At 74.7% G+C, this 82,796-nt stretch carries 74 protein-coding genes and 1 pseudogene; 47 read left to right on the forward strand and 28 right to left on the reverse strand.

Annotated elements, in window-relative coordinates; all coding sequences use genetic code 11:
- The first annotated feature begins 158 nt into the window (after positions 1-158).
- The 3 genes from ACFVHV_RS12595 to ACFVHV_RS12605 all read left to right on the forward strand — a co-directional run bounded on the left by ACFVHV_RS12595 (position 159) and on the right by ACFVHV_RS12605 (position 2,450).
- Complete coding sequence (locus ACFVHV_RS12595; RefSeq protein WP_359900223.1) at positions 159-836, forward strand: class I SAM-dependent methyltransferase; 678 nt, start codon at positions 159-161, stop codon at positions 834-836.
- Between the two features lie 138 nt (positions 837-974).
- Positions 975-1,730, forward strand: coding sequence for an SDR family NAD(P)-dependent oxidoreductase (locus tag ACFVHV_RS12600; protein ID WP_380351074.1), 756 nt, complete (start codon positions 975-977; stop codon positions 1,728-1,730).
- A gap of 114 nt (positions 1,731-1,844) precedes the next feature.
- Complete coding sequence (locus ACFVHV_RS12605; protein ID WP_359900225.1) at positions 1,845-2,450, forward strand: TIGR03086 family metal-binding protein; 606 nt, start codon at positions 1,845-1,847, stop codon at positions 2,448-2,450.
- An 85-nt stretch (positions 2,451-2,535) separates the two neighbouring features.
- On the opposite strand, the gene ACFVHV_RS12610 is transcribed toward ACFVHV_RS12605, so the two are convergent.
- From ACFVHV_RS12610 to ACFVHV_RS12620, 3 genes are all read right to left on the reverse strand, one after another.
- The gene (locus ACFVHV_RS12610; protein WP_380351076.1) at positions 2,536-3,702 is read right to left on the reverse strand and encodes an alpha/beta hydrolase; all 1,167 of its coding nucleotides are present in this window, start codon (positions 3,700-3,702) and stop codon (positions 2,536-2,538) included.
- Between the two features lie 157 nt (positions 3,703-3,859).
- On the reverse strand, positions 3,860-4,327 hold the full coding sequence (locus ACFVHV_RS12615; RefSeq protein WP_359900229.1) for a (2Fe-2S)-binding protein: 468 nt from the start codon (positions 4,325-4,327) through the stop codon (positions 3,860-3,862).
- A 44-nt stretch (positions 4,328-4,371) separates the two neighbouring features.
- Positions 4,372-6,381, reverse strand: a complete 2,010-nt coding sequence (locus ACFVHV_RS12620; RefSeq protein ID WP_380351078.1) for a molybdopterin cofactor-binding domain-containing protein — start codon at positions 6,379-6,381, stop codon at positions 4,372-4,374.
- A 907-nt stretch (positions 6,382-7,288) separates the two neighbouring features.
- Here ACFVHV_RS12620 and ACFVHV_RS12625 point away from each other — a divergent pair.
- The 4 genes from ACFVHV_RS12625 (at position 7,289) to ACFVHV_RS12640 (ending at position 11,638) form a co-directional block, all read left to right on the forward strand.
- Entirely contained in the window at positions 7,289-8,563 is a 1,275-nt protein-coding gene (locus ACFVHV_RS12625) for an MFS transporter (RefSeq protein WP_380351080.1), read from the forward strand.
- Positions 8,564-8,736: 173 nt separating this feature from the next.
- A complete protein-coding gene (locus tag ACFVHV_RS12630; RefSeq protein ID WP_380351082.1) occupies positions 8,737-9,543 on the forward strand; it encodes a Mut7-C RNAse domain-containing protein in 807 nt (268 codons plus the stop codon).
- A 95-nt stretch (positions 9,544-9,638) separates the two neighbouring features.
- A complete protein-coding gene (locus tag ACFVHV_RS12635; RefSeq protein ID WP_359900237.1) occupies positions 9,639-9,764 on the forward strand; it encodes a hypothetical protein in 126 nt (41 codons plus the stop codon).
- Between the two features lie 8 nt (positions 9,765-9,772).
- The gene (locus ACFVHV_RS12640; RefSeq protein ID WP_380351084.1) at positions 9,773-11,638 is read left to right on the forward strand and encodes a CocE/NonD family hydrolase; all 1,866 of its coding nucleotides are present in this window, start codon (positions 9,773-9,775) and stop codon (positions 11,636-11,638) included.
- A 70-nt stretch (positions 11,639-11,708) separates the two neighbouring features.
- On the opposite strand, the gene ACFVHV_RS12645 is transcribed toward ACFVHV_RS12640, so the two are convergent.
- Positions 11,709-12,785, reverse strand: coding sequence for a restriction endonuclease (locus ACFVHV_RS12645; RefSeq protein WP_380351086.1), 1,077 nt, complete (start codon positions 12,783-12,785; stop codon positions 11,709-11,711).
- A 290-nt stretch (positions 12,786-13,075) separates the two neighbouring features.
- Here ACFVHV_RS12645 and ACFVHV_RS12650 point away from each other — a divergent pair, with 290 nt between their 5' ends.
- Positions 13,076-13,576, forward strand: a complete 501-nt coding sequence (locus tag ACFVHV_RS12650; RefSeq protein ID WP_359900243.1) for an inorganic diphosphatase — start codon at positions 13,076-13,078, stop codon at positions 13,574-13,576.
- A gap of 51 nt (positions 13,577-13,627) precedes the next feature.
- Here the strand turns inward: ACFVHV_RS12650 and ACFVHV_RS12655 are convergent, their stop codons facing one another.
- A complete protein-coding gene (locus ACFVHV_RS12655) occupies positions 13,628-14,887 on the reverse strand; it encodes a pyroglutamyl peptidase (RefSeq protein ID WP_359900245.1) in 1,260 nt (419 codons plus the stop codon).
- 305 nt (positions 14,888-15,192) lie between these two features.
- On the opposite strand from ACFVHV_RS12655, the gene ACFVHV_RS12660 reads away from it, so the two are divergent.
- Both ACFVHV_RS12660 and ACFVHV_RS12665 read left to right on the forward strand, forming a co-directional pair.
- Entirely contained in the window at positions 15,193-16,293 is a 1,101-nt protein-coding gene (locus ACFVHV_RS12660) for a TerD family protein (RefSeq protein ID WP_380351088.1), read from the forward strand.
- A gap of 114 nt (positions 16,294-16,407) precedes the next feature.
- Positions 16,408-17,022 carry an SUKH-4 family immunity protein gene (locus ACFVHV_RS12665; protein WP_359900249.1) on the forward strand — a complete coding sequence of 205 codons (615 nt, stop codon included), beginning with the start codon at positions 16,408-16,410 and terminating at the stop codon, positions 17,020-17,022.
- Between the two features lie 143 nt (positions 17,023-17,165).
- Here ACFVHV_RS12665 and ACFVHV_RS12670 read toward each other — a convergent pair whose 3' ends face one another.
- On the reverse strand, positions 17,166-17,801 hold the full coding sequence (locus tag ACFVHV_RS12670; RefSeq protein WP_359900251.1) for a TetR/AcrR family transcriptional regulator: 636 nt from the start codon (positions 17,799-17,801) through the stop codon (positions 17,166-17,168).
- 117 nt (positions 17,802-17,918) lie between these two features.
- Here ACFVHV_RS12670 and ACFVHV_RS12675 point away from each other — a divergent pair, with 117 nt between their 5' ends.
- Entirely contained in the window at positions 17,919-18,956 is a 1,038-nt protein-coding gene (locus ACFVHV_RS12675) for an aldo/keto reductase (protein ID WP_359900365.1), read from the forward strand.
- A 156-nt stretch (positions 18,957-19,112) separates the two neighbouring features.
- Here the strand turns inward: ACFVHV_RS12675 and ACFVHV_RS12680 are convergent, their stop codons facing one another.
- Complete coding sequence (locus ACFVHV_RS12680) at positions 19,113-20,087, reverse strand: NAD-dependent epimerase/dehydratase family protein (protein WP_380351090.1); 975 nt, start codon at positions 20,085-20,087, stop codon at positions 19,113-19,115.
- A gap of 381 nt (positions 20,088-20,468) precedes the next feature.
- On the opposite strand from ACFVHV_RS12680, the gene ACFVHV_RS12685 reads away from it, so the two are divergent.
- The 7 genes from ACFVHV_RS12685 (at position 20,469) to ACFVHV_RS12715 (ending at position 29,670) form a co-directional block, all read left to right on the forward strand.
- A complete protein-coding gene (locus ACFVHV_RS12685) occupies positions 20,469-23,240 on the forward strand; it encodes an SdrD B-like domain-containing protein (protein ID WP_380351092.1) in 2,772 nt (923 codons plus the stop codon).
- A 118-nt stretch (positions 23,241-23,358) separates the two neighbouring features.
- Complete coding sequence (locus tag ACFVHV_RS12690) at positions 23,359-24,168, forward strand: hypothetical protein (protein ID WP_359900257.1); 810 nt, start codon at positions 23,359-23,361, stop codon at positions 24,166-24,168.
- 236 nt (positions 24,169-24,404) lie between these two features.
- Positions 24,405-25,295, forward strand: a complete 891-nt coding sequence (locus tag ACFVHV_RS12695; protein WP_359900259.1) for an ABC transporter substrate-binding protein — start codon at positions 24,405-24,407, stop codon at positions 25,293-25,295.
- A 31-nt stretch (positions 25,296-25,326) separates the two neighbouring features.
- Positions 25,327-26,355 carry an amino acid ABC transporter permease gene (locus ACFVHV_RS12700; protein ID WP_380351094.1) on the forward strand — a complete coding sequence of 343 codons (1,029 nt, stop codon included), beginning with the start codon at positions 25,327-25,329 and terminating at the stop codon, positions 26,353-26,355.
- Positions 26,352-27,152 (forward strand): amino acid ABC transporter ATP-binding protein, encoded by an 801-nt coding sequence (locus ACFVHV_RS12705; RefSeq protein WP_380351096.1) that lies wholly within the window; start codon positions 26,352-26,354, stop codon positions 27,150-27,152. The genes ACFVHV_RS12700 and ACFVHV_RS12705 overlap by 4 nt, the downstream gene beginning before the upstream one ends.
- Before the next feature lie 29 nt (positions 27,153-27,181).
- Entirely contained in the window at positions 27,182-28,810 is a 1,629-nt protein-coding gene (locus tag ACFVHV_RS12710; protein WP_359900263.1) for a D-aminoacylase, read from the forward strand.
- On the forward strand, positions 28,807-29,670 hold the full coding sequence (locus tag ACFVHV_RS12715) for a serine hydrolase (RefSeq protein WP_359900265.1): 864 nt from the start codon (positions 28,807-28,809) through the stop codon (positions 29,668-29,670). The genes ACFVHV_RS12710 and ACFVHV_RS12715 overlap by 4 nt, the downstream gene beginning before the upstream one ends.
- Before the next feature lie 65 nt (positions 29,671-29,735).
- On the opposite strand, the gene ACFVHV_RS12720 is transcribed toward ACFVHV_RS12715, so the two are convergent.
- Both ACFVHV_RS12720 and lysA read right to left on the reverse strand, forming a co-directional pair.
- The gene (locus ACFVHV_RS12720; RefSeq protein WP_359900267.1) at positions 29,736-30,662 is read right to left on the reverse strand and encodes a LysR substrate-binding domain-containing protein; all 927 of its coding nucleotides are present in this window, start codon (positions 30,660-30,662) and stop codon (positions 29,736-29,738) included.
- A 9-nt stretch (positions 30,663-30,671) separates the two neighbouring features.
- Positions 30,672-32,018: a diaminopimelate decarboxylase gene (lysA, locus tag ACFVHV_RS12725; RefSeq protein WP_380351098.1), complete on the reverse strand. Its 1,347-nt coding sequence runs from the start codon at positions 32,016-32,018 to the stop codon at positions 30,672-30,674.
- 180 nt (positions 32,019-32,198) lie between these two features.
- Between lysA and ACFVHV_RS12730 the strand changes: the two genes are divergently transcribed.
- From ACFVHV_RS12730 to ACFVHV_RS12740, 3 genes are all read left to right on the forward strand, one after another.
- Positions 32,199-32,870 (forward strand): GntR family transcriptional regulator, encoded by a 672-nt coding sequence (locus ACFVHV_RS12730; RefSeq protein ID WP_359900270.1) that lies wholly within the window; start codon positions 32,199-32,201, stop codon positions 32,868-32,870.
- 104 nt (positions 32,871-32,974) lie between these two features.
- Positions 32,975-34,234 carry an MFS transporter gene (locus ACFVHV_RS12735; protein ID WP_380351100.1) on the forward strand — a complete coding sequence of 420 codons (1,260 nt, stop codon included), beginning with the start codon at positions 32,975-32,977 and terminating at the stop codon, positions 34,232-34,234.
- A 164-nt stretch (positions 34,235-34,398) separates the two neighbouring features.
- Entirely contained in the window at positions 34,399-34,968 is a 570-nt protein-coding gene (locus ACFVHV_RS12740; protein WP_380351102.1) for a Uma2 family endonuclease, read from the forward strand.
- Positions 34,969-34,970: 2 nt separating this feature from the next.
- Here the strand turns inward: ACFVHV_RS12740 and ACFVHV_RS12745 are convergent, their stop codons facing one another.
- Positions 34,971-37,037: an MDR family MFS transporter gene (locus ACFVHV_RS12745; RefSeq protein ID WP_359900276.1), complete on the reverse strand. Its 2,067-nt coding sequence runs from the start codon at positions 37,035-37,037 to the stop codon at positions 34,971-34,973.
- 278 nt (positions 37,038-37,315) lie between these two features.
- On the opposite strand from ACFVHV_RS12745, the gene ACFVHV_RS12750 reads away from it, so the two are divergent.
- On the forward strand, positions 37,316-38,821 hold the full coding sequence (locus tag ACFVHV_RS12750; protein WP_380351104.1) for an MFS transporter: 1,506 nt from the start codon (positions 37,316-37,318) through the stop codon (positions 38,819-38,821).
- Positions 38,818-39,459 carry a maleylpyruvate isomerase N-terminal domain-containing protein gene (locus ACFVHV_RS12755; RefSeq protein ID WP_359900280.1) on the forward strand — a complete coding sequence of 214 codons (642 nt, stop codon included), beginning with the start codon at positions 38,818-38,820 and terminating at the stop codon, positions 39,457-39,459. Before ACFVHV_RS12750 ends, ACFVHV_RS12755 begins: the two co-directional genes overlap by 4 nt.
- A 118-nt stretch (positions 39,460-39,577) precedes the next feature.
- Here the strand turns inward: ACFVHV_RS12755 and ACFVHV_RS12760 are convergent, their stop codons facing one another.
- Together ACFVHV_RS12760 and ACFVHV_RS12765 are read right to left on the reverse strand one after the other, a co-directional pair.
- A complete protein-coding gene (locus ACFVHV_RS12760; protein ID WP_380351106.1) occupies positions 39,578-40,453 on the reverse strand; it encodes an ABC transporter permease subunit in 876 nt (291 codons plus the stop codon).
- On the reverse strand, positions 40,450-41,373 hold the full coding sequence (locus ACFVHV_RS12765) for an ATP-binding cassette domain-containing protein (protein WP_380351108.1): 924 nt from the start codon (positions 41,371-41,373) through the stop codon (positions 40,450-40,452). Before ACFVHV_RS12765 ends, ACFVHV_RS12760 begins: the two co-directional genes overlap by 4 nt.
- A 126-nt stretch (positions 41,374-41,499) precedes the next feature.
- Between ACFVHV_RS12765 and ACFVHV_RS12770 the strand changes: the two genes are divergently transcribed.
- Positions 41,500-42,723, forward strand: a complete 1,224-nt coding sequence (locus ACFVHV_RS12770) for a sensor histidine kinase (RefSeq protein WP_380351110.1) — start codon at positions 41,500-41,502, stop codon at positions 42,721-42,723.
- 50 nt (positions 42,724-42,773) lie between these two features.
- Positions 42,774-43,409: a response regulator gene (locus ACFVHV_RS12775; protein WP_380351156.1), complete on the forward strand. Its 636-nt coding sequence runs from the start codon at positions 42,774-42,776 to the stop codon at positions 43,407-43,409.
- A gap of 125 nt (positions 43,410-43,534) precedes the next feature.
- Here ACFVHV_RS12775 and ACFVHV_RS12780 read toward each other — a convergent pair whose 3' ends face one another.
- Both ACFVHV_RS12780 and ACFVHV_RS12785 read right to left on the reverse strand, forming a co-directional pair.
- Positions 43,535-44,374, reverse strand: coding sequence for an SAM-dependent methyltransferase (locus ACFVHV_RS12780; RefSeq protein WP_380351111.1), 840 nt, complete (start codon positions 44,372-44,374; stop codon positions 43,535-43,537).
- 145 nt (positions 44,375-44,519) lie between these two features.
- Positions 44,520-45,269 carry a hypothetical protein gene (locus ACFVHV_RS12785; RefSeq protein WP_359900292.1) on the reverse strand — a complete coding sequence of 250 codons (750 nt, stop codon included), beginning with the start codon at positions 45,267-45,269 and terminating at the stop codon, positions 44,520-44,522.
- Between the two features lie 454 nt (positions 45,270-45,723).
- On the opposite strand from ACFVHV_RS12785, the gene ACFVHV_RS12790 reads away from it, so the two are divergent.
- Complete coding sequence (locus tag ACFVHV_RS12790; protein ID WP_380351113.1) at positions 45,724-48,522, forward strand: hypothetical protein; 2,799 nt, start codon at positions 45,724-45,726, stop codon at positions 48,520-48,522.
- A 105-nt stretch (positions 48,523-48,627) separates the two neighbouring features.
- Here ACFVHV_RS12790 and ACFVHV_RS12795 read toward each other — a convergent pair whose 3' ends face one another.
- The 3 genes from ACFVHV_RS12795 to ACFVHV_RS12805 all read right to left on the reverse strand — a co-directional run bounded on the left by ACFVHV_RS12795 (position 48,628) and on the right by ACFVHV_RS12805 (position 51,899).
- Positions 48,628-49,641 (reverse strand): DUF1648 domain-containing protein, encoded by a 1,014-nt coding sequence (locus ACFVHV_RS12795; RefSeq protein ID WP_380351115.1) that lies wholly within the window; start codon positions 49,639-49,641, stop codon positions 48,628-48,630.
- Positions 49,638-49,985: a GntR family transcriptional regulator gene (locus ACFVHV_RS12800; protein ID WP_359900298.1), complete on the reverse strand. Its 348-nt coding sequence runs from the start codon at positions 49,983-49,985 to the stop codon at positions 49,638-49,640. Before ACFVHV_RS12800 ends, ACFVHV_RS12795 begins: the two co-directional genes overlap by 4 nt.
- Before the next feature lie 123 nt (positions 49,986-50,108).
- On the reverse strand, positions 50,109-51,899 hold the full coding sequence (locus tag ACFVHV_RS12805; RefSeq protein ID WP_380351117.1) for an oleate hydratase: 1,791 nt from the start codon (positions 51,897-51,899) through the stop codon (positions 50,109-50,111).
- A 280-nt stretch (positions 51,900-52,179) separates the two neighbouring features.
- Between ACFVHV_RS12805 and ACFVHV_RS12810 the strand changes: the two genes are divergently transcribed.
- Both ACFVHV_RS12810 and ACFVHV_RS12815 read left to right on the forward strand, forming a co-directional pair.
- Positions 52,180-52,728 (forward strand): universal stress protein, encoded by a 549-nt coding sequence (locus ACFVHV_RS12810; protein WP_380351119.1) that lies wholly within the window; start codon positions 52,180-52,182, stop codon positions 52,726-52,728.
- Positions 52,729-52,734: 6 nt separating this feature from the next.
- On the forward strand, positions 52,735-53,151 hold the full coding sequence (locus tag ACFVHV_RS12815) for a hypothetical protein (protein WP_359900304.1): 417 nt from the start codon (positions 52,735-52,737) through the stop codon (positions 53,149-53,151).
- A gap of 53 nt (positions 53,152-53,204) precedes the next feature.
- Here ACFVHV_RS12815 and ACFVHV_RS12820 read toward each other — a convergent pair whose 3' ends face one another.
- Both ACFVHV_RS12820 and ACFVHV_RS12825 read right to left on the reverse strand, forming a co-directional pair.
- Positions 53,205-53,633 carry an RNHCP domain-containing protein gene (locus tag ACFVHV_RS12820; protein WP_380351121.1) on the reverse strand — a complete coding sequence of 143 codons (429 nt, stop codon included), beginning with the start codon at positions 53,631-53,633 and terminating at the stop codon, positions 53,205-53,207.
- Between the two features lie 29 nt (positions 53,634-53,662).
- Positions 53,663-54,031 carry an RNHCP domain-containing protein gene (locus ACFVHV_RS12825; RefSeq protein WP_359900307.1) on the reverse strand — a complete coding sequence of 123 codons (369 nt, stop codon included), beginning with the start codon at positions 54,029-54,031 and terminating at the stop codon, positions 53,663-53,665.
- A 290-nt stretch (positions 54,032-54,321) separates the two neighbouring features.
- Between ACFVHV_RS12825 and ACFVHV_RS12830 the strand changes: the two are divergent.
- Positions 54,322-54,918: pseudogene (locus ACFVHV_RS12830) on the forward strand (GNAT family N-acetyltransferase).
- 49 nt (positions 54,919-54,967) lie between these two features.
- On the opposite strand, the gene ACFVHV_RS12835 reads toward ACFVHV_RS12830, so the two are convergent.
- Entirely contained in the window at positions 54,968-55,951 is a 984-nt protein-coding gene (locus ACFVHV_RS12835) for a S1C family serine protease (RefSeq protein ID WP_380351123.1), read from the reverse strand.
- 185 nt (positions 55,952-56,136) lie between these two features.
- On the opposite strand from ACFVHV_RS12835, the gene ACFVHV_RS12840 reads away from it, so the two are divergent.
- Together ACFVHV_RS12840 and ACFVHV_RS12845 are read left to right on the forward strand one after the other, a co-directional pair.
- Positions 56,137-57,111: a Clp protease N-terminal domain-containing protein gene (locus tag ACFVHV_RS12840; RefSeq protein ID WP_380351124.1), complete on the forward strand. Its 975-nt coding sequence runs from the start codon at positions 56,137-56,139 to the stop codon at positions 57,109-57,111.
- A 53-nt stretch (positions 57,112-57,164) separates the two neighbouring features.
- Positions 57,165-57,845, forward strand: a complete 681-nt coding sequence (locus tag ACFVHV_RS12845; RefSeq protein WP_380351126.1) for a GPP34 family phosphoprotein — start codon at positions 57,165-57,167, stop codon at positions 57,843-57,845.
- Between the two features lie 90 nt (positions 57,846-57,935).
- Here the strand turns inward: ACFVHV_RS12845 and ACFVHV_RS12850 are convergent, their stop codons facing one another.
- Entirely contained in the window at positions 57,936-58,451 is a 516-nt protein-coding gene (locus ACFVHV_RS12850) for a DUF3592 domain-containing protein (protein ID WP_380351128.1), read from the reverse strand.
- Between the two features lie 65 nt (positions 58,452-58,516).
- Between ACFVHV_RS12850 and ACFVHV_RS12855 the strand changes: the two genes are divergently transcribed.
- A complete protein-coding gene (locus ACFVHV_RS12855; protein ID WP_380351130.1) occupies positions 58,517-59,503 on the forward strand; it encodes a right-handed parallel beta-helix repeat-containing protein in 987 nt (328 codons plus the stop codon).
- A gap of 15 nt (positions 59,504-59,518) precedes the next feature.
- Here the strand turns inward: ACFVHV_RS12855 and ACFVHV_RS12860 are convergent, their stop codons facing one another.
- The 5 genes from ACFVHV_RS12860 to ACFVHV_RS12880 form a co-directional block, all read right to left on the reverse strand.
- Positions 59,519-60,784: an NAD(P)/FAD-dependent oxidoreductase gene (locus ACFVHV_RS12860; RefSeq protein WP_380351132.1), complete on the reverse strand. Its 1,266-nt coding sequence runs from the start codon at positions 60,782-60,784 to the stop codon at positions 59,519-59,521.
- Positions 60,785-60,913: 129 nt separating this feature from the next.
- Entirely contained in the window at positions 60,914-61,345 is a 432-nt protein-coding gene (locus ACFVHV_RS12865) for a nuclear transport factor 2 family protein (RefSeq protein WP_359900321.1), read from the reverse strand.
- Between the two features lie 7 nt (positions 61,346-61,352).
- A complete protein-coding gene (locus ACFVHV_RS12870; protein ID WP_380351134.1) occupies positions 61,353-62,156 on the reverse strand; it encodes an MBL fold metallo-hydrolase in 804 nt (267 codons plus the stop codon).
- 160 nt (positions 62,157-62,316) lie between these two features.
- Positions 62,317-62,883 carry a hypothetical protein gene (locus ACFVHV_RS12875; RefSeq protein WP_359900325.1) on the reverse strand — a complete coding sequence of 189 codons (567 nt, stop codon included), beginning with the start codon at positions 62,881-62,883 and terminating at the stop codon, positions 62,317-62,319.
- 97 nt (positions 62,884-62,980) lie between these two features.
- Positions 62,981-64,255 (reverse strand): MFS transporter, encoded by a 1,275-nt coding sequence (locus ACFVHV_RS12880; protein ID WP_380351136.1) that lies wholly within the window; start codon positions 64,253-64,255, stop codon positions 62,981-62,983.
- 101 nt (positions 64,256-64,356) lie between these two features.
- Between ACFVHV_RS12880 and ACFVHV_RS12885 the strand changes: the two genes are divergently transcribed.
- From ACFVHV_RS12885 to ACFVHV_RS12895, 3 genes are all read left to right on the forward strand, one after another.
- On the forward strand, positions 64,357-65,454 hold the full coding sequence (locus ACFVHV_RS12885; RefSeq protein ID WP_380351138.1) for a DUF5937 family protein: 1,098 nt from the start codon (positions 64,357-64,359) through the stop codon (positions 65,452-65,454).
- A 92-nt stretch (positions 65,455-65,546) separates the two neighbouring features.
- Positions 65,547-66,404, forward strand: a complete 858-nt coding sequence (locus tag ACFVHV_RS12890; RefSeq protein ID WP_380351140.1) for a PhzF family phenazine biosynthesis protein — start codon at positions 65,547-65,549, stop codon at positions 66,402-66,404.
- A gap of 138 nt (positions 66,405-66,542) precedes the next feature.
- The gene (locus tag ACFVHV_RS12895) at positions 66,543-67,790 is read left to right on the forward strand and encodes an aminoglycoside phosphotransferase family protein (protein ID WP_380351142.1); all 1,248 of its coding nucleotides are present in this window, start codon (positions 66,543-66,545) and stop codon (positions 67,788-67,790) included.
- A gap of 109 nt (positions 67,791-67,899) precedes the next feature.
- On the opposite strand, the gene ACFVHV_RS12900 is transcribed toward ACFVHV_RS12895, so the two are convergent.
- Together ACFVHV_RS12900 and ACFVHV_RS12905 are read right to left on the reverse strand one after the other, a co-directional pair.
- Positions 67,900-68,157, reverse strand: coding sequence for a ferredoxin (locus ACFVHV_RS12900; RefSeq protein ID WP_359900334.1), 258 nt, complete (start codon positions 68,155-68,157; stop codon positions 67,900-67,902).
- Positions 68,154-69,368, reverse strand: coding sequence for a cytochrome P450 (locus ACFVHV_RS12905; protein ID WP_380351144.1), 1,215 nt, complete (start codon positions 69,366-69,368; stop codon positions 68,154-68,156). The genes ACFVHV_RS12900 and ACFVHV_RS12905 overlap by 4 nt, the downstream gene beginning before the upstream one ends.
- A 642-nt stretch (positions 69,369-70,010) precedes the next feature.
- On the opposite strand from ACFVHV_RS12905, the gene ACFVHV_RS12910 reads away from it, so the two are divergent.
- The 12 genes from ACFVHV_RS12910 to ACFVHV_RS12965 form a co-directional block, all read left to right on the forward strand.
- Complete coding sequence (locus ACFVHV_RS12910) at positions 70,011-71,096, forward strand: S-(hydroxymethyl)mycothiol dehydrogenase (protein WP_359900338.1); 1,086 nt, start codon at positions 70,011-70,013, stop codon at positions 71,094-71,096.
- Positions 71,093-71,725: an MBL fold metallo-hydrolase gene (locus tag ACFVHV_RS12915; RefSeq protein ID WP_380351146.1), complete on the forward strand. Its 633-nt coding sequence runs from the start codon at positions 71,093-71,095 to the stop codon at positions 71,723-71,725. Before ACFVHV_RS12910 ends, ACFVHV_RS12915 begins: the two co-directional genes overlap by 4 nt.
- Positions 71,726-71,784: 59 nt before the next feature.
- Positions 71,785-72,186, forward strand: coding sequence for a TIGR03618 family F420-dependent PPOX class oxidoreductase (locus tag ACFVHV_RS12920; RefSeq protein ID WP_359900341.1), 402 nt, complete (start codon positions 71,785-71,787; stop codon positions 72,184-72,186).
- Positions 72,187-72,880: 694 nt separating this feature from the next.
- Positions 72,881-73,912, forward strand: a complete 1,032-nt coding sequence (locus ACFVHV_RS12925) for a TauD/TfdA family dioxygenase (RefSeq protein WP_359900343.1) — start codon at positions 72,881-72,883, stop codon at positions 73,910-73,912.
- Complete coding sequence (locus ACFVHV_RS12930) at positions 73,909-75,723, forward strand: amino acid adenylation domain-containing protein (RefSeq protein WP_380351148.1); 1,815 nt, start codon at positions 73,909-73,911, stop codon at positions 75,721-75,723. Before ACFVHV_RS12925 ends, ACFVHV_RS12930 begins: the two co-directional genes overlap by 4 nt.
- The gene (locus ACFVHV_RS12935) at positions 75,720-76,490 is read left to right on the forward strand and encodes an alpha/beta fold hydrolase (protein ID WP_359900347.1); all 771 of its coding nucleotides are present in this window, start codon (positions 75,720-75,722) and stop codon (positions 76,488-76,490) included. Before ACFVHV_RS12930 ends, ACFVHV_RS12935 begins: the two co-directional genes overlap by 4 nt.
- On the forward strand, positions 76,487-76,987 hold the full coding sequence (locus tag ACFVHV_RS12940; RefSeq protein WP_359900349.1) for a cobalamin-dependent protein: 501 nt from the start codon (positions 76,487-76,489) through the stop codon (positions 76,985-76,987). The genes ACFVHV_RS12935 and ACFVHV_RS12940 overlap by 4 nt, the downstream gene beginning before the upstream one ends.
- Positions 76,984-78,279: a methylaspartate mutase gene (locus ACFVHV_RS12945; protein WP_380351151.1), complete on the forward strand. Its 1,296-nt coding sequence runs from the start codon at positions 76,984-76,986 to the stop codon at positions 78,277-78,279. Before ACFVHV_RS12940 ends, ACFVHV_RS12945 begins: the two co-directional genes overlap by 4 nt.
- 47 nt (positions 78,280-78,326) lie before the next feature.
- Positions 78,327-79,328 (forward strand): asparagine synthetase A, encoded by a 1,002-nt coding sequence (locus ACFVHV_RS12950; protein ID WP_359900353.1) that lies wholly within the window; start codon positions 78,327-78,329, stop codon positions 79,326-79,328.
- Entirely contained in the window at positions 79,325-80,680 is a 1,356-nt protein-coding gene (locus ACFVHV_RS12955) for a glutamate synthase-related protein (RefSeq protein WP_380351152.1), read from the forward strand. The genes ACFVHV_RS12950 and ACFVHV_RS12955 overlap by 4 nt, the downstream gene beginning before the upstream one ends.
- A 77-nt stretch (positions 80,681-80,757) precedes the next feature.
- Positions 80,758-80,958: an MbtH family protein gene (locus ACFVHV_RS12960; RefSeq protein ID WP_359900357.1), complete on the forward strand. Its 201-nt coding sequence runs from the start codon at positions 80,758-80,760 to the stop codon at positions 80,956-80,958.
- A 174-nt stretch (positions 80,959-81,132) separates the two neighbouring features.
- Positions 81,133-82,796 (forward strand): condensation domain-containing protein (locus ACFVHV_RS12965; RefSeq protein ID WP_380351154.1); only part of this gene is annotated, 1,664 nt, incomplete at its 3' end.

The following is an 82,796-nucleotide window of genomic DNA, read 5'->3' on the forward strand; positions in this document are numbered from 1 at the left end:
GGACGGGGCGGCCGCTCCGGCCGGTTCCGGTGCGTTCGCGGGCCGTCAACGGCCCGTTACGGGCCGCTGCGGGCCCTGGTGGGCCCCGGCAGGCCCTTGCGGGGCCCCGTCCTCCGCGTGCGGTCGGCCGTCGCGCCCCTCGCCGGTAGGGTCGGCCGATGGTCCGACTGATCGACGACAGTGAGCTCACCGCCTCCCCGGTGGTGGCCAACAGCACGATGAACCGCGAGCGCGGGCTCAGCGGGGTGAACAGCTACGCCCGCGAGCTCGGCTTCGACCCGCTCGCCTGGCTGGCGGAGCACGGGGGTGCGACGCCGGGGTGGCTGGACCTGTGCAGCGGCGAGGGCCGGGCGCTGCTGGCGGCGGCCCGGAGCCGGACCCCGGGGGCGGTCGTGGAGCTGACCGGTGTGGACCTGGTCGGCCCGCCGGCCCCGCCGCCGGACCTGGCGGAGCTGCCGCACCTGCGCCTGGTCACGGCGGCGGTGGCGGACTGGGAGCCGGAGCGGTCCTACGACCTGATCACCTGTGTGCACGGGCTGCACTACCTCGGCGACCAGCTCGGCGCGATCACCCGCGCCGCGTCCTGGCTGACCCCGGACGGCCGGTTCGCCGCGCACTTCGACCCGGAGTCGGTGCGCCGCCCGGACGGCTCCGGCGCGGCCCGCGCGGTGGTGGCGGCGCTGCGGTCGGCCGGCTTCGAGTACCGGGCGCGCCGGCGCCTGCTGCTCCTGGACGGCGGGCGGGAGGTCGCGCTGCCCTTCGCCTACGCCGGAGCCGACCCGGCGGCCGGGCCCAACTGGACGGGTCAGCCGGCGGTCGGGTCGTACTACCACTAATGGGTGTGCGCCGGGGTGCGGGGGCGCCGCACGGCATTGTTGAATCTTGAACGCAACGTCCGAATACCGCCGGAGGTTTGAAGCCCGCCGGACCAGGATCGAGTCATGTCCGAGATCGGAACGAGGAGTTCTGGAGATATGACGATGAACGGTGCGATGGTGCTCGACGGCAAGGTGGCCCTGGTGACCGGCGGCAGCCGGGGGATCGGGGCGGCGGTCGCCCTGCGGCTGGCCGAGGACGGCGCCGACGTGGTGGTGACCTACCAGGGCGGTGCGGAGCGGGCCGAGGAGATCGCCGCGAAGATCACCGCGATGGGGCGGACCGGCTGGGCCGTACGGGCGGACAGCGCCGACCCGCAGGCGGTGGAGGGCGTGGTCGAGGCCGTCGTCGAGCGGTTCGGGAAGCTGGACGTCCTGGTGAACAACGCGGGGGTCGGCGTCCTCGGCCCGATCGGCGACCTCACCCTGGCGGACGTCGACCGGGTGCTGGAGGTGAACGTCCGGGCACCCTTCCTCTACGCCCGGGCGGCCTCCGCGCACCTGGCCGAGGGCGGACGGATCGTCACCGTCGGCAGCTGCATCGCCCAGCGCGTCGCCTTCCCCGGCGCCACGCTGTACGCGACCAGCAAGGCCGCGCTGATCGGCCTGACCAAGGCGCTGGCCCGGGAGCTCGGGCCGCGCGGGATCACCGCCAACCTGGTCCACCCGGGGCCGATCGACACCGACATGAACCCGGCCGACGGCCCGTCGGCGGAGTTCCAGAGCGGGCTCACCGCGCTCGGCCGCTTCGGCACCGGCGCGGACGTCGCCGCCGCCGTCGCCTACCTGGTGGGCGAGGACGGCCGGTACGTCAGCGGCGCCGAGCTGGCGGTGGACGGCGGCTTCGCCGCCTGACGCGCGGGGCCCGGCGGGCACGGTGTCGTGCCGGGCGGTTGTCGGCGCCCGCGCTTACGATCGCCCGGCACGACCCGTGCTCCCGTACCGGGACCCCGTACCGAGAGGTGTGCCATGACCGCAGCGGAAGACCCGATCGGGCTGCTCGCCCGGGCCCTCGCGCAGACCGCCGGGCTGATCGACGGCACCGGCGTCGAGCTGGCCGGCCACCCGACGCCCTGCCGCTCCTGGGACGTCGGCGACCTGATCAGCCACCTCCTGCACGACCTGCGGCAGTTCACCGTACGGGCGAAGGGCGGGCAGCCGGACTGGTCGCAGCCCTTCGAACGGGTCGAGGAGGACTGGCTGCACGCCTTCGAGGCCGGGGCGGAGGAACTGGTCGACGCCTGGCGCGCGGCCGGCGACCTCGGCGGCACCCTGGAGCTCCCCGGCTTCGGCGCCCTGCCGGCCCGCTTCCCGGTCGACCAGCAGACCGCCGAATTCGCCGTCCACGGCTGGGACCTGGCCCACGCCACCGGCCAGTCCACCGAGGGCCTGGACCACGAGGTCGCGCTCGCCGCGCTCGCCTGGGCCGGCGGTGCGCTCAAGCCCGAGTACCGCGGCGCGGAGGAGGAGCGGCACGCCTTCGGCCCCGCCGTCGCCGTCCCCGACGACGCCCCGGCGTACGACCGGCTCGCCGCCTTCTTCGGCCGCGACCCGGCGGCGGGCCCGACGAGTTAGGCAGAGCCTGCCTCCGGACCCCCGGCCGCGGGGAGGCGCGCACCCCGGCGCCGCACCCCGGGCCGCGCCCCGGCGCCGGCGGCTCCTACGGGTGGCTCCAGCGGAACTCGATCTCCGGGTGGCGCGGGGACGGGGCGTCGAGGAGCGGGGCGGGGCGGCCGCGGAGGAAGTGGTCGGCGAAGGCCCGGACGTAGGTGCGGGTGAGCGCCGTGGCGCGGGCGGGGGCGATGGTGCCGAGCAGGGTGGCGTAGACCTCGGGGGGCAGGTGGGCCGGGAGGTTGCCGGGGACGGCGGCGTGCGGCAGGTCGGTGAAAGTGAGGTGGCCCGCGCCCAGGGTGCGCAGTTGGCGTCCCCAGGCGTGGTGGTGCTCGCGCCAGCGCTGCCAGGTGCCGTGGTCGTCGATCGAGGTGAGCAGCAGGAACGGCCGGTCCAGCCCGAGCTCCGGGACAGGGGAGCCGAACAGGCCGCCGTCGAGGTCGAGGCCGATGCGGAAGCGCGGGTCCAGGCGCAGTGCCTCGGCGGCCGCGGCTCCGCCCATGGAGTGGCCGAGCACGCCGATCCGCTCCTCGTCGATCCGGAACGGCAGTCGGCCGTCGGTCAGTTCATCGGTGACGAAGCGCAGGTCGCCGACCCGCGCGGCGATCTCCTTGCGCTCGGCGGCGTCCCAGTCCGGCGGGTCCTCCGGCAGGACGCTGCGCACCAGCCGGCCGTCCGGGAACTCGACGGCGGCGGCGTCGTAGGTGTGGTCGACGGCCGCGACGAGGTAGCCGTGCGCGGCCAACTCCTCGGCCAGCGCGGTGCAGTTGCTGCGTCCGCCCGTGCGGCCGTGGCCGAGCAGCAGCAGGGGGAGCGGGCCCGGGTGGGCGGGTGCGTCGGCGCGGGCGGTGGGGCGGACCAGGTCGAGGGTGCCCGGGTCCAGCGGCAGGATCCGCTCGATCGCGGCCGCGACCCGGGGGGTGGTGTAGGGCGCGCGGGGCCGGCCGGCGGTGCCGCGCGCCGGGTACCAGAACTGCACCATCAGCTCGCGCGGGCCGGGGGCGGGTGCGAACGGGTCGGGTCGGTCGTGGTCCACCAGGTGCAGGCTCGTGGTGCCGACCGGCCGGCCGACGGTGGGCGCGGGCAGGTCGACGGTGCGCGGCGGGGCGGGCAGGTCGACGGTCCGCGGCGGGGCGGCGAGGGCGGGCCCGGCGGGCAGCAGGGCGGCGGACCCGCCCAGGCCCGCGAGGGCGAGCAGTGAACGGCGCCTGATCATGCGTCATCCTTGCCGGCTCGGCGACTGGGTCCGGCAAGCCTAGGTGCTCCGGGCCGGCCGGGCCAGGGGCCGCGGGATGCCGATCGGCCCAGGGCGGCCCAGGGCGGTCCAGGGCGGCCCAGGGCGGCCGAGGGCGGTTCAAGCCGACTCGGGCGGCTCAGGGCTTGGCGGCCTGCCGCGCGGCGGCCTGCTTGATCGCCTCGCGGATCCGCGGGTAGGTGCCGCAGCGGCAGACGTTCTGGATCCGGTCGATGTCCGCGTCCGTCGGGTTCGGGGTGCGGCGCAGCAGGGCGACGGCGGTCATGATCTGACCGGGCTGGCAGAAGCCGCACTGGGCGACGTCGCAGGCGAGCCAGGCCTCCTGGACGGGGTGGAGGACCTCGCCGTCGGCCAGGCCCTCGATGGTGGTGACGGTGTGGCCCTCGCAGTCCTTGACGGACCGGGTGCAGGGCTGGAACTCCTCGCCGTCCAGGTGGCTGGTGCAGGCGCGGCAGACGCCCACCCCGCAGCCGTACTTGGGGCCGGTGACGCCGAGCTTGTCGCGCAGGACCCAGAGCAGCGGCATGTCGTCCGGGGCCTCGACGCTGACGGGCCGCCCGTTGAGGACGAAGGTGTGGGTGGGCATGGGGAGTCGGGATTCCTCAGCAGGTGGTCGGATGGTGCCGGTGGTCAGAAGGCGATCGGGAAGGAGCGGGGGCTGGTGCCGGTCGCGCGGGCGTAGGCGTTGGCGACGGCGGCCGAGGCGGCCGGGACGCCCAGTTCGCCCGCGCCGCCGGGCGGTCCGCTCGGCGGCATCAGGTGGACCTCGACCACCGGCGGGGTGTGCCGCTGCCGGGCGTAGTGGAAGTCGCCGTAACTTCCTTCCCGGAAGGCCCCGTTGTCCAGGTGGTTGCCGGCCTGCAGGATCACCGAGATGCCGTCGACCAGCGCGCCGGTCAGTTGGGCCTCCAGGCCCCTGGGGTTGATCACCCGGCCGACGTCGGCGACGACGACGGCCTTGGTCACCCGGGGGTTGGCGCGGTCGGTGGCGTCCAGCTCGACCAGGTACCCGGCGCTGGCGCTGTGCTCGTCGTGGTAGCCGATGCCCTGGGCCTGGCCGGGAGGCATCGGGCGGCCCCAGTTGCCGCGCTTGGCGAGTTCGTCCAGCACCGCCCGCCCGGCGGCGCTGCGCATCCGGTCGCGGCGGAAGCCCAGCTCGTCCTGGCCCATCCGGCGGGCGAGTTCGTCCATCATGATCTCGTCGGTGACCCGGACGGTGCCCGAGTAGACCGAGCGCCAGCTTCCGGTGTTCAGCTCCAGCGGTACCTCGGCGAGCAGCTGGGTGGGCACTCCGACGTCGTACGGGATCTTCTCGGTGAGCAGGAAGAACAGTTCGGAGGCGGTGAGCCCGGCCAGCGGGAGGTTGTAGCCGGCGGCGGTGAGCATGTCGCCGAGGCCGTGCCCGAGGTCGGTCCGGACGCCGGCCACGTGGTGCTCCCAGCTGAACACCTGGCCGAGGCCGTAGGTGGCCCGGACGACGTGGTGGCTGGCCGGGCGCACCCGGCCGTGGCGCATGTCGTCGTTGCGGGTCCACATCAGCTTGACCGGGCGGCCGGCGGCCTTGGAGACCTGGGCGGCCTCCAGGGCGGCGTCGAAGAACAGCCGGCGGCCGAACGAGCCGCCGCCGCGCACCACGTGGACGGTGACGGCGTTCTCCGGCAGGCCGAGTTCGGCGGCGATGGTGCCCTGGGCGAGGATCGGGCTCTGCGAGGCGAACCAGAGCTCGGCGCGGTTCGGCCGGACGTCGGCGACGGCGGTGAGCACCTCCATCGGGGCGTGGTTGACGAAGGCGAAGTCGAACTCCGCCTGCACCCGGTGGGAGAGCAGCGGCGGCGGGAGCGAGGGCAGGTGGGCGGCGCGCAGCCGGGACCGGACGTCGGCGTCGGACAGGCCCGCGACCGGGCCCGGGTTCCAGGTGGTGCGCAGCGCGTCGCGGGCCTTGAGCGCCTGGTCGAAGGTCTCGGCGAGGACGGCGACGCCGGTCGGGATCCGCACCACGCCGAGCACCCCGGGCATGGCGCGGGCGGCGGAGGCGTCCAGGGACTTGAGGGTGCCGTTGACGGTGGTCGGCCGGGCGACCACGGTGGGCACGGCGCCCGGGATCTGGAGGTCCCCGGCGTACTTGGCGCGGCCGGTGACGATGTCGCGGGCGTCGATCCGGCCGGTCGGCCTGCCCACCAGGCGCAGCTGGTCGGCGGTCTTGGGGACGGCCGGGACGGCGGGTACGGCGACTTCGGCCGCCTCGGCGGCGAGGTCGCCGTAGCCGAGGCGGCGGCCGTCGGGGGCGAGGACGGCGGAGTCGGCGGTGCGCAGGGTGGCCGCGGGAACGTTCCAGCGCTTGGCGGCGGCGGTCACCAGCCGGGCGCGGGCGGCGGCGGCCGCGGCGCGCACCGGGTCGTACAGCGAGCGGATCGAGTTGGAGCCGCCGGTCAGCTGGTTGAAGAGCAGCTCGGGGCGGGAGTCGCAGAGCGGGACGTCGACGTCGGAGAGGCGGGCGTCGAGCTCCTCGGCGACGATCATGGCGATCGAGGTGGTGAGGCCCTGGCCGACCTCCAGCCGGGGCAGGTGCAGCGCGGCCCGGCCGGCGGGGGTGACTTCGAGGACCAGCAGGTGCGCGGTCGGCAGGCCGGCGATGATCATCGCGTCGCCGAGGTCGACGATGTCGGGGATGCCGGGCAGGCCGATCAGCTGATGGGGGAGGGCGGTCTCCCGGACGGGTACGGCGGCCGCCGCGGGCCGCGGGACGGGGGTCGGGGCGGCGGCCCGTGCGGGGGCGGGCGCGGCGGCGTCGGGGCCGGGACCGGCGGCGACGGTGAGGGTGGGCGCGGCCAGCAGGTAGGTGAGGAAGCGCCGGCGGCGGGTGGCCCCGTTCGGTGCCGCGGTGTCCGGGGCGGTAGGGGTGTCCGGGGCGGCGGTGTCCGGGCCGCCGGGGAGGGCGCGGGTGTGCGGGTGGCCGGTGCCGCCGGGTCGGCTGGGGGAGTCCGAGGGGGCGGTGGAGGTGCTGATGGGGGGCCACCCTTCGAGCCGGGGACGGCGACGGGAACGGGTGGGCGGCGTGGCCCCGGCCCGGTGCCGGATCGCGAACGCCGTTGAGCATAAAAGGGCGCTACTGACGGGTCAACACGGTCAAAGTTGGCCCCTGGTCTGCCCGGTCACGGTTTCGCGGCGGGCGGCCGGAGCGGATTCGGAGCGGGTACGGACGGCGCTTCGGAGGCGCGGGCGAGGCCGGGGCGAGCTCGCCCGGAAGGGCTCGGAGGCGCCAACTGGCGCCTCTCGCACGCGGGTTCAGGGGTCGGTCGGCGGTGCGGCGGCGCGACGGATTGGCCCAGGGAATTCCTTGATCACTGGACCGTTCCACTGGGCCGGTTTTTCCCTAGAGTGGGGGCGTGCCGGCACCGGCGGTCGCGGAGATCGGCTCCGCGCGCCGCCCGTCCGGCGGTCGCGGGCAGGGGTGACGGTCCGTGAAGACGTTTACGCAGGTGGACGCGTGTGGGTGACCGCCCGGATGCGTCCGGCGGGTGACACCGCACACCGGAGAAGGAGGAGCATGCCGACCGACCGAGCCGCCCGTTGGGACGCCCTGCCGCCCGCCGGGCCCCAGCGGACCCTCGCGGCCGCCCAGTTGGCCGCCGCCGTGGGCGACGGCGCCTACTACACCTGCTCCGCGCTCTACTTCACCCGGGTCGTCGGGATGTCGCCGACCGCCCTCGGGCTCGGCCTCACCCTCGCCTGGGCACTCGGCTCCGTCGCCGGCGTCCCGCTCGGCCACCTCGCCGACCGGCGCGGCCCGCGCCGCACCTCGGTGGCGCTCGCACTCGGCACGGCGGCCGTGGTCGCCGCCTTCCTGGTGATCCGCTCCTACCCGCTGTTCCTGCTCGCGGTCTGCCTCTACGCCACCGCGCAGTCCGGCCTGACCGCCGCCCGCCAGGCGCTGGTCGCCGCCCTGGTGCCGCCCGCGCAGCGCACCGCCCTGCTCGCCCACATCCAGTCGACCCTCAACGGCGGACTGGCCGTTGGCGCGGCGATCGGCGGCATCGCACTCGGCGTCGGCACCCGCGCCGCCTACCTTTCGGCCTTCGCTGTCACCGTGTTCGGCTTCCTGCTCAGCGCGCTGGTCCTGCGGCGGCTGCCCGAGGCCCCGGCCCCGGCGGGGCCGTCGGACGCCGGGCCGCGGCTCGCCGTGCTGCGCGACCGCCGGTACGCCGCCGTCACCGCGGTCAACGCCGTCCTGCTGCTGCGGATGCCCCTGCTCAGCCTGATCATCCCGCTCTGGATCGCCGCGCGCGCCCCCGGGATCGGCTGGCTCGGCTCGGCGCTGTTCGTGCTCAACACCCTCGCGGTGCTGGCCTTCCAGGTCCGGGCGGCACACGGCATCACCGGACTGGACCCGGCCGCCCGGGCGGTCCGCGCCGCCGGGCTGCTGCTGCTCGGCTCCTGCGCCGTCTTCGGGCTGTCCGCGCTGGACGTGCCGGTCTGGGCGGTCGGCGCGCTGCTGGTCGCCGCCTCCGTCCTGCAGGTGGCCGGGGAGATGAAGCAGTCGGCCGGCAGCTGGCAGATCGCCTTCGACCTCGCCCCGGCCGGGCGGATCGGCCAGTACCAGGGCTTCTTCGGCACCGGCGTCGCCGTCGCCCGCACCCTCGGGCCGCTGCTGCTCACGACGCTGCTGCTGGACGGGGGCCTGGCCGGCTGGCTGGTCCTCGGCGGGGTGTTCCTCGCGGCGGGGTACGCGATGGGGCCGGTCGCCCGCTGGGCGGCACGGGACCGCGGCCCCGCGGTGCCACCGCCGTCGCCGGTGGCCGCGGGCGCGCCGCCGGGGGCCTGACGGCGAACGCCGCGGTGGCGGCCCACCCGGGAAGGTCGGCCCGGGGTCCGATCCGGAAGGCCGCGACGGCGGGCCCGAGCCGGGAGGCCACGACGGCGGGGCCGGGGGAGCGGCCCGGGGGCGGGCCGGAAACCCGGTGGCCCCGGCCCGCCGCCCGCTGGCATGCTGGCCGCGTGGACCGACCTCAGATCCGGCTCGACTTCGCCCCCGAGCTGCACCTCTTCGTCTCCGCGCCCCGGCGGGCCGGCCGCACCGCGCTGCGCACCGACGGCAGCTCCACCCTCGGCCACGTCGTCGAGTCGTTGGGCGTCCCGCTCACCGAGGTCGGCGGCCTGCGGGTGGACGGCCGGGCCGTGCCCGACACCCACGTGCCGGCCGACGGCGAGGAGATCGCCGTCCTGGCCGTGGCCAGGCCGCAGACCGTGCCCGGCCCGGCGCGCTTCCTGCTGGACGTCCACCTCGGCACCCTCGCCCGGCGGCTGCGCCTGCTCGGCGTCGACGCGGCGTACGAGAACCCCGACATCGGCGACGCCGCCCTGGCCGCCCGCTCGGCCGCCGAACAGCGGATCATGCTCTCCCGCGACCGCGGACTGCTGCGCCGGCGCGAACTGTGGGCCGGCGCCTACGTCTACAGCCACCGCCCCGCCGAGCAACTTCGCGACGTGCTCTCCCGCTTCGCGCCGCCGCTCGCCCCCTGGAGCCGCTGCACCACCTGCAACGGCACCCTGCACCCGGCCACCAAGACCTCGGTGCGCGAGCAGCTGCGGGACGGCACCGAGCGCTCCTACGACGCCTTCGCCCAGTGCGCCGACTGCGGCCAGGCCTACTGGCGCGGCGCCCACCACGCCCGGCTGGAGGCGATCGTCACCGAGGCGGTGCGCGACTTCGGCGACGGCCGGGCCGGCGGACACGCCCAGGACTCGGGACACGTCCAGGACTCCGGGGAGGGTCAGGGCCGCATCGGGGTCGTCTCAGGGTAGGGCGCTCTGGTGGACGGCCGGGCGCGCGTGGTCCCATCGACGGTGGGGGACGGGACCACGCTACTCGCTCGTACGAGAGAGGCCAGGTCGTCGCAATGAGCATTCAGGCAGGTCGGCAGCCCTTCCACAGCGCGGACGTCGGGGACGCCGCCGTGGTGACGGTCCCGGACGGCGCCGAGGTACGCCCGGAGGAAGGCCCCCGGAAGGCGACCGTCCGATGAGGCGGGAGATGTCGCGCCGCCCGCTGGCGGCGCTGGTCGCGGCTGCCGCCGCACTCGGACTCCCGGTCGCCCCGGCGGCCGCCGCCGGGCCCGACGCGGGGGCCGGCGGGCCCGCCGAGCCGCATCTGCGGTCGCGCTACGTGGCGATGCCGGACGGGGTCCGCCTCGCCGTCGACGTCTACCTGCCCGAGGGCACCCGGGCCGGCGCCCACCTGCCCACCGTCCTGGTCACCCAGCGTTACTGGCGGGCCCGGGTCCGGGCCGGCCAACCCGGCGGCACCAGCGGCGAGGCCGAGCGGTGGACCGCCCGCGGCTACGCCTTCGTGACCGCCGACCTGCGCGGCACCGGCGCCTCCTTCGGCACCCTCACCTCCGAACTCGGCGCCGACGTGACCGCCGACAGCGGCCCGCTCAGCGACTGGATCGCCGCCCAGCCCTGGTCCAACGGCCGGGTCGGCACCACCGGCATCTCCTACGGCGGCGACACCGCGATGCTCGCCACCTCCCTCGGCAACCACCACATCACCGCCGCCGCCCCCATCTCCTACGACTTCGACCCGTACGAGGACCTGGTGCGCCCCGGCGGCGTGCTCATCGAACCGCGGATCGCCCAGTACGCGCTGCTGCTGCGCATCCTCGACGGGGCCGGCGGCACCACCTGCGAGACCGACGAGCAGACCCGCAGGCTCTGCGCGGACGTCGGCCTCACCGGCTTCCAGCCCCGGCCGGTCGACGGACCCGACGGTCCGGCCCTGCTCGCCGCCGCGCGCGCCGAGCACACGAACAACGCCAACCTCGTCGAGATGGCGCACGCCGGCGTCCACCGCGACTACCGGGACGGCCCGAAGAGCTGGACGGTCGGCAGCGTCGGCGAGCGGACCGACGCCGTCGAGGCCGGCCGGGTGCCCGTCCTCACCCGCGCCGGCTGGCTCGACGCGGGCACCGCCAACGGGGTGCTCTCCCAGTTCACCGGCCTGTCCAACACCCAGGACGACTGGATCGGCCCGTGGAACCACGGCGCCGGCTGGCTCGCCGACCCGTTCCAGCCCGCCCGCCCGCTCACCGCGCGGGAACACGAGGAGAACGACCGGCGCGTGGTCGACTTCTTCGACCGCTACGTCCGGGGGAACGCCCGCCCCGACGGCCGCCGGCAGGTGCACTACTACACCTTCAACGAGGGCGTCTGGCGCACCACCACCCGCTGGCCGGTGCCCGGCACCCGCACCCAGCGGTTCCCCCTCGGCGCGGGCGGCACCCTCGGCGGCCTGGCGGACGACCGCCGCGGCGGCTCCGACCTGCTGCGCCTCGACCCGACCGCGGGCACCGGCCCGCTGGACCGCTGGAACACCAACCTCAGCGGAGACGAGGTCAGTTACCCCGACCGCGCCGCCGTCGACGCCAAACTGCTCAGCTACACCACCGCACCGCTGACCGCCGACACCCGGGTCACCGGCAACGGCAAGGTCACCCTCGACGTCACCGGACTGGCCGGCTCGGCGCGCGGCGCCCTGCACGTCTACCTGGAGGACGTCTCCCCGGACGGCCGGGTCACCTATCTGACGGAAGGCCAACTGGCCCTGACCGAGCGGGCAGTGGCCGACCGCGACGACAACCCGGACTGGCGCCGGCTGCGCACCCCGCGCAGCTACGCGGCCGAGGACGCCGAGGACTTCCCGCAGGGCCGCGCCCAACGCGTCACCATCGACCTCCAGCCCGTCTCGGTGCTGTTCCGGCCCGGCGACCGGATCAGGCTCACCGTCGCCGCCGCCAACCCCGACTCCTTCCAGCTCCTCCCCGCCGACGGGCAGGCGGGCTACCGGATCGGCTGGGGCGGCGACCGGGGGTCGGTGCTGGAACTGCCCGTCGTTCACTGAGAGTTGCGCCGATAGTTGCGCCGAGGGTCGAACCGCGGGGCACCCGGTGGCGGCCGGGTGCCCCGCGCCGTCACGCGTCCACGACCTCCAGCCCGTACGCGGTCACGGCCTGGCGCAGCCCGCCCGGGTACCCGGCGAGCGCCGGGGTGAACTCCCAGTCCCCGGAGGGATCGCGGTCGAACCGGCCGAGCCGCATCGCGGTGTTGGTCTCCGCGCCGTCCGCCAGGTGCACCACGGCCGCGTCCTGCCCGGAGCCCGCCTCCAGGATCAGCGCCGGCCCGGCGAATCCGCCCATGGTGGCCCCGGGGTGGTTCTCGGTGTCGGCGGCGGCGATGACGACCAGCCGGTCGACCTCGGCGGGCAGCGCGTCGAAGTCGACCATCAGGCAGGCGTTCGCGTCGCCGTAGCCGGTCACCAGCCGCACCGAACCGTCGGGCGTCGAGCCGTTGTTGTAGAAGACCAGGTGGTCGTCGGAGAGCGCGGCGTTGCCCGTGCAGACCAGCGCGGCGATGTCGTACTCCTCCTCCCCGGTCCAGTGCAGGAGCAGCCGGGAGGGCTCGGTGGCCACCTCGATCGCGGGCAGGTCGTCCAGGGCGCCGGCCGTGGCGGAGGCCCCGTCCTGGGCGTCCGCGAACACCTCGTCGAAGCCGTGGTGCCTGAGCAGCCCGACCAGTTCGGAGCCGTTGATCAGGCTGATCGGCTTGCCCGCGACGAACTGGTGCGAGCTGGGGCCGAACTTGCTGGTGGTGACCAGGACGGCCTTGGTCGCGTCCCGGTCGTGCCGCAGCGTGCCGTACAGGTCCCGCACCGCGGAGGGCGTCACCGTGTCCCGGTACCGCTTCACCTGCACGATGACGTTGCCGCCCCGGAACGGGTCCGGGTCGATGCCGCGGACGTCCACGCCGCCGTCCCGCGACCGGGCGGTGAGCTCGACCTTCATGCCCATCGCCTCCATCAGCCGGCCGATGAGGCCCTCGAACTCGACCGGGTCCATCGCCAGCAGGAGTTGGAGTTCGCGGACGCGCCTGGCCATCCGGCCGCGGTTGGCGTTGGTGTCGTCGCGGAGGTGACGGAACAGCGCGCGCTGGGCGCGGCGTTCGTCGGCGTCGGGGTTGCTGAGGCGGTGGAGCTTCCGGCTCCGGGACATGGGCGTGCCCCCTCTTGCGTGGTGACGGTTGTTGCAGGCGTCACGGTAGGGGAATCGTGGACGAAGAACTGTCGGGCCGTCGGTTCCGCCGCACAATCGAGACCTGGGCCGATACGGGCCGCTGCCGCGGCAGGTGCGGGTCGAGGGCCCGGGCGCGGGCGGCGCGGGTGCCCGTCCGGGTCGGGGGGCGTTCGCGCCGGAGGGTGGCGGCGCCGGTCGAACGGCGGGGGTGCTTTCGATGGCCGTCCGGACGGCGGACAATTCCCCCAGGAGCCGAGGAGGAGGCCGCGGTGGAGTTCGAGGTGATGATCGAGATCCCGCAGGGGTCGCGGAACAAGTACGTGATGGACTTCGCGGCGGGCCGGATCCGCCTGGACCGCACCCTCTTCACGGCCACCCGCTACCCGGCCGACTACGGCTTCGTCGAGGGCACCCTCGGCGGCGACGGCGAACCGCTGGACGCCCTGGTGCTCGGCGGCGAGCCGGCCGTCCCCGGCTGCGTGCGGACCTGCCGGGCGGTGGCCATGTGGGTGATGCGCGACGAGCGCGGCCCGGACCAGAAGGTGCTCTGCGTCCCGGCCCGCGACCCGCGCTACGCGGACCTGCGGGACATCGACGACCTGCGCGGGTTCGACCTGCTGGAGATCACCCACTTCTTCCTGGTCTACAAGGACCTGGAGCGCGGCAAGTCCGTCGAGGGCTCGCACTGGGCGGGGCGCGACGCCGCCTACGCCGAGATCGCCGAGTCGCGCGCCCGCGCGGTGGGGACCCGCTTCGCCGACCCGGTCTGACCGGGCGCCCGGGGGCGGGCCGGTGCGCCGGCGCCCGCCCCGGACGGTCCGTCAGAGCCGGGCGGTGCTCAGGATCGCCCGCACCTCGTCGCCGATCGCGGCCTCGTTCCGCTCGAACTCCGGTGCGGTGAGCAGGTTCGGGTCGGCCGGCAGGCCGGTCAGGACCGGGGTGTGCAGATGGCCGCCGGGCAGGCCCGGGGCGAGGATCGTGCGCAGCCGGTTGGAGCGGTAGGCGACTTCGTTGGAGAGGTACCCGCCGCCGCCGCCGGAGACCGCGCGGGAACCGGGGGTGGGGCCGTCCGGCCGGAACACGGGGGCGGTGGCGCCCGCCGGGATCTCGGTGACGAAGGTGTTGAGCAGCACCGGGTAGGGCTGCTGGACGGCCCTCATGGCGTCGGTCGGCAGGGTGGTGCGGACGAACTGCGGCCCGGGGGCCAGCCCCGGTGCGTCCACCGGGTGCTGGGTGGTGCCGCCGGAGAGCGCGGCGACGTTGTCGGTCGCCGGGTCGGCGGAGCGGGCGCGCCCGGCCCACTCCTCCAGGGTGAACTTGCCCGGGTAGCCCTGGCTGATGCTGGTGATCAGGTCGGCGGACTGCCGGCCCGGCCGCAGGTGCGGGGCGAAGGCGCGCTCCACGATGCCCCTGTCGAAGTCCCCGTAGCGCACCGGCAGCACGACCGCCCGGACCTCCGCGGTGCTGCCGTCGGCGAGCGTGATCCGCTGCCCGTGCAACTGCAGGACGGCCGAGCCGGAGGGGTTGGCGCGGCGCGGCTCGGTGTCCAGGCCGAACGGGTCGAAGCCGCTGACGAAGATCCGCCGGACGCCGCGGGCGGAGTCGAAGCCGTCGTCCAGACCGCGCGAGGCGTCCTCGAAACGGGACCGCAGTGCGGCGTGGTCGACGCCGAACCGGGGCTGCCAGCGGGCGAGCTGGACGGTCATGGCGAGCCTGGTCCAGTACAGCGGGCGGTCGTCCCGGGCGGGCAGTTCGCCGCTCGGCCGCCGGCCCTGGGCGCGGTCCAGTCCGGCCTGCCAGAGGGTCCGGCCCCAGGCGGTCACCACCCGCTCGGCCTGCCGGGCGTTGCGGGCCTCGCACAGGGCGGAGGGGAAGCCGCCGGGCAGCTCGCCCAGGCCGGAGCGCTCGGTGAAGCCGGTCGTGCGGGCGTCCTGGAGGCGGGCCTGCTCGGCGTCCAGCGGCACCGTGGCGGAGGTGCGGCAGCCGGCCGGGGCGGCCTGGGCGGCGGCCGGGGCCAGCAGGGCGGCGAGCGTTCCGGTGAGCGCGGCGGCCAGTCCGGCGGCGCGGCGTAGATATGTCATGCCCGCTGACAATAGGTCCGGACCTGACGGCCCGCCAGAGTGCCGGCCCGGCGTCCCCGCTGCCGGGTGCTCCGCCCGTCCGGGGGGGCGGCCGCGCCCGCGCCCACCGCGCCCACCGCGGTGCTCCTCCGGCCGCCGCCGGGGCGCCCGGACGGTGTTCCGCCGCTGGTGGGACGGTGCTCCGTCGCTGGTGGGGCGACGTTCCGGCCTTGACGGAAAACTGATGGTTCGACCGGGAACCGAGGCAACTTCTACAGCGTTGTCGTGGTCGAACAGCGGTACTCGTACGGTGGTGGAGGAGTTCCATGAGCGTGGCCCTGACGAAGGGCGGCAACGTCTCCCTGGGCAAGCGGGCCCCCGGGCTGGGGGTGGTCCGGGTGGGCCTCGGCTGGACGGCCGGAGCCGGGTACGACCTGGACGCCAGCGCGCTGCTCTGCGGGGCGGACGGGAAGGTCGCCTCGGACCAGCACTTCGTCTTCTTCAACAACCTGCAGAGCCCGGACGGCTCGGTCCGGCACCGGGGCGGGTCCGGCGGCGGCCCCGACCGCGAGCAGATCGAGGTCCGGCTCGCGGAGGTCTCCGCCGGGGTGGAGAAGATCGTCTTCGCGGTGGCGATCTACGACGCGGCGCAGCGGCGGCAGTCCTTCGGGCAGGTCCGCGGCGCCCACATCCGGGTCGCCGACCCGGACACCGGCGCCGAGGTGGCCCGGTACGACGTGGCGCCGGAGGCCGGCAGCGAGACGGCGATGGTGTTCGGCGAGCTGTACCGGCACGGCGCGGACTGGAAGTTCCGCGCGGTCGGGCAGGGGTACGCCGCGGGGCTCGCGGGCATCGCCGCCGACTTCGGCGTGGACGTCCTGCAGCCGGCACCCGCCGCCGCGCCCGCCCCGGTGAAGCCGCCGGTCGCCCCGCCCGTGCCGCCCGTGGCCCCGCTCGCGCCGCCGTTCGCGCCGCCCGTTCCGGTCGCGGCCGCGGTGCCGGCCGTGCTGCCCGCGGCCGTACCCGCCGTTCCGACGACCCCGCCAGGACCAGGGAGTTCCCCCGTGACGTGTTTCTTCGACCCCTCGCACGGCGCCGGCACCACGGCGGTGTACTGGTCGCCGCAGTGGGGCGTGCCGCGCCAGATCGAGGCCTGCGTGGCCTGCGCCCAGCGGGTGCAGACCAACGTGCCGCCGTTCTACACCCCGCAGCCGGCCGGCTACCCGCAGCCGGTCCAGCAGCCGGTCCAGCAGGGCCAGCCGCAGGTGCCCGGCCAGCAGGCCCAGGGCGGGCGTCGCTTCGGCACCGGTGCGCTGATCGGCGCCGGCGCGGCCGGCCTGGTCGGCGGCGCGCTGCTGAACGAGGCCTTCGACGACGACCCGCAGGTCGTCGTCAACAACTACTACGAGGACGACGGCTTCTTCTAGGCCGTCGGACCGGAGTCCCGGAAGGGCCGTCGGGGCGTCCCCGGCGGCCCTCGCTGTCGGAGCGGTGCGCTTGAATGGCGCCGGAGTACCGTTCCGACCGGGGGAGACGCACCGATGACCACGACCGACGCCGAGCTGACGGCCGCCGTCCGGAACCCCGACGCGGCCTGGCTGGAGTCCTGCTTCGGCCCCGGCACGCTGTGGCGGCCCGAGCCCGCGGCGCTGCCCGAGCGGCTGACGTCGAAGGAGGCCCGGGCGTTCCTGGCCGAGGTCGGCGTGCCGGCCGTCGAACTGGAATTCCTCGGCTTCGACGCCACGAAGCTGCCCGAGCGCGGGATGTGGGAGGCGGACCTGGACGAGCTGTTCGGCGAGCGCACCCCGGACGACGACACCCCGCCGAGCAACTGGGGGTACTGCGTCGGCACGTTCGACGACCAGCACCTGATGGTGGCCGGCGACACCGGCGCCGTACGGATCTACGACCCGAACGGCTGGGACCACGGGAGCGGCTACGGCGGCCGGGCGGCCGACTCGCTGCCCGAGGTGATCGGCGCGCTGGGGCTGCTGGCCCGCCTGGAGGGCCGGATCCGCGGTGGGGACGCCAGGGCCGCGCTGGACGAGTTCGCCGCGCTGGTGGCCGCGGCGGGGCAGGGGCCGGAGGAGTCGGACCTCTGGGTGGGCCTGCTGGAGAACCTGCGCGAGGAGTACGAGGACCTGGACGAGGGCTGACGCCCCGGGCCCTTCCCGGCCCTTCCCGGCCCTTCCCGGGCCCACCCCGGCCCGCCCGGGCCCGACGGCCGCACAACGCTTCGGCGCTGTGCGGCCGTTCGCGTCCCTGGGGGCCGGCCGTTCGCGTCCGGGGCGTACCGGCCCTACGCGTCCCGGCGCCGGTACGCCCCGGCCCGGGCCGCCGCCTCGGCGGCCTCCGCCGCACGGTCGGCGGACGCCTCGTCCAGCGGCTCCGCGGTGGTGAGCATCCGGTAGTAGAGCGGCGCCGAGACCGCCCGGACGACCTCGGACCCGTCGGTGTCCGGCGGGAGTTCGCCGCGCTCGACGGCCGCGGTGACGCACGGCGCCCACTCCTCGACCCGGCGCCGGTAGAAGTGCCGCAGGGCCTCGGCCGCGTCCGGGTCGCAGGTCGCCGCCACGATGACGGCGCGGAAGAGCGCGCCCTGCCGCGGGTCGGCCAGGGTGCGCTGGACGAGCCGGGCGTTGGCCCGCAGGTCCCCGGCGAGGGAGCCGCTGTCGGTGCGCGGCAGCGACTGCTCGGCCATGTCCGCGAGCAGGTCCGCGACCAGGGCGGTGGTGCTGCCCCAGCGGCGGTAGACGGTGGTGCGGCCGACCTCGGCCCGCTGGGCGATGTCGCCGAGGTCGAGGCCGCTGAAGCCGTGCTCGACCAGGGCGTCCTCGGCGGCGCGCAGGACGGCGGCGCGGACCCGGGCGGTCCGGCCGCCGGGGCGGACCGTGCCGGGCGTGGAGGGCTCGGGCGTGGAGGGCTCGACGGCCATTAACGGGATTCCTGTTCCATTAGAAGTGCGGGGTCTGCTAGGTTCAGGGCATCCTAACGGAACGGGAGTCCCATTAGGGGCTCCGAGGGGAGAACCGTCATGACCATCGCCACCGACATGGAGTACCGCAGGCTCGGCGCGTCCGGGCTGAAGGTGCCCGCGCTCAGTCTCGGCACCGGCACCTTCGGCGGCCGCGGCCCGCTGTTCGGCGCCTGGGGCACCACCGACGTCCAGGAGGCCCGTCGGCTGCTCGACATCGCCATCGACGCCGGTGTCACCCTCTTCGACACCGCCGACGTCTACTCCGACGGCGCCTCCGAGGAGGTGCTCGGCCAGGCGATCCGCGGCCGCCGCGACCAGGTGCTGATCTCCACCAAGGCCGGACTGCCCACCGGCGACGGCCCGCAGGACGCCGGAACCTCCCGCGCCCGGCTGGTGCGGAGCGTGGACGACGCGCTGCGCCGCCTCGGCACCGACCACCTGGACCTCTTCCAGCTGCACGCCTACGACGCCGGCACCCCGATCGAGGAGGTGCTCGCGACCCTGGAGGACCTGGTCCGGGCCGGCAAGATCCGCTACACCGGCGTCTCCAACTTCTCCGGCTGGCAGCTGATGAAGTCCCTCGCCCTCGCCGACCGGCACGGCCGCCCCCGGTACGCCGCCCACCAGGTCTACTACTCGCTCGTCGGCCGCGACTACGAGTGGGAGCTGATGCCGCTCGCCCGGGAGGAGGGCGTCGGGGCCCTGGTCTGGAGCCCGCTCGGCTGGGGCCGGCTCACCGGGAGGATCCGCCGCGGGCAGCCGCTCCCGGACGGCAGCCGGCTGCACGACACCGCCGACTACGGCCCGCCGGTGGAGGACGAGCTGCTGTACCGGGTGGTCGACGCGCTGGACGAGGTCGCCGCCGAGACCGGCCGCACCGTCCCCCAGGTGGCGATCAACTGGCTGCTGCGCCGTCCGACCGTCTCCTCGGTCATCATCGGCGCCCGCAACGAGGAGCAGCTGCGCCAGAACCTCGGCGCGGTCGGCTGGTCGCTGACGGAGGACCAGGTGGCCCGGCTGGACGCGGCGAGCACGCGCACCGCGCCGTACCCGTACTTCCCGTACCGCCGGCAGGAGGCCTTCGCCCGGCTCAACCCGCCCGTCGCGGGCTGAGCGGCCTCGCGGGCCGGGCGGCGCGGGGGCGAAGCGGTGCGCGAGCGGCGCGTGGGCCCCGGCCCGGGAGATGTCCGGGCCGGGGCCGGACCGGCTGCTGCGGGGCGGCGGTCGGCCCCACGCCGGTGGCTGCGGTGGTGGCTGTGGCCGCGGCCCTCAGGCCTGCCGCCGGTGCCAGGCGGCGAGGAGTTCGGCCTCCCGCTCCGGGGTCAGGGCGTCCGGCAGGGGCTCGAACGGCCGGATGTCGCGGGCGGTCTCGGCCACCGGGCGGAGGGTCAGGCCGGTGGCGAGGGCGGCGGCCGGATCGGCGGTGCTGGTGGCGCGGATCTCCGGGTCGGCGGGCCACAGCGGCAGGGCGCGCTCCGGGACGCCGGCGGCGCGCAGGAAGTCCTCGGACACCCAGGTGAGGGTGGTGCCGGGCGGGGCGACCGCGGCGGCGACGGCGTCCAGCAGGTCGCCCATGCCGAACGGCGGGGGCGTGGCGGCGTGGTAGGCGCCGCGGGCGCCCTGTGCGAGGAGGCCGAGCATCCAGGCGGTGAGGTCGCGGACGTCGACCACCTGGAGCGGCGCGTCCGGCCGGCCGGGGGCGAGCACCTCGCCGCCCCGGGCGAGCCGCTGCACCCAGTGGTCGAAGCGGTGGGTGTAGTCGCGGGGGCCGATCACGTACGTCGGGCGGATCAGCAGCGTCTGCGGGCCGAAGGCCTCCCGGGCGGCGCGCTCGCACTGGACCTTGAGGACGCCGTAGCTCTCGGCGGTGACCTCCGCGGCCTCCGGGCCGTCGGCGGGGAGCAGCGGGGAGTCCTCGGCGAAGCCCGGGGCGGCCGGGGCGTCGTACACCGAGAGCGAGGAGACCAGCAGGTAGCGCCCGGCCGCGCCGGGATCGAGGGCGGCGGCCAACTCCCTTACCTGGCGCGGGAAGTAGGCGCAGAGGTCGACGGTGGCGTCCCAGCTGCGGCCGCGCAGCGCGGACAGGTCGGCGTCGCGGTCGGCGATCAGGTGGGTGGCGTCCGGGAGCAGCCCGGCGCCGGAACGGCCGCGGTGCAGCACCGTGACCTCGTGCCCGGCGGCCAGGGCCGCCTCGGCGAAATGGAAGCCGATGAAGCGGGTGCCGCCGATGACCAGAATGCGCATTCGGACATCGTGCCAGCCCGCCCCGCACCGGGGCCAATCGGTGCGCGATCGTTGCTCAAGTTGTGCGTGGGGTGGATGAGTCGGGGTGGATGTGCGGGGTTCCGGCGGGAAGCGTGTTCGACGGTCAACGGCGCGGGAGGTCGACGATCGTCGGCGGAGAGGCCTGGCCGGAAGGTCCCCGCTGGTCAGCCGGGTGCGGGCGGGGGTCGGCCGAACGGCCGCGACGGTCTCGTAACGCCTGATGACGGGTCAAAGTTCCTTGTTCCCCGGCGAACTTGTGTGAAGTCCCTTTAAGCTCCCGCTAACAATGGCGGCTTTCCGCCACTCTCGAACTCGCTCATGAGGTCGGGCGGCAGGCCCAACTTGACGATGAGAGCAGGGATGACGACGACAAGTGAACGAACCGCCGGTGCCGCGCGCGGCCCCGGCGGGCGGCGGACGGGCCCGCCCGGCCGCCGTGCCGCGGGCCTTCGCACCGCGGGCGGCGCGGTGACGCTGGCCGTGCTGGCCGGTTCCTGGTCCCTGGCGGCGGCCCCTCCGGCCTTCCCCCAGACCGGTGACGGTACGGTGGCGGTCCACGTGATCCGGGCCGTGGACACCGACGGTGTGTGGACGCCCGGGCTGGAATCGGGCATGGCGGGCGTGAAGGTGACGCTCACCGACGAGGCCGGGGTCTCCGTCGAGGGCACCACGGCGGCGGACGGCACGGTGACGCTGGCACCGGCCGCGAGCAAGCTGACCGGCGGCAAGTACCGGGTCCAGGTGGTGAATCCGAAGCCGGGCGTGCTCTACCCGGCCTTCGCCTCCCGCGAGGGCCTGGACGGCGGGGCGAACAAACTGAGCTCCAACGAGGAGTTCGTCGACCTCTCCGGCGGCAAGAAGGTGGAGATCACCACGGGGCTCTGGAGCCCGGGCGACTACTGCCAGAAGAACGCGCCGCTGGTGTCGACCTGTCAGAACCCGCCCCAGGACGGTGACGCCCAGCACACGCTGGTGTCCTTCCCGTACGAATCCCGCGGAACGGCCGGTACCGGCTTCACCCTGACCGACGTGGCCACGGCCGGGCAGACCGGAAACCTGTACGGCATCGCCTGGAACAAGGCCGACCGGCGGGTGTTCTCCTCGGCCCAGGCCAAGCGGACCACCGGCTACGGCCCCGGCGGCCCGGGCGGGATCTACGTCACCGACTGGGCGACGAAGAAGACCACGCTGTTCGCCACCGTCCCGGACGCGGGCACCACCCCGCACAGCCCGGGCAACGACGACGGCTTCCTGGCCGCGGTGGGCAAGGAGAGCCTCGGCGGCATCAAGATCACCGACGACGGCAAGGACCTCTTCGTCGTCAACCTGAACGACCGCAAGCTCTACCGCTACGACGCCACCGCGGCGACGGCGGCCGCGCCCAAGGCCGCCTACGCCATCCCGGACCCGGGCTGCCCGGCGCCGGGGGACTGGCGTCCGTACGGCCTCGGCATCCAGGACGGCACCGGCTTCCTCGGCGGCGTCTGCTCGGGCGAGTCCACCGGCAAGGCCTCGGACCTGCGCGCCGTGGTGCTGCCGTTCGACCTGTCCACGGGCGCGTTCAAGCCGGCCGTGCTGAACCAGCCGCTCGACTACCCGCGCGGCACCACGGTCGGCACCCCGTGCCCGGGCACCGCCTGGTTCCCGTGGCAGGACACCTTCCCGACCACCCAGAACGGCCAGGCCTGCGGGGCCAACTACCTGGCCAACCCCGAGCCGGCGGTCGCCGAGATCGCCTTCGAGACCGACGGCTCGATGCTGCTCGCCTTCCGGGACCGCTTCGGCGACCAGTCGGCGGCCAGCCCGACCGGCGGGGCGATGTCCAAGGTCCTGCCCGGCGGTGACCTCCTCAAGGCCTGCCCGGAGAACGGCACCTACGTGCTGGACACCAACCTGGGCTGCGGGTCCAAGGCCCGGGGCCAGCGGTTCTTCGACAACGCCCGGATCGGCCACAACAACCCCGCCAACGCCGGGATGGCGTTCTCGAAGGCCGAGGACTCCATCGTGACCTCGGGCTACGACAGCGACAGCCAGGCCTTCGGTTACGGCAGCGCCTTCCAGAAGCGCGACGGCAAGGCGGACGGCGGCGTGCGGCTCAACACGGGCCCGGGCATCCCGCCGTTCGGCAAGGGCGCCGCGATGGGCGACCTGGAGGTGCTCTGCGACCAGGCTCCGCTCCAGATCGGCAACCGGGTCTGGTACGACCCCGAGCGCAGCGGCCTCCAACTGCCGGGCCAGAAGCCGGTTCCGGGTGCCACCGTCCACCTGTACGACGAGACGGGGAAGCTCGTCGGTACGACCAAGACGACCAAGCGCGGCGAGTACTACTTCGACGACAGCAACGTCGAGGGCGGCCTCAAGCCGAGGACCAAGTACACGATCAAGCTGGACAACCCGGCGGACTACGCCAAGGACGGCCCCCTCTTCCAGTGGGTGCCGACCGACCACGACGTCGGTGACAACCACTTCATCGACTCCAAGGGCATCGTTCCGAAGGACGGCAGGTTCCCGGAGCGGGCGCTGACCACCGGCGGCCCCGGCGAGAACGACCACACCTACGACTTCGGCTTCCGGCTGCAGGAGGGTGCGCTGCGCCTGGTCAAGCACGACCAGGACGGCAAGCCGCTGGCCGGCGCCAAGTTCCAGCTGTGGCACGAGACCAACGGGACCGACGGGCTCCAGCCGACCGGCGACAAGCCCGACACCAAGGTCGGTGAGCCCTGCACGACCGGCGCCGACGGCATCTGCCAGGGCACCGGCGTGCCGGGGACGTACTACTGGCAGGAGCTGAGCCCGCCGGACGGCTACGCGGCGCCGGAGGTCACCGTCCTCGGCCCGCTCAAGCTGACCTCGGCGAACCTCGACGCCGGTGTGGAGGTGACGGCCGTCAACAAGCTGATCCCCACCCCGACGCCGACCCCGACACCCACCCCGACCGAGACGCCGACCCCGGCGCCGACGTCGGCGGCTCCGGTGCCCCCGGCCCCGGTGCCCCCGGCGTCCGGGCACCTGCCCAACACCGGTGCGGGTGAAGGGATGCCGATCGTGTTGACCAGCGCGGCGGCGCTGATCGCCCTCGGCACCGCCACGGTGCTGATGGCCCGCAGGCGCAAGGCCGCCCGGCGCGGCTAGCCCCGCGCGGGGTACGTGAAGGGGGCCCGGCAGCGGGCCCGATCGGGCGGGTTCGTGGGACCGTTGGTCCCCGGGCCCGCCCGACTGTTGTGTCCGACCGAGGAAAGGGAGCGGCTGCATGCCCCGCAGGACGAAGGCCGAAGGCCGCGGACCACGGCGGTCCCACTGGCTCAAGGCCCTGATCGCGATCGTGGTGTGCGGCGCCGCGGCGGGCGGCGTGGCCGTCTACCGGACGGTCTCCGACGAGGCCGTCGAACGCCCGGTGACCACCGACGAGGCCGGCCGGCTCGCCCTGTCGCGCCTGAACCTCTACCAGGCGAGCCCGGTGGCGGTGACGCTCACGGCCGAGGAGGGCGGGGGCGTCACCATCCGGGTCGACGGGGTCGTCGACTACCGCAACCACCGGGGGGTCGGCCGCTACCGGACCACCGGCGCGAGCGGACCGCTGGACCACGGCCTGATCGTCTGGGACACCGGCGGCCTCGGGCTGGCCCCCGACCGGGCCGGCACCGACACCGCCACCGCCCCCGCCACCGATGCCCCGGCCTGGCAGCAGGCCGAGCGCATCCCGCGCCAGGGCTGGTCACCGCGGACCTACACGGCGGACCCGCTGGACGCCGGACTGAACCTGCTGGTCCAGCTCGGCGCGGACCGCCCCGACAACCCGCTGCTGCTCGCCCAGTCCGGGGCCCGCTGGCTGGGCCGGGACCGGATCGACGGCAAGGGCTACGACCGCTTCGCCGGTCCGCGCGCCCAGGGCTCCGCGCCCGACGGCGCCCGCTCGCCGCTGACCTACTGGGTCGACGGCGACGGCGGGCTGCGCCGGGTGACGATGCGGATGCCGGGGCTGGGCACCCCCACCACCGTCGAGCTCACCGGACGGCAGGCGGACGCCAAGCTGCCCGAGGCCCCGTGGCTCACCGGCTGACCCGGTTGACGCCGCTGACCGGTTGACGCCGCTGACCGGCTGACGCCGCTGACCGGCTGACGGCTGACCGGTTGACCCGGCCGGCCGGGCACGGCCGGGTACGGCCGGAAGCCCGCAGGACAGGGCGGTCAGCCGTACCAAAATCGTTGGTGAGGCAGCAATGGCTTCATCATCTTCCGTTCACCCGGACCCGGCTGCCAGCATCGGCGCACCGTCACCGCCCGAGGGAGTAGCCGATGAACCGCCCCCGTTCCCTGCGCTGTCTGGCCGCACTGTCCCTGGTCGTCCTGGCCGCCACCGCCTGCGGGCGCTCCGACCAGGGCGGCTCCCCGGCCGCCGGCGCGGCGCAGGCCGGACAGAACTCCGGGAAGAGCGCCGCCGAGCTGCTCCCGGCGAAGAACAAGCAGAGCGGCGTGCTCAGAGTGGCCACCTCCGTCGGCTACCCGCCGATGGAGATGTACAAGACCGGCACCACCGAGCTGACCGGGGTCGACCCGGACCTCGCCGCCGCCGTCGCCGGGAGGCTCGGGCTGAAGCTGGAGCTCGCCAACTCCTCCTTCGACGGCCTGATCCCCGGCCTCCAGGCCGGCCGCTACGACCTGGTGATGTCCTCCATGACGGACAGCGCGCAGCGCCGCCAGGCCGTCGACTTCGTCGACTACTTCCGCACCGGCGGCGTGATCATGACGAAGAAGGGCAACCCCGAGGGCATCAAGTCCATCGAGGACCTCTGCGGCAAGAAGGTGGTCCTCGCCAAGGGCAGCTCCAACCTGGAGATCGGCGAGCAGCAGAACGCCAAGTGCGCCACCAGGATGGCGATCTCGCAGAGCGAGGACGCCCCGACCGGGCTGCTCCAGCTGGACAGCGAGCGGGCCGTCGCCACGATCGTGGACTACCCGGTGGCGCAGATGTTCGTGCAGAACAGCGGCTCCTACGAGGTGCTGCCGGAGCAGTACGGCACCGCGCCGTGGGGCATCGCGGTCGCGAAGAAGGACGCCGGGCTGCGCGACGCGGTGCAGAAGGCGCTCCAGGAGCTGATCGAGAGCGGCGAGTACCGCAAGGTGCTGGACACCTACCAGGTCGGCGGCAGCGCGGTGGAGCGCGCCACCGTCAACGCGGCGCAGTGAGAACGGCGGCACCGACGAGATGAGCACCGACATGAGAGACCCCGGGATCCCCGCCGACCCCGCGACGCCCGCGCCCGCGACGCCCGCCGACCCCGCGACGCCCGCCCCGGCACCCCGAACGGCCGCCGCCGGCGCCGTCGACGACGACCTGGCCTTCGAGGTGACCGGCCGGCCCCGCCCGGCACGCTGGTTCGCCGTGCTGGCGGCCGCCTTCGTCGCCGTCTGGCTCGCCTGGACCGTCATCGTCAACCCCAACCTGCACTGGGACATCGTCGCCAAGTACCAGTTCGACGGCGTGATCCTGGAAGGGCTCTGGGTGACGGTCCAACTCACCCTGATCTCCCAGGTGGTGGGCATCGTCATCGGCGTGGTGGCCGCGGTGATGCAACTGTCCGACAGCCCGGTGCTGCGGACCACCGCCGGCGCGTACACCTGGTTCTTCCGCGGCACCCCGCTGCTGGTCCAGCTGATCTTCTGGTTCAACCTGGCGCTGCTCTTCCCGGAGATCAGCATCGGCATCCCGTTCGACGGGCCCAAGCTGGTCAGCTGGCAGTCCAACACCCTGATCACCGGCTTCGTGGCGGCGCTGCTCGGCCTGTCGATCAACGAGGGCGCCTACATGTCCGAGATCGTCCGGGCCGGCATCCAGAGCGTCGACCCCGGGCAGCGCGAGGCGGGCGCCTCGCTGGGCATGTCCAACCGGCAGATCCTCACCCGGGTGGTGCTGCCGCAGGCGATGCGGGTGATCATCCCGCCGTTCGGCAACCAGTTCATCTCGATGCTGAAGACCACCTCGCTGGTCTCCGTCATCGCCGGCGCCGACCTGATGACCGTCTCTCAGCACCTCTACCTCGCCAACTTCGAGGTGATCGCGCTGCTGATCGTCGCGTCCATCTGGTACCTGGTGCTCACCACCATCGCGAGCGTCGCCCAGCACGCGGTGGAGCGGAGGTTCAACCCGGCCGGCGCCCCGCCGGCGCTGCACCGCCGAGTGCTGGCCAACCTGCGCCCCGGGCGCGGCGGAGCGGGAAAGCGCGTGAAGAAGGGGGAGGTCAAGTGACGACCACGGACCTGGGGAAGGCTGCCGCCGAGGTGGTCCTGTCGGCCCGGAAGGTACGCAAGCGGTTCGGGGACCTGGAGGTGCTGCGCGGCATCGACCTGGAGGTCCGGGCGGGGGAGGTGCTCTGCGTGATCGGCCCCTCCGGCTCCGGCAAGTCCACCCTGCTGCGCTGCTTCAACCACCTGGAGAAGATCGACGCCGGGCGGATCGAGGTGGACGGCGAACCGGTCGGCTACGAGCCGTACGGCGCCTCCGGCAGCAGGCTGCGCGAGCGCCGGCCGCGCGACATCCGCCACCAGCGCGAGCGGATCGGCATGGTCTTCCAGCGCTTCCACCTCTTCCCGCACCGCACCGCGCTCCAGAACGTCATGGAGGGCCCGATCGCGGTCAAGGGCCGCCCCCGCGGGGAGGCCGAGCGCCGGGCCCGCGAACTGCTCGCCCGGGTCGGCCTGGCCGACCGCGCCGACCACTACCCGGCCCAGCTCTCCGGCGGCCAGCAGCAGCGGGTCGCGATCGCCCGGGCACTGGCCATGGAGCCGACCCTGATGCTCTTCGACGAGCCCACCTCCGCGCTCGACCCGGAGCTGGTCGGCGAGGTGCTCGGCGTGATGCGCGACCTCGCCCGCAGCGGCATGACGATGATCGTCGTCACCCACGAGATGGGCTTCGCCCGCGAGGTCGCCGACCGGGTCGTCTTCATGGACCAGGGCGCCGTCGTGGAGGCCGGCAGCCCGGCCGAGGTGTTCACCGCCCCGCGGCACGACCGCACCCGGGCCTTCCTCTCGACGGTGCTCTGATGGGAGCGATGGGACTGATGGGAGCGGACGTGACCACGACCCCGGTCGACCTGCTGCTGCGCGGCGCCACCCTGGTGGACGGCACCGGGGCGCCCGCCCGCCCGGCCGACCTCGCCGTCGCCGACGGCCGGGTCACCGTACTGCCGCCCGGCACCGCCGTGACCGCGGCCGAGACCCTGGACGTCACCGGGCGGGTCGTCACCCCCGGCTTCATCGACGTCCACACCCACTCGGACGCGCTCGCCGCCCCCTTCGGCGGCGGCACCCACACCGACGGCGACGCCCTGGACGAGCTGCGGCTGGCCCCGCTGCTCCAGGGCGTCACCACCGAGATCAGCGGCAACTGCGGGATCAGCCTGTTCCCGGCACTGCCCGGGCGGCTGCCCGAACTGGCCGAGCACCTGCGGGTCTCCTTCGGCCTCGGACCGGTGCTGCCCGCCGAGGACTTCGACGCCTTCGCCGCCGGCCAGCGGCCCGAACTGCGCCGCAACCACATCACCTCGCTGGTCGGCCACGGCACGCTGCGCGCCGGAGTGATGGGCTTCGAGGACCGCCCGCCCACCGACCAGGAGCTGGCCGCCATGTGCGGGCTGCTCGACCGGGCGCTGACCCAGGGCGCGGCCGGACTCTCCACCGGGCTGATCTACCCGCCCGGCGTCTACGCGGACACCGAGGAGATCGTGGCCCTGGCGAAGGTCGCCGCGCGGCACGGCAAGCCGTACGTGACGCACCTGCGCGACGAGATGTCCCAGGTGGAGAAGGCGCTGGAGGAGGCGCTGGAGATCGCGGTGCGCTCCGGCGCCCCGCTCCAGGTCTCCCACCACAAGACCGCCGGACGGCACGCCTGGGGCGCCACCCTGCGGACCCTGCCGCGCCTGGAGCAGGCCCGCGCCGAGGGCGTGGACGTGCTCTGCGACGTCTACCCGTACACCGCCGGCAGCACCGTGCTGCACGCGATGCTGCCGCCGTGGACCAGCGAGGGCGGGCCGGCCGCGCTGCTGGAGCGGCTGCGCAGCAAGGAGGTCCGGGACCGGATCCGGGCGGACATCGCGCACGGCGTCGAGGGCTGGGAGAACACCGTCGGCAACGGCGGCTGGGACCTGATCTCGGTGGCCGCCGCTCCCGCCCGCCGTACGGCCGAGGGCCGCCGGATCGCCGACCTGGCCGCCGAGCGCGGCGCCGACCCGGTGGACCTCGTCTGCGACCTGCTGCTGGAGGCGCAGGGCGAGGTGACCATCATCAGCCACTCGATGCGCGAGGACGACGTCCGCCGGGTGCTGGCCAGCCCGCTGTCGATGATCGGCTCGGACGGGGTGCCCAAACCCGGCCGCCCGCACCCCCGCTGGGCGGGCAGCTTCGCCCGGGTGCTCGGTCACTACGGGCGCGAGCAGGGGCTGCTGCCGCTGGAGCTCGCGGTGCACAAGATGACCGGCCTGCCCGCCGAACGGTTCCGGCTGGCCGGGCGCGGCGTGGTCCGGGACGGCGCCGTCGCGGACCTGGTGGTGCTCGACCCGGCGGCCGTCCTGGACGGCGCGACCTTCGAGCGGCCGCTGCTGCCGCCGGTGGGCGTGGAGACCGTCGTGGTGGCCGGGCGGGTCGCGGTGCGCGGCGGCCGGCCGACCGCGATCCGGGCCGGAGAGGTGGTGCGGGTCCGATGAGCCTCGCCCAGGTGGCCGCCGCCGCGCGCAGCTCCGCGGCCCTGCCGCTGACCCTCGCGGTGGCCGCCGTCGACGTGGACGCCGCCGAGGCGGACCGCGGAGTCGACGCCGGCGCGGTCGGGGTGGACGACACCGTCGTCCTGCCCGTCGCCAGCGCATCCAAGCTGCTGCTGCTCGCCGAGGTCGCCCGGCGGCTGGAATCCGGGGAACTGACGGCCGGACAGCCGGTGGAGATCCTCCCCGAGGACGTCACCGGCGGCACCGGCCTGCTCGGCCGGCTGAGCCGCCCCGACTGGACGGTGGAGGACCTGGCCTGGCTGACCGCCGCGGTCAGCGACAACACCGCCACCAACGCCCTGCTGCGGCTGGTCGGCCTGCCGGCCACCGCCCGGCTGGCGCGCGAGCTCGGACTGGAACGGCTCACCCTGCACGACCGGGTGCGCGACGAGCGCGGGCCGGACGTCCCGCCGGTCTTCGCCACCGGCACCGCCCGCGACCTGGCCCGGCTGGTGGCCCTCGCGGTCCGGGGCACCATGGCCGGCCCGGCCGCCTCGGCCCGGCTGCTCGGCTGGATGCGCGCCAACACCGACCACGGCCTGGTGCCCGCGCTGATCGACCACGACCCGTTCGCCCCCGGCTTCCCCGAGCCGCTGCCCGGCCGCCTGCTGGTCGCGAACAAGACCGGAACGGACACCGGGGTGCGGGCCGACGCGGGCGTCATCGTGGGCGCCCGCCGGGTGGCCTACGCGGTCGTCGCGCACTGGGACGTGGCGCTCGGGCCCAGCACCGAACGGGCCGCCGTGCACGCGATCCGGGACGTCGGCCGCGCCCTCGCGGCCTGGGCCCAGCGACCCGCCTGAGCCGAACCGCCCGAGCCGGTTGGCCGGTGGGCTCAACGGCCGGCCGGCTCAGGCCGTGGGGGAGCTCAGTCGCCCCACCGCATGTCCAGCAGCGACCTGATCTCCCCGGCGGCGGAGCCGAGTTCGGCGAGGAAGGCGCGCAGCACCGGATTGCGGTTGGTGGGCCGGGTGGCCACCCCGATCCGGCGGTGCAGCTGCGGATGGTCCAGCCGGCACACGTGCACCCCGGCGCTGTCGGCCAGGCCGAGCGCCGGGATCAGCGCGACGCCCATGCCGGCCCGCGCGAGGTTGATGGTCACCTGGTAGTGGTCGCTGCGGCAGCGCACCCGGGGACGGAACCCCTCGGCGGCGCAGGCGCGTTCGAGCACCGGTTCGCCGGTGCTGCCGCCGTGGGTGCCGATCCAGCTCTCGCCCTCCAGCTCGGCCAGCCGCACCACCGAGCGCCGCCCGAGCCGGTGCCGCAGCGGCACCACGACCAGCTGCGGCTCGTCGAAGTACATCCGCACGTCCACCGCCGCCCGGCGGCACCACGGGTCCAGCGGGTGCTCGAAGACGACGGCCGCGTCCAGCCGGCCGGCCTCCAGGTCCGGGACCAGCTCGTGCGGCTGGCCCATGATGAGCTCCAGCTCCACCTGCGGGTGCCCGGCGGCGAAGGCGGCCAGCGCCCGGGGCAGCAGGTCCAGCCCGGCGGAGGCGAAGAAGCCGATCCGCAGCACGCCGGCCGCGGCCTGGGCGTGCGCCCGCAGGTCGTCCTGGGCGACGGCCATCAGATCGGCGATCGCCTGGGCGTGCTCGGCCAGCCGGACACCCGCGGGCGTCAGGCGCAGGGACTGCGGGGCCCGTTCCACCAGCGCGACGCCCAGCTCCTGCTCCAGACGGGCGAGCTGGTGCGAGATGGCGGACGGGCTCAGGTGCAGGGCCTGTGCCGCGGCCACGATGGTGCCCCGGCGGGCGATCTCCAGGAGGACGTGCAGTCGGGCGCTGTTCAGCATCGGCCCAGGTTAGGCCGTGTGCGCCGGGAGTGCGGCCACCGGTTCCCCGGTCGGTCGCGCCGTCCCGTCGGCGGCGGTGTCCAACCGGAGCAGGTCGTGCTCGGTCTCCCGGCGCACCACCAGGCGGGCCTCGCCGTCGCGGACGAAGACCACGGCGGGCCGCGGCAGCTTGTTGTAGTTGGACGCCATGGCGTAGCCGTAGGCGCCGGTGACCGGGGTGGCCAGCAGGTCGCCGACCCGGAGGTCGACGGGGAGCGCGGCGTCGTCGATGATCACGTCGCCGCTCTCGCAGTGCTTGCCGACCAGCCGGGCGCGCCGCGGGCGGGGCGCCTCGGGGCAGCGCGGCAGGAAGGCCTCGTAGCGGGCGCCGTACAGGGCGGGGCGCAGGTTGTCGCTCATCCCGCCGTCCACGCTGACGTAGGTGCGCACGCCCTCGATCCGCTTGACGGTGCCGACCCGGTACAGGGTCAGCCCGGCCCGGGCGGCTATCGACCGGCCGGGCTCGACGCCCACCGGGCCGCTCCAGCCGGCGCCGCGCACCGCCGCGCGGACCCGCTCGGCCCAGTCCGCGAAGGAGGGGGCGGTCTGCCCGCCCAGGTAGGCCACGCCCAGGCCGCCGCCGACGGTCAGCCGGCGCAGGCCGTGCTCCACCGCGAACCGGGCCACCGCGGCGGCGCCGTCGGCCAGCTCGGCCGGGTCCAGCACCTGGGACCCGACGTGGGCGTGGACGCCCTCCAGCCGTACGGCGGCGGAGGCCCCGGCCCGGCGCACCGCGGCCGCGGCGGCGCCGCCGGCCAGGCCGAAGCCGAACTTGGAGTCGTGGCCGCCGGTCCGGATGGCCTGGTGGGCGCCGGCCGCGACCCCGGGCGCCACCCGCAGCTGGATCCGGGCCGGGGGCAGGCCCTCCTCGTGGTGCAGCCGTTCGATCCGGTCCAGTTCGTCGAAGCTGTCCACCACGATGTGGCGCAGGCCGACGGTGAGCGCGGTGCGCAGCTCGGCCTCGTCCTTGTTGTTGCCGTGCAGCACGATCCGGTCCGGGTCGACCCCGGCGTACAGGGCGGTGCGCAGTTCGCCGCCGGAGGCGACGTCCAGCAGCAGGCCCTCCTCGGCGGCCAGGCGGGCCATCGCGGTGCACAGGAAGGCCTTGGAGGCGTAGGCGACGTTGCCCCGGCCGAAGGCGGCCACCGCCTCGCGGCAGCGGCGGCGCAGGTGCTCCTCGTCGTAGACGAACAGCGGTGTGCCGTACCGGCGGGCCGCCTCGTCCAGGAGCACCCCGCCGACGGACAGGCCCTCGGGGCGGAACTCGGCGGTGAGCGGCAGCAGGCCCGGGTCGACGGGCGACAGGGCTGGCGACACAGGGGACACGGCTTCCTCCCGGGGAGCTGGTTGGCCCCGCCCATCCTCGGTCCTGCGGAGGGGGTGAGAAAGCGCATTCTTCCGGCCCTGAGCAGTACGGAAACCGATGCTCCGTCCCGCGGGCGGCCCTGTCCCGGGCCTTGCATCTAAGCTTGCATCTATGGTGCTACGGTGTGGTCCATGGCCGACACCCCGCCTCCCGCCCGCGTCCCGGTCCCATCCCGCGTCCCGGCCGCGGACCGCGCGTACGAACTGACCAAGGACCTCATCCTCGGCGGCGGCCTCCCCGGCGGGACGCTGATCAGCGAGGGCGAGATCGCCGAGCGCACCTCGCTCAGCCGCACCCCGGTCCGGGAGGCCTTCCTGCGGCTCCAGGCCGAAGGACTGCTCCAGCTCTTCCCCAAGCGCGGAGCCGTCGTGGTGCCGGTCGGCCCCGGCGAGGCCGAGGACGTGCTGGAGCTGCGCGAGGCGCTGGAGAGCACCGCGGTACGCCGGATCACCCGCCGCGCCGAGCCGCTCGACGACCTGCTGCGGCAGCTGACCGACCTGATCGACCAGCAGCGCGAACCCGCCCGCCGGGCCGACCTCGGCGCCTTCGCCGACGCCGACGAGGCCTTCCACCGGGGCATCGTGACGGCCTCCGGCAACGCGCTCGCCGAGCGCTTCTACGAGACGCTGCGCGACCGCCAGCGGCGGATGGCCGTGCAACTGCTCCAGGTGCGGCCGGAGCGGCGGCCGCAGCGGCTGGCCGCGCTGGTCGAGGAGCACACCGCGCTGGTCGAGCGCATCGCGGCCCGCGACGCCGCCGGCTTCACCGAGGCGCTGCGCGCCCACCTGGACGCGCACCGCTGAGCCACTGCACCGCTGAGCCACTCCTCCCCTCTCCTCCCGCGCGGCGACGGCCGCGCACCCCGACGGACCGCCGGGACCACCATCCGACAAGGAGCAGCACCACCATGAGCACCACCCGGCCACCGTCCGCCGGTCCCGTCGCGCCCACCGGTCGGGGGAGGCCCTGGCTGGTCGCGGCCCTGGCCATGCTCTGCTGCGGCTGGGGCGGCAACCAGTTCACCCCGCTGCTGCTGATGTACCGCCACCTCGGCGGCTACTCCGAGGTCACCGTCGACGCCTTCCTGGGGGCCTACGTCCTCGGCCTGGTCCCCGGACTGCTGGTCGGCGGTGCGGCCTCGGACCGCTACGGGCGCCGTCCGCTGATGATCGGCGCGGTCGTCGCCTCGCTCGCCGCCAGCGGCGTGCTGTGCGGCGGCGTCACGGGCGAACTCCCCATCTACGCCGGGCGGTTCCTCACCGGTACAGCCGTCGGCATCGCGATGGCCGTCGGCACCAGCTGGGTCAAGGAGCTCTCCCGGGCCCCGCACGACCCGTCCGCCGACCAGGGCGCCGGCGCCCGCCGCGCCTCCCTCGCCCTCACCGTCGGCTTCGGCCTCGGCGCCGGCGTGGCCGGCGCGCTCGCCCAGTGGGGCCCCTGGCCGATGGTCACCCCGTACCTCGCCCACCTGCTGGTCACCCTGCCCGCGCTGTTCCTGCTCCCGAAGGCCGTCGAGACCCGGGCCCGCTCGGCCGCCGTCCGCAGCCTCTGGGCCGACCTCAAGGTCCCGGCGGCCGGGCACCGGCGCTTCCTGCGGGTGGTCCTGCCGATGGCCCCGTGGGTGTTCGGCTCGGCCGGCGTCGCGTACGCGGTGACCCCGCAGCTGGTCGGCGACCGGCTCGGCGACTGGTCGCTGGCCTACGCGACCCTGCTGACCGTCCTCACCCTGGGCACCGGCGCCCTGGTCCAGCCCCTCGCCAAGCGCCTGGACTCGCTGGACTCGGCGCGCGGCGTCGTCGTCTCCATGGTGCTGATGGCCTGCGGCATGGCCGTCTGCGCCGGCGACGCGGCGGTGCGCTCCCCGCTGCTCGGCCTCGGCGGGGCGGTCCTCCTCGGCGCTGCCTACGGCATCGGCGTCGTCTCCGGGCTGCTGGAGATCCAGCGCCTCGTCACCCCCGACGACCTGGCCGGCATCACCGGCGTCTACTACGCCCTCTGCTACTCCGGCTTCCTGCTGCCCGCCGTGCTCGCGGCGCTCTCATCCGTGGCCTCCTACACCGTGATGCTCTCGGCGGTGACCGCCCTCGCCCTCGCCAGCCTCGCCGTGATCGCCTTCTCCTCCCGCCGCACCGCCCCCGCCCCGATCCCCGCCGAAGCCTCCCGCTGACCGTCGGACTCGTCCCCCCCCCCCCGCTCCCGGGCGGGGAGGCACGATGCTCTGCGAACCGGTCTTGTTGCGAGCACGAACGGTCAGTGAGCGTCCAATGTCGGTCGACGAGCGGGTCGACCGCATGATCCGGGGGAGAATCGCACGACGGAAGGAGACGCGCTGTGAGTACGGCACCCCAGGTCCCCGGTGACTACAGCACCGTCAGCGACCCCGAGCGGGCACTGAAGTACGCGATCCGGCACATCGCGGGCGACCGTACCGAGATCATCGAGGGAGTCATCACCCCCGTGTCGCCGTCATGGGCGAACGAGTCCGCCGCCGAGATCGTCCGCCGCCGGCTCGGCCCCCGCATGGACCAGCTCGATCTGGTGTCCGGGTCCGGCAACCTCGACCTGCCGGGCAGCGAGAACTGGTACATCCCGGACCTGGCCGTCGTGCCGGCCGAACTCGCCCTGAAGACCGAAGGCGCACTGCTGCCCGACCAGACCCTCCTGATCGTCGAGGTCGGTTCACCGTCCGACGCGGAGACCGACCGCGTCGTCAAGCGCCGTCGCTACGGCCAGTACGGCGCTCCGCTCTACCTCCTGGTCGACCGCCAGAACCGCAGCTGCACCCTGTACAGCGAGCCGACCCGGCTCGGCTACGTCGCGGAGAGCGGGCCGCACCCCTTCGGCACGCCCGTTCTCCTCCCGGCGCCCTTCGACCTGGAGCTCGACACCTCCCGGCTGTAGGGCTAGACCTTCGCGTCGTCCTTGGGGCGGGCGTGGGCGGGGAGGCCGTTGGCGAGGTCCTCGACCAGGAGGCGCCAGGCGATGGCGTCGGCGGCGGCGCGCAGTTGGGGACTGCGGGGGCGGCCTGCGTCGGCGTCGAGGCGGGCGTTGAGCCAGTCGGACCAGGCGTGGGCGAGGGTGCGGACCTCGTGGGTGCCGGCCTCGGTGGGGGAGAGGGCGTCGCCCTCGCGCAGGAGGTAGCCCTCGGCGGCCATCCGGTCGAAGACCGGCTCCAGCACCTCGGGCGGCACCCGCTTGCGGGCGGCGATGAGGTCGAGCGAGGCGTGGCCGACGGCCCTGGTGTGGCCGGCCACCTCCATCAGCGCCCAGGCCCCGGCCAGGTCCACCCGGGCGCCGGCGCCGGCGACGATCGTCCGGACGGCGTCGAGGTCCACCCCGCGCACGATCCGGCAGACCGAGTACTCCAGGTGCGGGTCGGAGTCGGCGGTGGTCGGCTGGGCGAAGGCCTCGCCCATGTCGGTGGAGCCCGCCCGGGCGGTGTCGCGCAGCTGCACCTGTTTGAGGAAGAGGGACACCACGAAGCCGATGACGGCCACCGGGATGGTCCACAGGTACACGGTGTGCAGGGCGTCGGAGTAGGCCTGGACGATCGGCGCGGCCTGGTCGGCGGGCAGCTGGTGCAGGCCCTGGGGGCTCTGCGCGGCCTGGCTGAGCACGGCCGGGTCGGCGCCGGTCAGCCGGGCGGCGGTGGCGATCCCGTCGGCGAGTTCGGTCTGCAGGCTGTTGGCGTAGATGGTGCCGAACACCGCGGTGCCGAAGGAGCTGCCGATGGTGCGGAAGAAGGTCACCCCGGAGGTGGCGGTGCCGAGGTCGGCGTAGTCGACGGTGTTCTGCACGGCGATGGTGAGCACCTGCATGCTCAGCCCGATGCCGACGCCGAGCACGAACATGTAGAGCGAGGCCAGCGCGGATCCGGTGTCGGGCTCCAGCCGGGACAGCAGGTAGAGGCCGAGCGCCATCACCGCCGTGCCGACGATCGGGAACACCCGGTACTTCCCGGTCTTGCTGACCGCGTTGCCGCTGGCGATCGAGGCGATCAGCAGACCGATCACCATCGGCAGCGTCCGCACGCCGGAGACGGTCGCCGAGTCGCCGTCCACGTACTGGAGGAAGGTCGGCAGGAAGGTCAGCGCGCCGAGCATGGCGAAGCCGACGATGAAGCTGAGCACCGAGCAGACCGTGAACACCGGGTTGCGGAACAGCCGCATCGGCAGCATCGGTTCGACGGCCCGGGTCTCCACCCAGCAGAACAGGCCGAGCGCCAGCGCGCCGCCGACGAACAGGCCGATGATCACCCCGGAGCTCCAGGCGTACTGGTTGCCGCCCCAACTGGTCGCCAGGATCAGCGCGCCGGCGCCGACCGCGACCAGCACGATGCCCAGGTAGTCGACGACCGGGCGGGTCGCCGAGCGGACCGAGGGGATGGTCCGGGCGGCCAGGGCCACCACCACGACCGCGATCGGCACGTTGACGTAGAACGCCCAGCGCCAGGACAGGTGGTCGGTGAACAGCCCGCCCAGCAGCGGCCCGATCACCGTGGCCACGCCGAACACCGCACCGATCGCGCCCTGGTACTTGCCGCGCTCGCGCAGCGGGATGACGTCCGCGATCAGCGCCATGGAGGTGACCATCAGGCCGCCCGCGCCGAAGCCCTGCACGGCGCGCCAGGCGATCAGCAGGGTCATGTCGGTGGCCAGGCCGCACAGGAACGAGCCGCCGACGAAGACGATCGCCGAGGCCTGGAACAGCAGCTTGCGCCCGTACAGGTCGCCGAACTTGCCGGCCAGCACGGTGGCCACCGTCTCGGCCAGCAGGTAGGACGTCACCACCCAGGACATGTGCGCGGCCCCGCCGAGGTCCGCGACGATGGTGGGCAGGGCGGTGCCGACGATGGTCTGGTCGAGGGCGGCCAGCAGCATGCCGAGCACGATGGTGGCGAAGACGACGTTCCGCTGCCGGACGTCCAGCACCGGAGGGGCGGAGGGCGGGGTCTCGGTGGCGACGGTCATGCCGTCAGCCTCCGGGGTGAGGGCGGCGGTCGCGATCCGGTTCGGCCGTTCGGGTGAGGACGGGCGGCGACTCGGGCGGCGCCCCGAGCGCAGGTCCGAGTGCAGCCCCGAGTGCAGGCCCGGGCGGTGGCCCGGGTGGCGGCCCCGGGAGGCCCGGGCGACGATGGGCCGAACGAAGCCGACCGAGGCCGACCGAAGCCGACCGACGACGGGCCGAACGAAGCCGACCGGCGATCATCCACCGACCCGGACGCCCCGGCCCCGGGAAGAGGCTCCCCATGAACGCCGACCCCCCGCGCAGCAGCGTGCACCCGCCCCGGCCCGGCGCCACCGCCGTGGGCGCCCGGGCCGCCACCCGGCGCTGGCGGGCGCTCGCCGTCTGCCTGGTCGCCGGCTTCATGACCCTGCTGGACGTCAGCATCGTCAACGTCGCCCTGCCGACGGTACGGGCCGGGCTGCACATGTCCGACAGCGGTCTGCAGTGGGTGCTCAGCGGCTACGCGCTGGCCTTCGGCCTGGTTCTGGTGCCCGCCGGGCGGCTCGGCGACGCGCGCAGCCGACGGGCCGTCTTCCTCGCCGGGCTGGCACTGTTCACGGTGGCCAGCGCGCTCGCAGGGGCGGCGCAGAGCCAGGAGTGGCTGGTGCTGGCCCGGCTGTTCCAGGGCGCGGCCGGCGGGGTGCTGGTGCCGCAGGTGTCCGGCTTCATCCAGGTGCTGTTCCAGGGCGCCGAGCGCGGCCGGGCCTTCGGCGCGCTCGGCGCCACCATCGGACTGTCCACCGCGGTGGGGCCGCTGCTCGGCGGGCTGCTGATCCACCTGGTCGGCCCGCAGGACGGCTGGCGCTGGGTGTTCCTGGTCAACCTGCCGATCGGCGTCGCCGTGCTGCCGATCGCCCGCCGGCTGCTCCCGGCGCCCCCGCCCGCCGACCAGCGGGCCGGGCACCGGGACTTCGACCCCGTCGGTGTGCTGCTGCTCGGCGCCGGGACGGTCGCGCTGCTGCTGCCGTTCGTCCAGGCGCAGCAGTGGCACGGCTCGGCCCGCTGGCTGCTGCTGCCGCTGGCGGCGGTGCTGCTCGCGGCCTTCGTCGGCTGGGAACTGCACTACGGGCGGCGGCGCGAACCGCTGGTGAGCATGGCGCTGTTCGCGGTGCGGCCGTACGCGGCGGGCACGCTGCTGTCGCTGGTGTACTTCGCCGGGTTCACCGCGATCTTCTTCATCTTCACGCTCTACCTCCAGGCGGGCCTGCACTACTCGGCGCTGACGGCGGGCCTGGCGATCACGCCGTTCGCGGTCGGCTCGGGGGTGTCCGCGGCGGTGGGCGGGCGCCTGGTGAGCCGGCTGGGGCGGCGGCTGGTGGTGGCCGGACTGGTGCTGGTGCTGGCCGGGCTGCTGGCCTCGGCGCTGGCGGTGCAGCTGTGGTCGGGGCCCCGGGTGGGCTGGACGACGGCGCTGCCGCTGCTGGTCGCCGGGGTGGGCAGCGGGCTGGTGATCGCCCCGAACCAGACGCTGACCCTCCAGCAGGTGCCGGTGGCCCGGGCGGGCAGCGCGGGCGGGGTGATGCAGACCGCGCAGCGGGTCGGCTCGGCGGTGGGCATCGCCGTCGTCGGCTCGGTGTTCTTCGCCCACGCGGCCGGCCCCCGCCCGGACTGGGCGCTGGCCTTCCAGCTGGGCGTGACGGTGGCGGCCGGCCTGGTGCTGACGGCGCTGCTGGTGGCGGTCGCCGACATGGCCTCGGGCCGGGGCGGCTTCCGGGCCGCCGGGCCGCGGGTGGGGAACGGGCCGTGACGGGCGCCCGGAGGGACTTCCTGGCCGCCGCCGGTACGGCCGAGGAACTCCTGCGCCGCCCGGAGGTGGCCCGGGCCTGGCAGCGGCCGAGCGCGCTGGCGCGGTGGAGCGTCGGCGGGCTGGCCGGGCACCTGGCCTACCAGGTCCTCTGCCTGCCGGAGCTGCTGGCCGCCGCCGTGCCGGCCGAGCCGGTGGTCGGCCTGCTGGAGCACTACGCCCGCTCGGCCTGGGTCGGCGCCGCGCTCGACGCGGACGCCAACGTGCGGATCCGGCAGGGCAGCGAGGCCTTCGCGGCCGACGGTCCGGCCGCGCTGCACCGCCGGCTGGCCGCCGTGCTGCCGGAGCTCGCGGGCACGCTCGCGGCGGCGGACGGCACCCGGCCGGTCCGGCTGCCGTTCTGGGGCCCGTGGTCGCTCACCCTGGACGACCTGCTGGCCACCCGGACGATGGAACTGGCCGTCCACGGCGACGACCTGGCGGTCAGCGTCGGAGTGCCGGGCCCCGAACTCCCGCCGGAGGCCTTCGAGTCCGTCGTCGTCCTGCTGACCCGGCTGGCCGCCCGGCGGCACGGCCGGGCGGCGGTGCTGCGGGCGCTCAGCCGGGCCGAGCGGGCGCCGGGGAGCATCGCGGCGTTCTGAGCGCCTCCGCTCGGGGCCTTCCGGTGCGGGGCCCTCCACTGCGGGCCCATCCGGTGCGGGGCTCTCCACTGCGGGCCCATCCGCTGCGGGCCTTCCGCTCCGGGCGCCCTCCCGGCCGTCAGTGGTCCCGGCGGCGGACCGCGGCCGCGGCGACCGCCACCGAGGCCAGCGACCACACCGCGAAGGTGACCCAGGCGCCCGTGACGGTGGCCGGGTACTCGGACGGGCGCATTCCCGCCAGGGTGGTCCGGGCCAGCCGCTGCCAAGCGGGCATCGGCAGGGCGTGCAGCAGGTCGGCGCTCCAGCGGTAGCGCTCGGTGACCAGCGAGGGGAGGAAGAACAGCACCACGACGGTCCCCACCACGGCACCCGCGCTGTGCCGGATCAGAGTGCCGAGGCCGAGCCCGACCAGGGCGCAGACCGGGCCGAACAGCACCGCCGCCGCGACGTACCGCAGCGCGGCCGGGTCGGTGACGGAATGTCCGATGCCGGTCCCGGCCAGGATCGCCTGGCTCCCGCCGAAGGAGACGCCGACGGTGAGCACCCCGTAGCCGAACAGCACGGCGGCCAGCACGCAGGCCTTGGCGAGGATCACCGCCCGGCGGTCGGGCACGGCCGCCAGGGTGGTGCGGATCAGCCCGGTCGCGTACTCGCCCGCGATGACGATCGCACCGAGGCCGCCCGCGACCAGCATCAGGATGTCGGCGGAGACGACGTTGAAGGCGTCGTTCAGCGCGGTCTGCGCCATGACCGCCGGATCGCCCTCGCCCGGCGTCCAGTGGTCGCGGGTGTACACCGCGGACTTGAGGTTGGCGGCGATGCTCGCCAGGGCGCCGAGGCCGAGCACCCAGGGGATCGAGCGCAGTGACCAGAACTTGATCCACTCGGCGGCCAGCAGGTCGCCGAAGCGGGCGCGCGGCTCGGTGGCGGCGCCGGTGGGCTCGATGGCGGTGCGGGTGGGCAGGGCGGCGGTGCGGGTGGGCAGGGTGTTCATCGGGGCTCTCCGGCGAGGTATTCGACGCTGTCGGCGGTCAGGTCCATGAACGCCTCCTCCAGGGAGGCGCCCCGGGTGGTCAGGGCGTGCAGCAACAGGCGCTGTTCCAGGGCGAGTTCACCGATCCGGGTGGCGTCCAGGCCGCTCACCGCGAGGGTGCCGTCCGGGCCGGGCCGCACGGCCGCGCCCGCCGCCGTCAACACGGCCGCCAGCCGGTCGGGTTCGGCGGACCGGACGGTGACGGCGGCCCGGCCGGCCCGGGCGGCGAACCCGGTGAGGCTCTCGTCGGCGAGCAGCCGCCCGCGTCCGATCACCACCAGGTGGTCGGCGGTGTGCTCCATCTCGGCCATCATGTGGCTGGAGACGAAGACCGTGCGGCCCTCGTCCGCGAGCCGCCGGAACAGCCCGCGGACCCAGAGCACGCCCTCCGGGTCGAGCCCGTTCAGCGGCTCGTCGAACAGCAGCACCGGCGGGTCGCCGAGCAGCGCGCCGGCGATGCCCAGGCGCTGGCGCATCCCCAGCGAGTAGCCGCCGATCCGGCGCCCGGCCGCCGCGGCGAGCCCGACCTCCTCCAGCACCTGATCGACCCGCGCGGCCGGGATCGCGTTGGCGCGGGCCAGCGCCCGCAGGTGGGCCCGGCCGGTGCGCCCGCCGTGCGCGTCGCCCGCGTCGAGCAGCGCACCGGCGTGCCGCAGTCCGCGCGGCCGGTCGGCGAAGGGCACGCCGGCCACGGTGGCGGTGCCCGCGGTGGGGGTGCTGAGGCCCAGGATCATCCGCAGCGTGGTGGACTTGCCCGCGCCGTTGGGCCCGAGGAAGCCGGTGACCAGGCCCGGCCGGACGGTGAAGGAGAGGCGGTCGACGGCGGTGCGGACGTGCCGGCCGCGGCCGTAGCGCTTCGTCAGTTCGGTAACTTCGATCATGGGGTCCACGGTGCCCGGGGGAACCGGCCGGGCGCATCGGACCGGCGTCGACACCGCAGGTCACCCGCGGTCGTACAACCAGGGCTGGATGACGGCGGGCGGCGGCCGTCGCTACGATCTCGAACCATGTCCACGACCCCCTCCCCGCCGCTGTTCCGGCGCGTCCCGTCCGAGGTCTGGGTCGGTCTCGCCTGGTGCGCGGCCGCCGGCTACCCCGCCGTACGGCTCGGCGGCGCCGCCGCGCAGCACCCCGGCGCCGCCGCGCACGGCGGCTGGGCGTTCACCCTGGCCGACACGGTGCTCGCCTTCACGGGCGCGGCGCTGGTGCGGCGGCTGCCGGTGCTCTCGGTCGCCCTGCTGCTGGTCGCCGCGTTCACCGAGACCGACGGCTGGGCCGGCGGCGCCCAGGTGCCGCCCGGTGCGCTGCTGGCCGTGGACACCGCGCTCTGCCTGATCACCGCCGACCGGCCCCGGCGCAGCTCCCGGGCCGCGTTCGCGCTGGTCATGGTCTTCCTGGTGCTGCACATCGGCCTGGTGCGCGGCAGCACGGTGGGCATCTTCACCGGCACCCACATCGGCTCGGCCGACGGCGCCGCGCTGCTCGCGCTGGTCGCCTGGCTGGTCGGCCGTTCGGTGCGGCAGAACCGGGAGCACGCCGAGGCGCTCAGCGCCCGGGCGGCCGAGGAGGCGGTCACCGCCGAACGGCTGCGGATCGCCCGCGAGATGCACGACACCGTCGCGCACAGCCTCGGCATCGTCGCCCTCCAGGCCGGTGCGGCCCGCCGGGTGATCGACCGTCGGCCGGAGCGGGCCGCGCAGGCGCTGGGCGAGATCGAGGCCGCCGGGCGGGAGACCCTGGCCGCGCTGCGCCGGATGCTGGTCGCGCTGCGGCGGGCCGACGGCGAGGCCTCGGCGACGCTGTCGCAGGGCCTGGCCGACCTCGACCGGCTGGCCGGGGCGACCACGGCGGCGGGGGTGCGGGTGGAGGTCCGGCGGCACGGCGAGCCGGGGCCGCTGCCGCCGGAGGTCGACCTGGCGGCCTTCCGGATCGTCCAGGAATCCGTCACCAACGTGGTGCGGCACGCGGACGTGGACGCCTGCGTGGTGGCGGTGGACCACCGCACGGCGGGGGAGCTGTCCGTCGAGGTCACCGACCGGGGGCGGGGCCGGGGCCGGGCGCCCGGGGCCGGGTTCGGGCTGGCCGGGCTGCGGGAGCGGGCCGTCCTGCTGCGCGGGGAGTTCGAGGCCGGGCCGCTGCCCGGCGGCGGCTTCCGGGTGGCCGCCCGGCTGCCGGTGCCGGTATCGGTGTCGGTTCCCGGGCCGGTCCCGGTCGAGGGGGCGGGCGCGTGATCCGGGTGGTGCTGGTGGACGACCAGCCGTTGGTGCGCGCCGCGCTGGAGATGGTGATCGCGGAGACGGACGACGTCGAGGTGGTGGGTGAGGCGGGCACCGGGGCGGAGGCCGTCCGGCTGGCCGCCGAACTGCGGCCGGACGTCGTGGTGATGGACATCCGGATGCCAGGCATGGACGGCATCGAGGCCACCCGGCTGGTGACCGCCGACGGCGGGCCGACCCGGGTGGTGGTGCTCACCACCTTCGACGAGGACGAGCACGTGTACGCGGCGCTGCACGCGGGGGCGTCCGGCTTCCTGGTCAAGGACATGGCGCTGGACGACATCCTCGGGGCGGTGCGGGTGGTCGCCGCCGGGGACGCGCTGATCGCGCCGGGCGTCACCCGGCGGCTGATCGGGGCGTTCATCGCCGGCCGCCCGCAGTGGCCCGGGGGCGGTGGGCACGCCCCCGCCGCCGCTGCGGTGGCGGCCGAGCGGCTGGCGGCGATCACCGGGCGCGAGCGGGAGATCCTCACCCTGGTCGGCCGGGGTCTGTCCAACACCGAGATCGCCGCCGAACTGGTGCTCAGCATCGCGACCGTCAAGACCTACATGACACGGCTGCTGGCCAAGCTCGACGCCCGGGACCGGGTGCAGCTGGTCATCCTGGCCTACGAGGCGGGCCTGGTCTCCGTATCCGCTTGAACGGTCCTGCTGGAACGGGCCTGCTCTAACGGGCTTGCCTTCAACGGTCCTGCTGGAACGGGCCCGGCCGGTCGGCCGGGCCCATCGCAGAAACGATTCGGCACTCGATCACGAGGAGCCGGGGCTCAGCGCTTGACCGCCACGCCCGCGTACATCGCGATGTCCCGGTCGCGGACGGGCGGGGCGTCGGCGTCCGGCCGCCAGTTGTGCACCAGCGTGACGCCCGGGTCGAGCAGCTCGTAGCCCTCGAAGAACGCCTCGGCCTCGGCCTTGTCGCGGATCTGGAGCGGGATGCCGCGCGCGTTGTACTCGCGGCCGACGCCACCCACGCCCACCGGGTCGGTGTCACCCGTGAAGACCGTCAGGGCGAGGAAGCTGCCGGGGGCCAGGGCGTCCATGAAGCGGCGCACGATGCCCTGCGGGTCGTCCTCGTCCAGCACGAAGTGGACGATCGCGATCAGCGACAGCGCCACCGGCTGCGAGAAGTCGAGCACCTCGCGCAGCCGGGGGTTGTTGACGATCGACTCCGGGTCGCGGAAGTCGGCGTCCACGTAACAGGTGCGGCCCTCGGGCGTGCTGTCCATCAGGGCCCGCGCGTGGGTCAGCACGATCGGGTCGTTGTCCACGTACCCGACCCGGGCCTCGGGGGCGATCGCCTGGGCGATCTCGTGCAGGTTCGGCGAGGTCGGGATGCCGGTGCCGACGTCCAGGAACTGCCGCACGCCGTACTGCTCGGCGAGTCGGCGCACCGAGCGCTGCATGAAGTCGCGGGTGGTGCGCATCGAGATCGGCAGCGACGGCCAGGCCTGCACCGAGGCGTGCGCCGCGACCCGGTCCGCCTCGAAGTTGGTCTTGCCGCCGATGAGGTAGTCGTAGACCCGGGCGGAGTGCGGAACGTCCATCCGCAGGTCCACCGATGGGTAATCCTCGTGCGGACCGCGCTCCGCCCGGATCTCGTTCGCCATGCTCGTTCTCCCGCTGCTGGGCGTCCGTCAGCGACCGCCGAGGTGGCGGCCCATGGTGCGCATGGTAACGGTCGACCGGTGCGGCGGAATGACGGGCCCTCAGGCCCGTGCCTCCGGGCGCTTCGGGCCCGCGCCTCCGGGTGTCTCAGGCCCGCGCCTCCGGGTGCTCCGGGTCGAGCGCGGCGGCGCCCGGCTGACGGGGGACGGCGGCGGACCCGGCGTCGCCCCGGCCGTGCGCCGCCAGTTCGAGTGCGGCGCCTGTCCACGCGATGCCGAAGGCCCACGTCGCCAGCCACTCGCACAGGTACAGCGGCCGTACCGACCAGCCCGAGCCGAGGCCCGTCACCCCGGCCAGGACGGAGAGCGCCAGGGCGACCAGGATCACCACCCCGGCCACCAGGTAGGCCGTGCTCACCCGGGCCGGCTGGGTGGAGCGGGGATTGCGGAAGGAGTGGAGGCAGAACATCGCCAGCATGACGAACAGCAGGCCGGCGAAGACGAGGTGGAACACTCCGACCGTGCGCTGGAGGCCGGAGGCGCCCGCCGGGGCCGTCGGGCACAGCGCGACCCCGACCGCGAAGAACCCGGCGGCCGTGCTCCAGCGGTCGTCCCGGCGGTCGAAGCGGTAGCAGATCAGGAACACCCCGAGGGCGCACAGTCCGCCGACGAAGAGGTTCCGGGTGTCGGTGTAGTAGGCGGCGCTCATCGAGCCCGGCCAGAAGTCGTCGGTGCCGCGCCCCGTCACCTCGGCGGCCAGCCAGTTGCCGAACGGCAGGGCCGGCGGCAGCAGGACGCCGATCAGGCCGACGCCGAGGCGAAGGATCGCGATGGTTCGAACGTCCTGGATGCTCCGCCGGACACCGGGGGAGTTCTGCGTGCGCGAGTCGTGCGTCACGGACGCCTCCTTGCCTTTCCACGGGCTCCTCGGCCCGCTGTTCCTCCGGTCGCGGGGGACGGGGTGGGGCGGCGTCGGACGGGCGCCGCCACACACCTGAGCGACCGTCACCTTGTGTACCCGCATCGGCGTTCGAAGCACCACCGATTTGAGCGGTTTACGCCCTCAATGACCGTCCGGAGAACCTCGGGTCACCATCCACCACGGCCGTGACGGCTCCACCGGTTCAACTCCCCCGCGGAGAACCGGGAAGGCGGCTGCCACCAGCCCAATCCTCACCGACCGAGCGGGAATTGATTCGTGCGATTCCCTTCCGATCGGCGATCGGATCTGACAGCATCGTCCGCTGTCCGGTCGCCGGAGCCCCGCGCACCGGTGACCCGTGCGCCGCCGTGCGCCGTGTCCACCCCGGCCGATCGGCGGCCGCCGTCCCGCTGCGCCTCGTGGAGGAACCGTGACCACCAAGGCCGACCCCGCCGGGACCGCCCTCCGTCCGGCCCGCTGGGTCCGCACCCGGCTGCGCGCCAGCCCCTCGGCGGCCCTGCTGACGGCCGCCCTCGCCTTCGTCACCGTCCTGCTGGCCGTGGCCGTCCCCCGCGTCACGGACCGGAACGCGGACGCGGCGCTGCGGGACTTCGTGCGCCAGAAGGGCATCCACGCGACCAGCCTGCACTTCGCCTCCAAGGCCCGCCCGACCGACACCGCCGCCGCCCTCGACGCCGTCGACCGGGACATCGTGGCGCGCGTCGGCGCGACGGTGGCGCTGGCACCGGACCGCCTGGCGCACGGCACCAGGACCGAGACCAACCCGGTGTACAACCCGGGCTACCACCGGGTGAGCCAGGACATCCCGCCCAGGATCCTGCTGATCCGGCTGCAGGGCCTCGCCGACCGGGTCACCCTGACCGAGGGCGGCTGGCCCGGCCCCGCCGCGGCCGGCGCCCCGGTGCCGACGGTGGTGAGCCGGGAGGCCGCCGAGGCGATCGGCATCAAGGTCGGAGACGTCCTCGACAACGGCAGCAGCGGCCCCGACAGCCGACGGACCACCGTGGTGACCGGCATCTACCGGCAGAACGACCCGTCGGACCCGTTCTGGGTCGGCATCGGCTGCCCGAACCGCCCCTGCCTGGGGCTCGACGCGGAGCACGGCAACTGGCAGGAGGTCACCGGCTTCGTCGACGACGGCAGCGTGGGCGCGCTGACCGCCTGGAGCCCGTCCGTCCAGAACTTCTGGCGGGTCTCCGTCGACCCCGCCCCGCTGCGCGCCGACCGGCTGGAACGGACCCGCGCCGCCGTCGCGCCCCTGCTGGCCGGGCCGGAGGCCGACGCCCTGGTCACCGCGACCGGGCGCGCCGACCTGCGGGTCGTCTCGACGCTGCCCGTGGTCCTCACCTGGGCGGCCGAGCGCTACCGGGCGGCGATGGCGCTGGGCGCGGTCGGCCCGGCCGGCGTCGCGGGCGTCGCCGCCGTGGTGCTCTGCCTGGCCGCCGCGCTCGGCACCGACCGGCGCGCCGCCGAACTGCGGCTGCTCCGGGCCCGTGGCTGCTCGCGCGGCGGGGTGCTGCTGCGGCTGCTCGGCGAGAGCGCGGTGACGGTCCTGCCCGCCGCGGTACTCGGAGCGGTGCTCGCCCTGGTGCTGCTGCCCACACCCCGGTGGGGCTTCGCGGTGGCGGCCGGCCTGGTCGCCACCCTGTTCGCCCTGCTCGCCTTCCCGGTGCGCGCCGCCCTGCTCCGGACGCACCCCCGGCGGACCGGGCCGTGGCGCCGGCTGATCGGCGAAGTCGCGCTGTTGGCCGTCACCGCGGTGGCGGTGGCCGAGGTCCGCCGGCGCGGCGTCGGCCACCCCGGCCGGGGAGCGGATCCGCTGCTGGTGGCCGCGCCGCTGCTGCTCGCCGTCGCCGGCGGGCTGCTGCTGGCACGGATCGAGCCCGTGGTGATCGGCCGACTGGCCGCCCTGGCCCGCCGGGGCCGCGGCCTGATCGGCTTCCTCGGCCTCTCCCGGGCCTCCCGCGACCACTCCGGCCGGCGCCGGCCCTCCGCGCTGCCGCTGCTCGCCCTGCTGATCGCCGTCACCGCGACCGGCTTCGGCGCCACCCTGCTCGACGCGGTGGACCGCGGCAGGCTGAGCGCCGCGCGCCTCGCGACCGGCGGCGACGTCGCCGTCTCCGTCCCGGGCTACGCGACCCTGCCGGAACCGTTCCTCAAGGCCGCGGGCGACCTTCCGCAGACCCGGGGCGCGACGGCGGTCCGGGTGGACCCCCGGGCGCTGTTCGTCGGCGCCGACGCGAACAACTACACCAAGGTGACCCTGGTGGTCGCCGAGCCGACCGCGTACGCCGAGATCGCCCGCACCCTCGGGGCCGGCGGGTTCGACCCGGCGAAGCTCGCCGGCACCCCCGGCGGCCCGCACACCCCGGTGCCCGCGCTGTTCAGCAGCGACCTGGCCGCGCGGCTGGGCGCCGGCGCGCCGACGGTGCACCTGTCCACCGCGAGCGAGCTGCGCACCACCGTCGCCGGGATCGTCACCGCGACGCCGGCGCTGCCGGAGCCGGCCCTGCCCTTCGTCGTGGTGCCCAGCGGTCCGGCGGTGGAACGCCTGCCGGAGCTCGGCCGGTGGACCGGGTGGCTGGCCGTGGGCGACGGCCTCGACCCCGGGCGGATCAGATCGCTCCTCCTGGAACGCGGCCTGGTCGAGCCGACCGGCCTCGCCAAGCTCATCTCGGAGAACGCCGCGGCGGACGGCAAGGGCGACCACGGGCTGCCGCCCGCCTACGCGGTGGGCAGCAGCCGCGAGTACGCCGCGCAGCTCGCCGCCGACCCGCTGCAGCAGGCCGCCGGGCGGCTGTTCTGGTACGCGGCGCCCGCCAGTGCCGGATTCGCCGTCCTCGCGGTCCTGCTGACGCTGCTGCGCGCCGCGCCCGACCGGACGGCGGTGCTCGCCCGGCTGCGCACCATGGGCCTGCGACCCCGTCAGGGGCTGGCGCTGATCGTCGCCGAGGCACTGCCGCGGACGCTGGCGGCGGCCGTCGGCGGTGCGGTGGTCGCGGCGGTGGCGGCCGTCCTGCTCGGGCCGGCCTTCGACCTCTCCACCCTGATCGGCGCCGAGGCCGGCGACGGCATGGGCCCGGCGGTGCTGCCGGTGCTGCTGCCCACGGCGGGACTGGCGCTCGTGGCCTGCCTCGGGGTGGTGCTGGAGACGCTGGTCGCGGGACGGCGGCAGATCGCCACCGAACTGCGCGCGGGGGAGTCCTGACGGCGGCGGAAGCGGTGCGAGCGGTGCGAGCCGTGCGAGCAGTGGAAGCGGTGGGGCGGTCCGGCCGTGGTGGCCGAACCGCCCCTTCGCCTCCGCCGGGACGGTTCAGCCGGCCGGCTGCCCGGTGCGCGCGATCAGCGCGTTGAGCAGGGCGGCCCCGCGCTCGGCGTCGTCGACGCTGACCGCGAAGTCCGTGCCCTGACGGGTGCGGACCACCAGGCAGACGCCCCCGCGCAGCATCACGGTGGTGCCGAGCCGGTTCATCCGGTAGCCCCAGCCGCCCGCCTGCGCGGCGGTGCGCTGCTCGGCGCGGGCGGATTCGAGCTCGGCGGGGGACCAGTGGCGCACGGGCCGGCCGAACGGGCCGAATCCGACGGTCAGGCCGCCGGCGGTCACCCGCGCCCGCACCGAGGAGCAGGCGAGGCACGCGAGGGAGACGACGGCGAACGGCACCACCAGCGCCCAGTCCAGCTCGGCGACCCCGCTCGCGGCGGCCAGCACTCCCGCCACCGTCACCAGCGCGAACACCGCGGCGGCCAGCTGCAGCCACGGGTTGGCGGCCCGGGAGAGCCAGACGAACCGCTCGCCCGCGGGCATCTCCAGCGGATCCGCCCCGGCCGCCGGGAGCCGCTCGGGCCGGCCGCCGAAGCGGCGGCCGGCCAGCAGGGCCAGCAGCCCGGCGAGGCCGGTGGCCAGCAGGATCAGGACCACCTCGACGCCCATCGGTGCGGCGTCCTGCCAGCGGGCGCGGTCGAGGTTGGCGTGCACGATCGAGGTCTGCGCCCCCGTCAGCAGCACCCCGCCGGCCGCCAGCGTGGCCGCCGCCGCCCCGGGCGACCGGTCGGCCCAGTACCGCCGCACGGCCACCGAGGTGAGCACCAGGACCGCCCAGAACGCGGCCGGGAACAGCGCGGCCGCCGTCAGCGACATCGAGCCGTTCGGCTCCCGCCCGCCCCAGTGGGTGGCCAGCGGGTCCGGCAGCCGGTGGCGCGCCACCAGCGGCAGGGCGACCAGCAGTGCCAGCACGCCGACGGACCAGGCCGCCGCGGCCCAGAGGGCACCGCGAGCCGCCGGTCGTTCCGCCGTGGTCGCTTCCTTCGTTGTGCCGTCGTCCGTCACGACATCCCCCTGATCATGTCCACGAGATCGTTCCTGCTGTAGCCGAACCGGGCCGCGTCCTCGACCAACTGCCGTACGCGGTCCACCAGTTCGGAGCGGGTGTCGGCGCCGGTCGCGATCGTGATGCCGCGGCCCCGGCGGAACTCCAGCACCCCCTCGTCGCGCAGCGTCCGCAGCCCGCGCAGGACGGTGTTGGTGTTCACCCCCAGCGCCCGGGAGAGCTCCCGCGCCGGGGGCAGCTTGTCCCCGGGGGCGCACTCGCCCTCGGCGACGGCCCGTCTGATCGCGCCGGCGACCTGTTCGTGCAGCGGTCGGGTGTCCCCGATGTCCAGCTTCAGCAACATAGTGCTACTGACGATAGCACCATCCATGTCTTGTGCCACTGTCACTGCCACTGCCACTGGCCGCGGGCGGTGCTCCCCGCCCGCGGCCACCCCCGCTCGTCGGCTACCCCCCCCGCTCGTCGGCTACCTCCGCTCGTCCTCGATCAGGCCGAACTCCTGCATCAGCTCGCCGATCTCGGTGGCCTCCAGCCGCCGCAGCAGCCGCTTGCGCAGGAACTCCGGCCCGGGCAGGTCGAGTTCGGCGCCGTCGCGGAGCCGGGTGGTGGCGGCGAGCAGCTTGCGCACGTCGTAGGTGGAGTTGAACACCTCGGGCACGCCGCGCTCGACGTCGAGCAGCCGGTAGACGGCCTCCATGCCGGTGCGCACCGAGTACTCGGTGGTGAAGACGCAGTCCCGGGTGGTCTCCGCGAACTGGCCGATGAAGGCGAAGTTGACGGCGCCCTCGGGCACCACGTCCGGCCGGTCGCCCGCGTGCCGGGGCAGGAAGAACGACGTCACGTACGGCATCATCACCGGCACGCAGCGGGCGGCGTTCGCGGCCAGGTCGGGGATCTCGCCGACCGGCACGCCCAGGTGGTACAGCCACTCCTGGGTGATCTCCTCGCCGGTGCACGCCTGCATGGGCTTGCGCACGAAGTCGCCCGGGCGGTCGACGAACAGCGAGTAGACCCAGACCACGATCCGGTCGGCGGGCTGCTGCTTGAAGTGCGGCTGGCGGTTGACCGTCCAGCTCAGCAGCCAGGAGGAGTCCCGGGCGGTCACGATGCCGCCGGTGACCACGCCGCCGCTGAACGGGTCGCGCTTGGCGACCTTCTGGATGTAGTGCGGGATGCGCGGGTCCAGGGTGGTGACGGTCGCCGACTCCCACTTGCTCTCGGCGATGTTGCCGCAGAACACCTCGGGGCGGCCGAAGGCCGGGTCCTTGGCGGCGATCCGGCGCCACAGGTCCCAGGCCGGGGCCGGGCCCTCGTCCAGCCGGGCCGGGGTGTGCTGGTCGCCGTCGTCGGAGTTCTCGGTGAGCGAGCCGATGGTGGTGAACACCAGGTCGTCCGGGCCGAGGTCCACCCCGCCCTCCCGGCCGGCCTCCCGCCAGCGGATCCGGGTGGCCTGCTTGCGGCCGGGGGCGTCCCGGGTGGCGGGGGAGACGTCGGAGTCGATGTCGGTGACCTCGACCTCGTACCGGAACCGGACGCCCTGGTCCATCAGCCAGTGGGTCAGCGGCAGGACCATCGACTCGTACTGGTTGTACTTGGTGAACTTCAGCGCGGACAGGTCCGGCAGGCCGCCGATGTGGTGGATGAAGCGGTGCAGGTAGAGCTTCATCTCCAGGGCGCCGTGCCACTCCTCGAAGGCGAACATGGTCCGCCAGTACAGCCAGAAGTCGCTGTCCAGGAAGTGCCGCGAGAAGACCTCGTCGATCCGCTTGCCCTCCAGCTCCTCGCGGGTCGCGAGGAAGACCCGGACCAGGTCCTTCTGGGCCTTGTCGTCGAGTGCGAACAGGCCGTCGGTGCGGGCGTCCTGGCCGCGGCGCTCGGTGACCCGCTGGAGGGAGAAGTTCGGGTCGTCCTTGTTGAGCCAGTAGAACTCGTCCAGCACGGACGCGCCCTCGATCTCCAGCGAGGGCACCGAGCGGAAGAGGTCCCACAGGCACTCCATGTGGTCCTCCAGCTCGCGCCCGCCGCGGACCACGAAGCCCTTCTCGGGCACCTCGATCCCGTCCAGCGCGCCGCCGGCCAGCTTGAGCCGCTCCAGGATCGTGATCCGCTCGCCGGGCACCTGCCCGTCCCGGACCAGGAAGGCCGCCCCGGCCAGCGCCGCGAGCCCCGACCCCACGAACCACGCCCGCTTGCGCTCGGCCCCCTCGGGCTTCCTCGGCCGGGCGAACGCCTCGTAGTTGCCGCTGCTGTAGTACAAGCCCGTGCTCCCTAGAACGTTCGACAGAACCGCCCGTCGGGCATGCCGCATCCCGGCGGGCCGTCTCCATCCACCCATCCGGCGGTGACCCTCGCCTGTTGAGTACGCCGAACGGGTGAGGCCCGGACGATCCGGACGGTCCGGACACCCGGCGGGCCGCGTATGGAGCGCGTTGGGAACACCGGCCGGAACGTCAGGAAGCCGTCAAGGAGAGCAGGTCAGCCCCGTCGCGGCGGTTGGGTGGAGGACGACGGCGAACACGACCACACGAGGACGGATCATGCACGGCAACGGGAGTTCGAAGGCCGCCCCCAGGGTGGTGGTCGGGGTCAGCGGGTCGCTGGGAAGCCTGGCCGCCCTGCACCGCGGCGTCGCCGAGGCCCGCGACCGCGGCGCCGTCCTGGTGCCGGTGCTCGCCTGGGAGCCGCCCGGCGGCGAACACGGCTACCGGCGCTCGCCCTGCCCGCCGCTGCTCGCCGCCGTCCGGGAGGCCGCCGAACGGCGGCTGCGGGACGCCCTCGACGAGGCCTTCGGCGGCGCCGACCCCGGCGTGCCGCTGAGCCCGGTCGTGGTCCGCGGCGAGACCGGACCGGCCCTGCTGCACATCGCCGACCGCCCGGACGACCTGCTGGTCCTCGGGCGCAGCGGCGGCCCGCTGCACCGCCGGCTGCGGCGATCGGTGCCCGGCCACTGCGCCCGGCGGGCGGGCTGTCCGGTGCTGACCGTCCCGGTGCCCGAGCTGCTGCACGACCCGGAGGCCCTGCACCGGCGCACCCGATGGCACCTGCCGGTCGCCACCGAGCGCGAACTCGCCTCGATGCAGCGGTAGTCCGCGGTGCGGATGTACTCGGCCCGGCCCGGCGGGCGGCGCTGCCGCCCGGTGCTCGACCGGTTCCCGGACGGCACCTCCGGCGCCGTCGCGCTGCTCGCCGGCGGCGCTCTGGCGCTCGCCCTCGGTGCCGTCGGTGAACTGCGCGCCGGCCCGCTGCCGTACCTCGCCCACCTGGCGCTGTGCGCCCTGGTCGGCCGTCGTTCCCGGCCGGTGGACGCACCGCTGATCGGCCTGGCCGCCTGGCTCTGCCACAACGCCTTCTCCGAACACCGCCACGGCGAACTCGGCTGGGCGGGCCCCGGGCCGGAGGCCGGGCACTACGCGCTGTTCACCGCCGCCGCGCTGCTGGCGGCGCTGTCCGCCGCCCTTCCGCGCCGCACCGTAGGGGCGTTCCCGCCGCGCCTCGACGGCCCGCGCTGAGGCGCCGCCCGCGACGGTCCGCCCGTTCGGACGGACCGTCGCGGGGCGCGCGCCTACAGGGTGAGCAGGGTGCGGTGGGCCAGGGTGGTGTCCCGCAGGGGCCTGAGGGCGAGCCGGACCAGGGTCAGGGCGTTGTCGTCCCCGGCGATCCGATTGGCGCTCAACTCGCCGCAGGACAGGCACTGGTGGATGATCATCCACTCGCCGTCGGCGCGGACCGACAGGCTCAGCGCGGTCATCCGGCCGCCGCAGTCGGCCGCCCGGTCACCCGGTGTCCGGCCGTCGACATGACGGCTGGCCAGGCAGTTCGGGCAGTGGTTGCGGTGGGCGCTGCCGGGGGCGTCCACCGGGACGTCCAACCGGCAGTCCACGCAGCGGAAGGCGTGCGCCCGGTGGCCGCCCCGTCCGTGCAGGACGTCCTTGTACCGCTGCGGGCGGCGTTCCCGCCGGCCCCGGCCGCCGGTGTTCTTGTGTCGTGGCACGGTTCGCTGCTCCCTCTTCTCCGCGCGGTTCAGAGGGTGCCGAACGCTTCGAGCGGGAACGGCGGTTGGGCGAGCGGCCGGACGGCCATCCGCATCAGGACGAGCTGGTTGTCGTCCGTGCGGACGGGCGTGGACGTCAGCTCGTCGCAGCGCACGCACCGGTGGACGACCGTCCAGTCCCCGGTGCGCAGCACGGCGATGGCGATCGGCGACATCCGGCCCAGGCACTCGCTGGGACCGCCCTCGACGTGGTCGAGGACGTGCCGTGAATGCAGGCAGGACGGGCAGTGGTTGCGCCGCGTGCCGTCGGCGGCACGGGTGGAGACGGTCAGACCGCACCAGGTGCAGGCGAAGGTGGAGGTCTTCAGAACGGGGGGCGTGCTGGAGGTGCTGGACACCCGGGGTGCTCCTTGCTGAGGGGTTTCTGCGATGGCAGCAAGAGCGGGCCGAGTGGCCTCGACGGTTCGTCGGGCGGTGGTCGTCAGCCGGCGCGGCGAGGCGCACTCGGCGCGAGGCGGGACATCAAGACACCCTCTCCGGTCGGGCGGTGGCCCGGGTCGATCGGTACGGAACGGCGTCAGCGTAACCACACCGGTCGCACGGGCGCCAACGGATTTCCGTGCCAACGGATTTCCGTGCCACCGACCCTCGCCGCCACGACGGGGATAAGGGCGCGCACGATGTCCGTATGCAGATGACCAACGTGCCGCGGCCGGCGACCCCCGACGACGCTTCGGCCGTCAGCCGACTACTGGCCCTGGCCTTCGCCGACGACCCGGTGATGTGCTGGTTCTTCCCCGACCGGGCCACCCGGCAGGCGGGGCTGGGCGGCTAGTTCACCACGCTGTTCACCCGGCAGTTCGGCCGGCACGGCGTGTGCGAGCGGACCTCGGACGCGGCCGCGTTCTGGATGCCGCCGCAGGCGCAGGACAAGGTGCTCCCGGACGAGGAGACGCTCCGGGAGCTGGCGGGGCTCCTCGGCGACCGGGCCGAACCGTTCCGGCGCTCCGTCGGGGCGGCCGCCGCCAACCTGCCGCAGGAGCCCTACTGGTACCTGGCGGTCATCGGCGCCGACCCGGTCGCCCGGGGCCGGGGGCAGGGCGGCGCCCTGCTGCGCTCCGGACTGGCCAAGGCCGACGCGGACGGGCTGCCCGTCTACCTGGAGTCCTCCACGGAGGAGAACCTGGCGGTCTACGGACACTTCGGCTTCGAGGTGCTGGAGGAGGTCCGGCTGCCGGAGGGCGGGCCGGCGCTCTGGGTGATGCGGCGTGCGGCCCGCGTGTAGTGCCCACCGTCGCCGCGGCCCCCGCTCCCGCCCGGGTCCGGGGCCGCGGTCAGTCGTCGACGGGCAGCTCCGTCGGGACGGCGAGCACGTCGACCAGGGCCTCGCCGCGCAGGACGGTCAGCGGCAGCGGGCGGCCGATGGCGTCGGCCAGCATCAGGCGCTGGAGGGCCTGGGCGCTGCCCATCGGCTCGTCGGCGGCGGTGAGCAGCAGGTCGCCCTCGTGCAGCCCGGCGCGGTCGGCGGGCGCGCCGGGCACCACCTCGACGATCCGCAGGCCGGTGGGCTGCCCGGTGCGGTGGCGCAGGGCGGGCGACAGGGGCGCGGGCACTCCGGCGAGGCCGAGGTAGGCGCGGCGGATCCGGCCGTCGGCGAGCAGGGCGGCGACGATCCGGCGGCTGGTGGCGTCGATCGGGACGGCCAGGCCGAGCCCGTTCCCGGCCACCGCCGTGGTGATGCCGACGACCTCGCCGTTCGCGGTGGCCAGCGCGCCGCCGGAGTTGCCCGGGTTGAGTGCGGCGTCGGTCTGGATCACGTTGTCGATCACCCGCGCGGTGCTGCCGGAGCGGGCCGGGATCGAGCGGCCGAGCGCGCTGACCACGCCCGCCGTGACCGTCCCGGCCAGCCCCAGCGGGTTGCCGACGGCGACGACCAGCTGTCCGACCCGCAGGCCGGTCGCCTCGCCGAGTGCCACCGGCTTCGGGGTCGGCCCGTCGGCGCGCAGCACGGCGAGGTCGGAGAGCGGGTCGGCGCCGATGGTGTGGAACGGGGCGGTGGTGCCGTCCGCGAAGGCGAGCGTCCCGGCGTCGGCGTGGCCGACGACATGGGCGTTGGTGAGCAGGAACCCGTCCTCGGTGAAGACCACGGCGGAGCCCAGCGCCGTGCTGAACCAGCCGCCCCGGCCGCGCCGGGGGACCTGCAGCGCGGCGACCCGCGGGGTCAGGGTGGCGGCCACGGTGGTGACGATCAGGGAGTAGGCGTCCAGCGGGGCCTGTGCCTCGGGGGCCGGGCCCGGCCCGGGGAGCGTGTCGGCCATGGTGCTCACCCCTCTCGCGGGCGTGGTTCTCACGATGGCACCAGGTGGCAACAACGCCGGGGCGCCCGGTCTTCCGCGTTCTTGCGCAGGTGCCGTCCTGACGCGTTCTTGACGTGCGGAAAATTCCCAAGAGAAGGAAAAGCGGGAATATAGTTCGAGCAAAGCCGCAGTCGTGGGAGGGGCCGATGGACACGACCATGCTGGAGCCGGACTGGCACGCGCTCGGCGGGCCGGGGGACGGGCCGCTGGGGACGGAGCACCTCCTGGTCGCCGTGGCCGGGGAGACGGGCCCCGCCGGTGCGGCCCTCGCCGCGGCCGGGGCGGGGGCTGACACCCTGCGCGCCCTGGTCCGGGAGCGGGAGGGGCGCTGGGCGGCCGACGACGGGCCCGCCACTGTGCCCGCCACCGTGCCCGACCGGGAGGCGCCCGGCGCCGTCGGGGCGGACGGCCGGCCGCTGAGCGGGGCGGCCGCCCGGGCACTCGCCGTGGCGACGGAGCACGCCCGCCGGGACGGCGAACCCGCCTGCACGGCCGCACACCTGCTGCGCGCCCTGCTCGCCGACGGGAACGCCCTGCTCGCCGACGGGAACGGCGCGAACGGCGCCGGGCCCGGCGACCGGACCCGCGCCGCCGAGCTGCTGCGCGCGGCCGGCGTCGCGCCGCAGGCCGTCCTGGACCGCCTCGACGGTGCCGTGCGCCAGGGCGGTGACCTCGACCCGCTGCTCCACCCCACCCGGGAGGCGCTGCTGGCCCGCCGCGGCCACCGGGCCCCGCGCTGGAAGCGCCTGCTGCAGCCGGGCCCGTCCGGCCCGGCGGCCTGGATCCGGCCGGAGGCCGACGCCCAGGCCGAGCGCCTCGGCCGCCGGACGCCCGGCACCGAGCACGTCCTGCTCGCGCTGCTGGCCGTGCACGAAGTGGCCCGCCACGAGCCGGGGTTGGCGGCGGAGGACGGCGCCGGCGAGCTGCTCGCCGGGCTCGGCCTCGACTACGCCCGGGCGCACGCCGCGCTCGACTCCGGTGGGGTGACGCTGCCCGCCGACCCGCGCGCGGTCGAGGCCTACCTGACCGAGATCGCAGGTCAGGGCACCGATCGGCTGGTCCGGGCGTTGCTGGAGGAGGACACCCGGGCCCGGCGTCTGGTCGAAGCCCTGCGCGGCTGAGCCGCCGGCGGGTCGGTGAACCGCGACACGGAGAAGAGAGGAAGGGACACCCGATGCACGTCACCCTCGCCGAGGAGCTGATGCTGCTGTCGCTGGACGACGAGTCCGGCGTGGCGAAGGACGCCCCCACCGCCGCCTGGGCGGCCGCGGGCGGCATCCTGGCCGAGCTGGTGCTGGCCGGGCGGGTCACGATCGAGGACGGCCGGCTCACCGTCACCGACCGGACCCCGACCGGGGAGCCCCTGGTGGACGGCCGGCTGGCCAGGCTCGACGCGTGGGCCGCCGGCCGCCGCTCCGGCAGGGCCAAGGCGGGCGACTGGCTGACCAAGGACCGGTCCACGGCGGTCGCCGACACGGTCGGGCGGCTGTGCGAGCGCGGCCTGGTGGTCGAGGAGCGGCGCCGGGCGCTGGGACTCTTCCCGGTCCGCCGCTACCCGGAGGCGGACGGCGGCGTGGAGCGGGAGCTGCGCGGGCGGCTGGCCGCGGTCGTGCTGAACGGCGCCGAACCGGACCTGCGCACCGCCGCCCTGGTGGCCCTGCTGCACGGCTCCCGGCTGCACCGGCTGGCCTTCCCCGAGCTGCCCCGCAAGCAGGTCGAGCCGCGCTTCGCCGAGATCGCCGCCGGTGACGGGGCGGCCGAGTCCGTCCGCGAGGCGATCCGGGCCGTGCAGCTCACCATGGCCGCCGTCTCCATCGCGGCCACCGTGGCGGCGACCACCGCCGCCACCGTCTGAGCACGCCGGGCGGGCTGCCCGCGGAGCCCTGCGCGGCCCGCCCGCCCGTGTGGGGCCGCCCGCCCGTGTGCGCGGCCCCGTTCGGACCGTTCAGAGCACCGCGGCGCCGAGGGTGATCGAGCCGAGCACCACCAGCACCCCGAGCGCGAGGAACCCGTACTCCAGCCCGGCCCGCTCCCGCCCGTCCACCAGCACCTGCCGCGGGTCCGCCGGGTCGTAGCGGACCGGGACGAAGCCGCCGTCCGGCAGCGGGTGGCGGGCGGTGGAGGGGACGGGCGAGAAGACCTCGACCACCCGGCCGTCCTCGGTCTCGAACTGGAGCAGCGGTCGCGGCGGCAGCGTGCGGTCCTCCGGTGCCGGGGCGCGTTCGCGCACCAGCGCCCGCACCGGAACGCCGACCCGGCGCAGCCGCCGCAGTTCGCGCAGGCCGACCACCCCGGCGAGGTAGGCGACCACGCCGCCCAGCGCACCGAACACCACCACGGCGAACCCGGCCGTTCCGCCCACCGCCGCCTCCCTGTCCGAGACTCCCCAGGGCTCCAGTATCACGCTGCCGGGGCGCTCTTGACGTCCCGGAATGGTCCAGTCCACGCTGAGCGACGACATGTTCCTGTCACCACCGGGCCGCCCGCCGCCCCGCCCGGCCCCGACCACCGCAAGGAGCACCGTCCGTGACCAAGCGCCCCGCCGTCCTCGCCGCGCTCACCGCCCTCACCCTCGGCTGCGCCGCCCCCGCTGCCGTGGCCGCCCACCCGGCCGCCCCCGCGGCCGTCGCGGCCGTCGTCAAGGTCGGCACCGCCAAGCAGCTCCAGAGCGCGCTCGCCGCCGCCGTGCCCGGCCGGACCATCCAGCTCGCCGACGGCACCTACACCGGCAACTTCAAGGCCACCGCCCCCGGCACCGCCGCCGCCCCGATCACCCTCACCGGCTCGGCGAAGGCCGTCCTCACCACCCCCACCGGCGGCGGCTACGGCCTCCACCTCGACGGCGCGAGCTACTGGACCGTCCAGGGGCTGACCGTCACCGGCGCCCAGAAGGGCATCATGGCCGACTCCGCGGACCACGTGGTCCTCGACGACGTGACGGTCCACCACACCACCATGGAGGGCGTGCACTTCCGCAACTCCAGCGCCTACGGCACGCTGCGCAACTCGCGAATCCACGACACCGGCCTCGGCCGGGACGGCATGGGCGAGGGCGTCTACGTCGGCACCGCCAACACCCTGACCGACCGCAGCGACCACGTGCGGATCACCGGTAACACCTTCGGCCCGAACATCGGCGGCGAGAACGTCGACCTCAAGGAGGGCACCACCGGCGGCCTGGTCTCCGGCAACACCTTCGACGGCGACGGCCTCACCGGGCGCAACTCCGACGACTCCTGGGTCGACGTGAAGGGCAACGACTACGTCATCGAGAACAACACCGGCCGGCGCACCACCGACGACGGCTACCAGACCCACAGCCTCCGGCCGGGCTGGGGCTGCGGCACCGTCTTCCGGGGCAACCGCTCCGACCTCACCGGCGCCACCGGCCCGAACCGGTACGCGATCGACGTGACCGACTACGACGCGGCGACGTGCAAGGTCACGATCGGCGCGGGCAACACCGTCACCGGGGGCCGGGGCCTGGTCAACCCCGGCGTCCCGGTGGGGTGATCGCCGGCCAATCGGTCACACGTCCCCGAGCGGCACGTTCGGGTCGGCCAGCGCCTTGGTGTCCACCACCCGCCCCGAGCGCACCAGTTCGCGGATCGGGTCGGTGACGTCCCAGACGTTGACGTTCATCCCCGCGAGCACCCGGCCGCCGGACATCCAGAACGCGATGAACTCGCGGGTGGCCGGGTCCCCGCGGAACACCACCCGGTCGTAGCCGTCCGGCTCGACGTAGCCGACGTACTCGGCGCCGAGGTCGTACTGGTCCGTGAAGAAGTAGGGAACGCGGTCGTAGACGGCGTCCTCCTGCCCGAGCAGGGCGCGGGCGGCGGTCTGCGGCTGGTTGAGGGCGTTGGCCCAGTGCTCGACCCGGATGTGCCGCTCGAACAGCGGGTGGTACGCGTTGGCGACGTCGCCGGCCGCGTAGACGTCCGGGTCGGAGGTGCGCAGGTGCCGGTCGGTCCTGACGCCGTTGTCGATCTCCAGCCCGGCCGCCTCGGCGAGGCCGGTGGCGGGGGAGATGCCGATGCCGACCACCACCGCGTCGGCGGCCACCGTCGTGCCGTCCGCGAGCCGCACGCCGTTCACCGTGCCGCCCTCGCCGGTCAGTTCGGCCACCTTGACGCCGAAGCGCAGGTCCACGCCGTGCTCCCGGTGCAGGTCGGCGAAGACCTGGGCGACCTCCCGGCCGAGCACCCGCAGCAGCGGCAGTTCGAGCGCCTCCAGCACCGTCACCTCGGCGCCCGCCTCCCGGGCCGCGGCCGCCACCTCCAGCCCGATCCAGCCCGCGCCGATCACCGCGATCCGGGCCCCCGGCCGCAGCGCCGCCTTGATCCGGTCGCTGTCCTCGACCCGGCGCAGGTAGAGCACCCCGTCCTGGTCCGCGCCGGGCACCGGCAGCCGGCGCGGCACCGAGCCGGTGGTCAGCAGCAGCTTGGAGTACTCCACCCGGCCGTCGTCGGCGAGCGTCACGGTGTGCCCGGCCGGGTCGATCGAGGCCACCGCCGTGCCCAGGCGCAGCGTGACGTCGTGCTCCGCGTACCACTGCGGCGGGTGGACGTAGATCTTCTCCCGGGGCGTCTTCCCCAGCAGGTAGCCCTTGGACAGCGGCGGCCGCTCGTACGGGCGCTCGTGCTCGTCGCCGATCAGGACGATGCCGCCCCGGTACCCGGCCTCGCGCAGCGCCTCGGCCGCCTTCGCGCCGCCCAGGGACGCCCCGACGATGACGACCGGGCGCTGCCGCCCGCCGTCCGCTCCGGTGGTCCCGGTGTCCGTGCCCGCCATGCTCGACTCCTCGTTCTCCGGCCGTGATCGGGGTCAGCCTGCCGCCGTGCGGGTGGTCTGTCGAGACCGCGCCTGGCGCGCCGCGCCGCGCTCGCCCGTACGAGTGAATGTGACCCCCCCGGGCGGGCCTCAGCCGGTCATCGCCTCCCTGACCAGTGCGGTGTCGGTGAACTGCTCGAAGCGCACGATCCGGCCGCCGCGCACGGTGAAGCGGTGGGCGATCCGGACCGCGAGCGGTTTTCCGGTGGTCTTGTGGACCGCCGTGTAGCGGCCCAGCACCACCACCGTCTCGCCGTCCACCACGTAGGTGTCGTCGTGGGCCGTCCAGTCGTCCCACTCGGCGGCCAGCCGCTCCATCACATGGGTGGTGACGCCCTTCGGGGTGCGGTAGGTGCCGGCCAGCGGGAAGCCGGCCATCTCGGTCCACTCCACGTCGTCGGCCAGGGTGGCGCGCAGCGCGGCCAGGTCACCCCGGGCGGACGCCAGGTACTGGCGGCGCACCACGTCGGCGGGGGCGGACGACTCGGCGAAGGAGGAGACGTCCCGGGGGATCTCGATCATCGTCCGCTCACCCCCAGGCCATCTCGCCCATGGCGACCTTGGTGCCGATGTCCACCGCGATCCGCAGCCCCAGCTTCGGGAAGCGCCGCTCCAGCGACTCCTTGGCGGAGGCCGCGTCCGGGGCCCGGCCGATCTCCGTCTCGAAGGCGCGCAGGTAGGCCCGGGTGTGGTCGACGGCGTTCAGGTCGGTGGGCGCGCCGGCGACCCGGTGGCCGGCCGCCACCCAGGTCGGGTGGAGCGCCTCGATGCCGTCCAGCAGGTCGATCCAGGCGGCCCGTTGGGCGGAGGTCGGGGTGTCCGCCGTCCACACGTGCAGGCCCTCGAAGAGCAGCACCCCGCCCAGCACGGCGCGGTGGTGGTGCTGCCAGAGGTAGTGCCGGTCCGGCAGGTGGAAGTCGGCGCCGCGCAGCTCGAAGCGGTGGCCCTCGAAGACCAGCTCGTCCCCGTGCAGCACCTCGGGCCGCACCAGCCGGGTGGGCAGCTCCGGGCCCAGGTGCGCCCAGGCGCGCAGCTTGGCCTCGTACGTCTCCTGGATGTGCTCGACGGTGGAGGCGGTGGCCAGGAAGCGGGCCTGCGGGAAGGCGTCCTGGACCTCCTGGGCGCCGAAGTAGAAGTCCGGGTCGCCGTGGCTGACGAAGACGGTGGTCAACCGCTTGCCGCTCGCCCCGATCCGTTCCACCAGGCGGCGCCCGTCCGAACGGGTGAACCCGGCGTCCACCAGCAGGGCGTCGTCCGGGCCGGTGACCAGGACGGAGGTCTTGTTGAGCGAGCTGTCGGGGGTGTCGACGATCTCGAAGTCGAGTGCACTCATGCGCCCACCCCGCTCCGCTCGGCGGGCGCTTCGCGCAACGCGCACCGCTCGATGGTCCGCTGACTGCGTTCGCTCACGTTCGGTGTCCTTCCTCGGGCCGGGCACGCCTCGCCGTCAGCATCGGCGGTCCGCGGCCCGTCCGCATCCGGAGCCGGAACACCTACTGGCGGCTCCAGAGCGTGAGGTCGCTGCTGGTGGCCACCGCGAGGGTCCGGCCGGTCGGGGAGAATCCGGCCGCGCGGAAGGTGGACCGGTCGGAGTCGAGGACCAGCCACCAGCTCTCGCCGTGCTCGCCCTGCCACGGCCCGCGGCCGCTGGCGAGCAGCACCCGGTGGTGCGGCCACTCCGGGGCGGCCACCTCGATGTGCCAGCCGCCCTCGGCGGCCGTGTGCAGCCCGCCGCCCCACGTCCCCGCCACCGGGATGCGCACGTCCGCGACCTGGCCGAGGCCGGGGCAGGAGAGGTCCAGGCCGTCCGGGTCCTCGGCGGGCTCGTGGTCGCGGGCCAGCTTGAGGCCGGTCACCGCGTCGAACAGGCCGTGGCCGCCGTGCGAGACCGTCAGCACCAGGTCGTGCCCGCTCTCCGGGTGGACGGCGAAGCCGATGCCGAGCAGCCCGCCGACCGCGATCAGCCCCCGGCCGACCGGCCGCCACGGCTCCGGCGGCGCGGTCACCCCGGCGGCCATGATCCGGTCGCGGAGGTGCTGCTGGTGCGGGGTCAGGGCCATGCAGCCGATCATCCCACCGGGGCGTTGCCGCCGCGCCGGCCCGTCGGCGCGGCGCTCCTCCGGCGCTCCTCCGGTCCTCCTCCGGCGCCCCCTCCGGTCAGTGGGCCGGACCCAGCCGCAGCACCGCCAGCGCCCCCAGCGCGGTGGCCGCGGCCAGCGGCACCCACAGCTCCCCGGAACCGCCCGCCAGCAGCGCCGTCAGCACGGCCGGGGCCGCCGCCCGGCCCACCCCCGCCGACAGCTCCCAGCGCGCCAGCGCCCGCCCCAGCAGGTGCGGCGGGGCGACGGACGCCACCAGCGCCGTGCCCGAGCCGGTGTAGAGGATCTCGCCCAGCGTGTACAGCACCGAGACCGCCGCGATGCCCACCGACCCCGGCACGCCGCCCAGCGAACCGACCGCCCAGAAGCCCAGGTACGACACCGCCAGCACCGACCCCGAGGCGGCGAGCACGACGTGCCGCGGACGGTCCGCCAGCCGCAGCACCAGCGCCAGCTGCAGGGCGATCACCAGCACCGTGTTGCCGACGAAGATGCCCGAGGACCAGGCCGGCGAGGCGTGCAGCCGCAGCACCAGCAGCGCGGGCAGCGCCACCTCCAGCACGTCGAAGCAGAACGCGTACGGCAGGTTGGCGACGCCCAGCAGGGTGATCCGGCGCAGCGGCTCCGCCCGCTCCGGCACGTCGGCCGGCCGGTCCAGGCGCGGAGCCCGCACCCGCAGCGAGCCCACCAGGACGGCCGCGCCCAGGCAGGCCGCGCCCGTCACCCCGGCCAGCAGCCGGATCGCGCCCGCCCCGCCGCTCACCGCCAGCGTGGCCAGCAGCGCGCCCGCACCCATCCCGGCGTTGCGCAGCGACCTCCCGGCGGCCAGCGCGGCGTCCCGCAGCCGGCCCTCGGTCAGGGTGCTCACCACCGCCGCGTGAGTGGTCGGCCAGGACTGGCTGCCCACCCCGAACAGCACCGCCGCCGCCGTGAACCCCGGCAGGCCGTCCGCGAGCAGCAGCGTCAGCGCGCCCGCCGCCCGCAGCAGCAGGGTGGCGGCGGCGGGCAGCGTCCGGGCGCCGCGGTCGATCCACCGGCCGGTCAGCGGCACCACCAGCAGGCCCGCCAGCATCCCGGCCGAGAGCGCCAGCCCGGCCGCACCCGCGCCCAGGTGCAGCATGCCGACGCCGTACAGCAGCAGGAACGGCCGCAGCAGGCCGCCGCCCACCGCGTCCACCGCCAGCGCGACGGCGTACCGGGGCCCGCCGGCCGCGGTCAGCAGGCCCGGCAGCGCGGACGGGCTCCGGCGGCCCGGGCCGGCCGGCAGGGCGGGCGGCCCGCCGCGGCGGTCGGCGGCGTGGTCGTGGACGGACTTCTCCCGGATCAGGCTCATGGCCGGTACCGTCCGCCCGGGCCGGACCGCGGGGCACGCGGATTGACGCTTCCCGTCAATCCGCGGGAGCCCGGTCGACGGCGGGTGGCAGGATCCCCGGTGTGAGTTTGACCATCGACATCACGGGCCTGCCCGACGAGCGGCTGCTCTTCACGCCCTCCCCGCTCGGCGAGCTGAACGCCATGCTGCACGTGCTCGCCGAGCCCGCGCACCACCCCGCGCTGCAGGGCTGGGCCGGCTGCACCGCCACCGTGATCCCGCCCGAGCTGTCCGAGCGGCTGCTGGAGGCCGACTTCCTCTGGCGCTCCTCGCGCGCCGACTTCCTCGTGCCCGGCCTGCCCGGCGCCACCCTCGCCGAGGAGCTCGACGCCGTCGACCGGATCGACGACGAGCTGTACGTCGCCGCCGCCCTCATCACCACCTGCGGCTCCTCCCGGCTCACCCGGCGGATGGGCTCCCCGCTCACCGACCCGGAGGCCAACGAGCGGGCCCGGGAACTCGCCCTCGCCCGCGGCCCCCGGCAGGCCGCCTTCGCCGACCGGCTGCTCGCCGACCCGCCGGCCGTCCGGGGCCTGGTGCGGCGGTTGCTGGAGGACTGCCGGTCCGCGTTCTTCGCCGACGCCTGGCAGCGCGTCCTGCCCGACCTCGCCGCCGATGCCCGGCGCAAGGCCGACCTGCTCGCCCGCCGCGGCCTCGCCGAGGCGCTCGCCGACGTCTCGCCCTCCGTCTCCCTCGACCAGGGCGGGGACGGCCGGCGCCGGATCGTCATCGACAAGCTCCAGGACAACACCACCAGCGGCACCGACGCCGGGGGCGTCACCTTCATCCCCACCGCCTTCGGCCGCCCGCACCTCCTGGTGGTGCACGCGCGCGGCTGGCGGCCCGTCCTCCAGTACCCCGTCGCCGAGGCGGGCCTGCCCGAGCCCGTCTCGCTCGCCCTCGTCCAGCAGCGCCTGGAGGCGCTCGCCCACCCCGTGCGGCTGCGCCTCGCCCGCACCATGGCCCGCGGCCCGCACACCACCGGCGAACTGGCCTCGGCCTGGCAGCTCAGCGCGCCCGAGGTGTCCCGGCACCTGGCGGTCCTGCGCAGGGCCGGGCTGCTCACCACCAGGCGGCGCGGGCGGTACATGCTCTACGAGCTGGACCTGGCGGGCAGCGCCCGGCTCGGCTCGGACTTCCTGGAGGCGGTGCTGCGGTGAGCGGAGGTGCCGCGGTGGGAGGAGAACCCGAGACGCGGGGAAGCGCCGCGGTGAGCGGGAACAGTCCGCGCACCCGGCGCGTTCGTCCGGTCATGATCGACGACGCCACTCCCGAGATCCTCCGCTACGCCGCCTTCGCCACCCGCCCCGAGGGCGGCAACCCGGCCGGCGTGGTGCTCGACGCCACCGGACTGACCGACGAGCGGATGCTCGCCGTCGCCGCCGAGGTCGGGTACTCCGAGACCGCCTTCCTGACCGCCGGCCCGACCGAAGGCACCTACCGGGTGCGGTACTTCAGCCCGCTCGCCGAGGTGCCGTTCTGCGGGCACGCGACGGTCGGTTCCGCCGTCGCCCTCGCCGAGCACACCGGCCCCGGACGGTACGTCTTCGTGACCGCGGCCGGGGACGTCCCGGTCGAGGTCGAGCGCGGGGCCGACGGGCTGCTGCGCGCCACCCTCACCAGCGTCGAGCCGAAGGTCGAGGAGGTGCCGGCGGCCGACGTGGCGCAGGCGCTCGCCCTGCTCGGCTGGTCCGCCGACGACCTCGACCCGGCCCTGCCGCCCCGCGTCGCCTACGCGGGCGCCCGGCACCTCGTCCTGCCGGTCGCCACCCGCGAGCGGCTGGCCCGGCTCGACTACGACTTCGACGGCCTCGCCGCGTACATGCGCGCCCGCGACCTGGTCACCCTGCAGCTCGCCTGGCGGGAGGCCCCCGAGGTCTTCCACGTCCGCGCCCCGTTCCCGGTCGGCGGCGTGGTCGAGGACCCGGCCACCGGCGCCGCCGCTGCCGCCTTCGGCGCGTACCTGCGGGAGCTCGGCGCGGTGACGGCCCCGGCCGTGCTGACGCTCCACCAGGGCGAGGACCTGGGCCGCCCGGGCGTCCTGCGGGTCGAGCTGCGGACGGAGGACACCCGGGTACGGGTCTCCGGCACGGCCGTGGCGATCGGCTAGCGGTTCCGGGCCTCAGGACGGCGGGGGCTGGAGCAGGACCTGCTCGCCCTCGCCCCGGGGCTCCTCGAACGTCCGCCCCGGCCGGTGCGGGCGGAAAACCGTTGGCACGGGCCCGCCCCGGTGGGCGAAGCTGCTCCGATGCAGCGAGCGAGCAACCGGACCGTGACGGTCGATCTCACCTACGGCGACGAGTACTTCGGGCAGCTGGGGCCCTTCGAGGTGGAGCTCGGCTGGTGGTCCTCCGTGGACGAGGTGGTCGCGCGGGCGGCGGCGTCGGCCGGGGTGCCGGTGCTGGTGGCGCGGCTGGTCGACGGGCGGAGCGAGGAGCCGGGCCACGGCGGGCGGGTGCGCTACCACGCCGAGGCGAGCGAGCGGCCGAGGGCGCTCGACCCCCGGCCCCCGGAAGCCGGGACGGCCGCGCTGCTCGGCCCCGCCGAGCGCCGCGCCGCCTGGGCCACGCCGGAAGGGCTGCGGTCGGCGCTGGGCTGGGCGGAGGCGGAACTCGCCGCCGTCGGCCGCCCGGCGGCCGGGCCCGCCCGGCAGATCCGGACCTGGAACCTCTCCGGCCTCCTCCGCCTCCCCACCGTGACCGGCGTGGACGCCTGGCTGAAGACCACGACGCCGGCGTTCAACGCCCACGAGGGCGAGGTCGTCGCGCTGCTCGGCGGCGTCGACCGCACGCTCGTCCCGACCGTCCTCGCCGCCGACCCCTCCGGTGGGCGGCTGCTGCTCGACCACGTCCCCGGTGAGGACTGCTGGAACCCCTCCGCCGGGACCGTCGCCGACGTCGTCCCCCGGCTCGTCGCCGCCCAGGCCGCGCTCGCCGGCCGTCCGGACGACCTGGCCGCACTGCGCGACCGCACCCCGCGCGCCCTGGCGGCCCAGCTGACGGCCCTGCTGGACCGGCTCGCGGAGGAGACCGACCTGACCCCCGAGGAGCTGGACCGCCTGGCCGGCTTCGCGGCCGACCTGCCCGGGCTGCTGGACCGACTCGCCGCCTGCGGCCTGCCGGAGACCCTGCTGCACGGCGACTTCCACCCCGGCAACTGGCGTTCCGACGGCGGGAGCACGGTGGTCGTCGACTACGCCGACTCCTGCCTCGGCCATCCGGCCCTGGACGGGCTGCGCCCCCGCGCCTACCTCGGCCCGGAGGCCTGGCAGCACCACGCCGCGGTCTGGGCGGAGGCCTGGCGGCGCCACGCCCCCGGCTCGGACCCGCGCCGGGCTCTCGAACTCGCCGAGCCGCTTTACCACTTGTCCTACGCGCTGCGCTACCAGGAGTTCCTGGACCACATCGAGCCGAGCGAACGCCCGTACCACGAGGGCGACCCGGCCGCCGAGCTGCGCGCCGTGCTGGCCTGCGGCCCGGTCTCCGGGCGGAGGTAGCAGGCCGGGGTGCGACGGCCGGGGTGCGACGGCCGACGCCGGCGCCCGGGCCCTCGGAACCGCCGGTGGTGCCCGTCGCGGTCGTCGCGGCGGCCACCACCGGGCGCGTTCACTCGGCGGGGGCGATCCGGTAGCCGCCGCGCGCCGAGTGGAGGCTGAGCGCCTCGACCGGGCAGAAGTCCACCGCCTCGGTCAGCCCGTCCGTCGGCTCCGCGCCGCCGTCCGCGTACTCGGCCAGCGGTGCGGCCAGCCCGTCGGAGCCGAGGACCAGCGAGTCGGGGGCGCTGAGCGCGCACATCCCGGAGCCGATGCAGCGGTCGCGGTCGACCCGGACGACCACCGGCTCGGTGTCCGCGCGGCCCGTCACCACTCCACCCGCAGGGAGTTCGGGCTGCGGGTGAGCAGGCCGCGCCGCCAGTCGATCCGGTCGACCGGGTCGGCCAGCCGCAGGGCGGGCAGCCGGCGGGCCAGCCGGTGCAGGGCGAGTTCCAGCTCCATCCGGGCCAGCCAGGCGCCCAGGCAGTGGTGCGGCCCGGCGCCGAAGGTGAGCATGGGGGCGGCGAGCGGGGAGAACAGCTCGGTGCGCAGGTCCCCGGTGAAGGCCTCCGGGTCGTGGTTGGCGGCGTTCGCGTCGGCGGCGACCACGCTGCCGGCCGGGATGACCACACCGCCGATCTCGACGTCCTCGACGGTGCGGCGCATCAGTCCGGGCATGTGCTCCTGGCGGTCGCCGAGCGGGACGGCGCGCAGCAGCTGCTCGGTCGCGGCGGTGGCGCTGGCCTCGTCGGAGGAGAGCCGCTGCCAGGCGTCGCGGCCGTCCTGGAGCAGGTAGACCAGGGCGTTGCCGAGGCTGGTCATGGTGGTCTCGTGGCCGGCCACGACCAGGCCGATGACCAGGACGACCAGCTGGCCCTCGGTGATCGAGCCGTCCTCGGCGGCGGCCGCGAGCAGCCCGCTGACCAGGTCCTCGCCGGGGGCGGCCCGGCGTTCGGCGATCACCTCGGCGCCGAAGGCGGCGAACTCGGTCATCGCGGTGACGATCGCCTCGGCGCTGTGCGCGGTGGTGGAGAGCGCGTGGTCGCTCCAGTGCGCGAGCCGCTTGCTGTCCAGGTTGTCCAGGCCCATCAGCCGGCTGATCACGGCGACGGGCAGCGGGCGGGAGTAGCCGGCGATGATGTCGGCGGGGGAGCCGTGGTCGATCAGCTCGTCGATCAGCGACTCGACCACCGAGGCCACCCAGGGCCGCCAGCGTTCGATCGCGCGCGGGGTGAAGGCCCGCTGCACGGTGCGGCGCAGCCGCTGGTGGTCGGTGCCGTCGATGTTCAGCATGCTCTGCGGGTCGTCGAGGATGTTCGGCGTGACCGTGATCGGCGGGGCGTCCGGCGCGTAGAGCGGGGCGCGGCCCAGTCGCGGGTCGGTCAGCACCTGGCGCACGTCGGCGTGCCGGCTGACCAGCCAGACCGGCGTGCCGGTGGGCAGCGCGGCGAGGCGGGGCGGGCCGGGTTCGAGTTGGCGCATGCAGTGCAGCGGGGGGAGCGGGGCGGTGCCGGCGCTGGTCGCACTGTTCTCGGTGGACATCCGTACTCCAGACTCCAGGGCGGTGGGCCGCGGGACGCGACCCGACGGGGGGTGAATCCGGGGATCGTGCGGGGGACGGGTGATGCGGCCGGCTGGCGGCTCGACACGGGCCGGGGTTCGGTCGGGCTCCTACGGGGTGTGGCGCGAAATGTGCGCGGGTGCACGGTCGGTGCGCACCCGGCGCGGTCGGTGCGCGGTCGCGCGCCGACGGGTGGGGCGGGTGTGCTGAGCGTGGTCGAGTGGACCGTCTCAGCTACGACCGTACGTGGGTGGCGGGGCGCCCGTCTGCGGCACTTCCAGCCAACGCCGGTGCTTTCCGGGCACTTCGGGGCGTGCTGACAGGCGCTCGGCTACGCCCGTGCGCCCCTGTTGGCAGGGCTGCGCCGGGCGGTCCCCGGGCGCTCGGCGGATACCCGGGCGGCACATGCCGCGGGGAGGGCCCGTGGGCCGGCGCGGCGGTGTCGGACACGCCGTCGGCAGGTCCGGTGAGCCGTATCACACCACGTCACACCGGATCGCCCGGGACGCTCCGCCGGAGACCGGCCGGGCGGGCGATACGCTTCGTGGGCAGTTCGTCTTGCAGTCGTGTTGTCGCAGGTCACGCCGGTGCAGAGCCGCACCGGCAGACGGAGGTGGAATCGGATGCCCCAGCAGGTCAAGGCAGTCATCGCGCGCGCCAAGGGCGCGCCCGTGGAGGTGACCACGATCGTGGTGCCGGACCCTGGCCCGGGCGAGGCGGTGGTCCGGATCCAGGCGTGCGGCGTCTGCCACACCGACCTCCACTACCGGGAGGGCGGCATCAACGACGAGTTCCCGTTCCTGCTCGGCCACGAGGCCGCGGGCATCGTGGAGTCGGTCGGCGAGGGCGTCACCGAGGTCGAGCCCGGTGACTTCGTGGTCCTCAACTGGCGTGCGGTTTGCGGCCAGTGCCGCGCGTGCAAGCGGGGCCGCTCGCAGTACTGCTTCAACACCCACAACGCGAAGCAGCGGATGACGCTGCTGGACGGCACCGAGCTGTCCCCGGCCCTGGGCATCGGCGCGTTCGCCGAGAAGACCCTGGTCGCGGCCGGCCAGTGCACCAAGGTGGACCCGGCGGCCGACCCGGCCGTCGCGGGCCTGCTGGGCTGCGGCGTGATGGCGGGCCTCGGCGCCGCGATCAACACCGGCAACGTGGGCCGGGGCGACTCGGTCGCGGTGATCGGCTGCGGCGGCGTCGGCGGCGCGGCCGTGATGGGCTCCCGGCTGGCGGGCGCGGCGAAGATCATCGCGGTGGACATCGACGACCGCAAGCTGGAGACCGCCCGCGGGCTGGGCGCCACCCACACCGTCAACTCCCGCACCACCGACCCGGTCGAGGCGATCCGCGAACTGACCGGCGGCAACGGCGCGGACGTGGTGGTCGAGGCGGTCGGCCGGCCGGAGACCTACAAGCAGGCCTTCTACGCCCGGGACCTGGCCGGCACCGTCGTCCTGGTCGGCGTGCCGACCCCGGAGATGACGCTGGAGCTCCCGCTGCTCGACGTCTTCGGCCGCGGCGGCGCGCTGAAGTCCTCCTGGTACGGCGACTGCCTGCCCTCGCGGGACTTCCCGATGCTGATCGACCTCTACCTCCAGGGCCGCCTGGACCTCGGCGCCTTCGTCACCGAGACCATCGGGCTCGACGCCGTGGAGCAGGCCTTCGAGCGCATGCACCAGGGCGACGTCCTGCGTTCGGTGGTGGTCCTGTGACCTCGGCCCGCATCGACCGGCTGGTGACCGCCGGGACCTTCGAGCTCGACGGCGGCAGCTGGGAGGTGGAGAACAACGTCTGGATCGTCGGGAACGACGAGGAGGCGGTGGTGATCGACGCCGCGCACGACGCCGGGGCCATCGAGGCCGCGCTCGGCGGGCGGCGGCTGCTGGCGATCGTCTCCACCCACGCGCACAACGACCACATCGACGCGGCCCCGGCGCTCGCCGACCGCACCGGTGCGCCGATCCTGCTGCACCCGGACGACCTTCCGCTGTGGAAGCTCACCCACCCCGAGCGGCTGCCGGACGGCGAACTGGCCGACGGGCAGCGGATCGAGGTGGCCGGCACCGAGCTGACCGTGCTGCACACCCCGGGGCACGCGCCGGGCGCGGTCTGCCTGTACGCGCCCGGGCTGGGCACCGTCTTCACCGGCGACACCCTGTTCCACGGGGGGCCGGGAGCCACCGGCCGGTCGTTCTCGCACTTCCCGACGATCGTCGACTCGATCCGCGAGCGGCTGCTGACGCTCCCGGCCGAGACCGTGGTGCGCACCGGTCACGGCGACCCGACCACCATCGGCGCCGAGGCCCCGGCCCTGCCGGAGTGGATCGCGCGCGGGCACTGACGCCCCGCCCGTACGCCCCCGGGGAACGGCCGTTCCCCGGGGGCCGTACCATCGCGATCATGGCCCATGACCCGCGCGACCTCGACGACTCCTTCCTCGCCTTCTGGCGGGAGCGGCACATCTCCACGCTGACCACCACCCGCCCGGACGGCACGCCGCACGTGGTGCCGGTGGGTGTGACGTACCAGCCGGAGACGGGCACCGCCCGGGTGATCACCAGCCGCACCAGTCGCAAGGCCCGCAACGTCGCCGAGGCCGGGCCCGGGGGCCAGCGGGTCGCGGTCTGCCAGGTGGACCGGGCCCGTTGGTCGACCCTGGAGGGGGTGGCGGTGGTCCGCGACGAGCCCGAGCAGGTCGCCGAGGCGGAGCGCCGCTACGCCGAGCGCTACCGGGAGCCGCGGGTCAACCCGGACCGGGTGGTCATCGAGATCACCGTCGACCGCGTGCTCGGCCGGGCCTGAGCGCGCCCGCCCGGGGATCCGGCCGGCCGCTGCCTGGTGCCGGTGTTGCCGGTGTTGCCGTACGGGCGACGGCCGCCCCCAGCACCGGAATCTCCTGAAACGGTGGTGGATTCGTCACCGTCGGTGACGTGAATGCCGTATGAAAGCTGCGAACTTGCCTCCACAACTTCTTCCATGACGGCGCGTTGATGTGATCTGATTGGCCGCGCACGGTCAAGCGGAGGCGATGGGTATCAGTACACCCGCCTCGGCGAACTCGGGGGAACGACGCCGGGGACGCGAATTCCGCGTACCCGAATGTGAGCACTCGGGAGGGGGGGATGGATCGGTGTGCGGGAGTGCCGGACGGCATCCCGCCGTTCTCCGGTCGGACACGTGGCACCGGTGGCCCGCAGGTGCGGCCGATGGTGTGACGGCCCGGCGATAGCGGCTCGTCGACGCGTGAACAGGCGTCGGAAGGCCGGGCCCTTGTGCTGCCCATTCGCCGCCGGCAGCGGAAGCCGCTGCCCTGCCGAACCCTTCAGTGGCCGGCCCCGGATTCGGGCCGCACGCATTTCCCGGCGACCCGGCACGACGACCCCGCGGGGTCGATGACCGTGTTCTCGGTTCAGAGGTTCTGATCGCGATCCAACTGCCCTGGGGCGACCGCGGCACCACGCCGTCGCGCTCCGTCATGAGGAAGGTGCATCGAGTCATGTCTTCTGCAAGAACTGCGCCACAAGAGCTGGACTGGACCCTTGAGAAGGGCAAGCCGGCCACCCTCGTCGTCCCTCGATTCGAAGGCACCGACGAGGCCTGCGCGTGGCTGAACGCGCTCCTGCCCGACATCCGCACCGCGCTTCAAAGGTACGGCGCGCTGTACCTGCGCGGGCTTCCGGTCGCCTCCGTCGAGGACTTCGCGCTCGTGCGGGACGTCCTCGTCCCGCAGCGGACGCCCTACCGGGAGAAGGCGACGCCGCGCAGCAGCTTCGGCAACGACGTCTACTCGTCCACCGATCTGCCGCCGGCCCAGTCGATCCGGATGCACAACGAGAACAGCTACACCCTCACGTTCCCCGGGCTGCTGATGTTCGCCTGCCTGATCGCCCCGGAGGAGGGCGGGGCGACGCCGGTCGCGGACTGCCGGGAGGTGCTGCGGAAACTGCCCGCCCCGCTCGTCGAGCGGATCCGCGCCAACGGCTGGACCCTGCACCGGAGTTACTCCGAGCACATCTCCGTGAGCTGGGAGAAGGCATTCGCGACCGAGCGCCGGGAGGACGTCGAGCAGTACTGCTCGGAGAACCTGATCTCCTGCCACTGGGACGACGAGGGGAATCTGAGGACCGCGCAGCGGCGGCCCGGAATCATCCGGCACCCGGCGACCGACGAGGAGGTCTGGTTCAATCACATGGCCTTCTGGAATTCCTGGTCATTGGACGAGGAACTCCGTGAGACGCTCGTGGACGAATTCGGCGCGGACGGCCTGCCGTTCGAAACCGGAGTGGCCGACGGGAAGCCCCTGACCCGGGACGAGCTCGACACCATCAACACCGCCTACGCCGAGGCGACGGTGCGTCAGACCTGGCAGCCCGGCGACGTCATGCTCGTCGACAACGTGCTCACGGCCCACGGCCGCGACCCGTTCCGGGGCGACCGCAAGATCGTCGTCGCCATGGGCAACCCGGTCGACCTCGACGAGTGCCGGCCCACCGTGCCGGCCGCGGCGGGCGACGGCGGTGCCGCGTGAGCATCACCGAGGAGCCCCTGGCCCCGGCGGCCCCGACCGTGACGGTCGACCCGATCGCCCGGTTCCGGCAGGCCGTCGCGTCCACCCCGGACCGGCTGGCCGTACGCGGGACCGACCGCACCCTGACCTTCGCCGAACTCGACCACGACGTACGCCGGTTGGCCGCACAGCTGGCCGAGCGCGGCCTCGGGCGCGGCGCCCGGGTGGGCGTCAGCATGCACCGCGGCGCGGACCTCGTCGTCGCCCTGCTCGCCGTGTGGCACGTCGGCGCCGCCTACGTGCCGCTGGACCCCGCCTACCCGCAGGACCGCCTCGCCCACATGGTGGCCGGCGCCGACCTGCGGACCGTCCTGGCGGAGCCCGGCAACGGGCCGACGTGGCCCACCGGCGTCGACGTCATCACCCTCGCCGACGCCCTCGCCGCGCCGACCGCGGCCCCGGACGCGCCGGCGGCGGAGACCTCCCCGGCGGACCCGGCGTACGTGATCTACACCTCCGGCTCGACCGGAACGCCGAAGGGCGTGGAGGCCACCCGGGGCGGCGTGGCCGCGCTCGCCGCCGACCTCGAAGCGGCGGGCTTCTACGCCGACCGGCCGCGCACGGTGGCCTGGAACGCGAGCATCTCCTTCGACGCCTCCGTCCAGCAGTGGGCCCGGATCTGCCGGGGCGACAGCATCGTGGTGATCGGCGAGAACGAGCGCACCGACCCGGCCGTGCTGCGCGCCCTGCTGGACGAGCACGCCGTCGACGACCTGGACCTGACGCCCTCGCACTGGGAGGTGCTGCGCGAGGCCCTCCTCGCCCCCACCGCCGACGGCCGCGTCCTGCGGCTGTTCATGGGCGGCGAGCCGGTACCGGCGGAGGTCTGGCGCGAGCTGGGCGAAGCCCGCGACGCCGGGACGGTCGAGGCGATCAACCTGTACGGCCCCACCGAGTGCACGGTGGACGCCACCGCGGCCTGGATCACCGGCGCGGGCCCGCACATCGGCCGCGCGCTGCCCGGGTTCACCGCCCACGTGCTCGACGAAGGGCTGCGCCCCGCGGCCGCCGGCGAACCTGGCGAGCTCTACCTGGCCGGGCCCTCCGTGACCATCGGCTACGTCGGCCGGCCCGCGCTGACCGCTCAGCGCTTCGTCGCCGACCCGGCCGGTACCGGCCGCCGGATGTACCGCACCGGCGACCGGGTGCGGCTGCGCCCCGACGGCACCATCGACTACCTGGGCCGGGTCGACCGGCAGATCAAGATCCGCGGCTACCGGGTGGAACTCGGCGAGATCGAGGCGGCGCTCGCCGCGCACCCGGAGGTCAGGACCGCCGCCGTCGTCCTGCACGCCACCGCGACCGCCGGCGACCAACTGGTCGGCTACGTCGTCCCGGAGGGCGAGAGCGCCCCGCGCGCCCGGGAACTCCAGGAGCACCTCGGCGGCGTGCTGCCGTCGTTCATGGTCCCCTCGGCGTTCGTCACGCTCGACGCCATGCCGCTGAGCGTGAACGGCAAGGTGGACCACCGGGCCCTGCCCGCCGTGGACGAGGCCCTGTGGGCCGACGGCGAACAGGAGCCGGGGGACGAGCCGCAGGGCGAGTTCGAGACCCTGATCGCCGGCGTGTGGGCCGAGGTGCTCGGCCGCCAGCGGATCAGCCCCACCGACAACTTCTTCTCGCTGGGCGGCCATTCGCTCATCGCGCTGCGCGTCATCGGCCGGCTGAAGAAGCAGTTCGGCATCACCGTGTCCACGAAGGAGGTCTACCGGCACCCCGAACTGCGGTCGCTGGCGGAGTTCGTGGCGTCCCGTCGGACGGAGGGCAAGTGAACACCGCACAGGACACCACCGTCATCAGCATCCGGCGCCCCAAGGACGCCGCCCTGACGCTGATCTGCCTGGGCTTCTGCGGGGGCGGCACGGCCTCCTACCACCTGTGGGGCGACGCCGTGCCGGACGACATCGCCCTGTCGGCGATCTGCTACCCGGGCCGGGAGGGCAGGTTCCTGGAGGACTTCGCCACCGACTGGGAGGAACTGGCCCAGGACGCCACCGCGGCGGTGCTGTCCGCCGTCGACGGCCCCTACGTGCTCTTCGGGCACAGCATGGGCGGCTGGATGGCGTTCGACGTCGCCGCGCGGATCGAGAGCGGCGGCGGGCCGCTGCCGCGGAACCTGGTCGTCTCCTCGGCCAACGCGCCGGCCCGCGGGCTCACGCCCCGGGACATGTTCCCGTCCCAGCAGGACGACGACGACGGTCTGCTGCTCTGGATGAAGACCCACGGCCTGATGCCGGCACACGTCCTGGAGGACCCCGAACTCCAGGAGATGAGCGTCGAGCTGATGCGCGCCGACATCCGGGTTCGGGACACCTTCCGGTACACCGAGGGCGCCACCGTCAGCATGCCGGTGCAGATGCTGTCGGGCGCCGACGACGACGTCATCGAGGCGAACGCGGGCGAGCAGTGGCGCACGCTGGCGCTGGGCGAGTACCGCCACGACGTCCTCCCCGGCGGCCACTTCTACACCCCGGAGGTCTGGCGGACCCTGCCCTCCAGGATCGCCGCCCTCGATCCCCGCGAGAGGAGCCGACGATGAGAACGGACGCCACGCTGGACGTGATCGTCAGCGGCACCGAGTCGGACTCGCACACCTGGAACCTGGTCTTCCTCCAGCTCCAGCTGGAGGACTGGGGACACCGGGTGCAGAACCTCGGCCCGTGCCTGCCGGGCGGGGAACTGGCGGCGGAGTGCCGGCGCGGCGCCCCCGACCTCATCGTGCTCAGCAGCGTCAACGGCCACGGCGAGAGCGACGGACTGTCCGCCGTCGCGGCGCTGCGCGCCGACCCGGAGCTCGCCGACACACCGATCGTCATCGGTGGGAAGCTCGGCACCGGCAAGCAGCTGCGGGCCGGTGCGGGCGGGGCCGCCGGCGGCGGGATGACGCGCCGCCTGCTGTCCGCGGGATTCTCCGCGGTCTTCCACGAGTCGTCCGGACTACCGGAGTTCGAGAGGTACGTCGCCGCCCTCAGCGCCGAGAAGGCGAGGCGGGCCGGCCGCGTCCTGGAGGAGCTCCGCGCCGCCCCGACCCCATGAACGACGGGCCGGTCAACGCGTTCGCGGACTTCGTCGGACGGTCGCACGAACAGGGCAACCTGGTGGTGCAGCCCCGGATGGGCTTCGGCGACCCGCGGGCCATGCGGGACGGGCTGATCGCCGTCAAGGGGGCCAACGCCACCACGGTCGGCACGATCACCCTGGACAGCTACACCCGGCTCGGCAAGCTCGCCGACGCCCGGCGGGCCGTCGACGAGGGCGGCGACCTCAACGGCTACCCGATCAGGACCCACCCCCCGGACACCAACCGGGGGGTGCTGGACGGCGTGCGCGAGCGCGACTTCCCGGTCCAGGTGCGGCACGGGTCGGCGAGCCCCTACGGCATCATCGCGGCCTCGCTGGAAGCGGGGCTCGACACCACCGAAGGCGGCCCGGTCTCCTACTGCCTGCCGTACGGGCGCCTCCCGCTGCGCCAGGCGGTGCGGAACTGGGAACGGTCCTGCGAGCTGATGGTCAGGGCCCGTGACCACGGCATCGAACCGCACGTCGAGACCTTCGGCGGCTGCATGCTCGGCCAGCTCTGCCCGCCCAGCCTGCTGGTGGCGATCAGCCTCCTGGAAGGCGTGTTCTTCCGCCGGCACGGGCTGCGCAGCATCTCGCTGAGCTACGCCCAGCAGACCAACGCCGAGCAGGACCGGGAGGCGGTGCTGGCCCTGCGCCGGCTCGCCGGTGCGCTGCTGCCGGACGTCGACTGGCACATCGTGATCTACAACTACATGGGGGTCTACCCCAGCACCCGCTCGGGCGCCCTGCTGCTGCTGGAGCAGGCCGCCGAACTGGCCGTCCGCACCGGAGCGGAACGGCTCATCGTCAAGACGGCGGCCGAGGCGTACCGGATCCCGACGGTCCGGGAGAACGTCGAGGCGCTGGAGATCGCGGCGCTGGCCGCCCAGAACGCGGGCGGATCGGCGCCGCCGGACACCGGCGCGGACAGCGAGGTCCTGGCGGAGGCGACCGCGCTCGTGGAGACCGTCCTCGGCCTCAACACGGACGTGGGCGCCGCCCTGGTCGAGGCGTTCAACCGGGGGCTGCTGGACGTCCCGTACTGCCTGCACCCGGACAACGCCGGGCGGGCCAGGAGCTACATCGACTCCGACGGGCGGCTGCGCTGGTCGCACACCGGCTCCCTGCCCGTACGGCCGAACGGGCGCTCCACCGGCAACCGCTCGATGAGCGCGGCGGACCTGCTCCGGGCCCTGTCCCACGTCGCGCGGTCGTTCGACGAGCGCGCCGCCACCACGCTGGACCGGCTGCCCGGGATCCCCAGCTGAACCCCCTGCCAGAACCGCAGGACCAGAGAACCGAAGGAAGAGACCCCTTGACCAGCGAGTTCGAGTCTGCACGGCCCGGTGCACTGCCGGACCACCTCAAGAACCCCGTGACCCGGTCCGTGCTGCGGATCCAGAACCAGATCGTCCAGGCGGGCCGCGAACTACTCCTCGGCGAGGGGTTCGTGGAGCTGCTGCCGCCGGTCATCGGACCGGTGACGGACCCGGGCGGCCGTGGTGCCAAGCAGGTGGACGTCGACTTCTACGGCCACCGCTACAAGCTGATGACCAGCGCGATCCTCTACAAGCAGGCGTCGCTGCTCGCCTTCGACAAGGTGTTCTACGTCGCGCCGAACGTCCGGCTCGAACCGCTGGAGACCGCGAACATCGGCCGCCACCTGGCGGAGTTCCACCAGTTCGACGTGGAGATCGCCGGCGCCACGCAGGAGGACGCGATGGGCGTGGCACAGTCCATCGTGACCGCGGCGATCGAGCGCGTGGTGCGGACGATGGGCGCCGAGCTGGACCTCCTGGGCCGCGACGCGGACGCCTTCACCCCGCTGCTCACCCGCGACGCCCCGTTCGAGCGGATCAGCCACGGCGACGCGATGGCCGAGCTCGCCCGGCTGGGCCACGAGCAGAACCACGACGCCGAGATCGACTGGCAGGGGGAGGGCCTGCTCTCGCACAAGTCGGACTCGCCGTTCTTCATCATCGACTACCCCAAGGGCTCGCGCGGCTTCTACGACCGCGAGGACCCGCGGCGCCCGGAGGTCCTGCGCAACTTCGACCTCATCGCCCCCGAGGGCTTCGGCGAGCTGATCAGCGGCAGCGAGCGGGAGTTCGACTACGCGCGGATCATCGCCCGGATGCGGGAGAGCGGCGAGAACCCGGCCAAGTACGAGTGGTACCTGAAGATGGTCCGCGACGGGATCCCGGGCAGCGCCGGCTTCGGGATCGGCATCGAGCGGCTCACCCGCTACGTGGCCGGGCTGGACGCCGTCTGGCAGGCCACCCCGTTCCCGAAGATCCCCGGGGTGGTCTCGCCGTGAGCGGGGTGCTCAGCGCCCCGGGCTTCCCGGAGGCCGCGATCCGGTCGCGGGCCAGGGAGGGCGCCGCCGGGGCGTTCCCGCCGATGGACGGCTACGGCCTGACGCTGTTCGGCGCCGGCGGCACGGGCGGCGTCCCGCAGCCGGCGGCGCCCCACGGCGCGGACGTGCTGGACGCGATGCGCCTGGTCCCGCCGGTCTTCATGCCCCAGCGGCTGGAGAAGCTCACCGACCTGGCCCGCGAGCCGCTCTACGGCGACGTCGAACTCGCCACCGACATCGGCGGGTTCCGGTCGTCGCTGCCGGTGTACGTCTCGGCCTTCGGCTCCACCCAGGTGGCCTCCTCCGGGCTGGGCCTGGCGGCCAGCCGCCAGGCCGGACGCCTGGGCATCCCGCTGGTCATCGGCGAGAACGTGGTGCCGACCAACGGCTTCGCCGACGGCCCCGCCGGCAGCCTCGGGGACCGGTCCACCGGCAGCCCCGAGGGCCGGTCCGCCGACACCGCCGACACCGGCGACAGCATGCTCGCCCGGCTGCGCGCCTACGAGCAGGAACTCCCCGAGGGCATGGGTGGGCTGGCGTTCCAGCAGAGCACCGAGGACGCCGACGCCGAGGTGTGGAACCAGATCTACAGCGCCCCGGCCGCGAAGGCCCTGCTGGAGTCCGGCCGGCTGGCGTTCGAGCTGAAGGTGGGACAGGGCGCCAAGCCCGGCCTCGGCGGGATGACGGTGCTGAAACGCTCCGTGGCCGACCAGCTGGCCGACCGGTACAGCACCGACGAGAACGTCTTCGGCGGCGGGCACGACCGGGTGCTGCGGTCCAGCAGCCCGGGCACGTTCACCGCGGAGATCCTGCGTCAGCAGATCCGGTTCATGCGCAACAACTACCCGCGCGCGCGGATCTGGGTGAAACTCCCGCCCGGGCGCGACATCCGCGAGGCGGCGGCCGTGGCCCGGGAGAGCGGCGCGGACTCGGTGACCGTGGACGGCGCCGAGGGCGGCAGCGGCTGGGCGCCCAGCAGCTTCCTCGACCAGGTCGGTCTGCCGCTGGGCGAGTGCCTGCGCCGGCTGGAGCCGCGCTCCTCCTCCTCCGACTGCCTGCTGGTCTCGGGCCGGATGTGGGAGGGCGCGAGGGCCGTCAAGGCCCTGGCCCTGGGTGCCCGCGCCGTCGGACTGGGCCGGGCGGCCCTGCTCGCGGCGGACGAGGATCCGCAGGACGGAATCGCCCGGCTGGTCTCCTGCCTGGCCTTCGAACTGCGGCTGCTGATCAGCGCGCTGGGCAAGTACACGCCCGCCGCACTGGGCCCGGAGGACGTCTGGCTCCCGGGAACGGTCGGCCCGCACCTCCACCCGTAGCACGCCGGACCCCGCCCCACCGGGGCCCGGTCCCTTTGCCCACCACGAACATTCACCCGCGAAGAAGGAGCACCGCTGTGACGAATCCGTTCGAGGACGCCGACGGCCGCTACGTGGTCCTGGTCAACGACCAGAACCAGCACTCCCTGTGGCCGAACGCGATCGAGGTCCCGGCCGGCTGGGCCACGGCCTTCGGCGAGAACGACCGCCAGGCCTGCCTGGAGTACATCGAGCAGAACTGGACCGACCTGGCGCCGCGCCCGACCGCGGTCGGCTGACCCGCGGACCCGATTCCCTTTTTCCCATTCCTTTCGCACACCCGCGTACGGCCCCGGCCAGGTGACGAAGCACCCGGCCGGGGCGTCCGGTCACGCACATCGATCACCGCCGGATAGGCACCAGAGGGAGATGTCATGGCTCAGCAGAAGGAACCGACGGTCGGGCAGAAGGTCATGGCCGAGGACGGCCGCGGTCCCGGATCGGTGCAGGAGGAGATCCTGTGCGGCCTTTTCGCTGAGGTCCTCGATGTGCCGTCGGTGGGGATCGACGACAACTTCTTCGCGCTGGGCGGTCACTCCGTACTCGCGACCCGGCTGATCAGTCGCATCCGCGGCACGCTCGGCGCGGAGCTCGGCATCCGTGAACTGTTCCGGAACCCGACCGTCGCCAAGGTGGCGGAGAAGCTGAAGGACGGCCGCCCGGCGCGTCCGGCGCTGGTGGCGGGCCCGCGGCCGGAGGTGCTGCCGCTGTCGTTCGCCCAGCAGCGGCTGTGGTTCCTGGACCAGTTGGAGGGGGCGTCGGCGGCCTACAACAGTCCGTTCGCGTTCCGGCTGCACGGTGCGGTGGACGTGGAGGCTCTGCGGGCGGCGATCGGTGACGTGGTCGGCCGGCACGAGGCCCTGCGCACGGTCTACCCGGCGGTCGACGGTCAGCCCCGCCAGCTGGTGCTGCCCGCCGGCGACGTCGAGGTGCCGTTCCGGGTCGAGCCGAGCACGGCGGAGGAGGTGGCGGAACGGATCTCGGCCGAGGCGTTCGCCGCCTTCGACCTCTCGACCGAACTTCCTTTGCGGGTGGCGCTGTTCACCCTCGGCGAGGGCGGGGGCGAGGGCGAGGGCGAATCGGTCCTGGTGGTGACCTTGCACCACATCGCGAGTGACGGTTGGTCGATGAGGCCGTTGTGGGAGGGGGTGGCGTCGGCCTATCGGGCGCGGTTGGCGGGTCTGGCGCCGGAATGGGAGCCGCTGGCCGTTCAGTACGCGGATTACTCGCTGTGGCAGCAGGAGCTGCTGGGCGGGGTCGTGGACCAGCAGTTGGCGTACTGGTCGGAGGCGCTGCGGGATTCGCCGCAGGAGGTGGCGTTGCCGTTGGACCGGCCTCGGACGGGGGTGGTTTCGCGCGCGGGTGGTCGGGTGGAGTTCGGGCTGGATGCCGAACTGCACGCCGAGCTGGAGGGGTTGGCGCGTCGGCACGGTGTGACGCTGTTCATGGTGCTGCATGCGGCGTTGGCGGCCCTGTTGTCGCGGCTGGGTGCGGGGACGGATGTTCCGATCGGGACGGTGGTGGCGGGGCGCTCGGACCAGGCGTTGGACGAGCTGGTCGGGTTCTTCGTGAACACGCTGGTGCTGCGGACGGATGTGTCGGGTGAGCCGACCTTCGGTGAACTGCTGAGCCGGGTCCGTGACACGGACCTGGCGGCGTTCACCAACCAGGACGTGCCGTTCGAGCGGCTGGTGGAGGAGCTGAACCCGGTCCGTTCGGCCTCCGTGCATCCGCTGTTCCAGGTGATGCTGGTCCTGCAGAACAACAGCGAGGGGGTGCTTCAGCTCCCGGGCGTCACGCTGGAAGCGGAGACCTTCGCCGATGCCCCGGCCAGGTTCGACCTCAACCTGATCTTCTCCGAAGGCCGCGACGCCGCCAACAACCCCGCCGGCATACGGGCCGAACTCCTCTACGCCGCCCAGCTCTTCGACCAAGGAACCGTCGCCACGCTGGCTGAGCGCCTGCACCTGGTGCTGGCCGCGATGGTTGCGGATCCGGAGCGGTTGGTCGGGTCGGTGGATGTGCTGGTGGGTGGTGAGCGTGAGCTGATCGTGTCGGGGTGGGGTGGTGGTTCGGG

Origin of the sequence: Kitasatospora sp. NPDC127116, from assembly GCF_042677365.1 — a bacterium.
GTDB lineage: Bacteria > Actinomycetota > Actinomycetes > Streptomycetales > Streptomycetaceae > Kitasatospora > Kitasatospora lactacystinica.

Coding starts and splice junctions, on each gene's coding strand:
- ACFVHV_RS12595 (WP_359900223.1), top strand. CDS start 159: ATGGTCCGACTGATCGACGACAGTGAGCTCACCGCCTCCCCGGTGGTG.
- ACFVHV_RS12600 (WP_380351074.1), top strand. CDS start 975: ATGACGATGAACGGTGCGATGGTGCTCGACGGCAAGGTGGCCCTGGTG.
- ACFVHV_RS12605 (WP_359900225.1), top strand. CDS start 1,845: ATGACCGCAGCGGAAGACCCGATCGGGCTGCTCGCCCGGGCCCTCGCG.
- ACFVHV_RS12610 (WP_380351076.1), bottom strand. CDS start 3,702: ATGATCAGGCGCCGTTCACTGCTCGCCCTCGCGGGCCTGGGCGGGTCC.
- ACFVHV_RS12615 (WP_359900229.1), bottom strand. CDS start 4,327: ATGCCCACCCACACCTTCGTCCTCAACGGGCGGCCCGTCAGCGTCGAG.
- ACFVHV_RS12620 (WP_380351078.1), bottom strand. CDS start 6,381: ATGATCATCGCCGGCCTGCCGACCGCGCACCTGCTGGTCCTCGAAGTC.
- ACFVHV_RS12625 (WP_380351080.1), top strand. CDS start 7,289: ATGCCGACCGACCGAGCCGCCCGTTGGGACGCCCTGCCGCCCGCCGGG.
- ACFVHV_RS12635 (WP_359900237.1), top strand. CDS start 9,639: ATGAGCATTCAGGCAGGTCGGCAGCCCTTCCACAGCGCGGACGTCGGG.
- ACFVHV_RS12640 (WP_380351084.1), top strand. CDS start 9,773: ATGTCGCGCCGCCCGCTGGCGGCGCTGGTCGCGGCTGCCGCCGCACTC.
- ACFVHV_RS12645 (WP_380351086.1), bottom strand. CDS start 12,785: ATGTCCCGGAGCCGGAAGCTCCACCGCCTCAGCAACCCCGACGCCGAC.
- ACFVHV_RS12655 (WP_359900245.1), bottom strand. CDS start 14,887: ATGACATATCTACGCCGCGCCGCCGGACTGGCCGCCGCGCTCACCGGA.
- ACFVHV_RS12660 (WP_380351088.1), top strand. CDS start 15,193: ATGAGCGTGGCCCTGACGAAGGGCGGCAACGTCTCCCTGGGCAAGCGG.
- ACFVHV_RS12665 (WP_359900249.1), top strand. CDS start 16,408: ATGACCACGACCGACGCCGAGCTGACGGCCGCCGTCCGGAACCCCGAC.
- ACFVHV_RS12670 (WP_359900251.1), bottom strand. CDS start 17,801: ATGGCCGTCGAGCCCTCCACGCCCGAGCCCTCCACGCCCGGCACGGTC.
- ACFVHV_RS12675 (WP_359900365.1), top strand. CDS start 17,919: ATGGAGTACCGCAGGCTCGGCGCGTCCGGGCTGAAGGTGCCCGCGCTC.
- ACFVHV_RS12680 (WP_380351090.1), bottom strand. CDS start 20,087: ATGCGCATTCTGGTCATCGGCGGCACCCGCTTCATCGGCTTCCATTTC.
- ACFVHV_RS12685 (WP_380351092.1), top strand. CDS start 20,469: ATGACGACGACAAGTGAACGAACCGCCGGTGCCGCGCGCGGCCCCGGC.
- ACFVHV_RS12690 (WP_359900257.1), top strand. CDS start 23,359: ATGCCCCGCAGGACGAAGGCCGAAGGCCGCGGACCACGGCGGTCCCAC.
- ACFVHV_RS12695 (WP_359900259.1), top strand. CDS start 24,405: ATGAACCGCCCCCGTTCCCTGCGCTGTCTGGCCGCACTGTCCCTGGTC.
- ACFVHV_RS12700 (WP_380351094.1), top strand. CDS start 25,327: ATGAGAGACCCCGGGATCCCCGCCGACCCCGCGACGCCCGCGCCCGCG.
- ACFVHV_RS12715 (WP_359900265.1), top strand. CDS start 28,807: ATGAGCCTCGCCCAGGTGGCCGCCGCCGCGCGCAGCTCCGCGGCCCTG.
- ACFVHV_RS12720 (WP_359900267.1), bottom strand. CDS start 30,662: ATGCTGAACAGCGCCCGACTGCACGTCCTCCTGGAGATCGCCCGCCGG.
- ACFVHV_RS12730 (WP_359900270.1), top strand. CDS start 32,199: ATGGCCGACACCCCGCCTCCCGCCCGCGTCCCGGTCCCATCCCGCGTC.
- ACFVHV_RS12735 (WP_380351100.1), top strand. CDS start 32,975: ATGAGCACCACCCGGCCACCGTCCGCCGGTCCCGTCGCGCCCACCGGT.
- ACFVHV_RS12745 (WP_359900276.1), bottom strand. CDS start 37,037: ATGACCGTCGCCACCGAGACCCCGCCCTCCGCCCCTCCGGTGCTGGAC.
- ACFVHV_RS12750 (WP_380351104.1), top strand. CDS start 37,316: ATGAACGCCGACCCCCCGCGCAGCAGCGTGCACCCGCCCCGGCCCGGC.
- ACFVHV_RS12760 (WP_380351106.1), bottom strand. CDS start 40,453: ATGAACACCCTGCCCACCCGCACCGCCGCCCTGCCCACCCGCACCGCC.
- ACFVHV_RS12765 (WP_380351108.1), bottom strand. CDS start 41,373: ATGATCGAAGTTACCGAACTGACGAAGCGCTACGGCCGCGGCCGGCAC.
- ACFVHV_RS12770 (WP_380351110.1), top strand. CDS start 41,500: ATGTCCACGACCCCCTCCCCGCCGCTGTTCCGGCGCGTCCCGTCCGAG.
- ACFVHV_RS12775 (WP_380351156.1), top strand. CDS start 42,774: ATGGTGATCGCGGAGACGGACGACGTCGAGGTGGTGGGTGAGGCGGGC.
- ACFVHV_RS12780 (WP_380351111.1), bottom strand. CDS start 44,374: ATGGCGAACGAGATCCGGGCGGAGCGCGGTCCGCACGAGGATTACCCA.
- ACFVHV_RS12800 (WP_359900298.1), bottom strand. CDS start 49,985: ATGTTGCTGAAGCTGGACATCGGGGACACCCGACCGCTGCACGAACAG.
- ACFVHV_RS12810 (WP_380351119.1), top strand. CDS start 52,180: ATGCACGGCAACGGGAGTTCGAAGGCCGCCCCCAGGGTGGTGGTCGGG.
- ACFVHV_RS12835 (WP_380351123.1), bottom strand. CDS start 55,951: ATGGCCGACACGCTCCCCGGGCCGGGCCCGGCCCCCGAGGCACAGGCC.
- ACFVHV_RS12840 (WP_380351124.1), top strand. CDS start 56,137: ATGGACACGACCATGCTGGAGCCGGACTGGCACGCGCTCGGCGGGCCG.
- ACFVHV_RS12845 (WP_380351126.1), top strand. CDS start 57,165: ATGCACGTCACCCTCGCCGAGGAGCTGATGCTGCTGTCGCTGGACGAC.
- ACFVHV_RS12850 (WP_380351128.1), bottom strand. CDS start 58,451: ATGTCGTCGCTCAGCGTGGACTGGACCATTCCGGGACGTCAAGAGCGC.
- ACFVHV_RS12860 (WP_380351132.1), bottom strand. CDS start 60,784: ATGGCGGGCACGGACACCGGGACCACCGGAGCGGACGGCGGGCGGCAG.
- ACFVHV_RS12865 (WP_359900321.1), bottom strand. CDS start 61,345: ATGATCGAGATCCCCCGGGACGTCTCCTCCTTCGCCGAGTCGTCCGCC.
- ACFVHV_RS12870 (WP_380351134.1), bottom strand. CDS start 62,156: ATGAGTGCACTCGACTTCGAGATCGTCGACACCCCCGACAGCTCGCTC.
- ACFVHV_RS12875 (WP_359900325.1), bottom strand. CDS start 62,883: ATGGCCCTGACCCCGCACCAGCAGCACCTCCGCGACCGGATCATGGCC.
- ACFVHV_RS12880 (WP_380351136.1), bottom strand. CDS start 64,255: ATGAGCCTGATCCGGGAGAAGTCCGTCCACGACCACGCCGCCGACCGC.
- ACFVHV_RS12890 (WP_380351140.1), top strand. CDS start 65,547: ATGATCGACGACGCCACTCCCGAGATCCTCCGCTACGCCGCCTTCGCC.
- ACFVHV_RS12895 (WP_380351142.1), top strand. CDS start 66,543: ATGCAGCGAGCGAGCAACCGGACCGTGACGGTCGATCTCACCTACGGC.
- ACFVHV_RS12905 (WP_380351144.1), bottom strand. CDS start 69,368: ATGTCCACCGAGAACAGTGCGACCAGCGCCGGCACCGCCCCGCTCCCC.
- ACFVHV_RS12910 (WP_359900338.1), top strand. CDS start 70,011: ATGCCCCAGCAGGTCAAGGCAGTCATCGCGCGCGCCAAGGGCGCGCCC.
- ACFVHV_RS12920 (WP_359900341.1), top strand. CDS start 71,785: ATGGCCCATGACCCGCGCGACCTCGACGACTCCTTCCTCGCCTTCTGG.
- ACFVHV_RS12925 (WP_359900343.1), top strand. CDS start 72,881: ATGTCTTCTGCAAGAACTGCGCCACAAGAGCTGGACTGGACCCTTGAG.
- ACFVHV_RS12940 (WP_359900349.1), top strand. CDS start 76,487: ATGAGAACGGACGCCACGCTGGACGTGATCGTCAGCGGCACCGAGTCG.
- ACFVHV_RS12945 (WP_380351151.1), top strand. CDS start 76,984: ATGAACGACGGGCCGGTCAACGCGTTCGCGGACTTCGTCGGACGGTCG.